Raw genomic sequence first — 115,343 nt, 5'->3', positions numbered from 1 at the left:
TTTGCCTGAAGTCTTGGAATTGTATAATAGGTGTACAGGGCTGCAAAAGCAGTTGTATATGTGATCAGAGATGAAAGGATGACGGAAAATTTTGTGTTTCCATCAGGATTCATAAGGGCAATCCCGTTCGGAGTGAGCTCATAATACACCCATCTGTTTCCTGTATCGAGGGATTTGATCAGCCCGCTCTCATCCAATTGTTTCAGGTGATGGTGAATAGTCGAGGATTCCAAAGAAAGTTCTTTTGCAAGTTCTGAATTTGTTTTTTTTCTTGAATTCAACGACTTCAAAATCTTAATTCTTGTATCGCTGGATAATATCTCGAATATGTCTTTATTCAACACGATACCTTGCTCATCCATCGTAGTTCATTATCCAATACAACCAATATAATAATATTGGATGATTACAAATGGACTGGTTTTTTGAATTTGTCTATGGGATGCAGTAGCAAACTCCTTGTCCCCGCATAAGGTTCCATATTCCCACAAATTCGATGGAGCGACCGCCCTACGAACCCTGTTTTTCGATCATCCTTACGCGAAAGATATGGCAAAACGCATCATTTCCCTGAAGTAACGCAATAAGACAGGTTTTCACCCTACCCTCTCTGTTCTCATCCGGGTTTACCGATCTGTGTATGCAGGGTTTGACTGCACCACTGTAGTGACTCAGAAAAACCTAGGACGCAGCATATAGTTTTTTGCATTATCTTAGATGTAAATCGAAGATATTCCGAGGCTTTATCCCTCTACCCACTGGAAATTCAATCGGGTGTCGCAGGGACACCCGGAAACATGCAGCTGTTCCCGGCCGGTTTGCTGATGGTTGGTGAACCCTGCATCTGCCCGGAGGCAAGAGCAACGTTTTATCACCCCTGGTGGTCACAGGCATATAGGGTCGATACATGGATGCCATGAGGAAAACACATATGATCAGAGGATTACTGGTTTTCCTCTGCATCCTTTTTGGATGCGCGGGTGGCTGCCTCAATGAAGTACAGGAGGACACTCCTGCATCACAGAATGCGACCGCAACACCAACATCCTCATATCCGATATCGAAGGAAGAGGCTCGTGAAATTGCCCTTACCGACCCGGAAATACAGGAAATTATTCGTGGCTTCACGATCGAGACCGAAGTGCGGACGGGACAGTTGGGCCCTCCGGACGAGGGAATCTCCTATGTTGTGTACATCCATGTCTTCGATCCCGATACGGGTGAGCAGATCATCACCCACTTGGTGGCGGTCAGTTACGAGGGCGAAATCACTGAGATCTATTATCTGACCCCACCAAAAATTCCACCGGATCTTCCTCAAAATCTCTCGTGATATGGGTGAGACGATGGAGACGCCTTCGCCAATTTGGATATATTTTTACATTCTCTTAGATGAAAATCGAAGATAGGGGTTAGAAGGATTGAAGAGCTATAAACCGGTTATGAGGATTATTTTCCTATCCGCTCTACTGATATCTGTTCTAATTTTTTGCATATACGCGTTTCAATGCGACAGAGGTAATGGAACCTCAAATTTGCATGAAAGCGGCAAATTCAATTCACAAAGCCTGGGAGAGAGGATGGGCATCGGACTATATTCAGCACCGAACCATGATCACCAGTACAGCATTCCATCATTGGTACATTTGAATCACAGTACCCCTTTGGAGTGTTATCTTTATTTCAGTAACCAGATACCAGATACAACCGAATTTTTCGTTTTTGTTTTAGTGGATTTCCGGCAGGTTCCTTTTGAATTTGAGGGAGATGATGCCAATATATTGTTTAATGCATCCGTAGATCCCTATGAAGAGAAATTTTTCAGCATTACTGTGTCCAATCTGACAAGAGGGAAACACGATATGGCAATTATACTGGCTATGGAACCGAATAACCATTCAATGGATCCATCTTTCCGACTCAGCACGGATCTATCATCAGTACGGGGCATCAGATTGAATCTGATTGTTGACAATGATACCCATTACAATATTGAGTACGACAATTCCACAAATCCGCTCTTTAAACAATGTAGTTCTGATTATCCTCTGAATGATGGATTGCTGATGACAAAAGAGGCCTGTTCGAAAAAATTATGGTACACCGAAACCGGGATCCCGGGTGAAAACATTCCATATTGGATTAACTGTGCGGCTGGAGACGATTATCTCAATAAGTTTGCCATCATCACCTTTATGGATTATCAACAGGTTCCAATCAATACCAATTCATCGCAATATGCGATATTTGGAAATCTGTCTCCGGGGGAGAAAATAGCCATCCCTTCAAGCATCATGGTTCCAAATGAAACAGGGTTCCATGAATTCATGGCGGTCTGGATTCCCTTACCATTCGAGTATCACGATTACCCCTCAGGCAGTTATGAATATTGCACACAGGATAAGGGGTTGGCATCAAGTGTACGAATTGGGTTGAACGTGTCCCGATTGCCAAATGTTGTATATTGACAATATATTCTGTATATACAAAATATCGAATAACCATATTTAATCACGGAATAACTATACATGCAATGACACCCCCCGGCCGCCTCTGTCTCGACATGCACGTCCACTCCCACTACTCGTCCGACGCCTCCACGAACCCGCGGACGATTGCGGAAGGGTGGCACACGTACGGCATCCTCCCCATCGTCTGCGACCACAACAGCATCAGGGGAGCCGAGGCCACCTACCGCCTCATCCGGGAGCGCTCCCCCGGCATCCCCGCCATCCTCGCCGAGGAGATCCTCACCGCCGAGGGTGAGATCATCGGCCTCTTCCTCAATGAAGAGATCCCGCCTCATCTCCCTGCGGCGGAGACGCTGGATCTGATCGCCGATCAGGGCGCCATATCCATCGTTCCCCACCCGTTCTGCACCTACCGCTCGACCGCCATCCGCCGCGACACGCTGGAAGAGCTCGGCCACCGCATCGACATCGTCGAAGGGTACAACGCCCGCAACGTGACCCGGCAGGCGAATGTCGAGGCGCTCCGATTCGCGGCGGAGCGGGGCAAACCCGTCTCGGTCGGCTCCGACGCCCACACCCCCTTCGAGCTCTGCTCCTCGTACGCCATCCTCGAACCGTTCGACTCGCCCGCCGGTCTCATCCGCAGTCTTCGCACCGCAGAATTCCGGTACCGCAAGGTCCACCCCTCCCTTCACCGCATCTCAAAACGCATCCGGGCGGAGAGGGACGCCGCACCACGGAAACGAACAATCCCCGTCGTTCACCTCTGAAACATCCGCATCGCAGGGGGGCGGCCATCATGCGGCCCTGCCATTGTGTTCGCGTACTGTCTGCGGGGGAACAAAAACAGCGTCTTATATTCGGTGATGATACGGCCTTTCACCGGTCGGCCGACGATAGCGGAACCGGCATCTCCTCCACCGCTTCGACGATCACCTGCGTCGCATTGTGATGGTGGAAGATGGTCGGCAGGCCGTAGACGATCACATCGACCGGAATGCCGTCCTTCCGGAAGATCTTCTCGTGCATCGGGGGGAGAGCATTTCCATCCTCATAGGACGACTGCACCCGCTCCCGGACGGCATCGATATAGGCGGGATGGATGAGGTCGTCCAGCAGTACCCCCACCAGATCATCCTGATTATACCCGAAGAACTGCCGCAGCGCCGGATTCGCGTAGACCATCCTCCCCTCTGCATGGATGCCGATCATGCTCTTCGACCGGTCGAGGAGGTCGATGTAGCGCTCCTCGGCGAGGAGGAGGGACTCGAGCGCCTTTCTGTGATGGATCATAATCGCCGCCTGATGAACGATCGTCTCGATGAGCGAGGGATTGCCCGGCTCCTGTGCCCGTTCGGTGATGAGGAGAACGGTCCCCAGCATCTCCCCGCCCGAATAGATCCCCATCGTCGAAAGAGAAATCCCCTTCATCTTCCTGAGGCCCATGGCAAGCTGCCTTCCGCCCGAACCCGCAAGGAACCTGCAGTAATCCCCACCGGTACACTCGGTGACATGCGGCGGTGAGAAGGGGAGAAGCGCCCCCTTCGTGCAGTGCATCCCGAGAAGCTCCGCGTCGCGGAGATATTCATAGACGGAATCGTCCTGCCATTTTCTCCCCCGGCGCACCGCCTCGATGGTATAGAGCCCTTCGTTGTACGAGAAGAGAACGATGGCGGAGTTCTGTGCCGCCCATGAGAGGGAGTCGGCGGTATACCGGAAGATGTTCTCCCCCTCCCCGAGCATGATGAGCCCGGTCGCCGACTCGGTGAGGATGGTCATCTCCTTCATGAGCTCCTGCTGCGCCTGCTGGATGCGTTTGGTCGCGGTGATGTCCCGTCCCACCGACTGGTACTCGATGATGCTGCCCGATGCATCGAAGATCCCGCGGTTGCTCCACTGGTGCCATGCCTCGCTCCCGTCGGGCATGATGACGGGGTTGTCCACGGTGACCACCGGGTTGTCCGGCGTGATCGCCGAGAAGTCCCGCAGGACGCGTCCCAGGTACTCCTTCGGTATCTGTGGGGGGAAGATCGTCCCGGCAACGGTCTGGGGGTCGAGCCCGAAGGCACGGCAGTAGGCCTGATTGGCAAAGACGATGGTGTGATCCGGCAGATACCGGATGATAAATTCAGTCTGGTCCTCCACCACGGCACGGTAGAGCTCCTCACTTCGTTCAAGCCGTTTCTGGCAGAGGCGTTTCTTCGTGATATCCTCGAAGAGAAGGGTGGTCCCGTTCTTCCCGTTCTCGAGCACCGCCCCTATCACCTTGGCGCGGAAGATGTGCACGTCACCCTCCGAGACGATCTCGATCTCCTTTGCAAAGGTCTCCCCGGACGCCCCACCGATGTTCGCCGCGATCTCATCGTCGACGAGGCTGAAACAGAGCTCGGCGAGGGGGCGCCCGAGCACATCCCGCCGTCTGAGCCCCTCGAGGTCGAGGAAGGCATCGTTTGCGAAGGTGATCACCCGGTCATCGTCGAGGACGAGGAGACAGTCCGATGTGAGGGAGAGCATCTCGGAGAGCGGGAGGCGGTTCGAGAGAAAATAGAGTTTGGCGGTGCAGACCTTCTTCATCTCCACCTCTCCCGAGGTGAGCATGATATCGAGATACTTGGCGACGGAGTTCCGGTTCGTCTGGAGGCTCTTCGAGAGATCGGTGATACTCATCCCACGCGGGTGGGACCTGAGCGTCCGCTTGATCTTCTCCATCTCAGGAACATACTGCTGCACCGTACATCACTGTCCTTTTATGATCTATTCCGGACATTTGCCATGAATATTCGGTTGGGTAAAATGTGCAGGGGGAAACTATAAGTGCAAAATATTCGCGCAATACTGCTGAATTTCGCAATAAATAGTTTACGGTACCTGGGCACGCCGCACCCGTGCGGATGCCCGAAAGAAAAGAAAAAAAATTATTCGGAGGTGGTCTCCGCCTCATCCGGCTGTTCGGAGGTTTCGGCATTTCCTCTTTCTTCAGATGTTGAAGCCTCGTCTGCCGGCGGTTCAGTCATAATATTCCTGTTCCGGGTACCGATGAGATAACCGCCGGCTGCAACTGCGATGACGAGGATCACGAGGCCGAATATCCATCCGAAGGAGATTCCCTGCGGGCCCTGCTCCGTCGGGAAGGGCGTGCCGCGGGGGACCGGTGTCTCCGTCGCGTCGGTCGGGACGTGCGTCATCGAGGTCGTCGCCCCCGTCGCGGTCGGGCCGGTCGTCACCGGGGTCGCGGTGTCACCCGGCGTCGACGTTCCCGTAGGCGCCGTCGTCGGCACGGCCGAGGCCGTGGGAGAGGCGGTCGCTCCGGCGGTGGCCGTTGCCGTCGGCGTCGCGGTCGTGGCAGCCGTGGTCGGCGCAGCCGTCGGTTCCGCCGTATCCGTTGCCGTCGGCGTCACCGTCGGGGTCATCGTCACGGTCGGCGACGGGATGCCAGCGGGAAGGGTGCCGCCCGGCGTCGGGATCTTCGTGTACGTCGGGGTTGCATACCAGAACGACGTCGCCGTCGGGGTCGGCGTCGGCGCGATATACGTCGGCGTCGGCGTGTAGATGTGCGCAACCGTCGGCGTAAAGAGCGGAATATACGTAAACTCCTTCACCGCAAACGAGACGTCATACGCCGTCCCGTCCGTATCGGTGAAGAGCCCCGCGGACCATTTCGGGGTCACCGTCCATGTTCCCGCGACCGGCAGGTACTCCCCCGGAATATGATACACGAGGGAGACCGGATCCCCGGACGGGCAGATGAGGGCGTCCCCGCCGTTCGCATCGAAGATCACCCCGACCTCACCGTCGCACTCCGGGTTGACCCGCCCGGCTTCGCTGTCGGATTCATCCGCGTCCGGCAGGAAATAATAGGAACCGGACGGGCCTGCGAAGGACATCGTGCAGCCACTGGTGTCGACGAAGAGGCTGGCACCGTCGATGTAGGCAAGGGTCAGGGTCACCGTCAGGTCATCGCCCTCATAGACCGTGGACGAGCCCCCGTCGTTCCAGACCGTCAGGGCCGAGACATGGAGCGTCGTGCCGGTCTTGTCATAGACGCCGGGACCGGCATCGGCGGCCACCTGGGTCTGGGCCGCCACGCCCGTACAGAGCAGTCCGCAGAGGAGAAGCAGGCAGACCGCCGATGTATAGCAAATGGGATATTTCATGAACACACCACATACCATCAGATCACCACACCATGATGTGATGGATGTACAATATTCATTTATAGCTTTATATAGGATTTTTTAATTTAATTGACCTGCATTTCCCATTGAGGGCGATATATTTCCTCAAACAGGGCAAAATGGAACAAATCATCATGGATTCGGGGGGTGCCGCAGATTTTTCGTTTCCGGCGACCAACAATTCCACTGATTGACATGTCCTTTCAGTTTGCCCACCGGATGGGGGCCGTCCCCGAATCGTTTCTGGACACGCTCTTTGCGGTCTCATCCGACCCTTCGATCATCTCGTTTGCAGGCGGCCTTCCCTCGTCGGAGCTCATCGATGTCGAGGGTATCGCCGAGGCGACCGCCGGCGTGATGGCAGACGACGGCAGGTCCGCCCTCCAGTACTCCACCTGCGACGGGTACCTCCCGCTCCGGGAATGGATCGCCGAGCGCTACTCCCGGCGCCTCGGGATAGCCGCCCGCCCGGAGGACGTTCGCATCGTCAACGGGTCCCAGCAGTGCCTCGACCTCGTCGCGAAGATCTTCTGCAACCCCGGGGACGTCATCGGGATGGAACGCCCCGGCTACCTCGGCGCCGTCGAGGCGTTCTCCATCTACGAGCCCGCCATCTGCGGTGTTCCCCTCGCTCCGGAAGGCGGCCCTGAGATCGGTGCATTCACCCGTCTGCTTGCAGAGAAGAACCCCGTCTTCTTCTACGGCATCCCGAACTTCCAGAACCCATCCGGGACGTCCTACCCGGAGGCGGTGCGCCGGGAGGTCGGCACCCTCTGCCGTGAGCACGGCGTGCCCTTCTACGAGGACGACGCCTTCGGCGAACTCGCCTTCGACGGCCGCCCCCGGATGCCGGTGAAACGGTGGGCGAAGGAGTACGGCATCGTGAGCGGATCGTTTTCGAAGACCGTCGCGCCCGGAATGCGGATAGGATGGCTGTGGGCGCCGGAGGAGATCATCCGGGCGTTCGATATCGCCAAGCAGGCGGCCGACCTCCACTCGAACCACCTCTCCCAGATGATCATGCACCGGTACCTGACGACCCACGACTACGATGCCCACCTCGCGACCGTGCGCCGCACCTATGCGGCAAACTGCCGCCTGATGAGCGATCTCCTCGACGACCTCCTCCCGGACTGGACCCACACCCGCCCCGAGGGGGGCATGTTCATGACGGCGGAGCTGCCGGCGGGCGTCTCCTCGATGGCGCTCTTCGAAGAGGGCCTCCGGGAGCGGGTCGCGGTCATGCCCGGCGGACCCTTCTTTGCCGGTGGCGGCGGGGACGACTGCATCCGCCTGAACATCTCCACCGTGGGCGGGGAGGAGATCAGGGAAGGCATGGACCGCCTCGTCCGGGCGGCCCGCACGCTTTCCTCGTAAACGGCCGATACGGGGCGGTTGGGACCACCTGTCCCCGCATCGCCGCACTGCACGGGCCATCCCCGTTCTCCCCGTGAATACGGACCTTCCGGGGGAACCAACCCTTTTTTACCAGAAGAAATGTACCTCTCACTACTGATCACATGGCCGAATACTACAGCTTACAGGAACTGATGCGGATGATTGCAAAGGCGGTGGAGGCGATCGCCGACACGGTCTCGGACCAGGAGGCACGAGAGTTCGTGGGGGAGGTCCTGATGGCGAAGCGGATCTACGTCACCGGTGCGGGCAGGTCCGGGCTGATGGCCAAGGCCTTTGCGATGCGGCTGATGCACCTCGGGTTCGAGAGCTATGTCGTCGGAGAGACGATCACGCCCGCGATGCACGACGACGACCTGCTGGTCGCATTCTCCGGGTCCGGCGAAACCCGCTCCATCGCGGACATCTGCCGGACGGCGCAGACCGTCGGCGGCACGGTGGCGCTCATCACCACCAATCCCGATTCGACGGTGGCGCAGGTCGCCGACCTCCTCGTCGTCCTCAACAGCAATCCCTATGATATCGGTGGCCTCCCGACGGAGTTCGGGATCCGCCAGCTCACGGGCGAGCACCGTAGCGACGCCGGGTACACTCCCAAAGCCCCCATCGGCTCCATCTACGAAACGGCGGCGGGCGTCTTCGCCGACTCGGTCATCATCGCCCTGATGCAGATCAGGCACTGCGGGATGGACGAGGTCATCCGGCGGTACGCGAATATTCAGTAAATGAGTGAGATACGGTATACTTCTGTAAACAGAGGATCCATTCTCACAAACAATATTATGGCACCATTTCCTTTATTTAAAAATTCAATGAATTCTGAATAAAAAATTGGAAGGAATACAAATTCACTCTTGTTCGCAGGCGTTGCTATGAAGTGCTCTTTGGAAAACACTGTGCCTTTATCAAGTATTTCAATCCACACAACCAACAAGGTTGTCAGTCTACACAACCTCAAGGGGTGTGACCCCCTCAGAGAGTGTAAATCGTGACGGGAACCCGATTTCAATCCACACACCCGATTATGGGTGTGACTTTGCGCCAATTTGAATTCTGGACCTGTCTAATATTTCAATCCACGCACCCATGAAGAGTGCGACAACCTTGCGGGATAATTGTCCTATAAGATGCCATTTCAATTCACACACCCAAGTAAGGTGTGACTCACGAAACCGGGACTCAACCTACCTTGACAACCTATTTCAATCCATACATTCCAGAGGTGACTGAGGAACTCGACCTTCGGAATGTTCCGGTGGTCATTTCAATCCACATACCAATGAATGGTGTGACTCCGGGCGAACGTCTCCGCTCCGAACTTCGCGAAATTTCAACCCACACACCCACGAAGGGTGTGACCACCGGGATGAGGACCTGGGCAGGGTAGACCTTCTTATTTCAATCCACACACCCGCGGGAGGTGTGACCAAGTCCCACAAAGATGATCAGAGGCGGTTCCATATTTCAATCCACACGCCCATCAAGGGAATGACTTCTATCCTGTATCTTGACTATCTCACAGGTAATATTTCAATCCACACACCCGCGAGGGGTGTGACCCCCTTCGCCTTGCGCCGGCTCTGGGCGATCTGGTTATTTCAATCCACACACCCGCGAGGGGTGTGACACCGACCGACGCCGACAGTTATGGTCCCGGCGTATTTCAATCCACACACCCGCGAGGGGTGTGACGCAGATCCGGCGCCGGCAACTCCGGCCGCTGATATTTCAATCCACACACCCGCGAGGGGTGTGACGATATAAACTTCACCTTTATTCTGAGAGGATCGGAATTTCAATCCACACACCCGCGAGGGGTGTGACATTTCTTTCCGTTCCCCGAAGTGAGGTGCATCAAGATTTCAATCCACACACCCGCGAGGGGTGTGACTAGTGCCTGACAGAGAAGACGCATTTAACTGGAATTTCAATCCACACACCCGCGAGGGGTGTGACTCGGTGATATCGAAATCTTCGACGTTGCCAACAGTATTTCAATCCACACACCCGCGAGGGGTGTGACCGGAGACCCCCTTGACCTGACAGGGCGAACAGTATTTCAATCCACACACCCGCGAGGGGTGTGACGTATAAGATCGAGGCCCCCCATCCGGTCTACACCATATTTCAATCCACACACCCGCGAGGGGTGTGACGACATATACGACACCTACACGCCCGAAGAATCGGAATTTCAATCCACACACCCGCGAGGGGTGTGACGCAGTCTGGCATAGTGGGAGTCAATGGTATCATAATTTCAATCCACACACCCGCGAGGGGTGTGACCTGGGCATTTGTTTACTCCATGACCCTCCATAGATTTCAATCCACACACCCGCGAGGGGTGTGACGAGGGTGTCGAGCCGCTCGAGGAACGGATAAAGATTTCAATCCACACACCCGCGAGGGGTGTGACGCGAGCGTTCGCCGGTCGCGGAGAATCTCGGCGTATTTCAATCCACACACCCGCGAGGGGTGTGACGGCCGCGTTCACGGACTTTTTGTGGCGGGCATTCACATTTCAATCCACACACCCGCGAGGGGTGTGACCCGATTTCGTGGATTATTGCGCCGAGAAGGATATATTTCAATCCACACACCCGCGAGGGGTGTGACGGGCGGGCCACTCATTCACTCACCTTTCACCCGTATTTCAATCCACACACCCGCGAGGGGTGTGACCAGGCGCCGCCCTGTCCTCCTCTGTCCAGGAACTATTTCAATCCACACACCCGCGAGGGGTGTGACGCAAAAGCTCCTGTATATCCTCTTAATTCTGGATATTTCAATCCACACACCCGCGAGGGGTGTGACCAATGAATCGTGGCATCACTGAACACCCCATATTATTTCAATCCACACACCCGCGAGGGGTGTGACGACCGAAGTCCGCTACGCCATCGCCCTCCTCAATATTTCAATCCACACACCCGCGAGGGGTGTGACTAGCTGTCCACATTATCAGGAATGTATAGCAAGGGATTTCAATCCACACACCCGCGAGGGGTGTGACTCTATAGCTTAAATATAGCTTTCGGTTATATGGTATTTCAATCCACACACCCGCGAGGGGTGTGACGCCCTGCCGAAAGTTCCGCACCCTCGTCCGTGGATTTCAATCCACACACCCGCGAGGGGTGTGACTGTTATGATAGAGGCATGCGGGGAATATGCAGAAATTTCAATCCACACACCCGCGAGGGGTGTGACTGCCCTGGCTATACCAGTGCCCAAAGCCAGGCACATTTCAATCCACACACCCGCGAGGGGTGTGACGTTCCGACAACATATAGCAGCCCTTGATGAACAAATTTCAATCCACACACCCGCGAGGGGTGTGACGGGGGCTGCGCCGACGTTCCGACCGCCTCTGCTATTTCAATCCACACACCCGCGAGGGGTGTGACTGAGACGGGATGATCTTCCGTCCAGCTCATATTATTTCAATCCACACACCCGCGAGGGGTGTGACCTTAAGTGGTTTGCAGATCGTGGGTACCCGAACGATTTCAATCCACACACCCGCGAGGGGTGTGACGTGTATGGAAGGACAAGCCGAGGACGATGATCCAATTTCAATCCACACACCCGCGAGGGGTGTGACGTTGGCTTTTGAGTAGTCTGTGCGGCCCTGTAGATTTCAATCCACACACCCGCGAGGGGTGTGACATGCGTGGAGCGGTGAAGGTGGACTCCTGGAACAATTTCAATCCACACACCCGCGAGGGGTGTGACGCCAACAATTTATATGCAAAGTGGTGATTACCTGGGCTATTTCAATCCACACACCCGCGAGGGGTGTGACGCCGGAGTCGCTGAAGGTTATTACGGGGCAAATTATATTTCAATCCACACACCCGCGAGGGGTGTGACTGCGCATGTGATGAGTGCAAAGCGTGTTGCGAAAGATTTCAATCCACACACCCGCGAGGGGTGTGACGCCAATAATGGCCATGCAGATAATTAGGGACACAAAATTTCAATCCACACACCCGCGAGGGGTGTGACTACTAAGCTCGGAAAAGCAGACCCGTAAACAGATATTTCAATCCACACACCCGCGAGGGGTGTGACAACCCCAATGGATGTGTTGGGACCCGGACTGTCGTATTTCAATCCACACACCCGCGAGGGGTGTGACCCTCATGGAAACGCATATGTAAGGCGCTCCTACGATTTCAATCCACACACCCGCGAGGGGTGTGACCTGTTTTGTTGGCATCCGCACCCGTGAGAGCCTATTTCAATCCACACACCCGCGAGGGGTGTGACTCTGGGGACTCAAGAGAGGTCAACCTCCATGCGGATTTCAATCCACACACCCGCGAGGGGTGTGACCGTCCTCGTAGGTGCTGCGGACGGTCACGCGGTTATTTCAATCCACACACCCGCGAGGGGTGTGACGATTCTGATTATAATAAAAATGGTGTGACGATAATTTCAATCCACACACCCGCGAGGGGTGTGACTTTGTTGTTTGTGAGCTTGAAACGAACTACCCTATTTCAATCCACACACCCGCGAGGGGTGTGACGATGATCTCTCCCGGGTTGTAGTCGTCGGCGAGATTTCAATCCACACACCCGCGAGGGGTGTGACCTTCGCCAGCGCCCCGACCTGTCGCCGTTTGGCATTTCAATCCACACACCCGCGAGGGGTGTGACGGAATCGGGACGTGTCGGATCTGGTTAAAGGACGTATTTCAATCCACACACCCGCGAGGGGTGTGACGTCACCTCCTTGATGATCTGGTCACGTTTCAGGAGATTTCAATCCACACACCCGCGAGGGGTGTGACTTGTTCACGAGGGTCCACGGGCCGGTCGATTCCTCTTTATTTCAATCCACACACCCGCGAGGGGTGTGACGAGCGCCGATTACAGAACGCCCGGGAGCACATGATTTCAATCCACACACCCGCGAGGGGTGTGACTTGTGTCCTGGCTCGGTGTTAGAGTGAGCGATAATATTTCAATCCACACACCCGCGAGGGGTGTGACCAGCATCGGGCAGATCTGTCGCCGGAAGTTCTTATTTCAATCCACACACCCGCGAGGGGTGTGACTTTTCCATCTCTCCGGTCCTGGGGGTTCATGATATTTCAATCCACACACCCGCGAGGGGTGTGACTCTTCAGGGGATTTCCCGTTCTCCTTGGCGTATTATTTCAATCCACACACCCGCGAGGGGTGTGACTTTAGCAGATATGTGGTAGGAGAGGATGTCAAGTATTTCAATCCACACACCCGCGAGGGGTGTGACCATCTACTCTTGCTCGATGTTGGGCGATAACTAATTTCAATCCACACACCCGCGAGGGGTGTGACTTCAGACATTGACATTCTCCCCCTGCTTTTTTGTATTTCAATCCACACACCCGCGAGGGGTGTGACTGCGTCCGGTCGCGTCCGAGATACTTTGCCAGTTTCGATTTCAATCCACACACCCGCGAGGGGTGTGACGCCGTTGGCGTTGGCCAAATTTTCACCATTGATGATTTCAATCCACACACCCGCGAGGGGTGTGACGGGGAATTTGAACATACCTTTGTTCCCCAGGTTATTTCAATCCACACACCCGCGAGGGGTGTGACCGTAAAGCTCGTCCATGCGCTGGCCAACATACTCCTATTTCAATCCACACACCCGCGAGGGGTGTGACGGCAAAAGCTCCTGTATATCCTCTTAATTCTGGATATTTCAATCCACACACCCGCGAGGGGTGTGACACCTCATCAATTAGCCGGCCATCATCCCCTATACATTTCAATCCACACACCCGCGAGGGGTGTGACCTTGTCCATCTCGGCGGTGATCCCTTTCAGGGCGATTTCAATCCACACACCCGCGAGGGGTGTGACATTTTTTTGCTAGCTACGGCTAATCATGTACCTATGATTTCAATCCACACACCCGCGAGGGGTGTGACCGGCGGCGAGTTCGTCGGATGGTTCGATATCGTTATTTCAATCCACACACCCGCGAGGGGTGTGACCGTAGCCGGTGATCGTGCCTGCGGTGTCGTGGAATTTCAATCCACACACCCGCGAGGGGTGTGACCCGTTGATCTGGAGTTTCATCACGCACCTCCATCATTTCAATCCACACACCCGCGAGGGGTGTGACTCCGATAGGTTGGGGTTGTCGTCGAGGGTAAAATGATTTCAATCCACACACCCGCGAGGGGTGTGACGGCGTTGCCGCCCTTCATGTGAGCGAGGAGCAGATTTCAATCCACACACCCGCGAGGGGTGTGACTATAAGGATGATACCACACAACACCACCTAGAAAATTTCAATCCACACACCCGCGAGGGGTGTGACCAGGTTCTACCAGAACTGCCTCGGCTACTACAAGATTTCAATCCACACACCCGCGAGGGGTGTGACCCGGCAGGGGATCTCCTTATCACTGGCAAAACGATTTCAATCCACACACCCGCGAGGGGTGTGACTCTCCGTTCCCGGGGCTAAGCAGTTTATGACGATATTTCAATCCACACACCCGCGAGGGGTGTGACTGTCAAACCGATAGAAGAGAGGGATGCAACTCTATTTCAATCCACACACCCGCGAGGGGTGTGACAAATGGGGGGCTTCTCATGAGCGAGCGGTACATCATTTCAATCCACACACCCGCGAGGGGTGTGACGCCTGTGACACTCATCGCCGACGCACTCGGAGAATTTCAATCCACACACCCGCGAGGGGTGTGACGCCTGGAAACGCCCAGATTGCCCCCCAAATGGAATTTCAATCCACACACCCGCGAGGGGTGTGACACCTCGTTTTTGTTCGCTTTCAGCGTCTTTGTGTATTTCAATCCACACACCCGCGAGGGGTGTGACACAGATCCGGTGCGGTATCGACCCGGACGAATGGATTTCAATCCACACACCCGCGAGGGGTGTGACTGCAACCTATTCGGAACGTGAGATAACCGAATCAGGCTATTACAATGTCTTATTCCCTGCACATATATCATATTTTGTTGAGATTCCAAGGCTGGAGAAAAATTCATTGGAATAAATAATATTGTGTGATTTTTAATATCGGGATGGCAAACATTACGCGATTCCCATTCGAAGGCACGATTCTCCAAAAGGATTAAAATGGATAACGTGAAGTTCTCCGCGAACCTCCTTGCAATTTCATGGCCGCTTCAGGTTCGCAGAGCTCAAATCAATAGGAATCCTTCCGGGTCATACCCTTCCTTGGTACCATAGTGCTCCACCCTGTTCTGCCAGTTTTTCCCCAGGTAATAAAATCGAAGACTGTCCTTCTTCTCGTCGATGATTTCGCACAACGCATGTTTAAGGTTTGCAAACTGCGCAGGGTCGACCAGGCACTCAAAGACCGAGTTCTGCACCCGCTGTCCGTAGTTCATGCAGACTTTTGCAACCTTCCTCAGCCTCTTCCTTCCTTCATCCGTTTCGGTATTTACATCGTAGGTAACCAAAACCATCATAATAATCCCTCAATTCATGAAAAACGGCGGGTATCCGTCAATATCCCCTCGCAGATAGCGGGCCAGAAGCATTGCCTGAACATAGGGAACCAATCCCACAGGAATCTTTTCCTTGAGATAGGGGTGCGTGATCTGGTCCTGCTTTCTCTTCTGCCATGCTCCAAGGACCGCCTTTCTCCCCTCATCGGTCATGATCACGGCACCATTTTCTTTCTTGTAAAAATCCTTCCCGGCGAGCTGCCTCAGATTGACGAGATTCAGCGCTAAGCGATCGGCCAGGAATGGCCTCAGTTCCTCCATCAGGTCAAGGGCAAGGCTCGCCCTTCCTGGCCGGTCCGTATGGAAAAATCCAACATACGGGTCAAGCCCGACCGTCTCCAGGGCAGATTCGACGTCATGGGCAAGGAGGGTGTAGAGGAAAGAGAGAAGGGCATTCATGTTATCGAGCGGTGGCCTCCTGTTCCTCTGGTACAAATAGAAGTCCTCTTTTTGCAGAAGGATCAGTTCATCCAGAACATCGAAATAGTATTTTGCACAGTTACCCTCAATTCCCCTTAAGGTATCGGGATCCATGCAACCTTCTATTTTCAAAAGATTCTCAATCAGAAGGTCGTCGGCACCACGAATCCTGTTGCAGTTGATGCTCTCACCATGATCGCGGATGCTGCGCCCAAGGACAGTCCGGCAGTTGACAATTTTCCCGACGATGAACGCCCGTGCAATATCCAGTGAATCCTCCCGGTTATCGGCTCTTCGATACTGAGTTCTCCGGAGAAGTACATTCCCCCTGACTCTGCCATTCACTCGTGCCAGAAATTTTCCGGATGGCGAGAGAAAAGAGAGGCCGACATTGTTATCGGTGCACAGCCGCATCAACTGCGGACTTGCCCCCATGTAACCAAAGCAGACAATTCCTTCGAGGGTATGGACAGGGATGCGGAATGCGTTCTTCCCATCGATCTTCACAATAACATTCTCTCCCTCCCGTGTCAGATAAGAATCGGGGGTTGTAACATACAGCGTATTGAGGAGCTTTCGCATATCATCACCCTCAAATAATTCTCATAATATCTACAGCCATGCTCAGCAACTCCTCAATAATCGGTAATAGCAGCGTCATTCACATGCTTCTGGATATACCGGTCAACCGCCTGCTTCTTTTTGGTCAATTTCGGAAAACATACATTGACCAGTGAACAGGAGCGGCAATTTCTGGATGGATCTGCCATCGGCGTGATTCCTCTCTCGAATAAATCATGCATTTCGTCAGCAAGTGCCCGAACGGTATTTCGCAGTTCATCCGTGATACTGAGATGAACCCGCCTGCGTATCTCGTGATAATAGAAATCTGCAGATGTAATGGTTACGCCATACATCTCTTCGAGGCACATCACCTGAGCACACAGCTGCACCTCATCGCACTCGTCAATCTTCGGCTTTCCCCGTTTATACTCAACTGGATTCAACCTCCAGAGCCCCTCGTGATCTGGAAGGGATATGCCCTCTAAAGACCGGATGTACTCGATCACATCAGCAACCCCGGAAAATCCGAGCGTATAAGATACGAGGGGAAATGCACGCGAAACAACAGTATCGCCTCTCGTTTCGAAGAAGAACGGGTCATCCACTCTCGTATGAATGAAATGTCCTTCAGCAGTACGGAGGTTGTCCTCCCATTGCCGCTCGATATGTATCAGTGCCCATTGGCGGCGGCAAAATGAAAAATGCTGTATGCCGGACAACGCTAGCAGGTCGTCATCGGCATATCTGCGCCGCCTCATAACTTCTCAATCATCTCGACGCCTTCAGGAATATCCTCAGAAATCGTGACACTATAGTCCTTGAACGACCGGGCAGGAAGATCCTTTGAGAGACGTTCTATGTTCACCTTGTCAAAGAGGATGTGCGACTGGCAGCGGCCGAGTTCGTTGTCATGTTTGAAGACGATCAGTTTTCTCGCAGACATCTTCCCGCGTGCCGCGGAATGGTCATGCTCGAACATATTGACGAGGCTCTCCCAGAAGAGGTCCAGGTCCTCCTCGGAAAGCCCGGTCGTCTTCTTTGCAAGATGGGGGGAGACATACCCCTCTGCCCGGTACAGTGCATACGGGATCACCTGTTTCTTCCCCATCGTCTGGCCTTTTTCGGCATCCTTTTCATTTGCCACCGCAAGGCGGGTGACGGTGATCTCCTGCTGGTAGATGGGATCCTGGCTTCGGGCAAAATTGATCTGAACGGGGCCCCGTACCTGTCCGCAGTTCACCTCCGTCGCCATTACCGCACCAAAGGCCCGGATATCAAAGAAATTCCGGCACATGAATTTTGTCAGTTCATCGTCCTTGGGTTTCTTCTTGGAGGGTTCAATGCCGAGATAATCATACGCCTTCTTGTGCTGGTCATTGAGAACAGCGCCCGACTTCACATAGATGTCGTAACCCGCCTCTTCGTTTTTCACCAGGTCGACATAGTCACGCACCTTGCGTTTCAGGCAGACATCGGTTACGATGCCATGCCCGGTCTGGGGGTCCACCCGCGGCATGTTCCCCATATCCGGGTCACCGTTCGGATTTCCGTTCTCGACATCGAACAACAAGACAAATTCATACCGGTTTTTGATAATTTCACTCATTTTTACTCCTCCTCGACTGCTTTTTCGTTCTTCTTACTGTAGTTGGCCTTGCGCTGGTGGTAATAGCCAAGCATGAACATCCCCTGCTCTTCCAGCGTCAGATATTCGGGAAACGCATCAACTCCCGAAAGGATCTCCTCGATCGACTGGGTCGTTTTAAATCCCCAGTCAGACTTTGCAATATGGTGCTGTGCCAGTTTCAGGAGAACCGGATATACCACGGCGGGTGTCGTCGACGCACTGCTGAAATATTTGCTGGTGATCGTGCTGCCCATATTCTTGTTCGTCTCGCTCTGCACCTTCTCGAGGACGGCAAAGAGCCTTCCCAGACGGTAGGGCACATCAGGGTTTTCTTCATTCAATTTCACGGAAATCAGTTCCTCCTTCAGGGGTGATGAGCCGGATCTGCTCTGCCTCAGCAGGTAAGCCTTGATGAATCCGGCCCGTGCATAATTAATCGACCGCTCAACTTTCACACGACTTAGAATCGCACTGTACATCTGCACCGGATAGCCCGTTCCGTTCAGAATTGACCGCATCAGGAGCCCGCCGAGGATAGGCGATGCTTCCTTGCGATCCGCACTTTTCGGACTCGTCTCTTTCAGTAATTGATAAGGTGTGACGAATGGCGATCCGAAATCGTCCCGGATAATCTCCATATCGAGATAATGCCGTGCAATCTTTTCGATGAACTCTCCAAAGATATCGACATACCAGAACCGCACGGCTAGTCTCGCATTGTTCGGTGCAAGGCCCAGAATGAAGAATTTCGTATCAGCATCCGTGCCGAGATCGTCACGGTTCAGATGCCTTCCTCTCCGGACCTTGTTGAGGATATCTCCCATCTGTCGGATGGTTTTCGCATCCCGGATGCGGGAATCATCTTCCCCTTCCGTGATGCCGTTTTCATTCTCCTTCCCCTTCGGAGGATTGAAAAAGAATCCTGCAAGGTCCTCACAGGATGAATTGCTCGTTTCAGCCCAGTAAACCACAGTAGAATCTCCAATGCGAATCCGGTTCCTCTCTGAAGCAAGCATATGGTTCAGGGTCGTGGTGTACTTGAACATCGAGAGGGTTCCGACCGGGGAATTGTAACTCTGCCCCTTCCCATAGGACTCGAACGCATCCGCGTTGAAGCTGACAAGACTTGCCCCGGAACTCTGGGCACCGGTGACCCCTTTGATCTTCTGATGCAACCGGGCCACCGGCTCAGCGTTTCCAGTCACCAGGCATTGGGATATCTGTTCATCTTTGGCAGATTCTCGTGCATAATGACTTTCCCAGAGAGCCCGTATGGCAGGTATTTTATGTAGATAAGCCCCTTCACATTCAAAGATCACATTTCCTCCGGTGAAAATGTCATCCTTGTAATCCTGAATTTTTGGATGATCCAGGGCTGTTTCAGGATTCCATGCATCCAGAAACGTGAGCAGGGATGCGACCGCAGGGATATTTGTGCCATCAAGAATCTCGTGATGAAGTCCTTTGAATGCCTGAAAGCGGTCTTCGGAAGGCCCATGTACAAGAAGTGTTCCTTTCTCATTCTCTTCCAGCACAGTACAGCCGGAGGGGTTTTCACCATTCGCCGCGGATGGATATTTCTTCTGGAAATCGGCCTTTTTCAGCCATTCAACGCCGAGAACATACTTCGCATTGTCACAGAGGAAATATGGTGGAGGGTTTTTCCCCGAGCGGCTCTCCTGCATCGGGACATCCATCAGCTGGAAGCGTAATCTGGCATCATCGCTTCCGAGGGCAACGATATTGTTCAATTCACCTTCCGGTGAAAGAACAAAAACAAAAGAGACTTTTGCATTGCTGGAACCGTATTCTGATATTTCAACGGCGGGATCGTCCTTGAGAATGTCGTAGTACCGGCACAAGGACTGAATGATCAAGAGACACCTCCATATGCCAGACACCTCTCCAAATCGATGACACCGTCAACCATATTCGCCCGGAAGAATATGGCCTTCATGTCATCCGCAAAATCAATGTCATAGAGCATGAAGCCGAGATCCTTCTCCCCGCCGTTTTTCCCGGTATAGTACGACCCCGGAATCTCTCCCTCGACAAACTCGAAGTTCACCGGAAATTCCCGGCAGCCAAAATACGGGTGGTGGAAACATTGCCCCTTCCTCATTCGGCGAAGGGCGACATTGTAGTGCTTCTCCGGAGTGTCGTCGGGACCCGCCTCCTTTGTCATCTCAAAGTGCGCCTCAATGCAGTAGCACACATCGCGGAGGACAAGGGATGCGCGCTGCACCCGGTCATCATTCGGGTCAAGGTGCAGTGACACTTCCCCGCCTTTGAGCGCGCTCTTAACATTTGAAGCGGGAATTTTGCTGTTGACTTCGTTTCTCCGGATATTATCAAATTTTATCGGATTCAGGACATGTATCCGGTCAATTTTCCATGAAATGGCAGGTTTCCAGTATATCGCTTCAAGAATGCCCCGTGCAGCCGACGGGGTCATGACGTCATAGCTGACCCGCTCGACCTTCATCTCGGGCCGGGTAAAGCAGGCATAGTCCCCCCATACTTTCAATCTAATTCCAAAACCTATGGCAATCACCTCCCTAGATAATCAATAATAAATTTTCAGCATCGTTATATTTTTTGTTCAATAATCCAACTGACTCAGAATACGATTCCATGCAATTCTTCAGCACGTAGTACTTCTCAGCGATCAGTTCCACCGCCCCTTCCCGCTCCATCTCCCTGAACTCATTCGGATAGACATTGACCGAATATCCTTGAAGTCTCCGGGCAAATCTTCCGGGAAAACCTTCGCGACGAACCCGCTCGATGATGTCCCGTGCCTGTGCATCATAGAGGATGACTACGTCCCGCGTATTATCCTCGATAAACGAAAACGAGGTCCCGACATCCTCAAATGGAAATTCCATTTTCCTACCCAACTCTTCAATCATGGGAAGAATCCTCTTCTTGTCAAGCTCAGAACCCTCGTAAAAATAGAGCTTCCTGAAATATTCCCCAATGGCGGGCAGGGCCATCGGATCTTCAAAGTCCCGGCAGACCATCTCCCCGATCTCAGCCACCCTCCTCTGCCAGGGAGTCGCCTTTCCATAAGATTCGGACGATTGAAAGACGAATACCTCCCCCATTTCTCGTTTCCCTTCCCGGTTACATCGTCCGGCCGCCTGACATATCGAATCAGCCCCGGTCATTGCCCGGTACACCACGGGAAAGTCGATATCAACTCCCGCCTCAATGAGCTGCGTCGATACCACCCTGCAGTCCAGTCCTGCCAAAAGCGATTGTCTGATTGCATCGAGTTGCTTTCGGCGATGCACCGGGCACATCCGTGCGCTCAGATGATAGCAGTTCCCGCTCCCCGATATCCGGTCGAACAGCTCCTGAGCATGCCTGCGGGTGTTCACGATGCAGAGAACCTGCTTCTGCTCCATCAGCCTGGCAGAAAGGTCATCATCATCAAGCAAACCGACGCTCTTCACCGACACTCGTCTGAACTCCTCATAGAGCGAATCAGGAGAGTCCATGATCTCGACAGGACGGATGTTCTCATCCAGAAGATCAGCAAGTTTCGGCTGGGTCGCAGTACAGATGACCACCGTCGCCCCGTAGTTTACCACCAGCTCGGTCAGGGCTGCAAGGCACGGCTTCAGGTATCCGGTCGGGAGCATCTGCGCCTCATCCAAAATGATCACGCTCTTGGCGAGGTTGTGCAGTTTGCGGCAGCGGGAAGGCTTGTGCGAAAAGAGAGACTCGAAAAACTGGACATTCGTCGTCACGGTAATCGGGATGTCCCAGTTTTCCGATGAGAGACTAAGCGTTTCCGCAACGGTTTCGGGAATCGGATCCTTGTCCGCCCGGTCGCCCGTTGGATCGAAATTGCTGTGATGCTCGAGGACATTCTCAGCCCCGAAGATCTTCCTGAACACTTCCGCGTTTTGTTCGATGATGCTCGTGTAAGGTATCACATAGAATATTCTCTTCAGATCGTGCCGCTCCAGATGAGAGAGAGCAAATGCCATCGAGGAGAGCGTCTTGCCGCCCCCCGTCGGGACAGTGAGGGTGAAAAAACCGGTGGGAAAGTATGCCTTCTCCCTGCATTGCCGATAGATTTCCTGACGACGTACGTTTATCGCAGTCTCATCCGCTTTTGCCGTAATACCCTCCATGTGTGTATCAAATTTCTTAATGAGAACATCGAAGGACTCCGACTCTCCCCTGAGAGTTGCCTTTGCAGGATCGACAAAATGTTCGGTATCAAGGAAGTCGGCATCGACAAGGCATGAGTAGAGCATTCGGATGTAGAACGAGAGGGGAAATCCCATCCCACTGTCAGATGGAGTCAGGGGAGGACTTAAGCCATCCAAGGAAGGAATTTCAATCTCGTCTCGGTATGCAGAATAGTCCGCAAGAAAATTTTTCTTCAGGCGTTTTTCCAGCCCAGAAGAAGGGTTGCCAAAATTCTCCATCCCGCCATGATGGCCGGTGATGATGTATTCAAGAATCCTGCTTTGTGCCGGATGATAGGAAGCCCTTGCCTCGATTGCACCGGCGGTCGCATGATCTACCCTGACAGACGCTCCTTCCAGACGACGTTGAAACTCAGGAGAATATTTGCCCAGATCATGCAACAGCCCACCGGCATACCCGAAGGCAGAAGATTCAAAGTCATCCGCAAATTGTGATGCCAAAACTGCAACATTTTCCAGATGATCTTTCAGAGGCTGCCAGGTGGTTTTATCGGAATGTTCGGATGTGTGCGCATAATACATGGGAGTTTTGCACCTCTGAAAATCTGATATTCTTTGGATAATTTCCAGTGAATATGAATGATAGAGTGTGCGTGCCGAAAGTGTTTCCCATGAAAAAATATTAGAAAAGTTAGATCATCAATCAATTCGGGATGAAAGAATCAGGTCACACCGACGGCCCGCCCCCGCTCCGCCGCCCGCCGGAATGACCGCCCTTTCTCCCGCTTTTCTTCCCCACCTGATTGTAGACCGACCTTACAAAGAGCGCCTCGACCCCCTTCCCGAAGACCGTCTCCTCCCAGGCACGGATGCGGTCGCAGAGGTCGGTGCGGGCGAAGTACTCCGCCCGGTAATAGCTTCTCAGGAGGGCCTCGAGGTCGCGTCCCCGCAGTTCTCCGCCGGACCTCGGGGGATAGCGGTAGGAGAGGTCACGCAGGAGGATGCAGATCAGGTCGTGACCCCGGCAGATGTGCCACGGATACTCAAAGTAGTACCCCGCCGACCCCCCCATCTCCTCGCGCAGCGCCTCGATGAATGCATCGCCGCGGTCGCCGTTCTTCTCGACGATCAGTCCGACGAGGGAGGAGAGGTTGCACTCGAGCGTCTCCGCGTCGATGAACCGGGCAAAGTTGTCCCGCTTCTTGCAGTTGATGTGCTTGAAGGTGATGTTGAGGCCGCGGCGGTTGTTGACGAGGATGGCAAAGCCGAGGTACCGGGCCGCCTTCGTGAGCGAGTGGCGCAGGTCGGCCCCCCGGAGATCCCCCTGCACCCGCTGGGAAAAGGACTGTTGGATCGCGCCCGCCGCCACATGCTCGATGACCCGGTCGAGGGCGGGCGAGGCGATGAGCATCGTCTCGAGGTCGTGGGTATCGGTGATGAAGAGGTTTTTGCCCTTGATGCCCGACCCGGTAAAGAGCGAGAAGTCGCTGTCGATGATCCCGATGATATGGGAGGCGTCCCCCTCGCCGCTCTGTGCGAGGATATCGGCGACGACGTCGCGGACGTTCTCCTTGGAATTTGCGATCCGCAGGATGGTTGAATCCCGGTTGAAGCACCGGTCGTAGACCTCGAGGTCATACGGCCCTTCGACGATGACGAAGACCTTGCCCCCGTTGCCGGGATAGTTCATCTCCATCTTCTCGACCGTCCCCCGGATCTCGTCCGGGTCCGCCCAGATCTCTTCCAGCCGGTAGCCGGCAAACCTGCGGTTCTTACCCTTCATCGTTCATGGTCCCGGAGAGGTCGATGGTGTGATCCCAGCTCGTGTGGATCAGCTGGGGGGAGTGGGTGGCGAGGATGAAGTCTGCGTCGGCGATACCGATGATCTCCCGGATGCACTCGAGGAACTGGCGCTGCCAGACGACATGGAGCGAGATCTCCGGCTCGTCGATGAGGACGAGGGTGCCGGGGTCCGTCTGGAAGATCAAATCGTAGTACATCACGAGCTGGTTCTGCTCTCCGGAGGAGAGCGATATGGGAGGCACGGGGGTGACGCCGCCGAAGCGGAGCAGAAACCCGCTCTCCACGTCCACCGTGAGGGTGATGTTGAGGAAGAGGTCGTTTATGATCTGCTGGAGGAGATCGATCTTCTTCTTCAGTGCCCCGAAGATCTGGTATTTCTCCCTTGAGTCGGCGATATAGAGGGCGATTGCCTGCTGCACCGCCGGGTTGTCCGGGATCATCTCCGTCCGGATCATCTCCTCCCCCTCGAGGCGTGTATAGGGCAGAAAGCCGAGAGTCTCGAACATCCTCCGCTCCTCCTGAAGGGCGAGAAGCGAGGGGCCGATATCCTCCGGCGGGAGGACCCCCGCCCCCGCCGCGAGTGAGGTGAGATAGCGGGCAGGATACGTGGCGTCGAGTTCCTGGGCGATGGAGGCGTAATCGGAGAGGAGGGCACGGATGCGCTTTTTGATGTCCTCGGCATAAGCCACGACCGTGGGTGCGTAGGAGCTCTCCTCACCGGACGGAAACGACCCCAGCAGGTCGCCGGGCATCCCCGCACCCGGCACCTTCTCGTACCAGAGGCGCTGCGCCGAGATGTACTTCACCGGAACCGGCGGGATGATCGCGGAGAGCGCCGCCGAGACCTCGTCCTCCCGGTACTCCCCGCCCTCGAGCGTGTAGGTACGGTCGACGCCACCCGCCCCGGTGTACCGGAAGTGGAGGTCCACCCGGAGGGGATAGCGGGTCACCTGCTCCTTTGCGATCGTGAGCCTGTCGGGTGCACCGCCGTCGCTCCCCTCCTCCCGGAGAAACTCGAGCTGCACCGCCTCGAAGGGGAGATCGCGGAGTTCGTCGACGTTGCCCATGAATATGGCCCGCAGGATCCGCAGCACCGTCGTCTTGCCGTACCCGTTCGGAGCGGTGATGATGGAGAGCGAGTCCTCCGGAAAGAGCGGGATGTCGTGGTCGAGCGCCCCGAAGAGGCCGTCCACCCGCACCCGGGCGAGGCGGATGACGTTTCGCCGCAGCGGTGCATTGCGGGTGAGGGAATCGACCAGAATTCCCAGCATCTCCCCGTCCGACCGGGCGTCGGTCAGGGGAAACTCCACCCAGCTCTTCGTGAACGTCTTCTTGACCGTCTCGATGAATCCGCCGTACCGCTCCTCGCTGCCGAGGAAGATGACGCACTCGTAATCGAGGAGCCCGTCATACTCGGCGTTCTCCCGGATGGTATCGAACTCGAGGCTGTAGGCCCCGAACTCATCGGTGGTGTGGTTTCTGACCTCCTGGTCAGGCAGGAGATACCCGTAGTTGGGGGAGAGGATCACCCAGTCCTCCGGGTAGTGGATGCGGGCGTACTGGGCGCAGCGCCGGGCGAACCGGCCCGTGAACGCGTCTTCTGCACGGACAGTGTCGGGAGGGTTTCTCCCGGGGACATCCCATATTTTCTCCTTGCCTGCCGGGGTCACGAGCAGGGTCTTGAGCGACATGGATACCTGATATTGGCGCCCCGGCGTTTATATATTGACGGTTGCGGAAAGGCCGGCCGCACAACCCGCAGCGGGAGCGGGGGGCGGGGGGGGGACAGACGCGATTGCAGTCTCCTGCCGGATGGTGCGAATGCCACTCATGATTGTGCCTTCCGGGACGACTCCGGTCACCTTCGCCCCCGTACAGCGACCTTTTTTACCGGGAAGGGCGACCTGAACCATACAGGCATGACAGCGGCACGGCATCAGCACATCGTTCTCCACGTCGACATGGACAGTTTCTTCGCCTCGGTGGAGGTGCGGGACGACCCGTCGCTCGCCGGGCGGCCCGTCGTCGTGGGCGCCGACCCGAAGGGAGGGGCCGGACGGGGAGTGGTCTGCACCTGCTCCTATGAGGCACGGGCGTACGGGATACGCTCGGCGATGCCGATCAGCCAGGCATATGTCCGCTGCCCCGATGCGGTCTATCTCCCCGTCCGTCACCGGCGGTACACGGAGGTCTCGGAGCGGGTGATGGCCATCCTCCGGCGGTACGCGAAGGGCGGCTTCCAGCAGGTGAGCGTCGACGAGGCCTATCTCGCGTGCACCGGGTGCACCTACGAAGAGGCGGCCGCGATCGGGGCGGCGATCCGGGACGAGGTCCGGACCAGGGAAGGCATCACCTGTTCGGTCGGCATCGGGCCGAACAAGACCATCGCCAAGATCGCCTCCGACGCCGACAAGCCGGACGGCATGACGGTCATCCCCCCGGAGCAGGCCCTCGCATTCCTCGCCCCCCTGCCGGTGAAGACGATGCCGGGCGTCGGGCCGAAGAGCATCCCCCGCCTCGCCCGGATGGGCATTGCAACCATCGGCGACCTCGCGGCAGCGGATGTGCAGGCACTCCGGTCCGCCTTCGGCAAGTGGGGCGTCATCATGCACGAACGGGCGAATGGCGCCGACGACCGGCCGGTCGCCCCGCGGGGGGAGCGGAAATCGATCGGGCGGGAACGCACCTTTGCCCGGGATACGACCGACCGGGAGGCAATCGCAGCCACCTTCGATTCGCTCCTTGACGACACCGTCCGCCGCCTTCGCGAGCACCATGCCCTCTGCCGGACCGTCACCGTCAAGGTGCGCTATACCGGGTTTGTAACAAAGAGCCGGGCACAGAGCCTCGACCACCCGACCCACGACGCCGCCATCCTCCGGGTCACTGCACGGGCGCTTCTCGAGGAACTCCTCACCGGCCAGCCCGTCCGCCTCGTCGGGGTGGCGCTCTCGTCACTTGAACCGGACGGGGGCGGGCAGACCCGCATCGATGATTTTCTGCAGGGCCCAATCACCGGGCCCTGATGGCGAATGTGGTGCAGAAAAAAGAATTGAAACTATTGAATATTGGAAAAAGGGTTGTGGTGTCGTATGGAGGACATACCTTCCCCTGTGTCCTCATGCAGATTGGATTCTCCCTGAATCTGTGGTCTCATGTGGTGTTATGATGCTGCGGTCTCGTTGTCCGGTGCGGGTTCATCAGCGGCCGTTTCATTCTCCTCTTCGGTCACGTCCCCGCCGAAGAAGAAGGACCTGAGCTGGTCCCAGAGCGAGCGCTTGCCCGTGTTCCAGGCCTTTTTGTTCTCGTTCATCACCTTGTTCATCGCCGGGCGGTCTTCGTTCGCCGTCGCGTTCATGAAGGTGCCGTTGTTCGCCGCGATGACGCCCAGCTGTTCTCCTGCGGTCGTGGTGTCATACCCTGATGCATTGAAGATGTCGATGATCTCCTCCCCGTACATCAGGCGGTTCTCATACCTGAGTTCAAGATACTCCGCATCGATGGCGGTGCAGTTCTCACGGAGCCGGTCCATCTCCATGGTGCCGTTTTCCGTGCCGTTTGCCCGGATGCAGTTGTTCAGGGACATCCGAAGCTGCTTCGTGAGCGCATTGTTCTTTGCCATCACGGAGGTCATCTGCCCCTGCTTACCGGATCCAAGCGCATTTCTGAGGGCGCCCTCCTGTCCGGTCAGCTGCGCAAGAACCGCCTCGGCCTTCGAGGTGTCATATCCCAAGGCATTCACTTCACCGATCAGCGCCTCCCCCCAGGCGACGCTGTCGTTGAACTGCTGCATCCTGAACTCGTTCGTCGCTGCACTGGCATTGCTGATCACCTGGCCGTCGGCCTGCCTGAGCGCCCCATTCCCGGACATCCCCTTGTCGAGCTTGTGATCGACGAGCTTGTCCGCCTGGGGACTGATCACATTCTTTGCCATCGCCGGTGCCACTGCGACCGCACAGAGGCAGAGGCAGAGAACGCATCCGATGACCAGTGTGGTTCGTTTCATTGCTGGTATACTCCTTTGGCGGGAACGCGTTCCTCGTCGTTCCCTTGCATTCCTGTTGGTACGGTTCGCATATATATTAAGAAAATACATCCGTTCCCTGTGGGGAACCGGGCGGTTCCCCTTATCCACCCGTGGGATGGCCGCCATCGTCTGTGGCCTCCTGCAGGGCCGAACAGAAGTCGGCAACAGAGGCGAAGCGCCCCTCCTTCTCCTTTGCAAGGCAGCGGAGGACCACCGCATCGTAGGCGTCCGTCGGGGCACCGGCCGCCGAAGGGACGGGGGCGGGCTCCCCGAGAATGGCGAGCGTCACCTCCCCCATCCCCTCGCCGGGGAAGGGGAGGGTGCCGGTGAGAAGTTCGAAGAAGAGCACGCCCAGCTGGTACAGGTCGGTCCTCGCATCCTCGGCACCGTGGACCGACGGCCGCAGCTGCTCGGGGGCCGCATAGCCGGGGGAGAAGCCGCCGACCCGGGTCCGGTGCCCCCCGTCGGTGACGCTCCCCAGCCCCCAGTCGGTGATCTTCGGGGTCCCGTCCGCCGCACAGAGGATGTTCTCCAGTTTGATGTCCCGGTGAATGACCCCGTTATCGTGGGCAAAGGCAAGCCCCGCGGCGACCCCCCGGATGACCCGCACGGCCTCCTCCGGCGGGAGGGGAAGGAGGCAGTCCTTCAGGGAGTGGTCGGCATACTCCATCTCGACATAGGGAACCGGCAGGATGTTTGCCGCATGGATGGCGAGGATGTTCGGGTGATGCAGCCGCTCCCAGAACCGGATCTCCCGCATGAAGTGGGTACCGGTCTCCTCGTCGGGGACGAGCGGGCACTTCACCGCGACCACCGCCCCGTCGGATACCCGCTCCGCCCGGTACACCCGGGCGATGCCCCCCTGCCCGAGGTAGGTGACGCCCCGGTACTTGGGCGCAAGGGCGGCCGGAAAGCCGGTCATCTCCGTTGCGGCGGCGGGAGCAGGTGCCGCCTCCGGCGACCGCTGCACCACCGTCCGGACCGACGCAGCCCCGGCACCGTCACCACGGCCTCCGCTCTCTTCATCATCAGCATCCACCCCGGAGCGTACGACCTCCTCACCACCACCTACCGCCGCTCCGGCCCGGGGTCGCCGCCGGGTGACAATGACGGCGCCCGCCGCAAGGAGCGCCGCGGCCGGGAGAAGGACGAGGAGGGGGTTCACTCCCTCAACCCCCTCCTCGCCGGACGTTCCCTCCGTTCCCGTGCCGTTCTCCGTCGGCACGCTCGTCGGTTCATCGCCTGCCGCATCGGCGGCCACCGCCGTGGTCGTCGGCTCAGGCGTTGCCGCCGGTGTTTCCTCCGCTGTCGGTGCGGTCGTGGGCTCCGGTGTCGGGACAGGAGTGGTGGGCTTCACCTGACCGGGGGGGGTCTTGTCCGAATTTGCGTTATCCGACTTTGCCATTGCCGGCACCGCAAACAGGAGGCAGAGAATGAGAGCGATGCTAAACCAGCGGTGGAGAACCTTCATCGTCATTCCTCTCCGTCGCCCTCTGCCCCGATCACCACGAACCGGGCGCTTCCGGCACCGCTTGCGAGGTCGATGATGTCCCCCTCCGAAACGGGTTTTGATGCATTCCTTCCGAGGGGGATGCCGTTCACAAAGGTCTGCCCGGTACTGCCGCAGTCCTCCAGCAGCCACCGGCCGCCGGTGCGGGTCAGGCGGGCGTGGGGCTTCGACACCCGGGAGACGGCGGCATACGACGTGGGAAGGACGACATCCGTTTCGGGGTCATAGAGGGCAGCATTCGGGGGGTCCTCCCTTCCGAGGGCGACGGTCGCCCCGGCGAGGTGATAGATCCTCCCGTCCTCCTCCCCCTGCGTTACCAGGAGCATTGGGGAGACCTCGTCCTCCGTCAGGAGCGACTTGACGGTGCGGATGCGGGAAGCCACGTCGCCGTATCCCGCCGGGACCGCACTGCCCGAGAAGACCCCGAGACTCGTGATCACCGACTCGAGGCCCCCCGGCTGAAGGGAGAACTTCCAGACCGGATGGACCCCCTTTGCCGTCTCGCGCCCGAGGCCCGCCTCCTTTTTGATCACTCCCGCCGCCGCAAGTTTGTTCAGGTGCTTCTTCGTATTTTCGTAACTGGTATCGATCTCCGCTGCAATCTCACGGATCTCCATTGGCCGGTGTTCGATTGCCCGGAGAATCTTCAGGCGGGTCGGGCTCGACAGCACCTCCAGGTACTCGGAGAGTTCAGCGAGAAATTCCGGGTCTTCCGAGAGTACAACCGTCCGTGTCATGCGATCATCCTGATAGCCCGTCCGGGCGGAACAATTGGGCGGGCTGTCTGCTTACTACTTCTTTCATTGCATCGGCAGACCAAAAAAAATGGTGGTCATGCCCTTTCGGGGAAATATTCTTCACTCACTCCCATGCGGGGCGTGGTCGCCTCCTTTGCGGCCGGTATGACGGGGGAACCGGGGCAATCAACTATATATCCGATGATGAGGGAAAGAACACGCGTGAACCATCATGACAGACAACGAATCGATTGATCCGATTGCATCGGCGGCAGGGTTTACGCCCGTCTGGTGGACCTTCGTCCTCCTCGGCATCCTTGCCGTCATCTTCGGAGTTCTCTGCATCACCTTCACCGGCTATGTGGTGCTCTTTCTGGGCTACTTCATCGGTGCCGTGGTGATGATCCACGGGGCCATGCTCGCCGTCCAGGGAGTCCGGTCGCACCAGGATGTGGGGAAATCCGTCGCCCTTGTGATCCTCGGCGTGATCGCCTTCCTCCTCGGCCTCTACGTCTTCCTCTCGACCGCGATGACCGCCTGGCTCGTGATCACCTGGGCCATCGCACTGTGGGCGTTTCTCACCGGCTTTACCAATATCTTCCAGGCATTCTCCGGCCACGACCACACGTGGTACAAGGTGCTCCTCGTCATCGCAGGACTGATCGCCATCGCGCTGGGCGTCGTCGTCCTTGCAAACCCGCTCTACGGAACCGCCACCGTCGTCTACATCCTCGGCATCTTCCTCGTGGCGTGGGGTATCATCATCACCTTCACCGGCATCATGAACAGGAAGTAGAAGAACACCTTTTCTTTTTCCGGTGTGACCGTCATTTTTATCCCGGACGCACCAAAGTGAAGGTAATGAATCTTTACGGCAGGACGGCGCTTCTCCTCGCGGTCGGCGCCCTCATCGTATGCATCGCAGGATGCGTCAACACCGGATACTCCGACCAGACCGGTGCACCCGTTGCGGAATCACCCGAACCGGCAGCGGAGATCCTCTACCAGCAGGCCCTCATCGAGGACCTCCTCGCCGGGGCGTATGACGGAACGATCACGTTTCGCGATCTCGCCCGCCACGGGGACTTCGGCCTCGGGACCGTCGACCACCTCGACGGCGAGATGGTTGCACTGGACGGGACGTTCTACCAGGTCCGATCGGACGGTTCCGTGCGGGTAATCCCCGGCAACGTGACGACACCCCTTGCGGAGGTCACCTTCTATGCCCCCGACCGGACGTGGCGGATCATGAATACGGTCAATATGTCAACCTTCGAGGATATCGCAGCCGTCGAGCTCCCCGACACCTCGCATTTCTATGCGATACGGGCGGACGGCACCTTCTCGTCCGTGACCGCCCGCAGCGTGCCCGCACAGGACCCTCCCTACCGGCCGCTCACGGAGGTCGTGGCGGAGCAGTCGGTCTTCATCCTCCATAATGTGACGGGGACGGTCGTCGGCATCTGGTCACCTGCATACACCGGCGACGGTATCACGGTTCCGGGCTTCCATCTTCACTTCCTCACGGATGACCGGACGGCAGGCGGTCACCTCCTCGACTTTGTGATGGAGAACGGCACGGTCGGCCTTGACGAGACCGAAGGATTCACCCTCGTGGTGCCGGCCGTAAGCGGAGCATATGAAGCCGTCCAACTCCCGGAGGACGCCCTCGAACTGGTCGAACAGGGCAGCTGAACCTTACAGGCCCTCTTTTTTTATAGTACCTTCATTTGCCACCGCACGAACCACTCGTGCGCCGGGCAGGGATCGTCGGTCACCACGCCCGCGGCCCCGAGGGAGGCGGCACGTTCCCATCCGGCGGGGTCGTTCACCGTCCAGAAGAAGAGGGGCGTCCCCGCCTCCCGTGCGGCGAGGGCTACGGCCCCGTCGTCCTCCCCGGCGAGGTAAAAGAGGGCGGACGCCCCCACCTCGACGGCGACCTCGCACGCCTCCCGGTACCCGGACTTTACGATGAGCCCGGTGGGGGCGTCCGGGGCAATCCGCCGGATACGCCGGAGCGCCCGGGGATGAAACGAGGTGACGATGAGGCGGTCCGGCCGTATCCGCCCGAGGGCCGCCGCGACGGCAGGGACGGCGCAGGGCTCCTTCACCTCGATGACAAGCCCCTTGCCCGGGTAGGAGGCTGCAACGGCAAGCACCGTATCGAGGGTGGGGACACGTTCCCCGCGGCCCGCGTCGAGGGTGCGGAGATCCGCAAAGGAGAGGGCCCGGACATGCCCCCTCCCGCCGGTGGTCCGTTCGACCGTCGGGTCGTGCATGAGGACGGGAACGCCGTCGGCACTCAGCCGGACGTCGACCTCCGCCATGTCCGCACAACGCAGGCCGGCCCGTACCCCTCTTACCGTGTTCTCCGGTTCGCGGGCGCGTGCCCCGCGATGCCCGATGATCAACATATCTCCCCTGTGGGGCGACACTCAGGTATAGCTTTTCCCCCCGTCCGGACAGCGTCCACTTTTTCCCCGCCCGCAGAAACCTTTTGAAGGGGAAACAAAAAACCGCTCTCTATGGCAGATTTGTTCCTCATTGCAGCGACCGGCATCGTCGCCCTCGCCGCAGGCGTGGTTCTCGGATATCTTCTCGGCAGACGGGCCGGGGCCGGGCAGGCCTGGCGGGGAGGGGACTCCTTCGGGAGCCTTGCAGCGGAGATCGCGGCGGTCCGGGCAGGATTCGAAGCGATGGAGGCGTCCCGCCGCGAGGTCGAGCGGGAACGGGCCCGGTTCGAGGAGGAGCGGGAACGCCGCCTCATGGACCACCTGACCCACACACGCGATCTCCTCGGCAGCCAGGAGGACCGCCACCGCACATCCGATACCGAGCGGGAGGAGCGGATGTCGCAGTGGATGGATGAGACCCGCCACTACTACACGGCCCAGAAGTCCTCCTACGAGGAGTTCCTCGCCGGGCAGGGGAAGGCACGGGAGGAGATCGAGTCGAAACGCGACGCCCAGCTCGCCGACATGAACCGGATGATCCGCCAGTTCACCCGTGCGGTGGCGGGCACGTCCACCCGCGGGGCGATGGGCGAGGAGCGGCTGCGCCAGGCCCTTGCCGAGAGCATCCGGGCGGGCGTCGTGGTAACTCCGCTTCGGACCGGCTCGGGCGAGGTGGAGTTTGCGTGGAACCTCGAGGACGGCCGGTACATCCCCATCGACTCGAAATTCCCCGACCTGATGGACGTCCTCGAAGAGTATGAACAAACGGACGACCCCGCCCGGCAGAAACAGCTGAAAAAGGAGATCATAACACGGGTGAAGCGGGAGATCGCCCGGGTGCAGAAGTACCAGAACCTCCCGAATACCACCGCCCATGCGATCCTCGTGGTTCCCGAAGGGGTGCTCGACGCCGCGCCCGAACTCGTCGCCGCCGGGCGGGGCGAACGGGTCTTCGTCTGTTCGTACCGTGATATCTTCCCCGTCGCCCACACCCTCCAGGAGGACTACATCCGCACGAAGGAGGCGGGCGAGGCGGGAAAATACCGGCAGGTCGCCCTCGACCTCCTCGCCATCCTCGCCCGCATCCAGAAGCGGACCGAGACGATCAGCCGGGCCCTCGTCACCATCGAGAACGCGACGACGGATATCCGCACCGAGACCATCAAAGGCCGCCGGATAGGAAACGGCGACGGCATGGAGGAGGCGGCGGGGGCATCGACCGAATAGGTTTTCGTGACCCTCGCCAAGATACTGCCATGACAATTCGCGGCATGGTGACGCTTCCATGAACCTCATCCTGCGATCAGAAGGGGCGGGCGACGCCCCTGCCATCGCCCGGGTCAACACCGAGGCATTCGGACAGACGAACGAAGCGCGGCTCATCGAGAGAATGCGGGAGACGCCGGAGTTCGACCCGGACCTCTCCATCGTCGCCGAGGAGGACGGTGCGATCGTCGGCCATGTCCTCTTCTCGAGGATCGCCATCGTCTCCTCCGACGGGGACCGCATACCCGCCATCGCGCTCGCCCCCGTGGCAGTGCTCCCCGACCGCCAGAAGCAGGGCATCGGGACCTCCCTCATCGAGGAGGGGATCCGCCGCTGCCACAGGAAAGGCGAGAAGATCATCGTCGTCCTCGGCCCCGCCGGCTACTATCCGCGGTTCCGGTTCGTCCCGGCACAGGACCACGGCATCACCGCGCCCTTCGATGCCCCCGAGGCCACCTTCATGGTCCTCGCCCTCGAGCCGCACGCCCTCATCGGGGTTGCCGGCACCGTCGAATATCCGGCGCCGTTTTTGGCTGCCACCGGGCAGTCCTAGGTCCGGACCGGCTCACAACGCATATATCCTCACCTGTCCTCTTTTTTCCCGGCACCAAGGAGACCGACGACGATGGCACGAACACTATCCGCACGGGACATCACCATTCTCAAAAAACTCGCCCCCGAATGGGAAGGGGCGGACTGCAGCGAATCGGGGACGGCCTACCGCTCGATTCTTCCCCCCGTCGCCAACCACTACGCGACGGACGCCGCCGATTTCCGCCGGCGGTGTGAGCGCCTGACGGCAGAGGAGCTCGCAGACCTCCTTGCCCTCATCGATGCCGGCGAGGAGAGCCTCTGCTGCCTCCGTCAGGACTACTTCACCGAGCTCTACGGGATGACAGCCGCCGTCCTCGGCGACGATGCGGCGGCGGCTCTTCTTACGGCCTATCGTACGGCCGACGACTGCTTCATCTGAATCGTATGCCGGGCGGGGGGAAGCTTTCAATACCTTCATTGCACCTGCCCTGCAAACCAGAAAATGGAAACAACCATGCCTGCCGGGAACGGAACCAGGGAACAGGTGAGCGAAGGGCGCTACGCCCGCCAGGAGATGATCTTCGGCACCAAAAAGCAGGAGGCACTCGGCGCCGCGACGGTGGTCGTCGTGGGAGCAGGCGGCCTCGGGTCGCCGGCGGCGACGTACCTTGCAACAGCCGGCATCGGGAGGCTCGTCGTCATCGACTGCGACACCGTCTCCCTCTCCAACCTGAACCGCCAGTTCCTCCACGGGGACGCGGATATCGGGACCGCAAAGGTGGAGAGCGCCGCACGGCGCCTCCGGGCCCTGAACGGCGATATCGAGGTGATCCCGGTCGCGGAACGGATCACGGCGGAGAACGCCGCCACCCTTCTTGAGGGGGCGGATGCCGTCGTCGATGCCCTCGACAACTTTGCCGTCCGCGATGTGCTCAACACCGCCGCGGTACGGAAAGGAATCCCCCTGATGCACGGGGCCATCGCCGGGTGCTACGGCCAGGCGACGACCGTCATCCCCGGCGTCTCGGCCTGCCTGCGCTGCATCTTCCCCGCCCACCCCCCGACGGAGACCTTCCCGGCCCTCGGGGCTACCGCGGGCGTCATCGGGAGCATTCAGGCGGGCGAGGTGATCAAGTACCTCACCGGCACCGGCACACTGCTCACCGACCGGCTCCTCCTCTGGAACGGGGCCGACGCCACCTGCGACCTGCTCCCGGCCCCCCGCGAACCGGCCTGCCCGGTCTGCAGCCACCTGTATACGACGGAGGATACCAGTCAATGAACATTACCATCCGTGCCTTTGCACGGTTCAGAGAAGACTTCGGCGAGAGAAACGAACTTACCGTGGAGGAGGCGGCGACGCTGCCCGCCGCACTCAGGGAGCTCGTCGCCCGCAAGGGGCATGCGGACACCCTCTTCGAGGAGGACGGCGGCATCAAAGACTTCGTCCTCGTCATGGTGGGCGGCAGGCGCCTCACACCGGAGGAGCGGGCGGAATGCGTTCTTGCCGAGGGCGACGAGGTCGTCATCTACCCGCCCGTCTCGGGAGGATAATGAGAATGATAGCCATACAGGAAGAGGATATCGACATCGCGGCATTGATAGCCGCATCACGAAGGGACAGCATGGGAGCGCAGGTCGTCTTCGTTGGCACGGTTCGCGACGACGGCATCGAAGCCATCGAGTTCGAGGCGCATGCCGAGATGGCCACAAAGGACCTCGAGGAGATCGCCGCCGGGGCGACGGAGACATTCGGCCTTCACTCGGTCGACATCATCCACCGCACCGGTCTTCTGCCGGTCGGGGAGACGATCGTCGTCATCGTCGTGGGAGCGGGCCACCGCGCCGAGGGATTCGAGGGGTGCCGCTGGATACTCGAACGCATCAAGGAGTTCGTTCCTATCTGGAAGAAGGATATCGCGGGCGAAACGGCCCGCTGGCATCACTGAACATTTCTTTTTTTTACAAAAATCCGGGGTGCGAACCGGCCGCGCAACCCCTGCCGGTGCACGGAAAAAGGCAGGCCGGGGCCTGCCCGGCGTTTTGGCATCACCTCGTCACCGGGCAGGCGGAAGCGGTGCCCCCATGGCCCTCAGAGGGGCGGTGCCGGTCCGCCGCCCGGGGCGCCCGCCGTCTCCTCCCCTCCTGCCGCCGGGGGGTACTCCCCCAGCAGGACCCGGTAGGAGGCGACGATCACGGCAAGAGCGAGCGGGCCGTAGAGGAACCCGAGGATGCCGAGGATGGCGATACCGCCGAAGAAGGCGATGAAGGTGAGGACCGCATTCATCTTCGACCGCTTCCCCATCAGGACGGGGCGGAGGTACCAGTCGGGGATGGCGCAGAGAAGCGGCCACCCGAGGACGACGACGAGGGCGAGCCCCCGGACATCCCCGATGGCAATCGTGTAGACCGCGAGAAACGCGATGATGATCACCGGCCCGAAGACCGGGATGAGGGCGAAGATGGCGCAGCTCACCGCCCAGAACATCACGTGCCCGTAGCCGAGGAGGGTGAAGAAGGGGATGGCGGCGACAAAGACGATCACCGCGATCGCCACATGGACGATGAAGAGGGAGTAGAGCGTGTCGACGACCGTATCCCGGATGGTGCCGAGCCCCGCACGCGAACGGAGGGGAATACGCGACCAGACCTGCCCGTAGACCTCCTCCCCGTAGACGGTGAGGAGATACTGGAAGAGGAAGAGGATCATCGCCATGATCGCAAAGTAGGCGCTCCGGCCGAGGATGGCGGCGATGTTGCTGCTGATATTGGCAATGATCTCATCGATCATCCCCGGTATGTCGATCGCGGCAAAGAGCTGCTGCGCAAGCTCGCTGTCCCCCAGCATCCAGTCGAAGATGGTGTCGAAGAGGTACTGGATATACCCGATATTGGCTGCGATCGTCCCGAAGGAGACGGCGAGGACGGCGGCAAGGGCGATGATCACGGCCGCGGTGATGACGAACGAGGAGAGGCCGGGGGCGATATGGCGGGAGAGGACGCGGTGGTAGGGCACGAGGACGGTGGCGAAGGCGGCCGCGATGACGAGGACGTTGATGAGGGGGAAAAAGACGATGCCGACGACAAGGACGAGTACCGCAATCACGGCGATCAGGAGCCGGTCATGGCCCTCCGGGAGTACTCTCATTGCACAAGAAGTCTCACCCGATCGGATAAAACCATTCCCCCGGAGCACCGGGGAGAAAATCCATATCGGCCATGCGGATGCGAATTTGCCGGCCCTTCCGCATTTCCCTGCAGGGGTACATCCACGGTCACGCCGCGGCATGGTTTTCATCCGGGCCCGGCACGGCCCGTATCTTCTTTCATCCCACCACTTCCCTCCCCGGTTCTTCCCCGGTTCTTTGGAGGAGTGCCGGTATGAGCGGACGTTCCCGTCCATTCCCGCAGATGCTCTCCATCTTCGTCCCGTGAGGAGGAAGACGCCACTTTTTCCGCCGCCACGGCCCGTCTGCCCGGATACGGGACCGCTCCCCCCGGCAGGCATGCGGGGGACCGTATCCTTTATCCGTGATGACGGGCATTAGGTGCCGTACCGCCTTTGGTGAGGTGACACACAACCAATGGATGAAGGATGGATGGTGACGATGACCGTCAAGATGCGGGTCAGGGGTGCCAATTCCCGCGAGGAGGCGATCTCCTCTGCATCGATGCGGATGGAGGATGCCATCCGCACCCACGTGGATATCCCCTACAGCGTCGAGGCGAAGCGCATCGTCCCGTTTGATGAAGAGCCGCTCTTCGGGCAGCGGTGGTATTGAAAGGACCGGCCGCCACCGACCGGAGTCCCGGCAGACTCCCCACTCTTTTATTGTATGATATGCCCTAATCCCCGCACCGCCTCATCACCGGCATCGGGCATCCCGTTCGCCCGCTCCCGGCGCCTCCCTCAGGTCAGGATCGTGACCGTGGAGACGAGGGGCGGGATCGTCCGGGATATCGTCACCGGTGCACCCACCGGGGAGAGGATCTCGATCGTCAGGCGCTCGCCGCCGGAGAGTCCTGCGCCGGCGGGGAGGACGACGATGAGGGTCGCCTGATCGCCCGCCGAGAGGAAGAGCGGTGGTGCCGGGTCCCCGGTCTTGGCACAGACACACCACTCACCCGGCGCCGCCGTGGGCGTGGAGAGGGGGTCGGCCTGCCGCAGGGTCGCCACCCAGTCCTCCGTGTTCACTGTGACTGAAAGTCGTTCCAGATCGACCCCTTCCCCCCCCGCGGCGGTACCAAGTGTGACGCGGACCCTCGTCATCTCTCCTCGCACCTCACCGATGCCGTAGACATCCCCCACGACCGTGAGGGCGGAGGTGGACTGCTCGACCCCCGTATAGACGGTCTTCTGCGCCTTCTGCGTCGAAAAATAGCCGCTTCCGAGGACCGTAAACGCAAAGATCGCGGCAACCATGACGAAGGCTATCAGGATGATCGACGCCTCGAGACCGGTGAATCCCTCCACCCCGGGGTCTGCTCCCCCGAAGAGCCTGCGCCCAGCCTTCTCCCCCGTCACGGTTGAAGATTGGCCCCCCAAAAATAAAATGGATCTCCTTTCTCAGGGCCAAAGGGAATTTTTAAGGTCGACGGCGTGCACTTTCCCCTATGGAACTGGTTGAATCAGACAAGAGTCTTGCCGGCATTCTTCGGCCGTTCAAGAAGTTCATGGTGCAGTCGGGGATCATGGACACCGATCAGGTCGTCTTCTACGGGTGCCCCGGCACCTGCACGCCCTTCGTCGAACTCCTCTGCTACGCCGCCCGCGACCTGCCGTTCACCTACGTCTTCGTCCCGCGACTGGACGAGGAGAAGGCGAAGATCGTACGGGAAGTCCCGCATGTGGGCATGCAGGTGACCGCCGACGGCCCCGAGCCCCTCGACCCGAAGGTCGTCGTCATCATGGGCGGGCTTGCGATGCCGAACGAACCCGTCAGCGCCGAGATGGTGCAGGGCGTGATCGGCGGCTACGATGCAAAGGTGGTCGGCATCTGCTTCATGGACATGTTCAACCGGGCGGGATGGCCCGATACGATCGACTTCGATCTGATGATCAACGCCCAGATAGACCCGGTCGACGTGTACAAAAAAGCATGAGGAGAGTGCGGGGGCCCGGCCCCTCAGTACTCCTCATCCCATATCAGCTCTTTTTCCCCGGTCGTAAAGACGGCCTCGGCCGTCACCCGCTCGACCTGTGAAGGGGCGCCGCCGTACATCCCCCGCATCAGGACGAACGACTCGCCCCTGTACGGGTAGTACCAGTCCAGCGTGTGGACGCCGGCCTTGTCCTCCACCGTGACCGTGATCATCTCAACGTCCCCGATACGCGACCCGCCGGTGACGACCGCCTCGTACCCGTCGAAGGTCGGGGTCACGAGGAGGACGATGGAGCCCGTAAAGGCGGGCATCGGGGCAGCAACTCCTTCGGCAGGCGTCTCCTGTGCGGTCGGCGCCTCCGCGGCGGCGGCCGCCTCTGCCGGGAGGTCCGTCGTCACGGGACCGGCGTCCCCGCCGCCGATGCCTCCCCCGAGGAGGAGAAGCGCCGCGATGACGACGATGATGACCGCCGCCACCCCGGCGATGAGGGGAAGGGGGAGCGGTGTGGCAGGCCCCGTCTCCCTCCGGGCCGGCCGCCCGGCTGCCGCGGTCTCCTCGTGCGCCGGGGATTCGGAATCGGCGAGGAGGTCGTCCATCGGGTCGTAGGGCATCGGGACCCGGCGGCGGGGGCCCTTCATTCCCCCTTCGTGGATACGTATCCTCCCGTCGTCCTTTGAAGCGGGTGCAAAGAGGGAGGCCCCATCCTCTTCCGTCGTATCCGCGGTTTCCGGCGTATCCCCGGACTCCCCGGTATCATCCCGCTCCGGCACATCGCCGCCGGGTTCCCTCCCGAAGAGAGAGGAGTCCTCATCGAACCACTCGTCCCCCGCATCCTCCGCCGCGGGGAGGGGCTTGTCCGCCGGTTCGCTCTCCCGCGCTTCCACCGGTTCCATGTCCCCCGCGTCCCCATCGCACGCGTCCTCTTCGTCGGGGTCGGCGCCGACGCCGGCGGCCTGTGCATCATACGCCTCATCCTGCGTTCCATCGTCGGGGGGGAAGCGCTCCCTGCCCCCCTCGCCGGCACTCGTCCCCGGTTCATCCCACGGGAAGGAGGCCGGGGCGTCGCTTTCGTCTGCATCGTACGGCGGCCTCTCCTCTTCCACCACGGCTCCGCCGCCGAAGTGGGCCTCCCACCAGTCGGCCTCCGCGGCCGCCGTGGCCTCGCCACCATCCGCCTCCTGCAGCATGTCGTGGTTCAGGTCGGCTGTATCGCTCCTGCCGTCGTATTCGCCGCCCTCGTAACCTTCATCACCACCCGCAACCACGGACCATTCGGCATCATCGCGCCGGGACGCATCCTGCTCAAAGACCGTCCGGCAGGCATCCTCTACCGCATCCCCGTCGCCCGCAGGGACGATGTCCGCCCCGCACTCGGCGCAGAAAAACGAGCCGTTCGGAACCTCCGTTCCGCATTTCGGACACAACATAAGAACCAGCTCCCATATACTCTTGCCGGGTTCCTAAATAAGTGCCGCCCCGGGCATGACCACCGGAACGAAAACAGCATGCATGGCCCGGAGACTTTTCCGGCACTCTCCCCACACAATTCAAAAACCATTATAAATCCCGCCGATTCAGTTCATTTAAGGAATCCCATGGCAGGACGTATCATCCTCGGCATCATCGTGACCTGTTCGCTCAACCTCGGCCTCCTCCTCTTCGGACCAGTAGACCCCGGAGCAGTCGCCGTCCTCTATCCGCTGGGGACCGCATTTGTGGGAGGTCTCATCGGGAGTTCGGAGCTCACGAACTACTACCACCGGCTCGTCTCGTGGGGACGGTTCCGCCGGTTCGGGAAGGTCGGCGTCATCATGGGAAGCGTGGTCGCGGTCGTCTCCACCGTTACCGCCGTCATGGTCATATCCCTCAAAGACCCGGCTTTCCTCGAGGGAGTCTCCCCCGCGGTCGTCATCGGCGAGATCTTCCTCTTCTATCTCATTCCGTCCGTCATTGGCGGAGCCATCGCAGCGGAGCTTGTTGGCGAAGTCAAGGGGTACGAGCTGGACCACCAGGCCTGAAAAGAGACAGGGCCGTGTAGCCCCGTATTCGCAAATTTTTTCGTTTTTTCCAGGGGTAGGCCTCACGGCTGTACCGTGCGGACCGGAAAGCGGTCGAACCCGTCCGCGACGGTAAGGCCAAGATCCGTTCCGATCCAGAGCCTGCCGTCCGCATCCTCGACGATGGCCTTCACCTCGTCCCCCGCGACCCCGCAGCCGCGATCGAGGTACTGCCAGCTGCCGTCCGGGCGCAGGACGGCGACGCCGTCGTACTCGGAGGCGACCCACATCCGTCCCCCGCTGTCTTCGAAGACGGTCCGGGTGGCACCCCCGGCAAGTCCGTCCTCCGTCGTGTAGGTCGCGGCGACCGTCGTCCCGTCAAAGACCGCCGCACCGCCGCGGCTCGCAAACCCGGTCGCCGCCCAGACCTCACCGGAGGCGTCCTCGACAAGACCGCGGACCACCGGGTGGGGGAGGGAGGCCGCTCCGGCCCGCTCCCATGCACCGTCGCGGCGGACGAGGATGCCGCCCGCCGTCGGGTCTGCACACCCGGCCCATATCCACCCGCGGCTGTCGATCATCAGCACCTCGCAGTCCTGCAGCCCGAAGGCACCGAGGTCCGCCTCCCGGACCCATGCCTCCGTTTCGTGCCGCCAGATGCCGTCCGCCGTGCCGGCAAGGATGCTCCCGTCGGGGGCGGCGGCGAGCGCGAGTGCACGCCCGAACGGCGGGTCGTCCGGCGAGGCGTCCCACACGCCGCCTGCGTACCGGGCGATGCCGCGGTCGTGGGCGATCAAGACGCCGCCGTCACCGGTACCCGTGATGGCACGTACGTGCCCGAATACCGGCGCTCCCGCCGGGAGGGGGAGAGAGGCCGTGGTCGCCCGGTCGAAGAGGAGGAGGCCGTCGGCCCCGCCGGTCCAGACCGCGTCCGCCCCGATGTACAGGGCGGAGACCTCCGAGGGTGGGCGGAGGATTACAATCCCCTCCGGGAGGGTCTCTTCCTGGATGATGAGGGGAACCGCGATGATGAGGGCGATCACCATGACGACGCCGGCAAGCGCGACCGCTCCCTGCAGGAGGGGAGAGAGCCGTGTCCCTGAACGGTCGGCGGACGAATCGTTCATCGGTCGCCACCCCCGTCACCGTCAGGATCGGTGTACTGCCCACCGCCGGGGTTCTCCGGCGGGGCGGCAAGCCTGCCGTCCTCCATCCGCCAGACCGGGGCCCCGACGCACCGGGCCTCGGCCGCGTCATGGGTCACCCAGATGAGCTGGCTTTCGTCCCGGCGGGCGTAGTCCCGGACGAGTCCGATCATCGCATCCCGCATCTCCCCGGGGAGGTTCTGGACCGGCTCGTCGAGGAGGAGGACGGGCCGGGCGGCGACGAGCGCCCGGCAGAGGGCGACCCGGCGGGCCTCCCCTCCGGAGATCTCCCCGGGTCTCCGGCCCGCAAGGGAAGAGAGGCCGCTCCTTTCCAGGAGGTCCCGTATCCTGGCCTCCTTCCCTTCGGGGCACGGGCCTGCGGCGAACCTGAGGTGCTCCTCCACCGTCATATGGGGCCAGAGGGCCGGGGACTGGAAGGCCACGGCGATGCCCCGGTCACCGGCCGGCACCACCCGTTCCGGCGTGCTCATGACGGTGCCGCCTATGGCCACCGTGCCCGTATCGGGAATCTCGAGGCCTGCAATCAGACGGAGAAGACTGCTCTTGCCGCTCCCCGACGGGCCCATGATGACGGCGTCCCCGGCAAAGGTCACCGTTACATCCTTCACCGCCGGGACGCAGCCGTATGCCTTTGCAAGCCCCCGGCACTCAATCACGGACACCACCCCGCAGGCATGACCCGAAGGTTCCACGGTGGTGCCCCCCATTTTTCCCCCGCATCATGGCAAGGGCCACCGCTCCGGCACCGAGCATGAAAAGAAGCATGCACGCCCCCAGCACCGCCACATCCCCCGAAGATCCGTAATGGAGATAGTTGTACATCAGGACGGTGACGGTCTCCGCCCCCGGGGGAAGAAGGAGAAGGGTCGCCCCCAGCTCCCCGGCACAGAGCGCAAAGACCACCATCCCCGCGGCAATGATGCCGGGGCCGAGGAGGAAGAGCCTGACACGGACCCAGCCGTCCATGGGGCCGGGTTCGAAGACCGACGCCGCCTCGAAGAGGAGCGGGGGCACGCGGCGGAGCTGGACGAGAAGGAGAAGTGCGGCGACGGGGACGAACCGTGCCAGGAGGGCTGCGATGGGAAGCACCCACGTGCCGTAGAGCACCCCGGCGGCGCCCGATGCAAGTCCGATCGTTCCGACGCCCACGAGGGCCGCGGGCACCGCGAGAGGGCCCAACACCACCAGCCACCAGACCCCCGTACGATCCGTGTTCATCCGGGCTGCAAGGGGGTAGGCAAGGGGAAGGGCACAGAGAGCCGCCGCACACGAGAGAAGCACACTCGTCGTCATGGCGGGGAGGGCAAACCCGGCAAACCCCCCGGCATGCGAACCTGCCACCCATCCGAATGCAAGCATCACCATGAGGACGGCGCACTGTCCTGCGAGCATCACGCAGGATACCCATTGCACTCCCGAAAACGCCCGGGAGCAGGTGAGGGGAATGGCAAGACTGCGTGCCCCGGGATCGGCGGCATGGACGAGGCGGCGAAGCCGCCCCTGCAGGAGGTACATCACCGCCACCGTGACGGCCATCAGGGGACAGGCGAGGAGGAAGGCCCGCCCGGCGCTGTTGGTGGCCGCATACTCGGCAAAGATCTCAAGGGCATAGACATTCACCGAGAAGAGCGACGGAACGCTGTAATCGGTGATGGAGAGGAGGAAGAGGAGGGCAGCCGACGCCCCGGCGGCCGGTGCCGTCAGGGGAAGGACGACCCTGGCACGCGCCCTCCTGTCCCCGAGAAAGAGGCGTGCCGCCTCGATGGCGGAGGTGTCCGTGATACAGAGGCCGACAAGGCAGATGCCGGTTGCAAGAGGGAGGAGAGAGGCGTACTGGACCCAGAACGAGAAGAGCCATCCCCACGTAAATGCGATGCCGGTCACCCCGACGGCGTCGCCCGCCACGAGGGCCAGACCAAGCCATGCCTGCGCCCAGAGATAGGGAGGCACGAGGACAAAGGCCAGAAACGACCAGCGCAGGAGGGAGAGCGGGCCCTCTGTCCAGCGCCAGAAGAGCGTTGCCGCACACCACCCTGTTGCGGTCCCCGCCACCGCCACCGCCACCGCGAGAAGGAGCGACTGGAGGAAGAGGGTGAGGTGACGCCCCGTGGGAATGGCCAGAAGGGCGGCAGCGCCTGAACCGGAGAGGAGGCCACAGGCGTCCGCCGCAACGGCGGCGAGGGGCCCGTAGGCAACGAGAAGAAATATCCCGACGAGAGCCGCCGGTAGCACCCTGCCGGCAAAGGCCGTCGTTCGTCGTGTTCCACCGCCGCTCATCGCCACCCTACCACCCTACCGGATAAAGAGAGCAGTGCAGTCCGCCCGTGAGGTGCTCAGGTTCCCATAGATGGCATCCGCCGTCACGTTCATGCACCGGACACCGGAAAATCCCTCCCCTTCGGGAAATACGGTGCCGCTCCGGGCGCCAATCTGGCACCAGCCGATATCCGCGAGCATCTGTTCGGTCTGCGCCGAGACGAGATAGTCATAGAGGACCTGCCCCTCCGACGGGTTCGGCCCCCCGGCAACGAGGGCGACCGTGGTGGGGATGACGAGGGTGCCGAGCCCGCCCTCCTCCTGGTCGGGGACGATGATTGCGACCGGCAGGCCGTCCTCCACGGCACGGGAGGCATCGTCGGTGTCGGTCATGCCCCAGGCGAGGTCACCTGCCGCGACGAGGTCGCGGACGACCGAGTTTCCGTCGACGATGCGGACGTGCCGGTCTGCCACCTCTTCGTAATAGGCCCGGGCGTCCTCCTCGCCGAGGGCGGCATAGAGGGCGGCGGCGTGGGTCGAGGTGGTTCCGAAGACCGGGACGGCAAGACCGATATCGTCTGCCTCATAATCCGGGTTCACAAGGTCCATCACCGAGGTGGGGTACTCCTTCGGTGCAAGGCGGTCGGTATTGACGAGGATGACCCGTGCACGACCGCAGGTGCCGGTGAAGTACCCGTCGGCATCCACGAATCCTGCCGGTATGTCCGCCGCCGCTGGGGAGGAGTACGGGGCAAGGACCCCATCTTCTTTCAGGAGCACCGTCTGCATCACCTCGCCGTTCCAGAACACATCCGCCTGCGGGTACTCTTTTTCGGCGATGAGCCGCTGGACGAGACCGGTCGTCTTTGTCGCCTCGACGTCGTAGACCGGGAGTACATCGATGCCGGACTGCTCCTCGAAGGCCGCGAGCACCGGTGCGGCGTAGACCTGATCGACCGAGGTGTAGACGACGACCTGCGGGGCGCCCTCTCCCGGCATATCGACACATGCCGCACCCAGCACGACAACAACCATGACTCCAACGAGACCCCAAAATTTCAAGTTCATGAACAGTAAGGGGATTTTTCTTGGAGAGGCTAATAAAGGTATCAAAATGCTGCGGGAACATGCCTTCCCAGCCCCCATCCCCCCCCCAAACCCATCTTAAGAAAGTATTTCACGACTGGGTGCCGATGTACGGGCAAGGAGGCATCGGATGAAAAAATGCCCGGCATGCAAGACCCTCAATGACGAATCCGCACAGTACTGTTCCTTCTGCGGCTATTCCCTCGGGGACGAGGATACGCCCGCACCGGGGCCGCAGGCCGCCGCTCCGCCCGCCAGGGGGGCACCTACACCTGCCCCTGCCGAACCGGAAATTCCCCCGGCGGCGGACACCGTTCCCCCGTCCCCTGCAGCCGCCCCTGCCACTCCTGCCGGAGGCGCCCCGAAAAAGAGCGTCGCAATGGCCATCATCGCCTCGATCCTCTTCCCCGGCCTCGGCCAGACCTACAACGGCGCCCTCCTGAAGGGAGTGCTTCTCTACCTCGGGATAACGCTCCTCTCCCTGCCGGGCTACCCCTTCATCCTCCTCGCAGGCGTCGTCTACCTCTATACCATCTGGGACGCCTACCACACGGCGACCCGGATGAACAAGGGCGAGATCGGCTTCGTGAACTTCAGCTGGGTCAGCATCTTTCTCTACTTCGTCTCCGCGGTCGCGATTGCCATCGGCGCCGGGATGATTCTGGCGGCACTCGCGATGGCGGCGGATGAATATTTCCTCTACACCGATTCCTGCGGCAACATCTTCGGCTGCTCCTGAATGACGACATAAAAATAATTCAGAGGGTGACCCCCCATCTTTTCACCGGCGAAAAAGAGCAGTCCCGACGAATAATCCTTACGTATAATACTGGGCAAAGACGACCTCGCGGTCGCCGTTTCCAAACACCGCCTCGCAGCGGAGATACCGGGTGCCGTAGAGGCTGCCGCCGTACATCTCCAGCGGGAGATAGAACCGTTCCCCGATGAACGGGTACTGCCACGAGACGACATGGCGCCCGTAGTTGTCGCTCACCGCGATCTCGATTGCCACGATATCATCCGCCCTGCTGCCGCCCAAAAGCTCCACCTCGAAACTGTCGACATTCGCCGTGACGTCGAGACGGGCGAGGTCCGAGCGGACCGGGGCGGGCGTGGCCGCGGAGGCCGCCGCGGTGGTCGGGACGGCGGTGGGGGACCAGGTGGCCTCTCCCCCCGCACCGGTGCCATCCCCGGAACCATAGGACGGCAGGCCGCCCATTCCCATGACGGCGAAGATGACCGTCAGGAGCACAAAGACGATACCCGCCGCCATCCGGGTCATCCCCGTTTTTTTGCCGTCCTTTGGCGGTGCCCCTGCGGATGGCGCCTCCGCCGGGGGAGCCGGGGGTGGCGGAGGAGGTGGTGGGGCTAAAGAGGATGACGGAGTTATCTTCGCTGCATCCCTCCGCCCGGTGCCGGGTCCGGAACCTTTGGCCCCACCCGCACCACCCAGCGGCGGGGGTGGCGGGGGCGGAGGAGGAGGCGGAGACGTCGATGGGGACGCAGGGGGGGCCGGTGCTGCCGCGGCCGCCTCCTCCGTCCCGCCGGTCAGAAGGTTCGTTCCGCACCGCTCGCAGAAGCGGGCATCCTCTCCGACCTTCTTCCCGCAGTTCGGGCAAAACGCCATTTCACATCCTCCCTGTCACGGCGATCACTTCTTCAGGACCCCCGCCGCCTCGTGGAGCTGGTTGATCTCCTTGAGGCCGTCGTTCAGGCTGATGTTGTGGTTGCTCTGCAGGAGGGCGTCGGCCTCGGCGGGCGACATCCGGCCGCTGCCCACCTCGTTTGCGACCGTGAGCACGTCCTCCTGCCGGGGGGTAAGGGCCGCCCCGCCCTCCTCGTAGATCGGGCGGTAGCGGTCGAAGCCCTTCACCGTCCCGCGGCAGGCCTCCTGCGTGCCGTCGACGTCGCCGAGGCGGTTCACCGCATCGGACGCCTTGACGCTCTCGATATCGGCGGCGTGGCGGGCCTCGGCCCCGTCCCATGTCCGCACGGTGTCGGGGTCCAGATACTCGGGGACGTCCATCCCGTCGCGGACGCGGTAGGCCTCCACCTGCAGGGACCCCTCCGAGGGGCCGGTGACGGTGTGCAGCGCCCGCTCCGCATCGACGCCCTGCGACTGCGCCGCCTGGTTGTAGAGCTCCTGCCCCCGCTCGGGGGTGAGCGCCCGGCCGTCGGGGTCGACGGGCCGCCCGCGGGAGGAGTCCCAGCCCACGTCGCGGTCGATGTTGATCTTCGGGTCGTCCGAGGTGCCGCGGAAGTCCATCACATCGTCGGTCGTCACCGGCCGGGTCGTCCCGTCGGGGTTCTCCCACCGGACGCCGTTGTCGTTCATGTTCTTCACCCACTGGTTGTCGATGTCGCGGTTGACGGCGTCGATCTGCTCGACGATCGGCCGCTGGACGTCGGGCGGCGCCTCCTTGATGATGTTTCTCGACTGGTAGTCCTGCATCACGTCCTTTGCGCCGTCCCGCATCCGCGTCTGGTCCCCGCTCTCGACGGCGTCCATCATCTCGCGGGTCGTTTTGCGCCCGTTCTCCACGTTCTGCTGCCACTGCCGGTGGGCCGCCTCGTCGGTGCCCTCGGGGTGCAGGTCGTTCGTCCCGCCCCGCTGGCCGTCCTCCCAGTCGAGGGGCCGCGACCCCTCGTCGGGGGCGGGGGCGTCCGCCGACGGGCGCCCGGCATCGGAGTCCGCCGCGGCGTCGGGCCGGGTACCGTCTGCATCCGGACGGCTCTCGGCATCCGGTGCTCCCCCGGCACGGTCGGTCTCGGGGGCACCGCCCCGTCCTTCGCCGCCGCCATCGGCATCCCCGGCGGGCCTGCCCGCGTCTGCATCGGCATCCGGCCGGGTACCATCCATATCCGGTCGTCCACCGTCCGCATCCGGCGATGTCCCTGCATCGGGCCGACCGGCGTCGGCGTCCCCGGCACGTCCCGTATCACCCTCGCCGGGTCTCGTGCCACCCTCCGCCTCGGGCCGCACGCCGCCATCCGGCGCCTCCGGGGCGTCCGGCGAGCCGCCTGCGCCCGCATCGAGGTCGACGGACGGCCTACCGCCGCCCGCAGGGACGTCCACATCCACGTCCGGCCGCGGGGTGCCGCCGCCGACATCCCCCGTCGGGCGCACGTGGCGGGCGCCGTCCGCGTCCGGGGCGTCCATCCTAAACGTGCCCCGCTGGCCGGGGAGGTTGCCCTGGTCGTAGTTCTGTATCAGGTTGTTGCCCATCCGCCCGGCATCCGCGACGTTTTTCCCGATGCCCGCGTCCAGGCCCACCGAACCGCCCACTTCCAGGGTCGCCTTCACGCCGCGGGAGACGATCCGGTCCGCCTGTATCTGGAGGTTCTGCGACGAGTTGTCGCGGGCGATCTGGATGTCGGCGATATTGTGCTTGAGATTACTTCGCTGGTCCTCGAGATATTTGATCAGGTGCTCCTTCGTGGGGTCGGACTTCGCATCGTCGAGGAGCCGGTCGAGATTGCGGTACTGGTCCAGCTGGTCGTCGTAGAGGCGGTCGAGCGCCTGCAGGCGGTGCTTTTCGATATTGTAGGAGTCGATGTTGGCGATGAGGTCCGAGAACGGCTCGGCGTAGTTCCCGTCGATCGTGAGCATCCCGCCGTCGAGCTGGAACTTCGAGCCCCCGATCTCCACATCGAAGGCATGGGGCACATTGCCGTCCTGCGTCGCCGACCACGCTTCCGCGGGGTCGAAGTCCGCGTCCCGCAGGGTGAGGGCGGTGTGGTCGATGCGGTCCACCTTGATCGGCGGCCTGAACCATGAGTCCGTCCGCTCGTCATAGACCAGTCCCTCCTCCTGCCGCCGTCGGTCGAGATCGGACTGCCATTCATCGGCACGCTCGTCGTACCACCGCTGCCGGTCGGCCTCGAGGGCACGTTCGTCCTCCTCGGTCCACGGCGTGCCGTCCGGGTGCCATGCGCCGGGGATGACCTCTCCCCCGCTCCCGGCACCGGGGCCCGCTCCGCCACCGCTGCCTCCAACGGCCGTCCCGCCGCCGGAGAGACCCTGCAGGAAGATCGGGCCGTTGATGAGTACGGTGAGGATGAGCGACGCCCCGCCGGAGATCACCTGTGCGGTCCCGTCGGTTCTCAGGCAGTCGTTCGCGTTGAGCGGGTCGTCCAGGCAGTCGTGGGCCACGGCGGGCACCACGAAGAGGAGGCAGGCGAGGACAATCGCCCCCACCACGACGCCCCGGTTGCCCTTCTTCTGCATCATCTGATCCTCATCCACCACCGGCGTGCGCATGATCGCGTAGGCGAGAAGGGGCCCTACGATAAGATTCAGGTGCAGGAGCGTGTACTCCTCGATCCCGAGGATGTTGTAGAGGACGAAGGCGACCACGATCGGGGCCGCGATGCCGAGGACGAAGATCGCAGGCTTCGAGAGCTTCTGCCGGTGGGGCTGGAGTGGGAGAAGCCGGATATCGATCTCCTTGCGGTACTTCGCGAGCATGACCGGCATCCCGATCATGATGATCGGCGTGATCCAGTCGATGCCCTCGACCGTGACCCCCCGGATGCTCGAGTAGAGGAACCAGATGATGGCCGCCACGACCCCGCCCATGATGGCGAAGCGGTCCCAGAACTGCTGCGACCGCTTCTTCGCCGGAGCCTTCGCCGCCGGCGCTTTCGTTGCCGCAGGGCGGGGGGAGGTCTTCGGCGTCTTCGGCGTCTTCGACGCAGGCGGCGAGGCGGGTGTCTTTGTGGCCTTGCCCGTCTTCGGGGGGGCGGCAGGCTTCGCTGCCGGCGCCGTCTTCGCCACCGCAGAAAGGGCAGGCGGGACGGAGGGAGCCCACGCCGTCCCGTTCCATGCGAGCCACCCCTCCCGGTCCGGGTCCGGCTGCCACCATACCCCGTTCTCGTCCTGCACCCGCAGCCCGTTCACCTGATCACGGTAGACTGCCGCGCCGATCTTCCCTGCCCTGCGTTTGCGGCGAAGTTCCTGATATTTTCGTTCTGCACTCGTAAAATCCGGCTGCACCATATTCCACGCCCCTTTACAGAGAAAAAACCGGATTCAGAGATATAATTTGCTGTTTTCACCGGAAGGGTTTCATAGGAGCCGTGCAGGCCGGGGGGGTGCCGGGTTGCCGGACGGTTTGAAGGATGCGCTTCGCTGTCGCGGTCTGCTTTTGAGAAATGGGGCCAAAGAAAAAAAAGGGATTTAGAGGTACGGGTTGCGCAGTCCCTTGTTCACGCCAAAGGATGCACGTTCCTCGAGGGTCTTCTGGTTCTTTGTGATCTTCTCGTTTGCGAGTTTGGTCACAAGATCCAGGCCCGGCTTCACATCTGCAATGTCCTTCGTCTCGAAGTACCCTGCAGCGATTGCCTTGCTCCAGACATCCTCTCCGACCTTTGTGCGGACGAAGACCGTCGACCAGCCGTCGGGGGTGCCGACGGAGCCGGTGGAGACATCCGCGAGGTTTGCAACGTAGTCCAGACAGACGTGGCAGCCGCCCTGCTCGAACTTGTGGGTGAGCTTGAGCGGGATCTGCGAGACGGCGCCGCGCTCGGTGTAGACCGAGAACTTGCCCTTGCCGATGTCCATCTTCGTTGCCGACTCCATCTTCACGTTGCAGAGGTCCTCGACCATGGTCTCAAGACCCTGGTACGGGAAGTTCTCCATACAGAAGATACCGAGTGCGAGCGCGATCTTGTCGGGGACGGCACGCATGCCGACCGGGTAGAGCTGTGCCTTTCTGAGTGCCTGAATCTGGCACGGGGGTACCGACGATACCGACCTTGTCAAGACCGTAGGAGCGGGTTGCTTCCTTGATCAGTGACATGTTCGGGCTGATCGTGTAGCGGGTTCCACGGGCTTCGAGAAGTTCGTCCACCGTGGTTGCGACGATCGGCTCGGGCTGGAACGGCTGTTCGCCCTGTCCTGCAACAATTGCACCGTCGATGATGCCCTCTTCGAGTGCAAACGCGAAGAGCTGCGTGACGATGCCGCCATCCTGCGACTTTGCGAGGATGCCCGGGTCTGCTGCGCGGGCGCAAATTGCTGTCTTATAAGAACCAAGAACCATGTTACTCACCTCCCTTGCCCATTGCAGCGTCAATTGCTTCGCCGATCGCCTCGAACTGGTTGATCACGTCGAAGTTGAAGAAGCTGCGCGGACACTGGGTATAGCATGCTCCACATTTGATGCAGAGGTCGCGGTCGACCTGGGGCTTGCCATATACCATTTCAACGGCACGGACCGGACAGGATGCGGCACAGGTACCACAGCCCATGCAGAGGCCCTGGTTGATCACGTCGTAGATAAGGTCGCAGCCACAGGCCTCGGTGCCGCGGGCGGCGAGGTCCATGAGGGGCTTTAAGTAAGCTGCTGCAAGCTCCTTCTGCTCGTCGGTTCCCTTCAGGAGCAGGTATGCCATCACTGCGACATTCCTGATGGACTCCTTGGACGGCGGGCATGCAGGAAGATACAGGTCGACGTCGATGAGATCGCCGATCGGCAGGTAGCTCTCGTGCTGGGGCTGGTTCCACTGGCCGCCACGGGCGAACCGGGTGATGTTGCCGTATGCCGCACAGCCGCCGAGTGCCACGACGATGGTTGCGTTCTCACGTGCTTTCTTGATGTCTTCCACCGAGTGGTGGTCGTTGATACAGACCGAACCCTCGACGAGTGCAACATCCATCTTCGGGATGTCACGAACGTCTGCGAGGGTCAGGCAGTAGACAAGGTCTGCGTAGTTGTCCAGGAGCGCAAACAGACCTTCGTAGTTGTCTGCGAGGGACACGAGACATCCGGTACATCCGGACATGTGGACGTGTCCAATCGTAATTTTATCTGCCACAGGCAATTCCTCCTTTATTGTTTCTTCAGGTTTTTGTTCAACCTTCACATCTGCGGGGGTCTGAGCAGGCTTCGCTTCAGCCGGCTGCGGCACCTCGACTTTCGTCGGTGCTGCGGGTGCGGCAGGAGCGACAGGTGCCTCAGGCGCTTCCTGCTTCCCCGTGAAGATCTCCTTCAGATATGATAGTAGTCCCATAATCCACCCCTACTTCGGCGAGTGCACGCTGCACCGCCTTCGGAATGGCCTTCTTCACGTTCTCAGTGAGCCAGAACCCGACGTCATCGGACTCGTTTCCGATATCCGACAACTCAATGCTCTCCGGCTGGCAGCCGATGATGACGACCTTCGTCCGCTTCGAAAGCTCCTCAAGAGGTTCCTTGAGTCCACCCCATGAATGGGGGTCGAGGTACCGCTCCTTCGCGCCTTCCGTCAGGAAGTCCGGTGTCACTCTCGTCAGCTGGCCGGGCTCTCCGCCGAAGTCGAGGATGTCAATCATCACCATTGTATCGACGGGTGTTTCGGCCTGCGCCACGAGCGTGAAGAGGAAATGCGGCCCTGCAAGCCCCGCATCGATGACCTTGAGGTCACCGGGGAGGGCAAGCTTCTTGAGCTCCTCGATCACCGCCGGTCCGAACCCGTCATCCGTATAGAGCGGGTTGCCGATGCCGACGATCATCTTCTTTGCGTACCAGTCCAGCATTGTCAGGCTCTCACTGGAACATCTTCTGGGCCACTACCTTCTTCGAGTCGTCGACCACCATCATGTGGGTCGCACAGGACACACACGGGTCGTAGGCACGCATGATGACTTCGGTGAGCTGCCACGGTGCACCCTCGAGGGCACGGCTGACAGTCGGGAAGTTCCAGGTGGTCGGCACAAGGAGCGAGTACCACTCAACCTTGCCGTCCCTGACCTTTGCCAGGTGGACATCGGTTCCACGGGGTGCCTCGTTTGCTGCCCAGCCGAGTGAGCCGTCACCCTGCGGGATCTCGTCTGCGACGACGGCGCCGGACGTGTCAACTGCATCGATCGCCTCGATCATGCTGTACAGGCAGTCCATGTATTCCATCTGGCGTGCGATCTGCAGGCCCATTGCGCCCTTGCGGTCGTAGTTGCGGAACATCGCGAGACGTGCACGGGGGCCGACCTCGACGGGTGCGCCGTCATACAGGGGGACACCGGTGCAGGCTTCCATTGCAGGCCATACCTTGGTGCCGACCGGGGTCGTGCCGCCAATCGGGTACTCTGCATCCTCGAGGGATACTTCGAGTTCACCCTGGTACCAGTCCCACGGGCGGACTTCGGTCCAGCGCTCGGGGTACCACATCGGCTCGATATCGAGCGAGGAGCTGCCGTAGAGCGGGTCGGTTGCCATGTAGCCCTGGTCGTGGAATCCGAACTTCTCGGTCTTCTCGACTTCCTTGCCGTTTGCAACGGATGCCATGGGGCGTGCATCCCAGTCCTTGAAGACCGTGATCATGAACTCCATGTGGTCACGGGCAAGGGGCAGTGCCTCCTTGGCGAGATCATAGAGCTTGGATTTTGCACGCGGGGTGATGTTCTTGTACATACCGCCGACACGGGGGTTGGACGGGTGGATAGGTTCGCCACCGACGATCTCGCCCACCGTCTGGCCGATCTCACGGAGCTTCTGGATCCGAAGAGCGACGCTGCGGACAGGTTCCTCGGAGGTGAACGGGTTGATATGGGTGTCCGTTCCGGGGATGTACATGTCCGGCAGTGAGAGGATGTTGTGCAGTGCGTGGCTGTGCAGCCTGTTTGCGCACTGGAGGATCACACGGAGAAGGTATGCATCATCGGGGATGACGCAACCGATGGATGCCTCCATCGCTTCGATACCGGCAAGGGTGTGGGCAATCGGACAGATACCACAGACACGGGAAGAAATCTTGGGTGCCTGGTGCATCGACTTACCGATGGCGAGTTTTTCAATACCCCTGACGGGCGTCAGGCTGAGCCAGTCACCACGCTCGACGATGCCTGCGTCATTGACCTGCATCGTGATCTTGGTGTGGCCCTCATGCCTTGTAGTTGGGGAAATCTCAACAACTTTTGTCATAAATTTTCGCCTCAAACATTGTGTTTGTTTACTCATCTGGCGCTACAAACGAAAACACACACAATATGGATGTCATACAGTGTGTTGCAACACACGTACCCACATGAAGTACGTAAGGAGTATCTAAACAGTTATTTTAAAATAAGTTTCGCTTGGATCGCAGAATAATCGTGTAAAATTAAATAATTTATACTGATTTTTCATGGAGAATTGCCCAAAGTTCATGAAAAACAGGCAACTTTTCAAAAAATAAAATACCGGAGAATTAGTCCCCGTTTCCAATCTCTGCCTTCAGTTCCGCAATTGTTGCCTTGCGCTCCGCATAGGCGTTATGCTGGTGAATGGACTCTTCATTCGTCTGCTGGATGGTAATTATCGAATCTCCGGGAAGATATGAGAATTTCTGGACCACCTGCTTCGCCATTTCACGAACGCAGTCCTCGACGAACCGGGCGTTCTTGTGGGCCGAGAAGACCACATGGGACTCGTCGCCCCGCTTCAAAAGCTCGAAGATCCGTGCGCTCATCGAGTCCTTGAGGACGTTTATTATGTCGTCGAGTTCGACCCTCTGGTCGTCATCGGTCTCGATCATCAGGTAGCCCTTGCCCCGCTGGTTGTGGGAGGCCATGGGGATGGCATCGAGAAATGCAGTGATCTTCTCCTCATCGACGTCGAGGTCGCGGAGCTTGTTCGAGGCGAGCTCCTTCATGATGTTCTGTGCACAGGGGCAGGCCGTAATCCCGGTCACCTCGGCGCCGATCATCCGCCGTACGATGGGTTTGCCGTTGTTGCGGTCGGCGATCGCGCTTGCGTGCACCTCGACGACCTCGTCGCACTCTGTCTTCGAGACCGGGGTCTCCCGCTTCACCATGTACAGGCTCTTCATATTGACTTCGGTGCGGTCGGCGTACTCGTGGTGGTCGAGGAGCTTTCGGGCAACCGCATTACAGACCTCCTCGATGCCGTTGACCATGCCTTCGGTCGTCTCCTGCAGGACTTCGTCGATGACCTCGAAGTTCCTCGAGAGATTCGCCCCTTTCAGGCTGCTCGGAAGATCCACATAGACATTGAATTTGGAGATAAAGATGACCGGACGTTTGCCCGGGCGTGCAACCTCCACCAGTTTCTGAACATTCTTTACGCCGACGCGGGTGAGGTTGATCCTCACTTCCGGCAGGTTAGACTGTGTATCTGGGAGTTCCATTGTTAACCTCAGTTTTCGGGGAAACGGTTCGTTTCGGGAAAAATTTCAACCAGTATCATGCCGTTTCCTTTGAGTAGTGTTAGGTTTTTTATCCTATGCTATAATATTTATGAAGGACGCCTGTTGGCTAAAGGAAGTGAAAAATGATTCAGAAATACTACGAATCGGATGCAGACCTTGGAGATCTTGCCGATTGCAAGATCGCTGTCATCGGCTACGGATCACAGGGCCGGGGCCAGGCCCTCAACCTGCGCGACTCGGGTCTTGACGTGGTCATTGGTCTTCGGCCGGGGAAATCCTGGGAGAAGGCCTCCGCTGACGGCTTCGAGGTCTACGATGTCGAGACCGCAGCTAAAATGGCGGATGTAGTAATGATCCTCCTCCCCGACGAGACACAGGCGGCGGTGTACCGGGCATCGATCCTGCCCAACCTGAAGGAGAACGACTGCCTGATGTTCTCCCACGGGTTCAATATCCACTTCGGACAGATCGTGCCCCCCCCCACGGTGGACGTGATCATGGTCGCCCCCAAGGGGCCGGGCCACATGGTGCGGAGGGTCTTCGAGGACGGCGGCGGCGTCCCGGCCCTCATCGCCGTCCACCAGGACCACACGGGCAAGGCACGATCGCGCGCCCTTGCGTATGCAATGGGCATCGGCGCCACCCGTGCGGTCGTCCTCGAGACCGACTTTAAGGAGGAGACCGAGACCGACCTCTTCGGGGAGCAGGCGGTCCTCTGCGGCGGCATGACGTCGCTCATCAAATCCGGGTTCGAGACGCTCGTCGAGGCAGGGTACGCTCCTGAGATGGCCTACCTCGAGGTGCTGCACGAGTGCAAGCTCATCATCGACCTCATCTACGAGGGCGGGTTTACGAAGATGCGGGACTCCATCTCCAATACCGCGGAGTTCGGCGACCTCACCCGCGGGCCGAAGGTCATCGGCCCCGAGGTGAAGGTGGCGATGAAGGAAGTGCTCCGGCAGATCCAGGACGGGGAGTTCACCCGCGAGTGGATGCTCGAGAACCAGGTGGGCCGCCCGGTCTTCACCTCCCTGAAGCGGCAGGGCGAGGAGCACCAGATCGAGAAGGTCGGAAAAGAGGTCCGCGGGCTCATGCCGCAGTTCCGCGACCTTGCCGACTGAATTTTACCACATTTCTTTTTTGTAGATTATTCACCGGCAGACCGGAGGTGCCGGACGGTCTTCGCAGGCCATGCGATACGAGAAAGGAAGAATCGGGGCGGTGGGATCAAAGAAACCGGAATGAAGAGTGCAGGGGAAAGAGCGAAAAGAGCAGGAAGAGCGGGAAACGGCCCCTCCGGATGCCTTCCCCCTAATCGCGGCACACCGGCATGAGGCCCGGATGGGTGCCGGTGAGGCAGCGTCCGCCGTGGGGGGTGACGACGAAGGTGTTTTCGATGCCCACCATCCCGACGCCGGGGATGCCCTTCTTGGGCTCGAGGGCGAAGGTCATGTTCTCCTGCAGGGGCTCCGCAAACCCGCGGGCGATCACCGGGAGCTCGTCGATCTGGAGCCCGATGCTGTGGCCGAGGAACTTCACCCTCCGCCCCCCGTAGCCCATGAAGTTTTCGAGAAACGCCGTATCGAGGCCGTCCATGACGGTTGCATAGATCTCCGCGGGGCTGATGCCGGGGCGAAGCATCGCCGCTATCTGGTCCTGTATCTCCACGCAGGCGGCGTGGGCCGCCACCGCCTCCTCGGGAAGCTCGCCGCAGTAGACGTAGGTCATCGTCTTGTCCGTGTGGTAGCCGTCGACCCCGCAGCCGACGTCGACGAAGACGAGATCGCCTTTCTGAAGTGTCCGCTCGCGGCTCCCGAGGAGGGGGACGGCGGCGCACATCCCGTAGCTCCCGCCGGGGCCGTCGAAGCAGGTCGGGTAGAGGGAGCTCTCCCCGAACCCCACCTGCCCGAGGAGCATCTCGGTGTCGAACATCCCGAACCGGACGGTCCCGTGGTGGCCCTCCTCGACGAGGAGGGGGTAGAGGGAGCTCGTAAACGCCGCCTCGCTGATACCCCCCACGAGGAGTTCCGGCACCCGCCGTTCGAGGACGTGCCGGTGAATCCTGCCCGCCTCTTCCATGAGGGAGAGCTCGTAGGCGCTCTTGACCGCCCGGATGGCGGCGATCGCCCCGTCGGCGGGGCGGACGCTCGTGCAGGGGAAGTGCTTTTTGAACCGGTCCAGGAAGGCGAGGGTGACCACCTCCGTTTCCATGTGGACGGTCGCGGGGACGGATGTTGCTGCCGCCGCATCGCGAAAGCTCCCCATCGGACGGATGTCGCCGAACCGGGACTCCGCTCGTGCCCGCTCGAGACTCTTTCGGACCCAGAAGACGGCACCGCCGTCGCGGGGGATGAGGAGGAGCCCGTCCTGCATCGTCCCGGTGAAGTAGTAGAGGTTCACCTTGCTCACCACGGCGGCGAGCTTCCATGCCGGGTCTGCCCGGTCCATCGCAGTCCGGAACCGGGTCATCCGGGAGAGGAGTTCGGATTGGGGGACGCGTCCTTGCATACTCCTCCCTATGGGGGTCGGGACCATAAAAAGTGCTGTTGCAGGACGCACCCGGAGGTTTCGTCCCCACCGGAAGAGAACGATTGCAGTGCCCGGCGGGGGTATCGCCCGGCACTATGAGACCGTCCCTTTTTGAACCGGAACCGGTAAAAACGGGAAGGGGGAGACGCCCGATCAGTCGACCTGCGTCTTCGAGCGGATCTCGTCGCCCCAGCCGGAGCTGCGCTCGCCCTCCGCGAGCATCTCCTCCACCCAGATGCGGGCGATCGCGTTGCCCGCCTGAAATGCGATCACCTCGAGGGACATAAGCGACGAGTCGGAGATCTCCTCGGGGTAGTTGGAGCCGAGCAGAAGGAACCCGATGGAGGACGAGTTGTAGACGATGGGGATGACGAGGACCACCTGCACGCGGGCGTGGGAGACCTCGCAGCCCAGAAAGTCCTTCATCTCGTCGAAGAACGAGTAGATGCACTCGCCCTTTGCAACGGTCCGGCAGATGGGGGTGCTCTTGTCGAGCGAGCGGATGGAGGCGATGAAGGCGTCGGAAAAGCCGGTGTGCCGGACGATCTCGAACTCCTCGGTCCGCGGGTTTTCGAGGTAGAGGGCCCCGAAGGACATCTCCGATACCTTGCAGGCGGTCGTAAGGCAGAGGTCGAGGGCCTCCCCGAGCGACCGTGCGGCGGCGAGCCCGAGGCCGAGGTCGCGCTGGGCGATGAGCTGGTCGGTCATCTGGCGCCGCTCGGTGATGTCGTAGAGGGTGCCCTGCACCGCGTATATTTTGCCGGACTTCTTGCGGAGGTAGTGGGCGAACTCCTGCACATACCGCACCTCGCCGTCCTTGGTGACGATGCGGTACTCGATGTCGGTCGCGAGGGTCGGGTCGCGCTCCGCCTCCTTCATCGCATCGTAGATGAGGGGGAGGTCCTCCTGGTGGACGAGGATGTCCCAGGAGATCTCCTTGCCATTGATCTCCTCGGCCGGGTAGCCCGTGATCCGCTCGAGTGCCCCGTGGGCGAAGATCACCGCGAGGTCGGGCTTGCGCTCGAAGGCGATGCCGTTGAAGTTCTCGATGATGAAGCGGTAGCGCTCCTCGCTCTCGTGCAGTGCACGCTCGAGGGCGTTGTTCTTGACCATCCGGCGGACCTGTGTTGCGAGTTCGTTGAACTCGGCGCCGGGGTCGTCGCCCTTGGGGAGGTAATAGTCGGCGCCGTTTTTCAGGGCGCTTATCACGACGTCCTCCTGGCCGAGGACGGTGTACATCAGAAACGGCATGTCCGGGTAGCGGATACGCACCTTTTTGAGAAACGTGATGCCGTCCATCCCCGGCATCTGGTAGTCGGAGATGACCGCATCGAGGTGTTCGCTTCTGAGGAGGTCCATCGCCTCGTCGCCGTTCTTGGCCGTCACCACCTCGATGTCCCCGGAATGTTCGAGAAGGATCTTGCCCACCTCGAGGAGGGAGGGCTCGTCGTCTGCCAGGAGTATCCGAATCATGTCACACCACCATCAGGAACGGGGAAAATCCGCCCATTCTATTCAAACATCATCCTGCTACGTATTGAATCAAGCGCTTCGTCCCGTTCGCCTGCGGAAATGCACAGCCTCGTCTCCCCGATGACCATCGCCATATCCCCGCCGCCGACGGTGCCGATGACGGTGTACGGCAGATCCCCGAGGTCATCGGGGTCGGCGACGGCCGCAAGGAACCGGCCGGGCGCCTCGGAGAAGAGCACCTCCCACGGGTCGCCCGCGAGCGTTGCCATGCAGCCGTCGTCAAGGCCCGCAAGCGTTGCGAGGAGACCGCCCGCCGAGATGTCGGTGACGGCGACGCCCGAGCGGGCGAGGTCACGGACGAGCGGGAGAAGCGTGATGTCCGCGATCGCGGGCGCACTGCCGCCGCAGCCGGTGACGACGTCGAGGATGCTCCCGCCGAGGGCCGGTTCGGCCTCGCCGATGAGGACGAGGGTGTCCCCCACGACGGGGGCGGCGGGTCTGACAAGCGGCCCCTTGCCGGCCATCCCGATGGAGGGGGTCGGCTTGATCTGGGTGTCGAACTCGTCGCTCTCGTTGTACAGGGAGACGTTCCCGCCGACGACCGGCGTCGCGAGGGCCCGGGCCATGTCGCCCATGCCGGCGACAGCACGGGAGAGCTGCCAGTAGACCTCCGGGTGGACGGGGCTTGCGAAGTTGAGGCAGTTGACGATGCAGAGCGGGTCGGCCCCGAGGCAGGCGAGGTTCGCCGCGTTCTCGTAGACCGAGTTTGCCGTCCCCTCGTAGGGGCGTAGCGCGATCTGTCGGGGGAAGCAGCCGCAGGAGAGGACAAGCGCCTCGTCCCCGAGCCGGAGCAGACCGGCGTCGCCGCCGACGGCGACCGTGCGCAGCTGGACGTCGTGGTCGTACTGCCGGGAGACCCAGTCCTTTCGTGCGATGTCGGGGTGGGAGAGGACCTGCAGGCAGACCTCCTTCAGGTCGGCCGCAGGGGCGGTGTAGGGAGTTTCGCGCTCATACGGGCTGACCTCGCGCGTCTCGGCGAGGGCGCCTTCCACGAGGAGGTCGATGGGGAGGTCGCAGACGGTTGCGCCGTTGAAGGTGACGATGTAGCGGTTCTCGGGGATCACTTCGCCGATGTCGCTCCACTTGAGGTCGTACTTCTCGATGATCGTCGTGAGCGCCGAAACGTCTTCGGGGGCGACCTCCATGAGCATGCGTTCCTGCGACTCGGCAAGCAGGATCTCGACCTCGTTCATCCGCTGTTCGCGCAGGTGGACGTGGTCGGCGACGATTCTCGCGCCGAAGGTGGAGGACATCTCGGAGGAGGCGCCCGCAAGGCCCGCGGCCCCGAGGTCGCGGCAGGCGACGATCTTTCCCGTCGCCTTCATCTCCAAGGTCGCCTCGATGAGGAGTTTTTCGGTATAGGGGTCGCCCACCTGGACGCAGGGGCGGTCCTCGGCCTCCGCGTCCTCGGAGAGGTCGCGGGACGCGAAGGAGGCGCCGCCCAGCCCGTCGCGGCCGGTGGAGGCGCCGTAGAGGATGAGGCGGTTGCCGGGCTTCTTCACGCGGGCGGTGAGGTAGCTGTCGGGGTCGACGATGCCGACGCAGACGACGTTGACGAGCGGGTTGCCGCCATAGTCCTCGTCGAAGACGAGTTCGCCGCGGACGACGGGGACGCCGATGCAGTTGCCGTAGTCCCCGATGCCCTGCACCACGTGTTCGAAGAGGTAGCGGTTCTTCTCGTCGTCGAGCGGGCCGAAGTAGAGGGGGTCCATCAGGGCGATGGGCCGGGCGCCCATCGAGATGATGTCGCGCACGATGCCCCCCACCCCGGTCGCCGCGCCGTCATACGGGTCCACGTAGGACGGGTGGTTGTGCGACTCCATGCCGATGGCAAGGGCAATGCCCTCCGAGAAGCGGACGATCGCAGCGTCGTCGCCGGGCCCGAGGAGCACGTTCTCCCCGGTCGTGGGGAGGGTCTTTAAGAGTGCCTTCGTGGAGCGGTAACTGCAGTGTTCGCTCCAGAGGTTGTCAAAACAGGCGAGTTCGAGGTCGGTGAGGGTGCGCCCCAGCTGACCCTCGAGATAGGCAAGATCCCCGGCAGATACCATGGTGCAGAATGGTTGGTACCGTGCACTAATAAGGGTGCGCATCAGGGAGGGAGTTTATATAGTGCCGGGAGGTCGTTCTCTTAAAAGCACTATTAAGAGTGTGCACGACCAATGGTACAGCCATGACCGACCCGTACGAAGCGTTGCTGAACAAGGCATATGAAAATATTACGGAGACCTCGGGCGACGAGGGGCGGTTCACCGTCCCGCAGGCCCGGGTCTTCATCGAAGGGAAAACCACCGTCCTTGAGAACTTCTCGGACATCGCCTCCGTGCTCCGCCGTGAGCAGGACCACTTCATGAAGTTCCTCCTCGGCGAACTTGGTACCTCCGGCAAGATTGACGGCAACCGGGCGGTCTTCAACGGCAAGTTCGAGATCGAACAGATCCGCACCCTCGTCGAGAAGTATACCGAAGACTACGTGATCTGCTCCGAGTGCGGCAAGCCCGACACGCGGCTCGTCAAGGACGGGCGGATCACGCTGCTCCGCTGCGATGCCTGCGGCAGCCACCGGCCGATCCGCAAGCGCCGGGTGAGAAGCGAACCGGTCGGGAGCCAGCTCGAGGAAGGCAAAATCATGGACGTCGAGATCGAGTTCCTCTCACGCCGTGGCGACGGGGTCGCAAAGATAGGGAAGTATACGATGTACGTGGCAGGGGCAAAGCCGGGCCAGAAGGTCAAGGTGAAGATCACCCGTATCGCCGGTTCCATCGCCTTCACCGAACGGGCCGATTAAGAGATATCCGCAGGGATTTTCCCCGAACATACTTTTTTTTCCGACCCTCGTTGTCCCCCGGCCGGGGACCGGACGCCCACTGCCCGGACGCGGAGCGTTCCCTCGCCGCGGGACGGGCGGGCAGGAGGGTTTTTCCCCACCGGCGGGCCGGAGGCATGGAGGCCGGTTCCCACCACCGGCATCAGGCCTGCCGCGTGTCCGGGCCCCGTGCCCCCCGGTGCCGGCCCGTATGGCGCTTGCGCTCCGAACCCGCGGATAAAAAAAAGAGGCATCTCCGCGGCGGCTGCCGCGGGGACTTACTGCTGTTCTATCTGTGCTATCAGGTCGTTGCAGTCCGCGGCGATCGTCTTTGCCGCCCGGATGATGGCTGCAACCGGGTCGGCGCCGTCCTTCGTGGTGACGAGGAGGGTCGGGTCGACGAAGTGGAAGCGGAAGTCGTAGGACGCGACATCGACGGCCGGGTCGGCGAGGATCTCATTGGTGAGGGCGTTCATGTAGGTGTGCGTCTCTCCGGCGAAGGATATGCGCACCTTGTCCGCCTCAAGCTCGATGATCTTGATCTCCATAGGTACCTTATAACTACGGGGAAGGATGGGATATAAGTATTGGTGAGGGCGGCGGGCGGCAGGGAGGGTCGTCCCGGCGACGGGGGAAGGGCGGCCCGGGGGACGCCTGCGCCATGCACTCCCGCCGGAGGGGGACACCCGGCATGCAGGAGGGCCCTCGTTTTCGCATCAAAGGCGTGATCATGCACCGGCATGAAATTCAAGTGCCATGCACTTCTCCTTTGCAAACTGGCTTTTATAATCGGGGATAAGGAACCTATTGCACCTGGGGGGGAAAGCGGCCACGGACACCGAACGACCAGACCCGGCGGGGGAAGTGCACGAATTGGTACATGCCCTGCACTCCGGAGACATCCTCCGGAGGCTCGAGGCGATTTCCCGGGCAGGGTCGCTCGGGAGTCCTGCAATAGGGCCGCTCCACAGAGTGCTCAACGAAGGCGATGCCAGTGCCAGCTGGGGGGCGGCACTGGCATTGGTACGGGTGGGAACGCCCGCCCTCGACTGCCTCATCGCCACCTTTTCCAGCGCTGCACCGGGGAGCGTGCCCGCCATGTGGGCCGCCGGAAAGATCGGGGATGCACGCTCGGTCGCGGCGCTTGCGGGCGTTCTTGCCGAATCACCGGAGGAGGTCCACCGCGTCGTCGCCGCATCGGCGCTCCGTGCCATCGGCCACCCGGCGGGATGCGCCTGCGTCGAGGAGGCGCTGGGAGCGCATGACGCGCATTTTGCCCGTTCTCTTGCCACGATCAGTTGGTTCCGGGGAGATAGGCGGTATTGCTAGGCTCTTTTGCATGGCACTTCAGGTAGCACTACCCGAAAATTGGCAAATTTCGACCATTTTTGCGCAAAATCTTGGATTGATTTATATATCATATCAATTCACGTTTACTTGCCGAAGAGACATCGGCAGACCCTGTATTCAGGGGGGGTTTGAATGGCAGGACAGACAGGAGAGAGAGATCGCGATCCCGACATTACGGGCAGGCTGATGACCATCATCAAATTCCGGCCCAAGGGAGTGACGATCTCGGACTTGGCACGGGAAACGAAGGTCAACCGCAACTCTGTTGCAAAGTACATGGAGATCCTCCAGGTGGCGGGCCAGGTTGACATGAAGGTGGTCGGAAACGCAAAGGTCTACTCGGCTGCGACACGGGTGCCGATTGCGACGATGATCAACACATTCTCGGAATACCTCATTGTTCTCGACGCAAAGGGGTCGATTGCTCTCATCAACGACCAGTATCTCCGGTTCGCAGGTCTTGCCAAGGAAGAGGTTATCGGACACCGGATAGGGGAGGTCAAACTCCCCGGTCTCACCAACGATGTGGTCACCTTTCTGACGGGCGGCCTCGAGGGGAGGGAAGCCTCGCTTGAGGTGACCATCGAGAAGGGCGGCGAGGAGTTCTTCTTCGCCATCCGGTGCATCCAGACGGTGCTCGAAGGAGGGGGCCACGGCACCCTCATCATCCTGCGGGATGTCTCCGAACACCGCAGGGCGGAGATCGCCCTGAGGGAGAGCGAAGATCTCTTTCGGACGCTCTTTGCAAGCGTCCACATGCCCATCTTTCTGCACACGTCCGCCTCCGAGGAGATCCCGGGGAGATTTATCGAGGTGAACGAGTCAGCATGCAGGGCATTCGGCTATTCCCGAAACGAGATGCTTGGTATGAGCATCGCCGACCTCTACTCGCAGGGAGAGGACGGGACACGGCCGGAATGCTTCCCCTTCGAGGAGGGGAAGACCTTTACTTTCGAACGACACCTGCGCACGCGGAAGGGGGCGACCGTTCCCTTCCGGATCAACACCCGGTTCCTTGCGATGGACGGCAGGGAGGTGATCCTCTCCATCGCCCGGGACATCACCACCGAACAGGAGCTCTCGGCACAGCAGCGCCAGCACATCCATGACCTCGGGTTTCTCGCGACCACCTCGAGCGAGATTGCATCCTTCGGCCCGGAATGCGACCTGTTTTCGTACATTACCGGCACCATCTGCCGGACCCTTCCTGCCGGGTCCGCCGTGGTCACCGCATCGCCAACGACGGCCGGGGGGACATGGACCGTCCGGGCGGTGCAGACCGCAGCCCTCGCCGGAGATAGCACCGGTGTGGAGCCGGTAGCATCAGGCACACCCCTTGTGATGACGGACGACCAGCTTGTACGGCTCGGGACGGGGGAGATGACCGGGCCGGTGACGGGAGAAGATGTGCAGAAAGACCAGCATCTCTTTGCACATCCCCTCCCGGGCACGATGCAATGCTATGTAAAGGGGCTCGTGGTGGACGGCGAGCTCTTTGGGATGGTCGTCTTCTGCCTGCCGGAGGAAGCTCTTGGGGAGAACCTCCGGCTCCTGGAGGCGTTCTGCGACCAGGCGGCGGTGGCCCTCCGGCGACAGGCGGCCGAGGAGGAGCTGACCGCGACGAACGCGACCCTCCGGCAGAAGCTCGTCGAGCACGAGCGCGACCTCGTCCACATGAACGAAATCCTCGACATTCTCAATGTCGAACGCAGCTACCTCGACCGGGCACTCTCTGAACAGACGGAGTTCATCGTAAAGTGCCTGACGATCTCGGGATTTGCCATCGTCGGCCTGGGGCGCGACGGGATCGTGACCGAGATCAACCAAAACGCGTGCGATATCATCGGCACCGGCGAGGGCGACCTCATCGGGCGCGACTGGTTTAGGGAACTGGTCGCAGGGAGCGGGGGTGCGGGAGCCTCCGACCTCCACGAGACGTTGATCGACGGCACGCTCAAGGCCGGCATCTCGGCAAAGCCGGTCACCTGCACCGACGGGACGAAGAAGAACATGGTATGGCTCGCCCACCGGGCCAACGCCGGCCAGGACAATCCGACCAAAGTCTACTGGTTCGGCGAGGAGGCCCCCGGCGAGCATATCATGGAGCTGTCGGTGAACCTCTAAAAAAGACCGGGGCGGGCGGGGGGATGCCCGCCCGGTGCTTTCCACCACCATTCTTTCATTCTTCCATTCTCTCAGGCAACGCCTGCGGGGCGGGGGGCGGCACATCCCCCCGTCGCGGGCAATGCTATCTTTTCTTGCAGGACGACCAATGCTGGTACATACGGAGGAGTTTCGGCCATGGGTGACGATGACGAGTGCAGGATACAGGACCGGTGTGCACAGGAGGCCGACCGCATCCAGCGCTTCTTCGGCCGCCCGTTCTTCCTGAGCGCCACGATCGGCATCCCCTTCTGCGTCTTCAAGCTGCTCTTCGGCCTCACCGCCGTCCGGGTCGGGACGGGGGCGGCGGACGTCGCCGGGCTCGTCAGCACCGCCGGCCCGTCACCGTCACCGGCCCTCGCCCTCTTCGGCTGGCTCGTCGTCGCGTGGGCAGCGGCGGACCTCGCGATGAACACGGGCCGAAGCGCCCTCGACCTTGCAGGAAGGCCCGCCCCCTTCGAGTACTGCACGATTGCCCAGGCGGGACGCCTCGTGGGCCGGCCGCTCGCATTCCTCGCCATCGACACCTTCCTCTCCTTTGCGATCATCTGCCTGATGCTCTGGTCGGGGTGGATTGTCCTCCTCACGACGACCGAGGCGTACCTCTGGTATGCGGCGACGACGATGAACCTGATCAGCCTCTCGGTGGTGTCGATTTATACTGAGGTGAAGAGGGGACGGTGAGGGGGGAGAACAGCTGAGCAGGCGGTAAAGAGGTCGTGAGGATAGAATTTCACAGGTCGAATCATATCCTTCTTCGCAAAGCATACATTCACTTATTCAATTATTGGGACAGGTACAGGCGTTACATCCGAATAAGAAATCAATATCCCTAAAATCATGATATAGGCAATGCCAAGAAATAGGAGAATCCCGAGGGCGGTAAGGATCTTATTTTCAATCGGTCTCCCTGCTTTTCGTGCCCTGTAGATTTCCATTACCGAACACCCAAAAGGATACAGGATGATGCCCCAAGCGGCCAAGTACATCTCATAGAGGATAACATAAAGGATGAAAAACAGGTAATCAATAGTGCTGCCGAGATCATATTTTATATACGGTGCCCAATAGAGGGGAGTTATCAATAAAAGCCAAATAATTACCCCGATACCGAACTTCCACAGATCGAATTCAAAAAAATCTCTTATAGTCATTTTAACCGACCTCTCTGTGGTAGAATTTATTGAATATTTTCCTACCGTATGATAAGGTAGTTGCACAATCGTAAGATAACTATTACCCCATTACACTGAAGGAATACAATTATTGGTAGATCAATCCTGATGCTCTGGTCGGGGTGGATCGTCCTCCTCACGACGACTGAGGCCTACCTCTGGTATGCGGCGACGACGATGAACATCATCAGCCTCTCGGTCGTGTCTATTTATAATGAGGTGAAGCGGGGGAGGGGACGCGGACCCTCTTTTTTGTGCAAGAGTGTCAACTCCACTTGACTTACTCGCGGTGATCGGCATCTATGTCAGGTAGACCTGACATCTTGAACACCCACGCTATCATATGCACCTGCAAACAACTGTAAATTTTACAATAATTTACAGATACTTTTTTTATCACCCACGATCAATACCACCTGTAAACAACTGTAAATTTTACAATAATTTACAGTTTTTAGGAGATGTACCGATGCGAACCCCCGAAAAGCCCCCGGATGCAAACGCCCTGTATGCACACTACGGCGAGAAGTTCTCGAATTTTTTCCTCGCATACACTACCGGAGACGAGGAGATCACCGAGGCGGTGAAGCGGTACAATGAAGCCCGGTATATCCACTGGGACGACCTAAAGCGGCAGCCGCTTCCCTTTGAGCCGAAACTCTTCTGGCTGCTCCTGAAGTACATCCGCAACTATGGCGCCGCAGCCATCGACATCGGCGACGAATCGTTCAAATTCATGATGCTGGGAAAGTTCCAGCGGGAGCTCCACCTGATCGACAAGGCATCGCCCGCCCCCCTCGATGCACTGATCGGGGAGCGGCCGAGCGAGGCAAACAAGCGGCAATACCTCGCCAACTCGATTATGGAGGAGGCGATCGCGTCCAGTCAACTGGAGGGAGCGGCGACGACCCGGCAGGTCGCCAAGAAGTTCCTGCGGGAGGGGACGGCCCCGAAGAATACCTCTGAGCGGATGATCCTGAATAATTACCAGACGATCCGCACCCTGAAGGACCTGAAGGAGGAGCCGCTCACTCCCGAGCTTATCCTCACCATCCACCGGATGATTACCGAGGGGACGCTGGAGAGCCGCGAGGACGAGGTGCATCTGAGGACGTCCAACGATATCCTGGTCCGGGACAAGGTGGATTATGGTAAAATCTACCACGTCCCCCCCGATTGCACGAAGATACCCGCCATGCTCGATGATCTCTGCCGGCTTGCCAATGACGACGAGATCTTCGTGCACCCCATCGTCAAGGGGATCATCCTGCACTTCCTCGTGGGCTACATCCACCCCTTCAACGACGGGAACGGCAGGACGGCACGGGCGATCTTCTACTGGTACGTGCTCAAACACGGATACGGCCTCTTCGAGTATCTCTCCATATCGCGTATCTTCGTCACCGCTCCGGCAAAATACACGAAGGCCTACCTCTACACGGAGACCGACGAGAACGACATGACCTACTTCATCGATTACAACATCACCATCATCTCGCGGGCGATGGAGGAGCTTAGGCAGTATATCGAGGAGACGCGGGCGGAACAGCGGAACGCCATCACGCTTCTCGAAGAGATGCCAGAGATCTCATTCCGGCAGGCGGAAATCCTCAAGGATTTCATCCGCCACCCGGACCGCCCCTACACGATCAGCGAGATCGCCGGGAAATACAAAATATCGCTCCCGACGGCCCGAAGCGACCTCCTCGGTCTGGTGGAGATGGGGCAGCTGCGGAAGATCAGGGACGGGAAGAGGTGGGTGTTTTTGTTGGAGAGAGGGGCTGTATAGGAACGGAGTGGCGAGTAATCCGGTTCATGCCCCCGATTTACATTAGGGGATAATAGCTATCTTTGAATTTTTACTCTATCAAAATATATCATTAAATTTTTATATCATTTTGATTTAATTTTCTTAAAAATAACATAAAATTCAAAACATACAACAATTGTAATTAATGTGAAGACTATATTTAGAACATTTAATTTCTGAGTTCTGGGGTCTAAATAGAGACTTGTTGATTCATTTCCAATAATTATGGCATATCCCGTATCTTCGTATAATATGTAAGGATTCATGCTGTTTTTCTCAGCAGTAACGAAATACCCCTTTTCTCCAAGACTTATGGTATAATTTGAGGTATTTGCATGTATGACTATATCACGCCTTGAGCTATTGGGAGTGATAACAATTTTATTGATATTTTCCGGAGTAATAACAGAAAGATTGCCCAGATTAAGATAATTTTGGGATACTACCTCATTACTTCCGTAAACCAAAATTTGTGAATATCCGTTATACCAAGATAGATCATTATATATTTCTGGGTTATTAAACCAAGAATTCTCATAATCATCACCATCACGATAATAATGGTAAAACAGAGTTGGATCCACATGAATCCAAGAATCATTTAGAAACACTTCGTTCCAAAAATGATCCTCGCAATTTGTGAATACAATTCTTGAAGTGAACCCTGCTTTTGAAGCGGTTTCGTTGAATATTAACGCCAATTCATAACAAGCTCCAATATTATAATATACCGCTCTGTATGGATCTGAGGAAGATATTATTGATCTAAATCGAGGATTTGTTTCTTTGAACGAAATATTCCCATAATAATCGAAAATAATAAAATTATAGTGATTTTTTTGACTATATGTCTGATAATAATCATCTACAATAAATACAAGAATTTTTTCAATTTTGTCTTTTTTATTAGATTCATTGGAAGATTGCTCAACAATATCTGAAATTATTTTTTCACCACCAATATGTGCTGTTCTACACTCAGACAATGTCAAAACAGCTACTAGGATTACCGCTAAAGTTAGAAGAAAAATAAGAATATATTTTATTTGCATCAAATTACGGTAGATTTGTATCATAATATACTTTTATTCCAAATTAATCGGGGAGGCACAAATTCGTTCCAATAACCCTCCTCACTCCCCCATCTCCTCCGCAACCTTCCTCGCATTCCGTCGCACCGACCACTCCATGACCGTCCCTGCCATGTGATAGACCGGGTTGACCCGCACGCCCTCGACGAAGTACTTCGTCCCCTTCTCCAGCCAGCCCCGCTCCTTCCAGTACCGGTAATCGGCGGGGAAGGTCTTCCCCATCTCGGCGAAGGTGCCCCGCTGGCCGTGGAAGAGCATGATATCCTGAAACGAGGGGGAGGGGCGTTCCGGCCGCCGGAGGGCCTCGAAGAAGGCGTCCGCCGCGGCCGCAAGTTTCCTCTCATTCGCCTCCGCCTGTGACGGCGGCAGGGGTTCGGCGAGGGTGGTGAGCCCCGCCCGGTGGGCGACCGTAAACCCCCAGACCGTCGCGACGAGGTCCATGTACTTGAGCACGTCCTTATGCCCCAGCATCCCGGTCGTCGTGACGAGAAGCGCCGTCTTGCCAAAGAACCGCGGGCGGTGGAAGATGTAGGCGAAGCGGTCGACGAAGGTCTTGAAGAGGCCGGTGACGTTCATGCCGTAGACCGGCGAGGCAAAGACGACGCCGTCGGCCTCGTGCATCCGGGCCTCGATCGCCGCGGCCTCGTCTTTGATCGGGCAGCGCTCCTCTCCCCACGTAAAACAGTTGAAGCACCCCCGGCACTCGGCGAGCCCCGCGTCTGCAAGCATCAAATAGGAAAACGAGAGCTCCTCGCCCGGCGAAAGGCGCCCCCGCATCAGTTCTTCAATCCGCTGCACCGCCCGGTAGGTGTTGCCCTTCCGGGGACTTCCCATCACAACGAGGATCTTCACCCGCTCTCTCCTCCCGGATGACTCTCTTTTTCCGTAAGAAGAAATACCTTCCCCGGCCCCCGCCGGTCGCCCGCGGGGAGGGGCCGGAATGCACGCTCACGGGGAGCGGCCTTCATGCGCATTCACGGGCCGCCGGTACAGAAGGGTAAAGATCCCGCGGCCGGTTTCCTGCACCGGGAGAAATTGTTCCACCGGAAGGACCGCTCTAGGGAGTGGTGCGGGAAAGTGCTATACCACCCCGCCTGTTCATATGAAAGTATGCCGAACCGGCAGAGCATCCTGGACGACGTCCTGTCAGGGCACGTCCTCTCGGAAGAGGAGGCGCAGGGTCTCCTCGAAACAAGGGACCGCGGGATATTCGCCATCGCAGAGGCGGCCGACATGCTGCGGGCCGACCGCTGCGGCGATGCGGTCACGTACGTGCGAAACCAGAACATCAACGTCACCAACTGCTGCGTGAACGCCTGCGGGTTCTGCGGGTTTCGCCGGAATCCCGGTGATCCGGGCAGCTACTTCTTTGGGGAGGACGTCATCCGGAATAAGGTGCGGGAGGCACGGGAGCGGGGTGTCACCGAGATCTGCACCGTCTCCGGCCTGCACCCGGACTTTACGGCGGAGTCGTACACGGACCTCTTCCGGCTGATCCGCGAGGAGGCGCCAAACGTCCACATCCACGCCTCCAACCCGATGGAGGTCGCCTACGGGGCGCAGAAGAGCGGGATTTCCACCGTGGAGATGCTCGAGCGGATGCAGGCGGCGGGGCTCGGCACCCTCTGCGGGACGGCCGCGGAGATCCTCGCGGACCCGGTGCGACGGGTGATCTGCCCCGGCAAGATCGATACCGCGACGTGGATACGGATCATCAAGGAGGCGCACCGCCTCGGCATTCCGACGACGGCGACCATCATGTACGGCCACGTGGAGACGCCCGCGGACATCGTCGCCCACCTGAAGATTATACGGGACATCCAGGAGGAGACGGGGGGCTTCACTGAGTTCGTGCCGCTCTCGTTTGTCCACTCCAACACCCCCCTCTACCGGCAGGGCGTTGCACGGGCGGGGGCGACCGGACGGGAGGACCTCCTCATGTACGCCGTCTCCCGCCTGTACCTCCACACCATCGACAACATCCAGGTATCATGGGTGAAGCACGGCGTCAAGTTCGCCCAGCTCGCCCTCCTCGCGGGCGCAAACGATCTCGGCGGGACGATGTTCGAGGAGTCGATCTCCAAGGGGGCGGGGGCGACGGACACCGACTACCTCGACCCGGCCGAGATGGAAAGAATCGCATCCGATATCGGGCGGCCGCTCGTGCAGCGGACGACGCAGTACGGGGTTCCCTGAGGGCCCCTTTCTGCCCGCACCGCAGGGTCACTTCTTCAGCGCCGACCCCTTCACGGTGAACGTCCCGCCGTGCATATTGATCCACTGTGCTTCCACGACGCCGACGTGCCGGCCGCAGCCGGGGCAACAGACACCCATCACTCTGCCCGTGCCGCCCTCCTCCTCTCTCCGGACGGTATGGTCGCTCGAGATACGGGTCTTCCAGCAGTGGAGGAGGCGGCCCTTGCCGATCTTCTGGTACCGGAAGAGCTTCGCCCCGCAGTCGGCGCAGTGGACGGTGATCATTCTTAACAGACGTCTCTGGCAGACGATCGCATATGCATTTGCACCCCGAAAACCGGGGTGTCACGGACGCAAAAAAAAAGATCAGAGGGCGGTGAGGTTCACGTCGCCGTTCGTGCACTCGACGGTGAGCCTGTAGATGCCCGCCCCGAGGACGCCTGTGGCGTCCGTCCCCGTCGGCCCCACCTCAAGGTCGAGCCCCTCGACCGAGACGACGCCGTTTTTGGTGGCGACGGAGAGGATGGCGTCGAGGGAGGGGCCCATCGCGAGGACGATGTCGCCGCCCTCCCCTTCAATGACGACATCCCTGTCGATATCCCGGACCTCCGCCTCGATTGCGCCGTTCTTTACCGAGAGGTCGCCTATGCCCGTCGTCTCCCGTACCTCGAGGTCACCGTTCTCGACCGCCGCCACCACGGAGCCGTCGACATCCCGAATGAACACATCGCCGTTGAAGCAGGAGACGGAGACGTCCCCTTTGGTCTCTTCGATCCGGACATCGCCGTTTGACACCGTCACGGCATCGACGGTGACATACGGGGGCACGGTGATCGCCATGTCGACCGTGACCCGTGGCGGGAGGACGGAGGTCCATTTCGCCCGGATCTTCAGGAGGTCGCCTTTGGTCGCGGAGATCTCCACCTTCTCCAGCTCCTCCGCGCCTGCCCGGCTCCTCTTGACGACATGGAGGACGACGTCCCGCACATCCCCGCGGGTAATCGTGACCGACCCGGTGGGATTCTCCACGGAAACGACGGTCTTCTCGTTGGCCCGGTATTTCTCGTCGAAGGTGGCGGTCACCTCCGGGCCCGTCCCGCCGTCGGTGCAGCCGCAGGCGAGAGCCATGAGTACGAGTGCCAGAATCACGACTACCATACGCACTCCCTTCACCACGGACTTCCACCCCACCCGAACAACATCTCGCTCATCAACAATTAAGGTATGCCGGGACCCCGCTCAGCGGAGCGCCCGTGCCCCCTCGATCTCCGATGCCATCTCACGGGCGGCGACCGTGACATCCTCTGCTGCAATGACCGCGGAGATCACCGCCGCCGAGTCGGCGCCCGCCCGGATGACCGAGGCGACATTTGCGGTGGTGATGCCGCCGATGGCGACGAGCGGGACGGGGACAGCCCCCCGTATTGCCGAAAGGAGGGCAAGCCCGCGGGCGGGACCGGCGTCCGCCTTCGAGCCGGTGGGAAAGACGGGACCGAGGGCCACGTAGTCCGCCCCCTCGTCGACCGCCCGGCAGGCCTCCACGACCGAGCCGACCGAGACGCCGATGAGAAAGTCCGCTCGTCCGGCGGCCTTCGCTGCCGCCCGTGCGGCGGGAACGGAGCCGTCGTCCTGCCCGAGGTGGACGCCGTGGGCGCCCGCGGCGAGGGCGGCATCGAGGGAGTCGTTCACGACAAATATGGTGTCCGTGCCGGCAAGCGCCTCTCTCACCGCGAGGGCCTCGGCGAGGAGGGCGTCCCCTTCGAGGTGCTTGTCGCGGAGCTGGATGATGCCCGCACCGCCCGCAACGGCGGCGGCCGCCTGCTCGGCATGGGAGCGGCCTTTCCCCAGGGCGGGGTCGGTGACGACGTAGAGGGCCGGAATGGCGGTCCCGTCAGCGGGCATCCGCATCCCTCACGTCGGCGTGGCGGGCGAGGTCGTCTTCGGTGAGGGTTGCCATCTCGTCGAAGAGGGCGGTCCTAAAGGAGTAGGGCCCGCGGGCGACCTCGGCCGCCCGTTCCCCGGCCCGGCCGAAGGCGGCGCAGGCGGCGGCGCAGGCGGTGAGGAGATCGTCCCCTGCGGCCGCAAAGGCGCCCACGACCGAGGCGGTCATGCACCCGGTTCCCGAGAGGCGGTCCATCATCGGGTGGCCGTTTGCGGCGGCAAGCGTGCGCTCGCCGTCCGAGATGTAGTCGACGGGGCCCGTCATCACGACGAGGGTGCCGAAGCGCCTTGCACAGGCGGCCGCAACCGCCGCCGGGTCGCCCTCGCACCCGGCCGAGTCCACGCCGCGGACCTCCCCGCCGGTTCTCGCAAGGACGCCGATCTCTCCGGCGTTGCCCTTCAGGACCGCGATGTCGAGCTCGGCGAGGAGGCGCTCCGCGGCCTCCGTGCGCATCGCGGTCGCCCCGGCCCCGACCGGGTCGAGGATGACGGGGATGCCGCGGGCGTTTGCGGCCTTTCCGGCGATGAGCATCGATGCAATCTGGCCCGTCGTGAGCGTCCCGATGTTGAGGACGAGGACGGAGGCGATGCCCGCCATCTCCGCCGCCTCCTCGGGGGCGGCCGCCATCACGGGCGCTGCTCCTGCGCAGAGGGTGATGTTGGCGCAGTCGTTGATGGTGACGGCGTTGGTGATGTGGTGGACGAGCGGTCGGGCGGTGCGGACGGCGGTGAGATAGGGTGCGATGGTGGCGGGGTCGATGGTGGGTGTGTCCATGGTGTTCACCGAAAGTTGGTATGGTATTTGTGCTGAAGTGTAAGAAGGGTTTTCACCGTGGCAATGCGGGGGGGCGGGTGAGGCCGGGCCCACGGCGAAGGCCGGGGCGTACGGCTTTCGAAAAAGACCGCCCTTCTTCAAGAGCCGGCACACTACATTTCCAGGTGAGTATCCATGGGAATGTGCCAAAATATTTAATAATATTATTACTAAAGTATTTTATCTAAGATATTGTAGAGAGCAGTCCAAAACATGGTTGACAGCCGGGGATAAATATATATCCATTCCATCGCATATCCACTGAATTGGAATTTTTCACAGATTCCCAAGATCCTATCAAAAGGTGACCATATTGGCAAAGAACCAGAAAAATGACGTAAAGACCCCGACCGCCGCCCCGACCAAAGCAGGCAATGCCGCACAGGCAAAGCCCGGCAACAAGGCGAACTCCAAATCAAAAAAATAATTTCTTTTTTTGAAAATAATCCGCCTCATCCAATCGTGGACGTTCATATTGAATAATATGAAAAATTAAATTTTTATTTTAGAATTCACCCCCGGGAAAACCGACTGCTCTATCACTCCCAACCGATACTCCTCTTTATGAACGGCAGGAAGGGGGCGGCAGTCCTGGCTGGCATGCGCCCGGTCGATACGACGGTCCTCTCCCTTGTCGCCGCCAACCTCGTTGCGATCGTCCTCGCCCTCGCCGGGGGCTGGAGCCTTGCGACGGTCATCTTCATCTACTGGGCCCAGAGCGTGATCATCGGGGTCTTTACGGTCGCACGGATCCTCTCCCTCGACATCGGTGGGGTTGCGGTGCCCACGACCGCCACATCCGGCCCGGCCGCCGTCCCCGCGTGGTTTGCCCGGTACGGCACATGGGCTTTGGCGGGCTTTTTTGCCCTCCACTACGGCCTCTTTCACTTCGGCTACCTCGAGTTCATCGATATCTTCGCGTTCTCCGCCGGAGAGGCCCCGTGGACGCAGCCGGGCGTTCTTCTCGCCTGCGGCGTCTTCTTCGCAAACCACCTCTACTCCTTCCTCTATTACCGGGTGCAGCGGCCGAACGTGCCCGTCACGGCAGACACCGTCAAGGAGATCTTCGTTGCCCCCTACGCACGGATCATCCCGATGCACATCACGATCATCGTCGGCGGGTTTGCGTCCCTCGTCCTCGGGGCCGTCGGGTTCGATGCAACGCCCTTCATCCTCGTCCTCTTTTTGGGGCTGAAGACCTACGTGGACGTGAGGATGCACGTGGGAAAGCACGGCGGGTGGACGGACTTTACTGGCGGCGAGGCTGCCGGTAGCCGGGTGTAGAGGAGGCGACAAGAGACGCTCCGGCCAGTAAAGTGCATTTCCGGATGCCGATAATACGGCATGCCTTCTTTAGATGAACAATGATGAGAGCTATCAATGATCCGGAGCAGTTTCGCTTAATTCAGGCCCATAAATTCTTCCTTTGTGAGATGTGCCTGTTTCAGAATTGAGATGAGTGTTCCCCGGGGTACAGGATCCCGCTTGGGAATAATTACGAGGAGTTTCTTACCGGCATCGTCCACCTTATAGAGCGCCGTATGACTTCCCTTGCCCTGCCGGGGTGCAACTACAAATCCGGCTTTTATGAGTTTCTGTTGTATGACATCCGATGAAAGAAGGGGGAGTTTTGTCATCCCTCGACCTCGATCACCGAGGTAAATTTATGACGGGATGTCAGGGATGGTTCAAGGTCCTGAATGATACCCAGAACGCGTGCATTTTCCAGGGATAATTCGATTGCCTCCTGAATATTATCAAGCGCTTCCTGCGGGGAATCGCCACAACTGGCTACCTCCAGTTCCTGACAGCGGGATACATATACCCCGTCTTCTTCCCATATTGAAACGGTCAGACGCATTTTTGTCATATTTTCTCCCGGTTCCTACGTAATAATTCAACCATAGAATATAAAATCTGCCGCACCGGCACGGATGAGGCCTATAACATTTACTTTTTCCTTCCTCCTGACGTTCTGCGGTCTGATGGATGCCCGGTTGTTGCCAGGGATACCTGCTCACAATGTTGCTCAATGGCTCCGGAAAAAGATGTGTTACCCGACCGGCACGTAGATCTCCGTCAAAATCTCCTCCTCCCCCACCTCGGACGGGTCGTTGAGGTAGACCTCGCGAATCGGGCCGGTGATGATCCTGCCGTGTGCTTCGATCCACGCGAAGAGCTCGTTGTAGGTCGATTCGCTCGTTTCATACGGCCCCTTGTGCACGGCCGTCGCCATCGGTCCGCCGGGGAGCTCGTAGCAGGCGATCGTCTCTCCCCCTTCCGTCGAGACAGGGACGCCCGCCGGCGGTGCGGGTGTTGGTGCCGGTACTGGTACTGGTGCGGATGCAGGTGCGGCCGGTCCCGGCTCCGGAACACCGATCGGGACGACGACCTCGACGTCGGCGGTCCCTGCCTCCATCGCCTGCATCACCTCCTCGGGCGAGGTCTCGTGGCAGAGGAAGGTCGGCATGCCGGCCCCTTCGATGCCGTGTGCCTCCACGTAGACGTAGATCTCCATGATCATCTGCGGGATCAGCTCCTGGTAGCGGCCCCGGCGGCGCAGGCCGAGGACGGTCTGGGGGAGGATGTCCTTGATCGTGATGTCGGTCATGTGATCGGGGGAGTTGGCGAATGTGGTATAAATGGGTTGGGGGTGCGAAGCGAGGCTATACCGCATCTATTCGGGGGGAGGAATAGGGGATGTCATTCGGGGGGAGAACCGGTGGACGCCATCTATTCAGGGAGGGATTGCCATCGCCCAGCGGGCCGGATGAGAGGGGACATCGCAGTGCGGACAAGCGACGAGGAGCGAAAATTGGTCCGGGGTCAGAAGATCCCGCTTCGCAGCGACGTCAGGTCGTCGTCTGACGCATCCTCCCGGCCGCGGGGAAACACTCTCGTTTTCTCCCGCCGCGGCCCGGGCCGCTCTTCGACGATCCCGAGGGTCGGGGCGGGGACGCTCGCCGGGAGATAGGAGGCGACCGAGTCCTTTGGTATCCGGTACTCACTCTCCTCGAATCGGACGAGAAACGCGTCCTCCCCCGGACTGCCGGTCACCTCACCGATGATATGCCCGGCGGTGCTCCGCACGAACGCCGACGGGAGCTCTCCCTCCGATATCTTCAGCAGGTCGACATCGTTGATCTGGAAGGCGACGGGAGGAACGCCGTCACAAGAGAACTGCAGCTGGCACCTGAAGAGCCCCGGAGGAAGCTTCTTTATTTTGAATGACCCCATGTTTTTCACCCGCGTAATTTCTATAAAAATGATTAGTTTGAAACTGGTTTATAGAGGGATAAAGGTATGGGGGGTTTTGAGGAGGAGGAGGAGGAGATGTGGCAAATGTTGAGGAGGGAGAGGTTTGTGTGCGTATACCATGAAAGAACGATGGGATGTTCAAGGCGGTAGCTCCGTTTGAGAAGGCCATATGAATTACATTACCATTATAATCAAAATTCAATTCACAACGTCAAATATATCGTGTGTACCGCCAATCACCCCATATGGAATATATCGCACGCCCGATAACTGAACAAAAACGTTTAGCGGTTTTAATTGATGCAGATAACGCTCAACCGGCAATAATCGAGAATCTGCTTCAGGAAATTGCAAAATATGGTTCGGCAACCGTGAAGAGAATTTATGGCGACTGGACATCTTCAAATCTTAGCGGGTGGAAGGAATCCCTTCTGAAATATTCGATTCAACCGATCCAGCAATTTGGTTATACTACCAAAAAAAATTCAACCGACAGTGCCTTGATCATCGATGCAATGGACCTTCTCTATGCCGGGAACCTGGACGGGTTCTGCATCGTATCGAGCGACAGCGACTTCACCCGGCTTGCCAGCCGCCTGCGTGAATCCGGAAAGATAGTATATGGCTTTGGCGAGAAGAAGACACCCAAGCCATTTGTCGAGGCGTGCGACAAATTCACCTATACGGAGATTCTGCGAACCGAAATAGAGGCGATAGTTGATGAACCAGCCAAGACCCCTGTCTCCCAGAAATCCGCCAACGACCTGAAGGGGGATACCAAGCTCGTAAACCTCCTCCGCAACAGCGTTGAGGACTCATCCGGTGAGGATGGATGGGCGAATCTTGCGGATGTTGGCCAGACGATCCAGAATGTCTCACCCGATTTCGATGCGAGAAATTATGGATTCAAGAAACTGAGCGGGCTATTTCGGGCAATCGGGCTCTTCGACATTGAAGAAAAGGAGAACCCGTCATCCCAGGTGAAGGTGGTTTATGTGCGGGATAAGCGGTTGAACAAGTAATGCAGAGGAAAGGATAAATGAAGCAGAAACTTGAAACATTGATCGAAGCGTACCAAGGCCATTTTGTTGAGCGTGAAGACGAGATCAAGGGTGCATTTCTGGCAATACTTGCCAATGAAAACCTCCTCTTCCTCGGCCCGCCGGGAACGGCAAAGACCTATCTCGCCCAGAACATATGCAGCAGCATCGATGATGCCGAATTCTTTTACTACCTTTTGACCCGTTTTACGACCCCGGAAGAAATATTCGGGCCGCTTTCACTGAAGGCGCTTGAGGAGGATGAGTTCAGAAGAAAGACTGACGGGTGCCTGCCAACCTCCCACATCGGATTTCTGGATGAGATCTTCAAGGCAAACAGTTCAATCCTCAACAGCCTGTTAACTCTCCTCAACGAGCGAAAATTCCACAATGGACCCAATGTTGTCTCCACACCACTGTTGTCGATATTCGGCGCATCAAACGAACTTCCGGAGGAAGATGAGAATCTCGAGGCGCTCTATGACCGGTTCCTCTTCCGGTATGAGGTGAAACCCATCTCTTTTGAGGAGAACCTCAGGAAGCTGATCTTTGAAAGTCCTGAGACCTTCTTGCCGCCGAAAAACCTCTCGGTGGATGAAATTCGTGCCATCAGGGAGCAGGCAAAAGATGTCGAATTTTACGAAGATGCCATGGACATCCTCATGGCCATACGCAGAGAGCTGACAAAGGTCGGCGACGGCGGGACGCAGATCTACATCTCTGACCGCCGCTGGAAGAAGATTGTACACGTCCTGAAAGTGGCGGCAGCGGCGCAGGGGCATACGAAGGTAAACCGCTCCATGCTCCTGCTCCTCGAGCATTTGCTGTGGGACCACCCGGACCAGAAGAACGCCATCAGGCGCATCGTTATTGAATTGACGATGTCCGGCGGGCAAAGCTACGATGATCTCGAAGAGAAAATTAAGGGCCTTGACCCGAAAAAATACTCGAACAAAAAGATACACCTTCCTGTACCAGTTACTCATGTTTCTTCAGCGAGGAATAATACAACCGTAGCGACTCTCGAGGAAGTGAAGGAAGTATGTAGAAGAGGCGGTAATGGCTATAATGACGGACGTCCCTTCCGCATGCAAAATAAATATTATTCCTTTGATGAACTGATAGAGGCACTTCGAATAGAATATGGAATTGATTCAAAACTGGAGATGAAAGACAGCTTCGTTGGTTACCTTGCTGAAGTGGCTAAATTACGGTTTGAATTCCTTGCGTTGGAAAAATTCAATACGAAATATTTTGACCACTTCAAACGGGACCTGGAAAAAAATATCTGGACAAATTCACGTGATGTAGACGAGGTCGTCGTATACCATCAGAAGGAGCTGTCCCGGATACAACACCTTGATAAAGAAATTTCAAAACTTGAAAGAATTAAAAAAATTGAAGATTTACAAAAAAATGAGGATGACCAGCGTACGAATCAAAGAAATTACAACGTGTTCGGTTATTGATTCCGGTCGGCATTTGCATGATTTCACCATAATACGAATATGGGTTGATCCACAATGGCGTATGATAGAAATGTGAAGGATATCTGCAGCGAGAAGGCTCTTGAACTAACTCGTAATTCGCGTAACAGTCTCCCTGCAAAAGCCAAGGAAGAGATTGCAGAAATCTTCATCAGCGACCTCACCGGCAACAACGGCTACGAAATACGGGACCGCAATCTCTTCATCCAAAAATACGGAATTTTTTATCCCATCTTCCACCTCATCCACCATTCCGACGAATGGAAACATCTCAAGGAAATCGCCCTCGAATCACCGGAAGTTGCAGGGGATATCGTACAGAAGTTTCTCAACAATGTATTCGATTTTCTCGCTGCATCGCCGTCCCGCTTTTCCAATCTCCCTGACAATATCGATGAATCCCTGAGCAGCATCCTCATGGAATTCATGGACCTGCTTGCATCCTCACAGGACCTGTGGGGGCGGCACTTTCCCGACAAAATTGAACCTCAAGATCCAAACCAGACCAACTCCGATGCATTGGCCGAGCTTTCTGAAATTCTCGAGCAGTTGAAAGAATTGGGGGACCTTCACTCACCGGAACTCTCTACGGATCTTGACCATCTCTCATCGATACTCAGCACATGGAGTGGTCCAGATGATCTTAAGGAAAGCGTACAGAATTCTGATCTGAGCGAAGCAATTCAAAATCTGAAGGAAATAATCGCCACCCCACCGGATGCGACTCAAGGTGACGAACCTGATGAAGAGGGAGAAGGGAAGCCAGGTGGCGGAGAAGATGAGGAAACCCCGTCTGAAATGGAGGGAGAAGGGAAGCCAGGCAGTGGAGAAGATGATGGAACCCCGACTGAAATGGAGGGAGAGGGGAAGCCAGGCGGTGGAGAAGATGATGGAACCCCGACTGAAATGGAGGGAGAAGGGAAGCCAGGCGGTGGAGAAGATGATGGAACCCCGTCTGAAATGGAGGGAGAAGGGAAGCCAGGCGGTGGAGAAGATGATGGAACCCCGTCTGAAATGGAGGGAGAAGGGAAGCCAGGTGGTGGAGAAGATGATGGAACCCCGTCTGAAATGGATGGTGATGATCAGGGAAGTGCACCGGAGGAGAGCTCTCAATGGGGGACGAGGCAGGGAGAAGGTGAACCATCCCAGGCCCAGCCAGATACCGACGGTACCTCCGAAGCGGGAAAGACGGGAGAGCCGGCAAGTGATCAATCTCATACGGAACCGGCTGACGGGGCAAAGAATGATGCGGACAGTACTGCATCGAAGATTGAAGAATTATCCGCGACAATCGATGATATTCTCGAGCAGGAATCCAATAAAGAGGATTCTGAACAGCTGAACCAACCCAATGATAACATCGACCGGTTCCTCTCGAATACCGCAAAATCTTCGTTTTTAAAGGCACAGGTGTCCCAACAGATCTTAAAACCTCTTGGAAATGACATCTCAGCGATCAAACCCCACATTGAGACGATTGAATTTTTGACCGCACTCTATCCGGGGAGGGGAATGGACCTCTCGATGTCGCCCGTTCATGCAACTTACATCAACAATCTCGAGAGATATGCGGCGATCGTCCAGAAGAACGATGACCTGAAAAAAATGGTCGAGTTGTTCGGCCGCATCGAACTCGAATATGGCCTCAGGAAGATCTCCATCTCCCCTTCTGGGAAGACCGAGATGCATTCGGTGACCCTGTCCAATGACATTTCGCGTATGCTCCCGATGGAGGCCTCAAAACTCCACCACCCGACACTAAGAAAGAAATTCTATGCGGATCTCACCGAGGGGCGGCTCCTGTCCTATCAGCTCCGGGGAAAACACTGGGCAGACGGGACGCCGAAGAAGCGAAAGCGCGGGCCGGTGGTTGCGATGGTGGATACCTCCGGCTCGATGAGCGGTGCCCCGGAGACGCTTGCAAAGGCAATCATCCTCGCGATAACGAAGAGAATGCTCAAGGACCGCCGTGATGTGAAGGTCATTCTCTTCTCCGGGCCGGGATGCAATACCGAGATCGAGCTGACTTCGCGTAGAAAAATGGCAGACACGTTCCTGCAGTTCATTCAGCAGGGATTCCGCGGGGGGACGGACTTCAACACAGCCCTCAGAACCGGCCTTGATTCCCTCTCGGAACCGGAATATGAAGGGGCAGACCTGCTCTTTATAACAGACGGCCTCGGAGGTGTGACCGATCGCTCCCTCGTGGACAGATGGACAGAATTCAAGGAGACCAAGGATGCGAGAATTTTTTCCTGCATCGTCGGCAATGACGACGCCGGCGGACTGAACGAGATATCCGACAATATCTATTACTTCTCAGGAAACGGATGGGCGGCAGGATCAAGTCCGGCACACATGATAAAGATCATCCAGGGCGAGAGAAACGTGGATAGAATTTAACCCCCCCTTCCTTATTTTCCAGGGACCTTCCCTGGTTAATGATAAGATTTCCCGGCCAAGTGCCTCGAGGGGGGACCGGGCGATCGTGTTTTTTCCACGCCGCCACACCAATACATCATTGTTTTTTAATATATTTCTGTTGATTTAGCCCACGGAGAGGCCGTCGAGACTCTCTTCAATCCCGATTCTCGTTATCGTTTAATGTGCCAGAAAAATGAGAGAGATGGAGATCTAATCCCTGCACCGGAGGCAAATTCCTACTGCGCAGGCAAACCCGGCAATCGCCAGGAGTCCGGTGAAGCCGGAAACCGGCAATGTGGGAATTTCACTCGTTGCCTGAATCGGGGTGGAGAACGCATCCGAACCGGACAGGTGCCATTCGGCCTTCTTTCCATCCACGATATCCGCATTCGATTCGACGATCGTCCCCGGCATCTCCAGGTAGTAATGAACGCCGATGCCACTGAGCATCGCCTTTGAATAGTCATCCGACGTGTCTATCTCTTCGTTGGTGGCGAAACGCGAGTCCTCATACACCATCATGCCGTCTACCTTCTCGATACGTAATTTGTCGGCGTCGTCCGATTCGAGGATTGCCGTGCTTTCAAAGCTCATCGTGACCGTGTCCCCGTCCCAGGACTCGGAGTATTTGAAATCCCCTTGATTTTCACTTTCAGCGAGCATGTAACTCTGCACGGAAGAATATCCATCTTCTTTGGCCTGTTCTTTTACCATGTTATAGACAAACTGGGTTGTCTCGACATCCATTCGGTAATAACTTATCGTCGCATCGGATTCGACCGTGGAATGAACGGTGGCGGTAAAACAGCCGCAGGTGAAAACGACAGCCAACACAAGAAGGAGCAATGACACAATGATCTTTTTTGACACCATATTTTTTTATTTATACCATTATCAACGATAAAACTTATTGGAGATTATTTGCAAGAATTATATTGAATAAGGAATCCTAATCATCTATGCTTCCGCGGATATTAGGCCAGCATTTGCAGGGAATTTCTCCACTCTCCTCAACTTGTTTTGATTGACCGAGATCATCCGAGCCAATACCCCGCAGCTCACTCAATTATTCCTAAACAGTACATCATTTGGAAAGGTTCAAGGGTGTCAATGGTAAAGTTTTCCTTTATCCCCAACCTGCATCCATCACCCGACCATTCTACAAGGGGGCGACGGGGATTCTGGAGCGTCTCTATGGAATCACACCAACTCAATTGGATAACAAATTTCATCTGGGGTATCGCCGACGATGTGCTGCGAGACCTCTACGTCCGGGGCAAATATCGTGACGTCATCCTGCCGATGACCGTCCTTCGCCGCCTCGATGCTGTGCTGGAACCGACCAAGCAGTCCGTCCTCGAGATGAAGGAATCGCTCGATGCGGCAGGAGTTGTGCACCAGGACCCGGCCCTCCGGCAGGCGGCCGGACAGGCATTCTATAACACCTCCAAATTTACCCTCCGTGACCTCAAAAGCTGTGCCAACCAGCAGCAGCTCCGGGCCGACTTCGAGGCATATCTCGACGGCTTCTCCCCCAATGTTCAGGATATCCTCGAAAAATTCGAATTCCGCAACCAGATCCCCCGGCTCTCCAAGGCAGATGCACTTGGCACACTCATCGAGAAGTTTCTCTCCCCGGAGATCAATGTCAGCCCGAATCCGGTGATGAACGGCGATGGTTCCGAAAAGCATCCCGGTCTCGACAATCACGCGATGGGCACCGTCTTCGAGGAACTGGTCCGGCGGTTCAACGAAGAGAACAACGAGGAGGCGGGTGAGCACTGGACACCCCGCGATGCGGTGAAGCTCATGTCCCGGCTGATCTTCCTCCCCATCGCTGACGAGATCGAGTCCGGCACCTACCTCCTCTATGACGGAGCCTGCGGGACCGGAGGCATGCTGACCGTTGCCGAGGAGACCCTCCATGACCTCGCTCTTGCCCACGAAAAAGAGGTCGCAACCCACCTCTACGGGCAGGAGATCAACGCCGAGACCTATGCGATCGCCAAGGCCGACATGCTCCTCAAGGGCGAGGGGGAAGAGGCCGACAATATCATCGGCGGCCCGGAATATTCGACGCTCTCGAACGATGCGTTCCCCTCGCATGAATTCGACTTCATGCTCAGCAATCCTCCCTACGGGAAGAGCTGGAAGAGCGATCTCGAGCGGATGGGGGGGAAGACCGGCCTTCGCGACCCGCGGTTTGTGATCGAGCACAACGGCGACCCCGAATACTCTCTTGTGACCCGCTCCTCTGATGGCCAGATGCTCTTTCTTGCCAATATGATCTCCAAGATGAAGCACGGCACTAAACTCGGCAGCCGTATTGCAGAGGTCCACAACGGCAGTTCGCTCTTCACCGGCGACGCCGGGCAGGGGGAGAGCAACATCCGCCGCTGGATCATCGAGAACGACTGGCTCGAGGCGATCGTCGCACTGCCCCTCAACATGTTCTACAACACCGGCATTGCGACCTATATCTGGGTGATCACCAACCGCAAGCCCGAGCACCGGAAGGGCAGGGTGCAGCTCATCGACGCGACCAAATGGTACAAACCGCTCAGGAAGAACCTCGGCAAGAAGAACTGCCAGCTCACCGAGGAGGACTGCCAGGAGATCTGTGATGCGTACATCGCGTTTGCCGAAACCGAGGAGAGTAAGATCTTCGAGAACGCCGCGTTCGGCTACTGGAAGCTGACCGTGGACCGGCCGCTCCGGTTGAGGGGCATCGAGCCGGGCCGCGTCTACAAGGCAAAGGAGATCAAGGACCTCAAGGAGACCCGCGAACGCGACGAGACCGCACCGCCGGTGATCAAGAAGGTCCATAAGAGGGGGACGGTCCCCGACCCGCTCCACGGGCTCTTCGAGACGACCATTGGCGGCAAACCGGCCGTCGTCGAGTACGAACCCGACAGCGACCTCCGCGACACCGAGCAGGTCCCCCTCCTCGAGGAGGGCGGCATCGATGCCTTCCTCCGCCGCGAGGTGCTCCCGTATGCCCCGGATGCCTGGTATACCGAGTCGAGCGTGAAGATCGGCTACGAGATCAGCTTCACCCGCTACTTCTACAAGCCAAAACCCATGCGGAGCTTGGAGGAGATCCGGGCAGATATCCTCAAGGTGCGGGAGGAGAGCGAGGGGTTGTTGGACGAGATTATCGGGGGTGGGGAGTTATGAAAGCCACCGAGGCAAAGATCCTCGACTTTCTCAAGAAGTCTCCGCAGTTTGTCATCCCCATCTACCAGCGTACCTATAGTTGGACCGAACGGGAATGTCAGCAGCTCTGGGATGATATTCTTCGCACGGGAAGAAATGATGCTATCTCAGCACACTTCGTCGGCTCCATCGTATACATTGAAAAGGGACTGTATCAGGTAACGAGCCAGTCACCTCTCCTTGTTATTGACGGCCAGCAACGGCTTACCACTATTATGCTTGTTCTGGAGGCTCTTGCCCGACGTCTGGGAGAGACCGAACCGGTGGAGGGATTTTCAGCAAAAAAACTGCGTAATTACTATTTGCTCAATCCACTGGAGGAGGGTGAACAAGGCTTCAAGCTCCTCCTCACCCAGACAGACAAGGAAAGTCTTCTTGCTCTGGTTCAGCAAAAACCAATGCCCGCAGAATACTCTCTTCGCATCGCGGAAAATTTCGCTTTGTTTGAAAAGAAGGTTAAAGACCTTAACGATGAAGAGGTCGCCGCCCTCTGTAAGGGACTCGCAAAACTCGTGCTCGTCGATATTTCGCTCAATCGTGATCAGGACAATCCCCAGCTCATCTTCGAGAGCATGAACTCGACCGGACGGGAACTGAGCCAGGCGGACCTCATTCGCAACTTCATTCTCATGGGTCTGGAGACCGACCACCAGACCCGCCTGTACAAGGATCATTGGCGGCCCATGGAGGTGTCCTTCGGTCAGGAGGCATATGGATCACAATTTGATTCATTTATGCGCCACTATCTGACGTTTAAGACGGGAGATATCCCCAACGTCAATGCGGTCTATGAGGCCTTCAAAGCTCATGCCCGAGAACCCGACGTTGCTGCATCGGGAGTCGATGCCCTGGTTGCCGACATCCATGACTTTGCAAATTATTACTGTGCAATGGCACTCGGCCATGAAAAGGACAAGGATCTCGGTGCCGCGTTCCACGACCTGCGGGAACTCCGGGTGGATGTTGCCTATCCGTTTCTCCTGGAACTCTATCACGACTATCGGATGGGAATCCTTTCAAAGAATGATTTTATCCAGGCGGTTCGTCTCGTGGAGGCCTATGTCTTCCGCCGTGCGGTGTGCAGCATCCCCACCAACTCACTGAACAAGACCTTTGCCGTCTTTGGTCGTGAGTTGAGAAAGAGCCACTATCTCGAGAGCATTCAGGCTTATCTTCTGAACCTTCCATCATATCGGCGTTTCCCACGCAACGATGAGTTCAGACGGGAGATCGTACAGCGGGACCTTTACAACTTCCGCAGCCGCAGTTACTGGCTGCGCCGCCTGGAAAATTACGATCGCAAGGAACGCGTTCACGTCGATGAATACACGATCGAACATATCCTGCCGCAAAACGAGAATCTCTCGCCACGGTGGCCGGAAGACCTCGGGCCAGAGTGGCAGCGTATCCAGGAGACATATCTCCACACACTCGGCAACCTGACGCTCACTGGCTACAACTCCGAGTACAGCGACCGGCCCTTTGCAGAGAAACGCGACATGGAGGGTGGCTTCAGGCATAGCCCGATTAAGCTCAACACGGGACTGGGGAGCCTTGATGCATGGAATGAAGCGGCAATTCAGGAGCGTGCCAAACGACTTGCCGAACAAGCCACCGAGGTGTGGGCGGCCCCGTCCCTCCCCGCGGATGTGCTCGAGAAATACCAACCAAAGAACAGAAAGACGGGAGTCTACACCATCGAAGACCATCCCAAGCTCGGTCCCGGAGCACCCATGCGCTCTCTCTTCGATGCATTCCGCAGGGAGGTGCTCGCCCTCGACCCATGTATCACCGAGGAGTTCCGCAAGCTCTATGTCGCCTACAAGGCCGAGACAAACTTTGTGGATTTGGTACCCCTGAACAAGGCATTGCGTATCACGCTGAACCTCAGGTTCCACGAACTCGATGACCCGAGGGGGATGGGAAGGGATGTAACGGGCCGTGGACGATGGTGCAATGGCGACATCGAAGTGGATTTCAACACGCACGAGGACCTCCCTTATATCATGGGACTGGTGCGGCAGTCGTTCGAGAAGCAGATGGGGAGTGAGGAGTTGTTGGATGAGATTAATGGAGGTGGGCAGTCATGAAGGATGATGAAAGATCTATTCAGATTCTGAAATGCCACGACGATCATGCACCAGTCTGCTTTAGTATCAATAATGAGGGTACTGAAGGAATTCCATCGTTCAAATTGGAAGAAGGATCCCACTGCCCTTGGGTAAAGAAGGAAGATCAATTTGGTCCGGACAAATTACGGTCTAGGATCGAACCTTGGTTAACCGCTCTCTTTCAATCAGAGCATCTTTCTGTGCTTGTTGGTTCTGGGTTGACACAAGGCCTCCATCAGATGGCTGCTGGTGAGCAATTATCTGGGATGAATGAAGCCACATTTGGGATATTTGACAAGGAAATAAACACCAAAGCAAAGGATTCTGCCATATCTGCGGGAAGAACAAAAATTAATATTGAAGATCAAATTCGTGTTTCAAACGAATTACTTCGCGGACTTGAAGTTCTCGCATCCACAAAATCTACAGATTCTAAAGAGTATGAAGACGTTGCCACGTTGCAGCAAGCATTGACATCCGTTCTTGATGATTTTACCAAGTCAATTCTAAAAGGAGAAAATGGGTTAATATCAGCAGAAATAGAAAAGAGGGAAAAAGCGTTTAATTATCTTGTAAGTTTTCTGATGAGTTTTGCCAGCCGAAGTGGTACTCGTGATCGTCTCCACATATTCACCACTAACTACGATCGTTGTATTGAGGCAGGCGCAGATGTAGCAGGATTACGATTGATTGACCGTTTCGTCGGTACATTAGTTCCAATTTTCCGTTCATCACGTCTTGATGTTGATATGCATTACAATCCTCCGGGCATCAGGGGAGAACCACGATACCTGGAGGGAGTCGCACGATTTACAAAATTGCATGGTTCAGTTGACTGGATAGATTATAATAAAAACATCCAACGGATTGGCCTTCCATTCGGTGCGGAAGAAATTGATCCATACCTGAATGCCCCCGGTTTGAAAGATGCTAATGCACTGCAATTGATGATCTATCCTAATGCATCCAAAGACAGGGAGACAGCATCATATCCATATGTTGAATTATTCCGTGACTTAGCAGCGGCAATATGCCGTCCAAACAGCACGCTCATTTGTTATGGATATAGCTTTGGTGATGAACACATCAATCGCGTAATTGAGGATATGTTGACAATCCCATCAGCACATCTGGTGATAATCTCATATGGCGATCCTCTGGGCCGGATCATGTATACCTATGAAAAATTAGGTAGGCCTGCACAAATAACACTTTTAATCGGAGACCATCTCGGAGACTTCCAGACGCTTGTGGACCATTATCTGCCAAAACCAGCGATTGATCGGACGACCTTCCGGATGGCAGAACTCCTGAAAGCACGATGGGGAACAGTCCAGAATGATGAAGATGCAAAGACTCCAAAGCCGACGCCGGAAGGAGATACTGTGCAATGAGCCGTACTCCCTTCGAGCACACAGGAAGTCTTCAAATAGGGACGGTAGACTTTGTCTCATCCGACGAAGTGAAGGTTGCTCTAGATATCGAAACTCCCGAATCAATGGCATTGAATACGGGAGGACCACGCCCATTTCCCCGTGTCAATAGCTATGTCCTTATACCTGTCGATGATGGATTTCTTGTTGGGCAGATTACTTGGTTGGCAGTCGAACGATCCGCATTTCCGCAGCGTCGGGGGATGAAGGACTTTGGACTTGTTGATCTACCGTACCCACTTCGGAAACTAAGTCTCAATCCTCTTGGCACCTTGCGAAAACATCCCCATGATCCAGATCAATATATCTTTCGTCGTGGGGCTGATGCCTTGCCATCTGTCGGTACAGCAGTAATGCTCCCCACAGAACGCCAGCTTCGCTCAATAGTAGAGTCTGGAGAAAACCGACGTGTTCTGATTGGGACAAGCCCTCTTGCCGGCAATGCTGAGGTACGGGTAGACCCAAACAGGCTTTTTGGCCGTCACCTCGCTGTTCTTGGGAATACAGGAAGTGGAAAATCCTGTTCCATAGCCGGATTGATTCGCTGGAACCTCGAACAGGCAAAGGAAGCGTGCTCAGGGCAACCCAATGCAAGATTCATCATTCTTGATCCTAATGGCGAATACTCACGTGCTTTTAGTGCTAAAAATTCAGAAATTAAGGCACGAATATTTAAAGTTAAACCAGGAGAAAATGAGGACCCGCTGCAGGTTCCATTATGGTTCTGGAATAGTGCAGAATGGGCATCTATTACGCAGGCAAGCGCGAAGACACAGAGACCAACCCTCATTCATGCGTTACGGTTTGTGAGGGAGGGAGACGTAGAACCTGTAGAGGATGCAGGCCATGAAATGCGTCGCTTTCTAAGGACGATCATTTCAACCATACAAATTGAAAAGAATTCAGGGTCACCTTGGGGAAGTTTCCCAAGACCAAAAAATTTCTATGAAAAATTAGAAAAATGGAAAAAAGGTCTTGAACCTAATTTGGATACTTTTCCAGGTGAACCAAACCAGAAATTACACCAGTTAATTGAAATAATTGAAGGACTCTGCGAGCCCCGCCGAGGAAGATATCCTCATTATGATTTTACTCTAATAGAAGTCAACGAATTAATTCAAGTTGCAAGAGATGCACACGTCGCATTTGGAGGCTTGGAATCAGATGTTTTACCCTCCGACGTGGATGCACCATGCCCCTTTGAGGGGGATTCCCTGCTTCGAAGCGTAGAAGCAGTAGCAGAAATGCTCAATGTATCAGAACATGTTGAGACTCTCCTCATCAGAATTCGTACGTTGCTAACCGATACCCGCATGAAGCCAATACTAAGCAGTGCTTCAGACATTACGCTTGAAAAGTGGCTTTCAGACTATATCGGAAAGGATCAGGCGGAAGATGGTTGCGTTTCCGTGATTGATCTATCATTAGTGCCAACCGAAGTTGTTCACATATTAACGGCTGTAATTGCCCGAATGATCTTTGAGGCACTTCAGAGATATATGAAAATCAATAGTGTGGCCCTCCCAACTGTACTTGTGATGGAGGAGGCGCATACCTTCATAAAAAGATATCAACAAGACATAGATGGTCAGGATACGGCTAAAGTCTGCTGTCAGATTTTCGAGCGCATTGCTCGAGAAGGAAGAAAATTCGGATTAGGTCTGGTTCTTTCTTCTCAAAGACCCTCAGAACTCTCCCCAACAGTTTTGTCCCAGTGTAATACTTACCTCTTACACAGGATCACCAATGATCGTGATCAAGAACTTGTCCATAGACTTGTACCCGATAATCTGAAGGGCTTATTGCGAGAACTACCGTTATTGCCCTCGCAAAATGCAATTCTTCTTGGCTGGGCCTCAGAATTACCAGTTCTGGTGAAGATGAACAATCTACCTGAATCCTATCAACCACGTTCGAATGACCCGGATTTCTGGGGATCATGGGTGGGTATGGATGAAGAAGGTCATGAAATCTTATATGAAATCGACTGGTCACTTATTGCAAATGATTGGCAGGGGAAGCAAACAGTTGAGAATGTAGACGAAACCGTTGGTGATGACGCATGACCGCTGGTCTTAGACCTTATTCTTCCTACAAGGATTCCGGTTTTGAATGGCTGGGGGACGTCCCTGAGCATTGGGAAATACGACGCAATAAGCTCTTCATGCGTGAGATAAACGAGCTTTCAGAAGATGGCTCCGAAGAACTTCTAACAGTATCACAGTACACTGGTGTTACAAGAAGACGAGATCGTCAGTCTGATGAGGGGTCTTTGCTCACCAATGCGGCAAGTCTTGTTGGATACAAACGTGTGCACTCGGGTGATCTTGTAATGAATATCATGCTCGCGTGGAACGGTAGTCTCGGTTATTCACCCTTCGAAGGCATCGTCAGTCCGGCATACTGTGTCTTTCGTGCCAAATCAGGCGTATATCCACAATTTCTTCACTATCTTTTCCGCACACCGCTTTTCACGAGCATATTCAAAACCGTTTCAACAGGAGTTGTAGAAAGTCGTCTGCGTCTCTACCCAGAGGTTTTCTTCCGACTTTCATCTTTACTCCCCCCCCTCCCCGAACAAACCGCCATCGTCCGCTTCCTCGACTACGCCGACACCCGCATCCGCCGCTCCATCCACGCCAAACAAAAGCTCATCAAGCTCCTCGAAGAGGAGAAGCAGGCCATCATCCACCAGGCCGTCACCCGCGGCCTCGACCCGGATGTGCCCCTCAAGCCCTCCGGCGTGGAGTGGCTGGGGGATGTGCCGGAGCATTGGGATATAATCGCTTTAAAGCGAGTCCTTCACAAACTAATTGACTGTGAACACAAAACCGCTCCAGAAATTGATAATAGTGATTATCGAGTGGTAAGAACTACAGCGGTGCGTAAAGGGGAACTTCAACTCGCAGGAACATATTGTACGACTGAAAAAGGATTCAAAGAATGGACACGACGAGGTCTACCTGAACCCGGAGATGTGATATTCACCCGTGAAGCTCCTGCTGGAGAGGCATGTATTGTTCCGGAAGGTTATCGGCTTTGTTTAGGTCAAAGAACTGTGTTAATGAAGCTAAATCCGGACAAGTATAACCCCCAGTTCCTAGTCCTCACGATTTATCGAGGCGCCCCAGAACACCATATTAAACTCGCTTCACAAGGATCAACCGTTGGGCATTTTAATGTTGAAGATATTGCAGCACTTACTATCCTTGCACCACCACTCCAAGAACAATTTGCCATTATTGACCACATTGAAAAGAATACTCTACCGGTAGTATACGAAATCCATAAAATTGAAAGCGAAATCACCCTCCTCCGCGAATACCGCACCCGCCTTATCTCGGATGTCGTCACCGGCAAGCTCGATGTGCGGGAGGCGGCGGCACGCCTGCCGGTGGAAGCAGACGAAGTAGATGAACAGGAAGACGGGGAAGACAACGATTGGACTGAAGAAGAAGGAGAAGTAGGAGAAGATTATCCCGACGGCATGGCGATGGAGACCGACGAGAATGCCGGGGAGGAGGTTGAGGTATGAGCGGCACACATGAGGAGGAATATCTCGTCGGTCTGGTGCAGGAGCTGCGTAAACTGCCGAAGGAGACGGAATGGGCGGAGTTTAAGGTCAACAATACCGACCCGGAAGAGATAGGCGAATATATCTCGGCTCTTGCAAATTCCGCCGCGTTGTCCGGGAAGTCCCATGCGTATCTTGTCTGGGGAATCGAAGACGGGACGCATGCAATTGTCGGTACTCATTTCTCACCACATACGGCCAAGGTCCATGGTGAAGAACTGGAAAATTACCTGCTCCGGTCATTATCTCCAAAGATCAATTTCCACTTTTTCGAGGTGACCGTCGAAGGACACCCGGTGGTCCTGTTGGAAATCGAGCGGGCCTCCCGCCATCCGGTCCGATACAAGATTCATGAGTTCATCAGGGTCGGCTCCTACAAAAAGAAACTGAAGGATTTTCCGGAGAAGGAGCGGGAACTGTGGCGCATTTTCGACCAGACACCGTTTGAGGAGATGATCGCAAAAGAGCGGGTTTCGGACGACGAGGTCCTGAAGCTCCTTGATTACCCGGCATACTTCGACCTGATGAAGCTCCCGCTGCCGGAAAGCCGCAAGGGAATTATCGAGGCACTTGCCGATGACGAACTAATTCAACCCGCCGAAGCAGGCGGCTGGGACATCACGAACCTTGGTGCCATCCTCTTTGCCAGACGACTGGGCGCATTTCGGACGCTCCGCCGAAAGGCGATACGAATCATCATATATCGTGGAAACAGTCGTTTTGAAACAATCAAAGAGCAGGTGATCGACAAGGGATATGCAAGCGGTTTTGGGGATCTGATAGTCTCAATCAACAGTTTTCTTCCGTCCAACGAGGAGATAAAAAACGCACTGAGAAAGACAGTTCCCAGGTATCCCGAGCTTGCGGTGCGCGAGCTGGTGGTAAACGCTTTGATTCATCAGGACTTCTTCCTCACAGGCACCGGCCCAATGGTCGAAATATTCGACGATCGTATGGAAATAAGCAATCCCGGAATTCCCCTTGTGGCAACCGAGCGATTTCTGGATACTTCTCCAAAATCAAGAAACGAAACTCTGGCCTCCCTCATGCGGCGAATGGGTATCTGCGAAGAGCGCGGGAGTGGTATCGACAAAGTCGTATTGGAGACGGAATTCTATCAGCTTCCTGCTCCTATCTTTGAGGTTACCGGTGAAACAACGCGAACAGTACTCTTTTCTCCCCGACCGCTCACCAGAATGGACAAGGCCGACAGAGTGCGGGCCTGTTACCTTCACGCCTGCCTGAAATATGTGAATCGGGAATATCTGACGAACAGATCCCTTCGAAAGAGATTTGGGATTGCACCGAAGAATAGCGCAATAGTTTCCCGATACATCAAAGAGGCAATAGACATGGGAGAGATTCTCCCCTACGACCCGACCGCAGGTTCAAAAATCATGAAATATGTTCCCTGGTGGGCAGCACCAGACACAGAAGATGCTTGATCGTGATCCTCTCAATGTTTCAATACGTTTAGGAAATACCTCAATTCTCACGTTTTTTCAAGACATGCACGAAAATTGGCTCCCTAAATTTGCTTGATGGATGCTTGATAGATGCTTGACGGATGTCCAATGGATGCTTGACAGTTGCCGCCATTTAGCGCCGGTATCGTGGAGAATTGCTCCATCTCCAGGAGATATTGAACATATTATCTGCTATAACCTCGCCAAATTTGCTTGACGGGTACTTGATACCTCCCTTTTCGCCGTCCCATCCAAGTCTTCGAATTATAACAATTCTTGCGTTTTTCTGAAAACAGACAGATATGTGAACGTTCCATTTTACTTGATGGGTACTTGATGATTCTCTGATACTCACGTCACATGGAATGAACCGGTATCTTCACTATTCCAGAAAGATCAGACGGCATTTCATTGAGTATAATTTTAATTATCCCTTCATTCAGGCAAAGAACAGAATATACCTCCCAATCGTCTGATTATGATTATTTTTCAGGAGAAGAGAGTAAATCAAGGCAGAATACTTAATTTCCCGTAGGTCAAGGATAAAAACAATGGATGTAGGCGAGGAATTGCAGCTACGGAGGGTACGATGACCACCGACACCACCGAACGCGGTCTCGAACGGCTGATCTGTGCGGCCCTGACCGGCGCCCCGTGCGATCCGGGAGCGGGGGGGCCGGACCGGGTCACCGAGCGGCCCGGCGACTATGCGGCAGGCTGGATCTGCGGGAGCCCTGCCGATTACGACCGCGAGTACTGCGTCGACCTCGTCCAGCTCAGTACGTTTCTTACGGCGACCCAGCCGAAGGCGGCAGAGGCCCTCGCCTTGGGTGAGGACGGGCCGACCAGGCGTAAGTTCCTCGCACGACTGCAGGGCGAGATCACCAAGCGGGGAACCATCGATGTCCTGCGAAAGGGCATCGAGCACCATGCCCATCATATCGACCTCTTCTACGCGACGCCGTCGCCGGGGAACACCGCCGCCAAAGAAAAATTCGGGAAGAACCGGTTCAGCGTCACCCGCCAGCTCCGGTACAGCCGCGACGTGACACAGCTCGCCCTCGACCTCGCACTCTTCATCAACGGCCTTCCCGTCGCCACCTTCGAACTGAAGAACAGCCTCACCAAACAGACCGCCGACGACGCCATCCAGCAGTACCGGCGCGACCGCGACCCGCGGGAGAAGCTCTTCGAGTTCGGCCGGTGTGCGGTCCATTTCGCCCTCGACGAGCATGAGGTCTGGTTCTGCACCCACCTGAAAGGCAAGGAGTCGTGGTTTTTGCCCTTCAACCGGGGCTGGAACGACGGGGCAGGCAATCCTCCCAACCCGAACGGGCTCAAGACCGACTACCTCTGGAAACAGGTCCTCACCCGGCGGAGCCTGACCAACATCCTCGAAAACTATGCCCAGATCATCGAGACAAAGGACGAGAAGACCGGCAAAAAGAAGAAATCGCAGATCTGGCCCCGATATCATCAGCTCGACGTCGTCAGGCAGCTCCTTGCAGATGCACAGGAGAAGGGTGCCGGGAACCGCTATCTCATCCAGCACTCGGCGGGCAGCGGCAAATCGAACTCCATCGCATGGCTCGCCCACCAGCTCGTTCCGCTCGAAAAAGACGGGAAGAAGGTCTTCGATTCGATCATCGTCGTCACCGACCGGCGTATCCTCGACAGCCAGATCCGCGACACCATAAAGCAGTTTACACAGGTTGGCGCAATGATAGGCCACGCGAACCAGTCAGGCGACCTTCGCCGGTTCATCGCGGAGAACAAGAAGATCATCATCACCACCGTGCAGAAGTTCCCCTACATCGTGGATAACATGGGCAAGGATCACCGGGACCGGACCTTTGCCATCATCATCGACGAGGCCCACTCCAGCCAGGGCGGGAAGTCCTCAGCCGCTCTTGCGATGACCCTCTCCGAGGCAGGGGCCGAAGAGGACGACGAGACAATCGAGGATACCATCAACCGCCTCATCGAGTCCAAGAAACTCCTCCCCAACGCGAGCTACTTCGCCTTCACCGCGACCCCAAAGAACAAGACGCTCGAGATCTTCGGCGCCCCTGTGCCCCAGCCGGACGGGAAGGTCCAGCACGTCCCGTTCCACCACTATACGATGAAACAGGCGATACAGGAAGGATTCATCCTCGACGTTCTCGCCCACTACACCCCCGTCCAGAGCTACTACAAACTGATCAAGACCGTGCCAGGCGATCCCGAATTCGACACGAAGCGGGCGCAGAAGAAACTGCGCCGCTATGTCGAGAGCCACGACCACGCCATCCGCCTCAAGTCCGAGATCATAGTGGACCACTTCCACGAGCAGGTGATCGCCCAGAACAAGATCGGCGGCCAGGCACGGGCGATGGTCGTAACAAACGGCATCGAGCGGGCCGTCCAGTACTTCCACGCCGTCCGCGACTACCTCGCCGAACGAAAGAGCCCCTACAAGGCCATCGTCGCATTCTCCGGCGAACATGAATACGGCGGAGGAAAGGTCACGGAGGCGTCCCTCAACGGATTCCCGTCAGGGGACATCGCCGACAAAATCCAGAACGACCCGTACCGGTTCCTGATCTGTGCCGACAAGTTCCAGACCGGCTACGACGAACCGCTCCTCCACACGATGTACGTGGACAAGACGCTCGCCGGCATCAAGGCGGTCCAGACCCTCTCCCGCCTCAACCGTGCTCACCCGCAGAAGCACGACGTCTTCGTCCTCGACTTCATGAACGACGCCGACATGATCCAGACGGCCTTCGCCAACTACTACCGCACGACCATCCTCAGCGACGAGACCGACCCCAACAAACTCCACGACCTGAAAGCAGACCTCGACAGCTACCAGATCTATGCGGATGCCGCGATCGAAGATCTCGTGGCCCTCTACCTCGGCGGTGCCGAACGCGACCGGCTCGACCCGATTCTCGATGCCTGCGTCGCCATCTACAGGGAAGAGCTCGATGAAGACGGCCAGGTGGACTTCAAGAGCAAGGCGAAGGCATTCCTCCGCACCTACGGGTTCCTCTCGGCGGTGCTGTCGTATCCCAACCCGGCATGGGAGAAGCTCTCGATATTCCTCAACTTCCTCGTCCCCAAACTTCCCGCGCCTCAGTCCGACGACCTCTCGAGAGGCATTCTCGAGGCAATCGACATGGATAGCTACCGGGCCGAGAAGCAGGCGATGATGATGATCCAGCTCCCCGACGAGGATGCAGAGATCAACCCGGCCCCGGCGAGCGGCGGAGGGCACAGACCGGAACCGGAGATGGACCGGCTCTCGAATATCATCCGGGCGTTCAACGACCAGTTCGGCAATATCCCCTGGACGAATGCCGACCACGTCCACAAGCTGATCACGGAAGATATCCCGGCACGCGTTGCAGCGGACACAGCCTACCAGAACGCGAAGAAGAACTCCGACAAACAGAACGCCCGCATCGAACACGACAAGGCGCTCGGCAGGGTGATGAACGCCATCCTGAAGGATGACACGGAGCTCTTCAAACAGTTCATGGACAACGAATCATTCCAGCGGTGGTTGAAGGACACCGTCTTCGGGCTTACGTATGAGGACCCGGCGACCGGGTGAACCTTACCATCATCCTCTTCGATTCGGTCGCAGAAGGGCGGGCGATGTTAACCGACCGCCGCAATGCCCCGGAAGAATACATTTCAATAATCAAAAAGTGTTGGATTCTTTACTTTCTCCTTTTTCTCCTCATGGGGCGGATAGATCTCTACCTTTAGGTCCTCAAGACCACCCAGTTTTTCAATGATGATCGTCTCCACCTCATCCCACCTGAGGCCCCCGTTGGTGCATCCCAGCGCCGGGATTGCAATCGATTCAATTCCCCATTCCTTGTAGTGGTCGCGGAGATAGTCGAGACCGTCCTCAATCCAGGTTATCTTTGAAGGGTTCTGGTAACGGTTTTTTGTCGGAAAGAGGAGGACAGACTTCTTCTTTTTGGTAGTGCTGGGCCAGAGGATCGGTTCACCGACCCTGAGTTCACTATTTAGGCACTTTTCCTTATAGAAATCAAACATATCCGTCGATCCATATTTGGATTTGAAGAGTTTTGCAAGCCCTTTGCCCATATATCCGGCGCAGTTTACGGTATTTGTCAGGACCTGCACACTGCTTTTGAAGATATCGTCTCCGGCGTCCATCAAGGTAATATTCGGTTCGATTTTTCGCATTTGAATTATTCCTTGTCAAAGAGGTCGTGAGTATTCACCCCTCCTTTCTCCAAACTTTTTTTCACTCGAATTGATTTATCTGGATCTACCATCTCTCGTACTCTTGTTTTTACTGAATCATAGTGAACATGAATTCCCTTAATAAACGAAGGAGGAATGATGTATTTAATTAAACCCTCTGCACCACGGAAGTGGTTCAATTCTTTTTCACAGTTCCAGGCCACATTCGGTTCCAAATGAATAAGATCCCACTGGAATGATGACAATGAATTCAAATCCGAAGAAAAATCCAGATTATCCTTGCAACCTGCATTCATCCTTGTAATCTTTTTGTGGTTGACGAAGAGAATTTCGGGGTCAATTTCAAGGGCAACGATATCCTGTAATCCCTTTTCATTATCTGCTTTCTGAATCCGATAAACCATGGGTGCAGCATTGGCGAAATACAATGGCACATATCTATGGCATCCTTTTTCCTTTCGGGTTTTCTGAATGGTTGGATCTGAAATCTCTTCAAAGGACAGGGGTTGAGGCCCGATTTTACAATATTTTTGGTAATCACGAGCAATTATCCCATATTTCAAAATTGTTGGTATGTTATCGATATGGCAAAAATGCCATAGCGCCCTAACATCATGTTTTTTCAAAATGTCTGGATTGCCTTTTTCTTTATTGGCTTGTATTTCCCCTTCATAACGCTTCTGAATCGCCAAGCCAGCGGAGGCAATCTGATTTTGTTCCAAATACCCTAAGTCTTCCTGGAATAGCAATTGAAAAAACAGATTATTTGGGATAGCAGAAATCACGTCACCAGTGGATTGCGATATCTCCTTTCCATTGAAAACGGTTTCATAGCAATCCGAATCAGTATTAATCGATATGTGACCAATAGGTCCGATTTTAGTATCATGAACATATGCATCCTTCTCCAATCCAAGATAGAGCGAAATTAAATCCTTTATGGACACCTGGAATGCAATTGTTGGATTATCATCGTCCGAAAACCTCATTCTCCAGCCAAGTCCAGTTGGTTCAGCTTTTAGTTTCAAAATATTCGTCTCCTGCAGATTATCTCCTTGATTTAAAAACAATAAATTGTAATATAGAATTATAATAAATAAATATATTGAAACTCTTTCCATTGGTTTCTAAAAGAGAATTGGCTCATCCCGCCCTCACCACCTCACAAATTATCCGCACACGAGACCCATCTCCACCCCACACCCAAGTCCCCACCAACCTTTATCCCCCCACTCCCCGATTACCCATGAGAACACTCCCATGACTCTCTCAGAATCACACCATGCCACCATCAACAGATTCCTGCAGGACCATGATCTCCCCGACCTCTACCGGTCATATACCTGGAAGGGGGATACCTGGGAGAAGGGATTTCCGGATCTCTTCCGCCTGGAAGAGATGATCTCGCAGGCGGCGATGGACAATGCTCTCGACCGGACGCACCTGATCGAGATTGCCACATGGGGCAGTCTTCCCAATCCGAAAAACGTCTCCTGCCAGGACCCGATCCGGATATCCCTCTATCATGACGGCGCCCCTGCCTTCTGGCTTGAGAACGAACCGGAGAACGCCGTCTGTATCCTTGGATGCAGGATCAGGGGATTCGGGCCGACCTATTGCAGCAAGGTGCTCCACTTTGCCGTACCACAAATATTCGGGGCCATCGATACCCGCCTCGTCCGGGTCTTTGGCAAGGGGGATCCCCTGTCCGGGGGGAAATATCAGCTCCTTGATCTCAACGTTTCATATTCGAATAACCTATGGCAGATTCCCCGGGATCAGGAGGGCTGGCCACGGGAATATGGCACATGGGTCCGGGTCCTCAACCATATCGCCGGAGCCCTGAACACCGAGGGAATAGCTTGCCCCCACCCGGAGCAGTATCTCCAATCCGGCCGCCGGGAAGAGGGCAAATGGCTCCCGGCCGATGTGGAGACGGCTCTTTTCAGCTATGCGTCGCAGGTGGTGAAGGGAGACCACGACATCCAGATTGTCCCTATTGATGGATCCTAAGATTTTTTTATTTCTACACTTCCGCCCCCCACATCGCAAACCCCTATGCATCCCCACCCCAACCCATCATTCATGCGACCCGGCAGGGCCGGGGCATAATCAGCAGGTCCCGTACACGAGATTCAGTTACAGCCAGACACCATCCTGAACGAGAAAAAAGCGATCAGGAATTCTTTTCGAGAGACGTCGTCGGGCGGGGCCTGCCAAACGACAGCGGACAAATCAGCCAAGGGGCCGGAGATGAGAGGCCGGTGCCCTCCGATGTCCGCACCCGTGCCCCGCACTTCAGGCCCGCCGCGATCGCGTACCACAACGGGAACGACCGACACACACCGATTGCACCAGCGAACGAACCGCAATCACATCCACAAAACAATCGCAGGCGTAAGCGAAGCGTCTGGAAAACCACCACCATCCAGAGGAATACCCATGAATCAAAGAGAATCAGTTTCATCACCTCGATTTGTCAGAGAAACAGCAATTGTCTACCATCACGAGGATGCGGGGCCGGTGCCATCCGCACCACCGGCCTCCCTCTTTCCTCGATTCCCCGGCACATCGCCGGGACCGTCCGGTGAAGCGGCACCGCCGCCGGCACCCTCCTTCGATCATCCTTCGGATGCCACCGCCACCGCACCGGGTCAGGCTCCCACTCCCGCCCCCGGCCGTGTCTGGTGGTACGTCCTCTACGAGGAGCTCGCCCGCCGGGACGCCGTCATCAACGCCCTTGCAGAAAGGGTCGAATCCCTCGAACGGGAGAGCTGCCGCCGGCAGGTGCCGACCTTCGAGAGGAGGAAGTACTATGAGTGAACAGGCACCCGCGGCACCGGCGGGCGAGGACGCCGGGGCCTACCCGCTCTACCTCATCCCGCAGGCCCTCTCCCGCGAGATCCACGCCCGCGGCGGGACCATCACCGCGATTACCATACGACGGGCCGGGCGGCACAACTACCGGATCACGATCGCGGAGGCCGTCGCCGCCGGAGAGGGCGGCGTCCCTGGGATAACCACGGGAGGGTCCGCATGACCCGGACCCACGGCGACCCCGTCGGCCGGATCACCAGTACCCCGGAGGGGGAGCTTGCGATGGTCATCGACGGACGGGAGTACGTGATGACCGCGGGCGAGGTCGACCGCCTCATGGAGGGCGAGGGGCTCGGCACGTTCCTTGCGGTCGTCCCCGCCGGCCGGCAGGGCTGGGCCACCCGGTGCATTCCCGGCGGCCACGCGAAGCAGAACCTCTTCGGGGGCGGCGTGACCTTCTACACCCACACGTGCATCTGCAACCTCCCAAGGGAGCGGCTTGCGGATGTGATCGCGGGCGAACGCCCCGCCGCCACCCTTCACCTGATCATCGGCGGGAGGCATGTCCGGTGACGGCTCCCGTCGACCGGGAGGAGATCGCCCGTGCCGCCCGCCTCCTCTTCCCCGCAGGAGCGGTGGTCGAGCTGCGGGCGCTCGGGCCGGGCGGGGTACATTCCGGGTACTTCGATGATCCCGCCGTCCTCACCGATAGGGCCGCGGCGATTGCGACCCTGAACGACGTCTCGGGCGTCTACTGCACCCTCAATGAGGTGAACCCGGCCCTCCTCTCCCGGCGGGCAAACCGGGTGGTGATGCGGGTCGGCCGGTCCGATCCCACGACCGCGGACGCCGACATTGTCCGGCGGCGATGGCTCCCCGTCGACCTCGACCCGGTCCGCCCGGCAGGCGTCTCCTCCTCGGAGGCCGAGCACGAGGCCGCCCTCGCACGGGCGGAGGAGATCGGGACATGGCTTTCTGGCAAAGGCTTTCCCGCCCCCCTCATCGCGGACTCGGGGAACGGCGCCCACCTCCTCTACCGCATCGACCTCGGAAACGACGCCGATGCCGCGGAGCTCGTGAAGGGCGTCCTTGCCACCCTCGACGCCCTCTTCTCGGACGAGGCGGTGACCGTCGACACGGCGAATTTCAACGCCGCCCGCATCTGGAAGTGCTACGGCACCCCGGCGAAAAAGGGCGACGACACGACGGATCGGCCCCACCGGACCGCCCGGCTCCTGTCCGTCCCGGACGAGTGCGAGGTGATCGACACCGCAACCCTCCGGCGGGTCGCAGGCCTCCTCCCGCGGGAGGCGCCGACGGCACCCGCGAAGAGTGGAAAGAACGGGAGGAAGCAGACACCAGCGATCGACCTCGGGGACTGGCTCCGGGAGCACGGCATCGCCGTCAGATCCGCAAAGCCCTGGCAGGGCGGGACGCTCTTCGTCCTTGCCGAGTGCCCCTTCTCCGCGGCCCACGCCGACGGGGCCTTTGCCGTCCAGTTCGGAAACGGCGCCATCTTCGCCGGGTGCCACCATGCCTCCTGTGGCGGCGGGGTGCAGCGGTGGGGGGAACTGCGGGAGCGGTTTGAGGGGAAGAAGACGAGGAAGAGCACGGGCCGGACCACAGTCGTCACCGGTCCCGCTGAGACGAAACCCGCGGAAGAAGCAGATCCCCCGCCCGCATCCGCCACATGCACCCCGGCGCAGGAGCACCGGAAGCGTGCCTGCGAGGTACTCGAGTCAGGCGACCCGCTCGGGTTTTTCATGGACTGCTTCCACCGCGACCACGTCGGTGATGCGACCGTCGCCGAGTGCCTCATCATGTCGGTCGCCTCGCAGTCGGTTGCAAACACCCGCGGGCTGCACGTCGCGATCTCCGGCAACTCCGGCAAGGGCAAGACCCACGCCTGCAACGCGATGCTCCGCCTCCTCCCGGAAGCCTACCGGCTCAAGGGCACCGTCTCCAACAAGGCCCTCTTCTATTATGACGACTTTCGGCCGGGAACCGTCCTCCTCTTCGACGACATCACCCTCTCGGACGACCTGCAGGAACTCCTCAAGTCGGCGACCGCGAACTTCCAGGAACCGATCGAGCATAGGACCCTCACCCGCGACCGCCAGCTGAAGGTCTGCACCATCCCCGAACGCTGCGTCTGGTGGCTCGCGAAGGTGGAAGCGGTCGGCGACGACCAGGTGATGAACCGGATGCTCACCGTCTGGATCGACGACTCGACCGCCCAGGATCAACGGGTCCTCGCCCACCTGAAGCGGGTCGAGGCGGGCGCAGTCTCCCCGGCGGCAGCCGACCCCGACGTCCTCGTCTGCCGGTCGATGTGGGAGATGCTCAAGGGCGCCGTCCGCACCGTCCGCATCCCCTATGCCCGAAGGATCAACTTCTCCGCGGCCCACAACCGCCGCAACCCCGCGATGCTCTTCGACCTCATCAAGTGCCACGCGGTGCTCCACTTCCTCCAGCGAAAGGTGGGCGAGGACGGGGCGATCGTCGCGACGATGGAGGACTTCACCTACGCGAGGAAACTCTTTCTCGCCCTCAACGGCGACGTCGGCGGGCAGGAGACGAAGCTGACGAGAAACGAGTCGGCGGCGCTGACCACGATGTCGCGCCTGGGCCTGCGGGTCTTTACCATCCGGCAGCTCCAGGACAGCCTCGGGCTGTCGTACCACCAGACCTACCGGCTGCTCCACGGCTACTCGAACAGCCATGCCTCCTACCTCGGCATCCTCGACAAGTGCCCCGCGATCAGCCTCATCGATGCGACGGTCGTCGAGGACATCGAAGGGACGGAGGCGAAGCGGCGGCAGCACTACTTCTCCTTCGACCTCGTCCAGTACCTCGAATGGGCCGCCCGGACGGACGTCTGGCTGGATGGGGGAGAGGACGGAGAGGAGGAGAGCGACAGTGATGACGGAAACGACCCCGGTCCCGGCGGGAAGGATTGCACCGTTGCACCAGATTTGCACCAAAAAACCGGCGATTGTGCAAACGTGGCAGACGGCCGGAATTCCCGTTGTTTTGGTAGAGAAGAGGAGAGAGAAGAGAGGCGTACAGAGAGTAGGGGAAGGTTGCACTACTTCCCGGAAACACTCGGCACCCCCACTGGCCCTGCTCCTGTGTGTGGCTCTGTCTGTGATCCCGGTGCGAGTGCAACGTTACCGGAGTTACGAGCAGAACAGACTCCGTTCTACAATTCAAAACCACAGGCAAGAGATTCATGGTGCAAAACTCGGTGCAAAGACAATGAACCTGGTGCAACGGTGCAACAATCCACGGCGAAACAGGCGTCTCCCGGCACCACCCTCCCCCTCCCCGGCGTCCTGGATCACCGGCATTTCCGGCGGAAGAAAGTCTCACTCGGGAGATGTGACTGTTGCGGCGAGGGGACGGCGGTGTATTATTCGGGGGAGTATGTGATGAACATCTGCGAGGGGTGTTATGCGAGGCTGGTCCGGGAGTGGAATCGGGGGGAGGGAGTGGTGTGAGAAGAGAAGGAACATTTAGGAGAGGAGGCGGTTCTCTTTCGCGATGCAGCCGCAACGGTTATGGGAGGTCCCTCCCTTCTTTGTCATGAGTGAGTAAGTCCTTCCTGAAACGGATGATGCTGCCTTGAGGTGGATGGGACAAAGTACGGAAGGGATCACTCTTTTATCCTCTTTTCAATCGGGCTCAGACAGGAGTTTTCCAACCCAGAAAACAGACAGCGGCAATCGCGGTCTTTTCCACTATCTTCTGCCGGTGTGCCACTATATGCCCCAAATCCCCCGTCCAGAGAATGAGGCCAGCAATCGCTTGTGCAACGTCGTGGGCATCGAGAATGACCTCGATATCATCGGGATCGTTGATGTACTCTTCAAGACAGCGATAGAGATCGTTGTAGGGCGTATTCCGGGTATGTACACTGAGCACGTCCGGGTTTTCCAGCCGCATGAGTCGCCCGGCACATTCCTGTTGGTATCTCTCATGCACGTCCCTGAGGATTGTGATGAGACGGCGAGGGTCATGTTGAACGCCGCTTGCGGCGGTACGCACAATGGAGCAGATTCTCCAGTCCTGCACCATGGTCAGCAGGGTCTCGATCGATTCCTCTCTTGTGAGTGCTGCAATGACCCGGCGAAATTCCCTTCTGATGGCAGACTGGATAGTCGTGCATCTCCCGCCCGATTCCAGACCGAAACACTCTGCCCAGACAAAGGTGCTGGTATGGTTCGGTTCGGGATCTTCAAAAACAGTCGTCGCCTCCTGCCCCCATGTGTCGGCAACCTGAAAATAATACCCGATGATCACATTGCTGTCATGGAAATAGGGCACATTATCTCCTCGCGATCGTGGAGGGATGCTGTGCCATGGACCGGGAGAGCCTCATCGTATCATCCAGCAGAGAGGAAATCATTTCTTCAGGTGGTTCCCGAACCGGAAGGCCACGATAGATGTCCTCGCCGATGCTGTTGAACCTCTCCTCGACCTTCTCGCAGTAGGACGTAATATCAGCAGTGCGGCCCGGTTTTGCAGCGAGAGCATACGAGACGTAACATATGGCATCACAACAATCTTCAGTGAGAGAGAGCGTGCTTACGGGGTTGTAGATGAGTGCGGTGCGGAAGGTGTCGTCCCAGGCGAGATATGCGTCATGGAAGATATCCATCGACGGGTGCGGGTAGTCACGCAGGAGGTCATCCAGGAAGTTTTCGACCATGGTGATCCTCTCCTCATTCAGGGGGGAGACCGCGTCATGGATCCCCCGTGACAAGTCGAGCATCGAACGGCAGAACCTGCGCTGGAACCCATCGATATGAAAGCCGTATTGTTCCAGAAGGCGAATCTCCTCCTCGCTCAGCTCGAGACTGTCGGTCGGGATCTCGTCCCCGTCGGTGAACTCCTTCCAGAGGCGAAGCTGATGGGTCAGGCTGCTGATAGTGGTCGCCGTCCTCCCTTTCAGGGCTTGCAGGACCATCACCAGAAGCATGCGCTCATAAACGGTGAAGAGGGAGAGATCCGGTTCCATCTTCAGGTCGAAATGATACTGCTCGTAGGTCTGGTTTCCTGCTCCGGAGCGTGGATAGGAGACATCGAAGAAGCGATTCGATTCACTCGCAAGGGAGAGGGCTCCCCCGTCGACCGGTCCGTTCGGCATCCGGATATACGAACTCTCGAAGAGTTTCACCCCTCGCTGGTTGAAATGGATGAGGTCGATAAAAAAGATATATTTCATGAGTTTGGTCTTGCCGATACCAGGATCCCTCTCGATTGCAAAGAGCATTGCATGGATCTTTTTGATTTTATTCATCATGGTCTCCCGGCACATTGGTTCCAGAGCATCCGCTCGGATGGCATCAGGTTCTGTAGGTATGCGTATTATTGAGTGTTAAATATAACCTTTCCGGTTGATTGTGATGTTTAATTTCCGTATTCCTAAGGGATTGCCAGACGGGTGCCGTGAAACTGTCTATAGATCGAGTTCAACCCTTTACCAGTATCCCTGAATACTCCTTCGCCTTGGGGAAGAGCACCCTCTTTCCGATACGAATGCCATTCACCCCACCCCCAACCACTGCACCACCCAGGCCGCAACGGCTCCCACAACCCCGCTCACCCCCGCGACGATCCCGTTCGTCCGCTTCTCGGCTCTGGCCTGCTGCTCCTTCCAACCTTCAAGCGATATCTCAGGCGGATCTCGAAGTCCCGCCCCGGGGAACTGCGATGTACTATTCAGACGAGTACGTGATGAGCATCTGCGAGGGGTGTTATGCGAGGCTGGTCCGGGAGTGGAACCGGGCCGAGGGGGTGGTGTGAGGGGGAAAGGAATGTCATGACGGAGACGAGACGGCGATGAGATAGCCGCCGTCGGCGGTCCCCGTGCCCCGGACCGACATGGGGTTGGCCCGTACATCGTAGTGGTTTGTCCAGAGCACCCCGCCGGCATCATAGCAGGTGGCAGAAAGCGCGGTCTCCCCGACATCCACCTGGAGATACCCTCCGCCGGGAGACGGGATCACCGCTCCGCCGGTATCCGGCACCTCCCGCAGCCCGGTTTCGGTGCCGTTCTCATCCAGGCCGAGGAGGTGTCCGGTGTACGCCGGGACGACCCTGCCGCCGGAGCCGGTAGGATATGTGGTCGTCCGGTACAGAATGGCATGCCCCGACCCGTTCTGCCAGGTGCCGAGGAGGGTGTCTGCGCCTCCGCTCCCGAACCTCTTCTCCCACAGGACCGTGCCGTCTGCACCGAGGCGGACCGCGACCGGATGCACCGCATACCCCTCGCCTGCCTGTATCTGCCGCCCCTCCGTGCAGAGGAGGACGCCGCCGTCCCCCGCGGGGGAAAGAAGAACGCGGGACGGTCCGCTCCCCAGGCTCGCGGGCGTAACGTCCCAGAGGACGCTTCCGTCGTCCGTCATGCAGGCGACCCGGTTTGCCCAGGCGACGACGACGGTCCCGTCATCCCGTGCCAACAACGAGACGGGGGCCATGCCCGGACTCTCGGTCGTGAGGGAGGTTGTCCGGACGGTCACTCCCGTGCTGTTGATGCGGATAATTTCCGATGCCCCTGTTGCAATGAGGAACCCGCCGTCCGGTGCGGCGATGAAGGCCGATACGAGGGGAAATTCGGCGGTGATCGCATTCTGCCTCAAGACGGTTCCCTCCCGGTCGATCAGGACCGGATGCACGGTGGTGTGGTTCTGCCCGTACTCCGTTGTCGTGAGTGCGTAGCCGCCGGCGTATTCGGTGAGCACGTCCGCCCCGTCATAGGTGCCGATGTCCACCGTTCTCTCCCATGCAGGATCGCCCTCGGGGGAGAGTTTCAGCACCCGGAGATCGGTCGGTGCCGTGGGCCCGTAGGCGACCACCGAGAAGCCCCCGGTATCGGCGGAGGGGGGAATGATGCCGGTGGATACCACGGCGTCCCCGAGGAGGGGCGGAAGGATGATGGCCGCGATGACGACCACAGCCACCGGGAGAAGGGGTGCAACCCCCTGTGCCCCGTCTCTCCGGATGAACGAGGCAAAGAGCCCCCCGGCGGCGGACGCCAGCAGGCCGGTGCCAAGGATGATGGCCAGCTGTGGCCAGGTCGCAAGAAAGGAGGAGAGGGAGGAGGGAGGATTCCCATATGGCGGCAGGAAGCGGACCACGGCCGCGGCGATGAGACCCGCGAGGGCGGCATGCAAAAGGATCGCCTTACGTTTTCCGGCAGGAAGCACGAAGGGGGTGCAGCACCCGGCGAAGAATAACACCAGCAGAGAGGATCCGTACAGGTGCAGGATGCGCATCTTCCAGAGCCCGTCGTTGTAGGACGTCGGGCCCATCCATCCTACCGAGACGAGGTACATGAGCCCGACGATGACGCCTCCGGCACCAAGGCCGATGAGGGCACTCCGGAGAAGCGGGTGGGTGCCGGTCATGGTTCATCATCGCCAATTCGTGTCATGAGTGAGAATACGCCGAATTCCACCCTAAAGGTTCCCCTGTCGTGGAACCGTGTCCTGGCGTGAGGAGAAGCGGGAAGGGCCGGGCAGATCTCCTCCTCTCACCCCATCCCCAACCACTGCACCACCCACGCCGCAACGGCTCCGACAACCCCGCTCACTCCCGCGACCATCCCGCTCGTCCGCCTCTCGGCCCCGGCCCGTTCCGCACGCCACCGCTCCAGTGTGCGCAGTCTCGTCTCAAAGTCCTCATCCCGTGCGTCCATCTCCTTCAGGGTTTTGCAGATCCACTTCACATCGCGGTGCGTCTCGATGATTGTTTCCGTCAAATTGGTCCTTTCATAATTTCGTATTTCCTCTCCCATTTCCCTCTGATTCTCCTCAATTTCGTTTGAATTCCCTGCTCAACTATCCGCGGTTAAGGCAGATTAATATTACTTATAGTCATATTTAGTATTGTCAGTCATACAACCCCGGGGCCATGGCTGGCAGGAGAATGCTATCAACAATGGCAGACTTTGTTCAGACCACCTACACCAAGAGTGCCGTCCGGGAGCTTTCTGCTCCCATCGCTGACATCGGCACCTTCGACGGCATCGTTTCCGCCGTCATCGCAGAGAACCCCTTCGGGTGTACCGCGTACACCTACCAGGGTGCAACCGTCGACGGCGTCACCCGCTCGCAGGAGCGCTACGACGCCAAGATCGTCTACGAAGACACCGAGCTCGAGCAGGTCGGCGACATCTCCGCCCAGGTGGAGACAGTCGCCGCCTTCAGCGCCGCTGCAACCGAACTCATGGGCAACGCGGCCCTTGCCGCCATCATCGGCGGCACCGCCGTCCGCGACACCGCAAAGGACACCTTCTACTGCAAGCTGAAGTGCCACGACCCCTCAGGCGAGGTCTACTACGTGACCTTCAGCCGCGACAAGGTGCGGGTCTCCTCGTACGAGAGCGACGCGATCGTCGGGGCCGTCGAGACCTGGGCCGACACCGTCCCTGAGCTTGCGTGAGCGGGTTTTGAGGGTTGGAAGTGCCATATACCCGGCCTTGACCTCCAGTGGAGGGGGGGATTTTCCCCCTTTTTCGGGGGGATTGGGGGGTGATTTGGGGTTGTTTTTGTTGTTTTTTTGGGGTTTTGAGAAGGAGCTATTTTCACGGTTTTTTTGGAGAATTGAGGGATTTTTGGGGTTTATAGTGGGCTTTTACGGAGGTGTGGTTTTTGAAGATGCTGTGGGTTGGGAGAGGGGGAGATCGGCCGTTATTTGGCTTCTGTGTTGATGGTTGATTTGGGGTTTTTTGGGAGAATGTGGGGTTATTTATGGGTTTCTTTTCTGAAAATTGCCCTATTCGATGAGATAGCAATTATTGACCTATTGCGGATGATAATTTAATTAAATGAGACATAATCCAATAAAAAATATTCAAACAGAAAGATTTATTTTAAGTTAAACCGCAGTCTCAAATAATCGAATTTTGGTGGAATATGGTCCTTCATGATATAGCCCAGGATATGGATGTCGATATGGTACAGCTGGTGTTCCTCTTCCCTTCCCTTACCTTTCCGGAAGATGAAATCGGGGAAACAGCTCTCGTAAACTGGATCTCATCGGCATATACCAGCTCTTACAACAAAAAAATCGATAAAAATGAAATCCATGGATGCCTCACCAAATTATCACATGATGGATTTTTTGTTAAAAAAGTCTATGGAAGAGGGGCATTACTCAAACCGACGCGTAACTATTTCCTTGTAAAACAAGGAAAAACTCCGATACCAAAGAAATCGAACACTACGAATATTCCCATCGATACCCAAATTAACTCTGAAAAAGAAGTCAATAAAAAAGAGATATTTTCAAAAATTAACCCATCGATATCCGACACACTTTCGTATGAAGAATACCTCATCAACAGAATTCAGGGTTATTCCGGACCGGATAAGAAATTGGTCTCATTTTTCCCGGCATTCTACAATTTAGCATGCAAAATTCTCAATGATCCCTATACCGACTGGCATACAAAAATTCTCATTAGTTCAGCGTTGGGCTATTACATCCTGGAAGAGGATGTCATGCCGGATAACGAGGAATTTGGCTATCTGGACGATCTCTTCATTCTGCTGTATGTCCTTCGGGAGATAAAAAAGCACGTCTCTCCAAACCTGCTCGAGGATAATTGGGAATACGAAGGAAATGTATTGCAGCTCATTGAGGAGGTTTATGAGGACACCTATTATATCATCCAGGAACACGCGTGCGACATTCTTCACAAGGTTGGGCTCTGGAAATTCAGGGATCTTCAATTAGAGGAATATTCTGGTACATATCAGCAAAAAGTTGCAAAACTGGCATCAGAGAAAAGGGAACTCTATGGCCTGCTTGCATACATGATCAAAAAGGTGTACGGGGCGAATCTAAAAAGTTGCAAAGTCGGCGAAATAAAGACATTCTTGAAAAAATACGGCGACTATGATGAAATTGAGAGATTGATCAAATTATCAATGAATGATCATGAGATAGCTGGCAGAGGACAGAGTACCATTAGCCATTTCGAAGAGGAACTTGAAGAAGAACTCCTTCGTGCAAGAATCGATGCCCTCCTCAATGACGCAGAGTGATATTCATGGCCCTCCCAGATATCACTCTAAAACATGTGTACAATTCTGAAAAGGATAACATACTGGAGGACTTCTATATCAATGTCCTCAGGGAGTCCGTATCCTATAAACGAATAACGGGATATTTCTCCTCTTCTTCCTTCAGCGTTGCAGGAAAAGGCCTGATTGCATTTATCAAAAACGGCGGTAATATGCAATTCATCCTCAATGTCCAGCTTATACCAAATGACTATAAAGCAATACAAGAAGGGCTGAAATCACCGGAAAACATCATTAGTCGTATTTTGCTTGATGATCTCGAAAACAATCCGGACCAGATGGCAAAAAACCATGCTGCCATACTTGGTTGGCTCGTTGCAAATCAAATTCTTGATGTAAAGATTGGATACCTTGAATCCGAACAATACGGGAAGGAGATTCTCCACCAAAAAGTCGGAATTGTGGAGGATAATGCCGGCAATACCCTGACATTCAGTGGTTCCAACAACGAGAGCGCAATGGGCTGGAAATACAATTCAGAGAAATTCAAGGTATTTTTTAGCTGGGAAGACAACTCTGAACTGTATGAATGTGATATCAACGACTTTGATGAATTATGGAATGACCGCTCTCCGCGGACAAGGGTGATCCCGTTTCCAGAGGCAGTAAAAAAGGAGATCATCCGATTAGCGCCTTCCTCTTTTGAAGAACTTGAAAAACTCATCGAAAAAACCTATCCTCCAGATGATGACCCAAAAATCCGTCTTCGTTCCTATCAATTAGAGGCAATTGATTCATGGTTGTCCCATGACCGTCGAGGGATCTTTGAAATGGCAACAGGTACCGGAAAAACGATCACGGCCATCTCTGCCCTGAAAAACGTTCTTGAGAGGGAGAAGAAATTACTCACGATAATATCCTGCCCGTACCTCCATCTCTGTCGCCAATGGGAAGACACGTTGGAAGAAATGGAGGTCCATTTACCGCTTTACCATGCAAGCAGCATCAACACCAAGTGGAACGACCAGGTCATGGGAGCAATCCTCAATCAAAAACTGGGGAAAGAAAACCAGTTTATCGTCATGACTACTCATGACACAATATCGTCTGAAAAATTCATTTCCACCATGAAAGAGGCAAATGTGCCCATCCTCCTCATCGGAGATGAAATTCATGGAATGGGTTCATCAAAGAGATTGGCCGGCTTACAGGACATATACCAATATCGTCTCGGCCTCAGTGCAACACCCGAACGATACCTCGATGAGGAAGGGACGGAAGAGTTGATGACCTATTTTGGAGGGATTGTCTACTCCTTTGATCTCTCACGGGCAATTACCGAGATCAACCCGGAAACAGGGAAAAGCTACCTTGCACCATATCAGTATCATCCCATCTTTGTTGAACTGAGCACGGAAGACATGGATGAATATCTTCTGCTCAGTGGGAAAATTGCAGTTCTGATGAATAGAAAAAAGAGGACTACTTCCGAGATAGCAAAGCTGGAAAAATTCCTCTTAAAAAGGCAGGATATTGTCAACAATTCGTCCACCAAATATCCTGCATTCAGAGATCTTCTCACCAATCTCTTAAAAGAAGGCGATATTTCTCATACCCTTGTATATTGCGCACCAAAGCAAATCGAAACCGCACAGGACATTATTCGAGAGCAGGGTACCATCATCCAGCACAAATTTACCAACACTGAGAATGCGAGGAAAAAGGAGAGGCAGTATCATGGAATGACAGAACGTGAATATCTACTTTCAAATTTTGATAAGGGAGTCTATAATGTTCTTGTTGCTATCCGGTGCCTGGATGAAGGAGTGGATGTCCCCTCCACCCGGAATGCAATTCTTCTTTCGAGTTCGGGGAACCCGAAAGAGTACATACAACGCCGAGGGAGGGTACTCCGGAGGGCACCGGATAAGGAGATGGCTGTTATCTACGACATCTCCGTTTTGCCGAACATGTTCTCCGGAAACTACACGGAGGATGCAGCGAGGGGTTTAGTTGAAAAAGAATTGAAAAGAGTCAGAATTTTTGCCACTGACGCAATCAACTGCGCCGAGGTTTGTGGAGAGGTTCATAAAATCGAGGAAAAATACGGTCTGATATAGGTGATTAACATGGTTACAGAGTATGAAATCAATTCCTTAATTCTTGAGACGATTGACGAGCATTGTACAGATCCGCAGATACGTAAGCTGATCCGTGAGGCCATGCGGTATGAAATTGATATGTACCACAGAAATCCACGACCAGCTGATATTGAAGCGAAATACCTCTCAATAATCGATCGAATTTACAGGGAGGTGCTATAGTTGAAATCCTTCATTCAATCCATCGAACTGAACAATTATCGCCAGTACTATGGAACTCAAAAAATCGATTTCACCTATCAGCAGGATAAAAATGTCTGCCTGGTTCATGGTCGCAA

General features: G+C 57.7%; 100 protein-coding genes, 1 pseudogene and 1 CRISPR repeat array (2 of these 102 running past the window's edge). Of the genes and pseudogenes, 47 read left to right on the top strand and 54 right to left on the bottom strand.

Features of this window, described 5'->3' with window-relative positions; genetic code table 11:
* Positions 1–362: the 5' portion of an ArsR/SmtB family transcription factor gene (locus AZH53_RS10460; protein WP_319643467.1), read on the bottom strand. It extends 112 nt beyond the left edge of the window; 362 of the gene's 474 nt are visible here — the first part of the coding sequence; its start codon is at positions 360–362; the stop codon falls past the left edge of the window.
* Between the two features lie 569 nt (positions 363–931).
* Here AZH53_RS10460 and AZH53_RS10455 point away from each other — a divergent pair.
* The 3 genes from AZH53_RS10455 (at position 932) to AZH53_RS10445 (ending at position 3,241) form a co-directional block, all read left to right on the top strand.
* On the top strand, positions 932–1,333 hold the full coding sequence (locus AZH53_RS10455; protein WP_319643466.1) for a PepSY domain-containing protein: 402 nt from the start codon (positions 932–934) through the stop codon (positions 1,331–1,333).
* 247 nt (positions 1,334–1,580) lie between these two features.
* On the top strand, positions 1,581–2,468 hold the full coding sequence (locus AZH53_RS10450; RefSeq protein WP_319643465.1) for a hypothetical protein: 888 nt from the start codon (positions 1,581–1,583) through the stop codon (positions 2,466–2,468).
* A 65-nt stretch (positions 2,469–2,533) separates the two neighbouring features.
* Positions 2,534–3,241, top strand: a complete 708-nt coding sequence (locus AZH53_RS10445; RefSeq protein WP_319643464.1) for a PHP domain-containing protein — start codon at positions 2,534–2,536, stop codon at positions 3,239–3,241.
* Positions 3,242–3,350: 109 nt separating this feature from the next.
* Here AZH53_RS10445 and AZH53_RS10440 read toward each other — a convergent pair whose 3' ends face one another.
* Positions 3,351–5,201 carry a PAS domain-containing protein gene (locus tag AZH53_RS10440; protein WP_319643463.1) on the bottom strand — a complete coding sequence of 617 codons (1,851 nt, stop codon included), beginning with the start codon at positions 5,199–5,201 and terminating at the stop codon, positions 3,351–3,353.
* Positions 5,202–5,386: 185 nt separating this feature from the next.
* Complete coding sequence (locus tag AZH53_RS10435) at positions 5,387–6,625, bottom strand: hypothetical protein (RefSeq protein ID WP_319643462.1); 1,239 nt, start codon at positions 6,623–6,625, stop codon at positions 5,387–5,389.
* A gap of 216 nt (positions 6,626–6,841) precedes the next feature.
* Here AZH53_RS10435 and AZH53_RS10430 point away from each other — a divergent pair, with 216 nt between their 5' ends.
* A complete protein-coding gene (locus AZH53_RS10430; protein WP_319643461.1) occupies positions 6,842–8,023 on the top strand; it encodes an aminotransferase-like domain-containing protein in 1,182 nt (393 codons plus the stop codon).
* Positions 8,024–8,166: 143 nt separating this feature from the next.
* A complete protein-coding gene (hxlB, locus tag AZH53_RS10425) occupies positions 8,167–8,787 on the top strand; it encodes a 6-phospho-3-hexuloisomerase (RefSeq protein ID WP_319643460.1) in 621 nt (206 codons plus the stop codon).
* Between the two features lie 801 nt (positions 8,788–9,588).
* A CRISPR array of direct repeats spans positions 9,589–14,978; the repeat unit is 32 nt; unit sequence ATTTCAATCCACACACCCGCGAGGGGTGTGAC.
* A gap of 263 nt (positions 14,979–15,241) precedes the next feature.
* Here hxlB and cas2 read toward each other — a convergent pair.
* The 10 genes from cas2 to AZH53_RS10375 all read right to left on the bottom strand — a co-directional run bounded on the left by cas2 (position 15,242) and on the right by AZH53_RS10375 (position 26,088).
* A complete protein-coding gene (gene cas2 / locus AZH53_RS10420) occupies positions 15,242–15,532 on the bottom strand; it encodes a CRISPR-associated endonuclease Cas2 (RefSeq protein WP_319643459.1) in 291 nt (96 codons plus the stop codon).
* A 9-nt stretch (positions 15,533–15,541) separates the two neighbouring features.
* Positions 15,542–16,573, bottom strand: coding sequence for a type I-C CRISPR-associated endonuclease Cas1c (gene cas1c, locus AZH53_RS10415; protein ID WP_319643458.1), 1,032 nt, complete (start codon positions 16,571–16,573; stop codon positions 15,542–15,544).
* A 53-nt stretch (positions 16,574–16,626) separates the two neighbouring features.
* Positions 16,627–17,313 (bottom strand): CRISPR-associated protein Cas4, encoded by a 687-nt coding sequence (gene cas4, locus AZH53_RS10410; RefSeq protein WP_319643457.1) that lies wholly within the window; start codon positions 17,311–17,313, stop codon positions 16,627–16,629.
* Positions 17,310–18,161 (bottom strand): type I-C CRISPR-associated protein Cas7/Csd2, encoded by an 852-nt coding sequence (gene cas7c / locus AZH53_RS10405; protein ID WP_319643456.1) that lies wholly within the window; start codon positions 18,159–18,161, stop codon positions 17,310–17,312. Before cas7c ends, cas4 begins: the two co-directional genes overlap by 4 nt.
* Positions 18,162–18,163: 2 nt before the next feature.
* Entirely contained in the window at positions 18,164–20,059 is a 1,896-nt protein-coding gene (cas8c, locus tag AZH53_RS10400; RefSeq protein WP_319643455.1) for a type I-C CRISPR-associated protein Cas8c/Csd1, read from the bottom strand.
* Entirely contained in the window at positions 20,056–20,709 is a 654-nt protein-coding gene (cas5c, locus tag AZH53_RS10395; RefSeq protein WP_319643454.1) for a type I-C CRISPR-associated protein Cas5c, read from the bottom strand. Before cas5c ends, cas8c begins: the two co-directional genes overlap by 4 nt.
* A gap of 31 nt (positions 20,710–20,740) precedes the next feature.
* Positions 20,741–22,930 carry a CRISPR-associated helicase Cas3' gene (gene cas3, locus AZH53_RS10390; protein ID WP_319643453.1) on the bottom strand — a complete coding sequence of 730 codons (2,190 nt, stop codon included), beginning with the start codon at positions 22,928–22,930 and terminating at the stop codon, positions 20,741–20,743.
* 145 nt (positions 22,931–23,075) lie between these two features.
* Complete coding sequence (locus AZH53_RS10385) at positions 23,076–24,131, bottom strand: DUF4435 domain-containing protein (protein ID WP_319643452.1); 1,056 nt, start codon at positions 24,129–24,131, stop codon at positions 23,076–23,078.
* Positions 24,121–25,842 (bottom strand): AAA family ATPase, encoded by a 1,722-nt coding sequence (locus AZH53_RS10380; protein WP_319643451.1) that lies wholly within the window; start codon positions 25,840–25,842, stop codon positions 24,121–24,123. The genes AZH53_RS10385 and AZH53_RS10380 overlap by 11 nt, the downstream gene beginning before the upstream one ends.
* A 27-nt stretch (positions 25,843–25,869) precedes the next feature.
* Positions 25,870–26,088: a hypothetical protein gene (locus tag AZH53_RS10375; protein WP_319643450.1), complete on the bottom strand. Its 219-nt coding sequence runs from the start codon at positions 26,086–26,088 to the stop codon at positions 25,870–25,872.
* On the opposite strand from AZH53_RS10375, the gene dinB reads away from it, so the two are divergent.
* Positions 26,071–27,177 (top strand): DNA polymerase IV, encoded by a 1,107-nt coding sequence (dinB, locus tag AZH53_RS10370; protein ID WP_319643449.1) that lies wholly within the window; start codon positions 26,071–26,073, stop codon positions 27,175–27,177. The genes AZH53_RS10375 and dinB overlap by 18 nt on opposite strands.
* Before the next feature lie 137 nt (positions 27,178–27,314).
* Here the strand turns inward: dinB and AZH53_RS10365 are convergent, their stop codons facing one another.
* The 3 genes from AZH53_RS10365 to AZH53_RS10355 form a co-directional block, all read right to left on the bottom strand.
* On the bottom strand, positions 27,315–28,157 hold the full coding sequence (locus tag AZH53_RS10365; RefSeq protein WP_319643448.1) for a hypothetical protein: 843 nt from the start codon (positions 28,155–28,157) through the stop codon (positions 27,315–27,317).
* Between the two features lie 121 nt (positions 28,158–28,278).
* Positions 28,279–29,655, bottom strand: coding sequence for a serine/threonine-protein kinase (locus tag AZH53_RS10360; RefSeq protein WP_319643447.1), 1,377 nt, complete (start codon positions 29,653–29,655; stop codon positions 28,279–28,281).
* Complete coding sequence (locus AZH53_RS10355) at positions 29,652–30,425, bottom strand: FHA domain-containing protein (protein ID WP_319643446.1); 774 nt, start codon at positions 30,423–30,425, stop codon at positions 29,652–29,654. The genes AZH53_RS10360 and AZH53_RS10355 overlap by 4 nt, the downstream gene beginning before the upstream one ends.
* 232 nt (positions 30,426–30,657) lie before the next feature.
* Here AZH53_RS10355 and AZH53_RS10350 point away from each other — a divergent pair, with 232 nt between their 5' ends.
* Complete coding sequence (locus AZH53_RS10350) at positions 30,658–31,221, top strand: HdeD family acid-resistance protein (RefSeq protein WP_319643445.1); 564 nt, start codon at positions 30,658–30,660, stop codon at positions 31,219–31,221.
* Positions 31,222–31,286: 65 nt separating this feature from the next.
* Positions 31,287–32,120, top strand: coding sequence for an acetolactate decarboxylase (gene budA / locus AZH53_RS10345; protein ID WP_319643444.1), 834 nt, complete (start codon positions 31,287–31,289; stop codon positions 32,118–32,120).
* Positions 32,121–32,140: 20 nt separating this feature from the next.
* Here budA and AZH53_RS10340 read toward each other — a convergent pair whose 3' ends face one another.
* Complete coding sequence (locus tag AZH53_RS10340; RefSeq protein WP_319643443.1) at positions 32,141–32,839, bottom strand: glycerophosphodiester phosphodiesterase; 699 nt, start codon at positions 32,837–32,839, stop codon at positions 32,141–32,143.
* A 111-nt stretch (positions 32,840–32,950) separates the two neighbouring features.
* Here AZH53_RS10340 and rmuC point away from each other — a divergent pair, with 111 nt between their 5' ends.
* From rmuC to AZH53_RS10310, 6 genes are all read left to right on the top strand, one after another.
* The gene (gene rmuC / locus AZH53_RS10335) at positions 32,951–34,105 is read left to right on the top strand and encodes a DNA recombination protein RmuC (RefSeq protein WP_319643442.1); all 1,155 of its coding nucleotides are present in this window, start codon (positions 32,951–32,953) and stop codon (positions 34,103–34,105) included.
* Between the two features lie 58 nt (positions 34,106–34,163).
* On the top strand, positions 34,164–34,697 hold the full coding sequence (locus tag AZH53_RS10330; protein ID WP_319643441.1) for a GNAT family N-acetyltransferase: 534 nt from the start codon (positions 34,164–34,166) through the stop codon (positions 34,695–34,697).
* Positions 34,698–34,769: 72 nt separating this feature from the next.
* Positions 34,770–35,117 (top strand): hypothetical protein, encoded by a 348-nt coding sequence (locus AZH53_RS10325; RefSeq protein WP_319643440.1) that lies wholly within the window; start codon positions 34,770–34,772, stop codon positions 35,115–35,117.
* A 63-nt stretch (positions 35,118–35,180) separates the two neighbouring features.
* Positions 35,181–35,960, top strand: a complete 780-nt coding sequence (locus AZH53_RS10320; RefSeq protein ID WP_319643439.1) for a HesA/MoeB/ThiF family protein — start codon at positions 35,181–35,183, stop codon at positions 35,958–35,960.
* Entirely contained in the window at positions 35,957–36,232 is a 276-nt protein-coding gene (locus AZH53_RS10315; protein WP_319643438.1) for a MoaD/ThiS family protein, read from the top strand. The genes AZH53_RS10320 and AZH53_RS10315 overlap by 4 nt, the downstream gene beginning before the upstream one ends.
* 5 nt (positions 36,233–36,237) lie before the next feature.
* Positions 36,238–36,627, top strand: coding sequence for a molybdenum cofactor biosynthesis protein MoaE (locus tag AZH53_RS10310; RefSeq protein WP_319643437.1), 390 nt, complete (start codon positions 36,238–36,240; stop codon positions 36,625–36,627).
* Between the two features lie 143 nt (positions 36,628–36,770).
* Here AZH53_RS10310 and AZH53_RS10305 read toward each other — a convergent pair whose 3' ends face one another.
* Both AZH53_RS10305 and AZH53_RS10300 read right to left on the bottom strand, forming a co-directional pair.
* A complete protein-coding gene (locus AZH53_RS10305; protein ID WP_319643436.1) occupies positions 36,771–37,826 on the bottom strand; it encodes an AI-2E family transporter in 1,056 nt (351 codons plus the stop codon).
* A 178-nt stretch (positions 37,827–38,004) separates the two neighbouring features.
* Positions 38,005–38,223: a hypothetical protein gene (locus AZH53_RS10300; RefSeq protein WP_319643435.1), complete on the bottom strand. Its 219-nt coding sequence runs from the start codon at positions 38,221–38,223 to the stop codon at positions 38,005–38,007.
* 39 nt (positions 38,224–38,262) lie between these two features.
* Between AZH53_RS10300 and AZH53_RS10295 the strand changes: the two genes are divergently transcribed.
* On the top strand, positions 38,263–38,460 hold the full coding sequence (locus AZH53_RS10295) for a hypothetical protein (RefSeq protein ID WP_319643434.1): 198 nt from the start codon (positions 38,263–38,265) through the stop codon (positions 38,458–38,460).
* A gap of 128 nt (positions 38,461–38,588) precedes the next feature.
* Here the strand turns inward: AZH53_RS10295 and AZH53_RS10290 are convergent, their stop codons facing one another.
* The gene (locus AZH53_RS10290; RefSeq protein WP_319643433.1) at positions 38,589–39,203 is read right to left on the bottom strand and encodes a flagellin; all 615 of its coding nucleotides are present in this window, start codon (positions 39,201–39,203) and stop codon (positions 38,589–38,591) included.
* Positions 39,204–39,292: 89 nt separating this feature from the next.
* Between AZH53_RS10290 and AZH53_RS10285 the strand changes: the two genes are divergently transcribed.
* Positions 39,293–39,781, top strand: coding sequence for a DUF2124 family protein (locus AZH53_RS10285; protein ID WP_319643432.1), 489 nt, complete (start codon positions 39,293–39,295; stop codon positions 39,779–39,781).
* A gap of 23 nt (positions 39,782–39,804) precedes the next feature.
* Here AZH53_RS10285 and AZH53_RS10280 read toward each other — a convergent pair whose 3' ends face one another.
* The gene (locus AZH53_RS10280) at positions 39,805–41,208 is read right to left on the bottom strand and encodes a hypothetical protein (protein WP_319643431.1); all 1,404 of its coding nucleotides are present in this window, start codon (positions 41,206–41,208) and stop codon (positions 39,805–39,807) included.
* A 168-nt stretch (positions 41,209–41,376) separates the two neighbouring features.
* Here AZH53_RS10280 and AZH53_RS10275 point away from each other — a divergent pair, with 168 nt between their 5' ends.
* Positions 41,377–41,799, top strand: a complete 423-nt coding sequence (locus AZH53_RS10275; RefSeq protein WP_319643430.1) for a hypothetical protein — start codon at positions 41,377–41,379, stop codon at positions 41,797–41,799.
* A 62-nt stretch (positions 41,800–41,861) separates the two neighbouring features.
* Here AZH53_RS10275 and AZH53_RS10270 read toward each other — a convergent pair whose 3' ends face one another.
* From AZH53_RS10270 to AZH53_RS10255, 4 genes are read right to left on the bottom strand one after another with little or no spacing between them, the layout of a single operon-like run.
* On the bottom strand, positions 41,862–42,905 hold the full coding sequence (locus tag AZH53_RS10270; RefSeq protein WP_319643429.1) for a ligand-binding sensor domain-containing protein: 1,044 nt from the start codon (positions 42,903–42,905) through the stop codon (positions 41,862–41,864).
* Positions 42,902–43,636 carry an ATP-binding cassette domain-containing protein gene (locus AZH53_RS10265; RefSeq protein ID WP_319643428.1) on the bottom strand — a complete coding sequence of 245 codons (735 nt, stop codon included), beginning with the start codon at positions 43,634–43,636 and terminating at the stop codon, positions 42,902–42,904. The genes AZH53_RS10270 and AZH53_RS10265 overlap by 4 nt, the downstream gene beginning before the upstream one ends.
* A complete protein-coding gene (locus AZH53_RS10260) occupies positions 43,593–45,221 on the bottom strand; it encodes an ABC transporter permease (RefSeq protein WP_319643427.1) in 1,629 nt (542 codons plus the stop codon). Before AZH53_RS10260 ends, AZH53_RS10265 begins: the two co-directional genes overlap by 44 nt.
* A gap of 15 nt (positions 45,222–45,236) precedes the next feature.
* A complete protein-coding gene (locus AZH53_RS10255) occupies positions 45,237–46,268 on the bottom strand; it encodes an extracellular solute-binding protein (RefSeq protein WP_319643426.1) in 1,032 nt (343 codons plus the stop codon).
* A 148-nt stretch (positions 46,269–46,416) separates the two neighbouring features.
* Between AZH53_RS10255 and AZH53_RS10250 the strand changes: the two genes are divergently transcribed.
* A complete protein-coding gene (locus tag AZH53_RS10250) occupies positions 46,417–47,025 on the top strand; it encodes a hypothetical protein (protein ID WP_319643425.1) in 609 nt (202 codons plus the stop codon).
* A gap of 78 nt (positions 47,026–47,103) precedes the next feature.
* Here AZH53_RS10250 and AZH53_RS10245 read toward each other — a convergent pair whose 3' ends face one another.
* From AZH53_RS10245 to mptA, 7 genes and pseudogenes are all read right to left on the bottom strand, one after another.
* Entirely contained in the window at positions 47,104–47,913 is an 810-nt protein-coding gene (locus AZH53_RS10245) for a zinc ribbon domain-containing protein (protein ID WP_319643424.1), read from the bottom strand.
* A 24-nt stretch (positions 47,914–47,937) separates the two neighbouring features.
* Entirely contained in the window at positions 47,938–51,285 is a 3,348-nt protein-coding gene (locus AZH53_RS10240; protein ID WP_319643423.1) for a hypothetical protein, read from the bottom strand.
* Positions 51,286–51,465: 180 nt separating this feature from the next.
* Positions 51,466–52,330 (bottom strand): annotated as a pseudogene (gene frhB / locus AZH53_RS10235) (coenzyme F420 hydrogenase subunit beta).
* 1 nt (position 52,331) lies between these two features.
* Entirely contained in the window at positions 52,332–53,300 is a 969-nt protein-coding gene (gene frhG, locus AZH53_RS10230; RefSeq protein WP_319643422.1) for a coenzyme F420 hydrogenase subunit gamma, read from the bottom strand.
* Entirely contained in the window at positions 53,245–53,805 is a 561-nt protein-coding gene (gene frhD, locus AZH53_RS10225; protein WP_319643421.1) for a coenzyme F420-reducing hydrogenase, FrhD protein, read from the bottom strand. The genes frhG and frhD overlap by 56 nt, the downstream gene beginning before the upstream one ends.
* A gap of 10 nt (positions 53,806–53,815) precedes the next feature.
* Positions 53,816–55,186 (bottom strand): coenzyme F420 hydrogenase subunit alpha, encoded by a 1,371-nt coding sequence (frhA, locus tag AZH53_RS10220; RefSeq protein ID WP_319643420.1) that lies wholly within the window; start codon positions 55,184–55,186, stop codon positions 53,816–53,818.
* Between the two features lie 265 nt (positions 55,187–55,451).
* On the bottom strand, positions 55,452–56,390 hold the full coding sequence (mptA, locus tag AZH53_RS10215; RefSeq protein WP_319643419.1) for a GTP cyclohydrolase MptA: 939 nt from the start codon (positions 56,388–56,390) through the stop codon (positions 55,452–55,454).
* A gap of 143 nt (positions 56,391–56,533) precedes the next feature.
* Between mptA and ilvC the strand changes: the two genes are divergently transcribed.
* Positions 56,534–57,532: a ketol-acid reductoisomerase gene (gene ilvC, locus AZH53_RS10210; RefSeq protein WP_319643418.1), complete on the top strand. Its 999-nt coding sequence runs from the start codon at positions 56,534–56,536 to the stop codon at positions 57,530–57,532.
* Positions 57,533–57,722: 190 nt separating this feature from the next.
* On the opposite strand, the gene AZH53_RS10205 is transcribed toward ilvC, so the two are convergent.
* The 3 genes from AZH53_RS10205 to purL all read right to left on the bottom strand — a co-directional run bounded on the left by AZH53_RS10205 (position 57,723) and on the right by purL (position 62,521).
* Positions 57,723–58,919 carry a M24 family metallopeptidase gene (locus AZH53_RS10205; protein ID WP_319643417.1) on the bottom strand — a complete coding sequence of 399 codons (1,197 nt, stop codon included), beginning with the start codon at positions 58,917–58,919 and terminating at the stop codon, positions 57,723–57,725.
* A 174-nt stretch (positions 58,920–59,093) separates the two neighbouring features.
* A complete protein-coding gene (locus tag AZH53_RS10200) occupies positions 59,094–60,413 on the bottom strand; it encodes a response regulator (protein WP_319643416.1) in 1,320 nt (439 codons plus the stop codon).
* 38 nt (positions 60,414–60,451) lie between these two features.
* Positions 60,452–62,521: a phosphoribosylformylglycinamidine synthase subunit PurL gene (purL, locus tag AZH53_RS10195; RefSeq protein WP_319643415.1), complete on the bottom strand. Its 2,070-nt coding sequence runs from the start codon at positions 62,519–62,521 to the stop codon at positions 60,452–60,454.
* A 122-nt stretch (positions 62,522–62,643) separates the two neighbouring features.
* Between purL and AZH53_RS10190 the strand changes: the two genes are divergently transcribed.
* Positions 62,644–63,258: a translation initiation factor IF-2 subunit beta gene (locus AZH53_RS10190; protein ID WP_319643414.1), complete on the top strand. Its 615-nt coding sequence runs from the start codon at positions 62,644–62,646 to the stop codon at positions 63,256–63,258.
* A 296-nt stretch (positions 63,259–63,554) separates the two neighbouring features.
* On the opposite strand, the gene AZH53_RS10185 is transcribed toward AZH53_RS10190, so the two are convergent.
* The gene (locus tag AZH53_RS10185; protein ID WP_319643413.1) at positions 63,555–63,824 is read right to left on the bottom strand and encodes a DNA-directed RNA polymerase subunit L; all 270 of its coding nucleotides are present in this window, start codon (positions 63,822–63,824) and stop codon (positions 63,555–63,557) included.
* Between the two features lie 316 nt (positions 63,825–64,140).
* Here AZH53_RS10185 and AZH53_RS10180 point away from each other — a divergent pair, with 316 nt between their 5' ends.
* The 3 genes from AZH53_RS10180 to AZH53_RS10170 all read left to right on the top strand — a co-directional run bounded on the left by AZH53_RS10180 (position 64,141) and on the right by AZH53_RS10170 (position 67,473).
* A complete protein-coding gene (locus AZH53_RS10180; protein WP_319643412.1) occupies positions 64,141–64,605 on the top strand; it encodes a HEAT repeat domain-containing protein in 465 nt (154 codons plus the stop codon).
* Positions 64,606–64,758: 153 nt separating this feature from the next.
* Positions 64,759–66,750 carry a PAS domain S-box protein gene (locus tag AZH53_RS10175; protein ID WP_319643411.1) on the top strand — a complete coding sequence of 664 codons (1,992 nt, stop codon included), beginning with the start codon at positions 64,759–64,761 and terminating at the stop codon, positions 66,748–66,750.
* Positions 66,751–66,927: 177 nt separating this feature from the next.
* Positions 66,928–67,473 carry a hypothetical protein gene (locus AZH53_RS10170; RefSeq protein ID WP_319643410.1) on the top strand — a complete coding sequence of 182 codons (546 nt, stop codon included), beginning with the start codon at positions 66,928–66,930 and terminating at the stop codon, positions 67,471–67,473.
* 92 nt (positions 67,474–67,565) lie between these two features.
* Here AZH53_RS10170 and AZH53_RS10165 read toward each other — a convergent pair whose 3' ends face one another.
* Entirely contained in the window at positions 67,566–67,943 is a 378-nt protein-coding gene (locus tag AZH53_RS10165) for a hypothetical protein (RefSeq protein ID WP_319643409.1), read from the bottom strand.
* A 129-nt stretch (positions 67,944–68,072) separates the two neighbouring features.
* Here AZH53_RS10165 and AZH53_RS10160 point away from each other — a divergent pair, with 129 nt between their 5' ends.
* Positions 68,073–68,243: a hypothetical protein gene (locus AZH53_RS10160; protein WP_319643408.1), complete on the top strand. Its 171-nt coding sequence runs from the start codon at positions 68,073–68,075 to the stop codon at positions 68,241–68,243.
* A gap of 190 nt (positions 68,244–68,433) precedes the next feature.
* Entirely contained in the window at positions 68,434–69,753 is a 1,320-nt protein-coding gene (locus AZH53_RS10155) for a Fic family protein (RefSeq protein ID WP_319643407.1), read from the top strand.
* A gap of 104 nt (positions 69,754–69,857) precedes the next feature.
* Here AZH53_RS10155 and AZH53_RS10150 read toward each other — a convergent pair whose 3' ends face one another.
* Positions 69,858–70,826, bottom strand: coding sequence for a transglutaminase domain-containing protein (locus AZH53_RS10150; RefSeq protein WP_319643406.1), 969 nt, complete (start codon positions 70,824–70,826; stop codon positions 69,858–69,860).
* A gap of 81 nt (positions 70,827–70,907) precedes the next feature.
* Positions 70,908–71,717 carry a flavodoxin family protein gene (locus AZH53_RS10145; RefSeq protein WP_319643405.1) on the bottom strand — a complete coding sequence of 270 codons (810 nt, stop codon included), beginning with the start codon at positions 71,715–71,717 and terminating at the stop codon, positions 70,908–70,910.
* A 258-nt stretch (positions 71,718–71,975) separates the two neighbouring features.
* Between AZH53_RS10145 and cofH the strand changes: the two genes are divergently transcribed.
* Complete coding sequence (gene cofH / locus AZH53_RS10140) at positions 71,976–73,061, top strand: 5-amino-6-(D-ribitylamino)uracil--L-tyrosine 4-hydroxyphenyl transferase CofH (RefSeq protein ID WP_319643404.1); 1,086 nt, start codon at positions 71,976–71,978, stop codon at positions 73,059–73,061.
* 27 nt (positions 73,062–73,088) lie between these two features.
* Here the strand turns inward: cofH and AZH53_RS10135 are convergent, their stop codons facing one another.
* The 4 genes from AZH53_RS10135 to thiM form a co-directional block, all read right to left on the bottom strand.
* Positions 73,089–73,346 (bottom strand): hypothetical protein, encoded by a 258-nt coding sequence (locus tag AZH53_RS10135; protein WP_319643403.1) that lies wholly within the window; start codon positions 73,344–73,346, stop codon positions 73,089–73,091.
* 81 nt (positions 73,347–73,427) lie between these two features.
* On the bottom strand, positions 73,428–74,219 hold the full coding sequence (locus AZH53_RS10130) for a DUF4097 family beta strand repeat-containing protein (protein ID WP_319643402.1): 792 nt from the start codon (positions 74,217–74,219) through the stop codon (positions 73,428–73,430).
* Between the two features lie 81 nt (positions 74,220–74,300).
* A complete protein-coding gene (thiE, locus tag AZH53_RS10125; protein WP_319643401.1) occupies positions 74,301–74,963 on the bottom strand; it encodes a thiamine phosphate synthase in 663 nt (220 codons plus the stop codon).
* Positions 74,953–75,777, bottom strand: a complete 825-nt coding sequence (gene thiM, locus AZH53_RS10120) for a hydroxyethylthiazole kinase (protein WP_319643400.1) — start codon at positions 75,775–75,777, stop codon at positions 74,953–74,955. Before thiM ends, thiE begins: the two co-directional genes overlap by 11 nt.
* A gap of 603 nt (positions 75,778–76,380) precedes the next feature.
* On the opposite strand from thiM, the gene AZH53_RS10115 reads away from it, so the two are divergent.
* Complete coding sequence (locus AZH53_RS10115; RefSeq protein ID WP_319643399.1) at positions 76,381–77,100, top strand: DUF6498-containing protein; 720 nt, start codon at positions 76,381–76,383, stop codon at positions 77,098–77,100.
* A 116-nt stretch (positions 77,101–77,216) separates the two neighbouring features.
* Here the strand turns inward: AZH53_RS10115 and AZH53_RS10110 are convergent, their stop codons facing one another.
* The 4 genes from AZH53_RS10110 to AZH53_RS10095 all read right to left on the bottom strand — a co-directional run bounded on the left by AZH53_RS10110 (position 77,217) and on the right by AZH53_RS10095 (position 79,053).
* Positions 77,217–77,453: a type II toxin-antitoxin system HicA family toxin gene (locus AZH53_RS10110; RefSeq protein WP_319643398.1), complete on the bottom strand. Its 237-nt coding sequence runs from the start codon at positions 77,451–77,453 to the stop codon at positions 77,217–77,219.
* On the bottom strand, positions 77,450–77,686 hold the full coding sequence (locus AZH53_RS10105; RefSeq protein WP_319643397.1) for a type II toxin-antitoxin system HicB family antitoxin: 237 nt from the start codon (positions 77,684–77,686) through the stop codon (positions 77,450–77,452). The genes AZH53_RS10110 and AZH53_RS10105 overlap by 4 nt, the downstream gene beginning before the upstream one ends.
* 183 nt (positions 77,687–77,869) lie before the next feature.
* Positions 77,870–78,427 carry a GyrI-like domain-containing protein gene (locus AZH53_RS10100; RefSeq protein ID WP_319643396.1) on the bottom strand — a complete coding sequence of 186 codons (558 nt, stop codon included), beginning with the start codon at positions 78,425–78,427 and terminating at the stop codon, positions 77,870–77,872.
* A 215-nt stretch (positions 78,428–78,642) separates the two neighbouring features.
* Complete coding sequence (locus AZH53_RS10095; protein WP_319643395.1) at positions 78,643–79,053, bottom strand: hypothetical protein; 411 nt, start codon at positions 79,051–79,053, stop codon at positions 78,643–78,645.
* A gap of 266 nt (positions 79,054–79,319) precedes the next feature.
* Here AZH53_RS10095 and AZH53_RS10090 point away from each other — a divergent pair, with 266 nt between their 5' ends.
* From AZH53_RS10090 to AZH53_RS10080, 3 genes are read left to right on the top strand one after another with little or no spacing between them, the layout of a single operon-like run.
* Positions 79,320–80,096: an NYN domain-containing protein gene (locus AZH53_RS10090; RefSeq protein WP_319643394.1), complete on the top strand. Its 777-nt coding sequence runs from the start codon at positions 79,320–79,322 to the stop codon at positions 80,094–80,096.
* A 17-nt stretch (positions 80,097–80,113) separates the two neighbouring features.
* A complete protein-coding gene (locus tag AZH53_RS10085) occupies positions 80,114–81,583 on the top strand; it encodes an AAA family ATPase (RefSeq protein WP_319643393.1) in 1,470 nt (489 codons plus the stop codon).
* 54 nt (positions 81,584–81,637) lie between these two features.
* Positions 81,638–84,004: a VWA domain-containing protein gene (locus tag AZH53_RS10080; protein WP_319643392.1), complete on the top strand. Its 2,367-nt coding sequence runs from the start codon at positions 81,638–81,640 to the stop codon at positions 84,002–84,004.
* Between the two features lie 231 nt (positions 84,005–84,235).
* On the opposite strand, the gene AZH53_RS10075 is transcribed toward AZH53_RS10080, so the two are convergent.
* Complete coding sequence (locus AZH53_RS10075) at positions 84,236–84,898, bottom strand: hypothetical protein (RefSeq protein ID WP_319643391.1); 663 nt, start codon at positions 84,896–84,898, stop codon at positions 84,236–84,238.
* Positions 84,899–85,219: 321 nt separating this feature from the next.
* On the opposite strand from AZH53_RS10075, the gene AZH53_RS10070 reads away from it, so the two are divergent.
* The 7 genes from AZH53_RS10070 (at position 85,220) to AZH53_RS10040 (ending at position 99,423) form a co-directional block, all read left to right on the top strand.
* Positions 85,220–87,202 carry a type I restriction-modification system subunit M gene (locus AZH53_RS10070; RefSeq protein WP_319643390.1) on the top strand — a complete coding sequence of 661 codons (1,983 nt, stop codon included), beginning with the start codon at positions 85,220–85,222 and terminating at the stop codon, positions 87,200–87,202.
* Positions 87,199–89,331: a DUF262 and DUF1524 domain-containing protein gene (locus AZH53_RS10065; RefSeq protein ID WP_319643389.1), complete on the top strand. Its 2,133-nt coding sequence runs from the start codon at positions 87,199–87,201 to the stop codon at positions 89,329–89,331. The genes AZH53_RS10070 and AZH53_RS10065 overlap by 4 nt, the downstream gene beginning before the upstream one ends.
* Positions 89,328–90,746: an SIR2 family protein gene (locus AZH53_RS10060; protein ID WP_319643388.1), complete on the top strand. Its 1,419-nt coding sequence runs from the start codon at positions 89,328–89,330 to the stop codon at positions 90,744–90,746. Before AZH53_RS10065 ends, AZH53_RS10060 begins: the two co-directional genes overlap by 4 nt.
* Entirely contained in the window at positions 90,743–92,851 is a 2,109-nt protein-coding gene (locus AZH53_RS10055; protein WP_319643387.1) for an ATP-binding protein, read from the top strand. Before AZH53_RS10060 ends, AZH53_RS10055 begins: the two co-directional genes overlap by 4 nt.
* Entirely contained in the window at positions 92,848–94,320 is a 1,473-nt protein-coding gene (locus tag AZH53_RS10050; protein ID WP_319643386.1) for a restriction endonuclease subunit S, read from the top strand. The genes AZH53_RS10055 and AZH53_RS10050 overlap by 4 nt, the downstream gene beginning before the upstream one ends.
* A complete protein-coding gene (locus AZH53_RS10045) occupies positions 94,317–95,804 on the top strand; it encodes an ATP-binding protein (RefSeq protein WP_319643385.1) in 1,488 nt (495 codons plus the stop codon). Before AZH53_RS10050 ends, AZH53_RS10045 begins: the two co-directional genes overlap by 4 nt.
* A gap of 610 nt (positions 95,805–96,414) precedes the next feature.
* The gene (locus tag AZH53_RS10040) at positions 96,415–99,423 is read left to right on the top strand and encodes a type I restriction endonuclease subunit R (protein WP_319643384.1); all 3,009 of its coding nucleotides are present in this window, start codon (positions 96,415–96,417) and stop codon (positions 99,421–99,423) included.
* Between the two features lie 83 nt (positions 99,424–99,506).
* Here the strand turns inward: AZH53_RS10040 and AZH53_RS10035 are convergent, their stop codons facing one another.
* Positions 99,507–100,031: a macro domain-containing protein gene (locus tag AZH53_RS10035; protein ID WP_319643383.1), complete on the bottom strand. Its 525-nt coding sequence runs from the start codon at positions 100,029–100,031 to the stop codon at positions 99,507–99,509.
* 5 nt (positions 100,032–100,036) lie between these two features.
* Positions 100,037–101,080 (bottom strand): DUF4433 domain-containing protein, encoded by a 1,044-nt coding sequence (locus tag AZH53_RS10030; RefSeq protein ID WP_319643382.1) that lies wholly within the window; start codon positions 101,078–101,080, stop codon positions 100,037–100,039.
* 232 nt (positions 101,081–101,312) lie between these two features.
* Between AZH53_RS10030 and AZH53_RS10025 the strand changes: the two genes are divergently transcribed.
* From AZH53_RS10025 to AZH53_RS10005, 5 genes are all read left to right on the top strand, one after another.
* On the top strand, positions 101,313–102,065 hold the full coding sequence (locus AZH53_RS10025; RefSeq protein WP_319643381.1) for a hypothetical protein: 753 nt from the start codon (positions 101,313–101,315) through the stop codon (positions 102,063–102,065).
* A gap of 510 nt (positions 102,066–102,575) precedes the next feature.
* A complete protein-coding gene (locus AZH53_RS10020; RefSeq protein ID WP_319643380.1) occupies positions 102,576–102,875 on the top strand; it encodes a hypothetical protein in 300 nt (99 codons plus the stop codon).
* A complete protein-coding gene (locus AZH53_RS10015; RefSeq protein WP_319643379.1) occupies positions 102,868–103,092 on the top strand; it encodes a hypothetical protein in 225 nt (74 codons plus the stop codon). The genes AZH53_RS10020 and AZH53_RS10015 overlap by 8 nt, the downstream gene beginning before the upstream one ends.
* Positions 103,089–103,442, top strand: a complete 354-nt coding sequence (locus tag AZH53_RS10010) for a hypothetical protein (RefSeq protein WP_319643378.1) — start codon at positions 103,089–103,091, stop codon at positions 103,440–103,442. Before AZH53_RS10015 ends, AZH53_RS10010 begins: the two co-directional genes overlap by 4 nt.
* Positions 103,439–106,369 carry a hypothetical protein gene (locus AZH53_RS10005; protein ID WP_319643377.1) on the top strand — a complete coding sequence of 977 codons (2,931 nt, stop codon included), beginning with the start codon at positions 103,439–103,441 and terminating at the stop codon, positions 106,367–106,369. The genes AZH53_RS10010 and AZH53_RS10005 overlap by 4 nt, the downstream gene beginning before the upstream one ends.
* A gap of 184 nt (positions 106,370–106,553) precedes the next feature.
* On the opposite strand, the gene AZH53_RS10000 is transcribed toward AZH53_RS10005, so the two are convergent.
* The 4 genes from AZH53_RS10000 to AZH53_RS09985 all read right to left on the bottom strand — a co-directional run bounded on the left by AZH53_RS10000 (position 106,554) and on the right by AZH53_RS09985 (position 110,670).
* Positions 106,554–107,195: a hypothetical protein gene (locus AZH53_RS10000; protein ID WP_319643376.1), complete on the bottom strand. Its 642-nt coding sequence runs from the start codon at positions 107,193–107,195 to the stop codon at positions 106,554–106,556.
* Between the two features lies 1 nt (position 107,196).
* Positions 107,197–108,174 carry a type II toxin-antitoxin system antitoxin SocA domain-containing protein gene (locus tag AZH53_RS09995; RefSeq protein WP_319643375.1) on the bottom strand — a complete coding sequence of 326 codons (978 nt, stop codon included), beginning with the start codon at positions 108,172–108,174 and terminating at the stop codon, positions 107,197–107,199.
* Positions 108,175–108,691: 517 nt separating this feature from the next.
* Positions 108,692–110,281, bottom strand: coding sequence for a PQQ-binding-like beta-propeller repeat protein (locus tag AZH53_RS09990; RefSeq protein ID WP_319643374.1), 1,590 nt, complete (start codon positions 110,279–110,281; stop codon positions 108,692–108,694).
* Positions 110,282–110,406: 125 nt separating this feature from the next.
* Positions 110,407–110,670, bottom strand: coding sequence for a hypothetical protein (locus AZH53_RS09985; RefSeq protein ID WP_319643373.1), 264 nt, complete (start codon positions 110,668–110,670; stop codon positions 110,407–110,409).
* A 143-nt stretch (positions 110,671–110,813) separates the two neighbouring features.
* Here AZH53_RS09985 and AZH53_RS09980 point away from each other — a divergent pair, with 143 nt between their 5' ends.
* The 5 genes from AZH53_RS09980 to AZH53_RS09960 form a co-directional block, all read left to right on the top strand.
* The gene (locus tag AZH53_RS09980; RefSeq protein WP_319643372.1) at positions 110,814–111,317 is read left to right on the top strand and encodes a hypothetical protein; all 504 of its coding nucleotides are present in this window, start codon (positions 110,814–110,816) and stop codon (positions 111,315–111,317) included.
* A gap of 473 nt (positions 111,318–111,790) precedes the next feature.
* Positions 111,791–112,924, top strand: coding sequence for a YkvA family protein (locus AZH53_RS09975; RefSeq protein WP_319643371.1), 1,134 nt, complete (start codon positions 111,791–111,793; stop codon positions 112,922–112,924).
* Between the two features lie 5 nt (positions 112,925–112,929).
* On the top strand, positions 112,930–115,023 hold the full coding sequence (locus AZH53_RS09970; protein WP_319643370.1) for a DEAD/DEAH box helicase family protein: 2,094 nt from the start codon (positions 112,930–112,932) through the stop codon (positions 115,021–115,023).
* A gap of 9 nt (positions 115,024–115,032) precedes the next feature.
* The gene (locus tag AZH53_RS09965; protein WP_319643369.1) at positions 115,033–115,227 is read left to right on the top strand and encodes a hypothetical protein; all 195 of its coding nucleotides are present in this window, start codon (positions 115,033–115,035) and stop codon (positions 115,225–115,227) included.
* Positions 115,228–115,343, top strand: the 5' end (the start) of a protein-coding gene (locus tag AZH53_RS09960; RefSeq protein WP_319643368.1) for an AAA family ATPase. 1,873 nt of this gene lie beyond the right edge of the window; 116 of the gene's 1,989 nt are visible here — the first part of the coding sequence; the start codon lies at positions 115,228–115,230; its stop codon lies off the right edge, out of view.

This window comes from Methanovulcanius yangii (assembly GCF_018687785.1).
GTDB classification, from domain to species: Archaea; Halobacteriota; Methanomicrobia; order Methanomicrobiales; family Methanomicrobiaceae; genus Methanovulcanius; species Methanovulcanius yangii.
This window is presented reverse-complemented; position numbering and strand designations above follow the sequence as displayed.

What these genes read in the sequence shown, in the direction of transcription:
- AZH53_RS10160 (WP_319643408.1), top strand. Translation starts at nt 68,073, where the DNA reads ATGCTCTGGTCGGGGTGGATCGTCCTCCTCACGACGACTGAGGCCTAC.
- AZH53_RS10185 (WP_319643413.1), bottom strand. Translation starts at nt 63,824, where the DNA reads ATGGAGATCAAGATCATCGAGCTTGAGGCGGACAAGGTGCGCATATCC.
- AZH53_RS10015 (WP_319643379.1), top strand. Translation starts at nt 102,868, where the DNA reads ATGAGTGAACAGGCACCCGCGGCACCGGCGGGCGAGGACGCCGGGGCC.
- AZH53_RS10300 (WP_319643435.1), bottom strand. Translation starts at nt 38,223, where the DNA reads ATGCCCGTCATCACGGATAAAGGATACGGTCCCCCGCATGCCTGCCGG.
- AZH53_RS09965 (WP_319643369.1), top strand. Translation starts at nt 115,033, where the DNA reads ATGGTTACAGAGTATGAAATCAATTCCTTAATTCTTGAGACGATTGAC.
- AZH53_RS09990 (WP_319643374.1), bottom strand. Translation starts at nt 110,281, where the DNA reads ATGACCGGCACCCACCCGCTTCTCCGGAGTGCCCTCATCGGCCTTGGT.
- AZH53_RS09975 (WP_319643371.1), top strand. Translation starts at nt 111,791, where the DNA reads ATGGTCCTTCATGATATAGCCCAGGATATGGATGTCGATATGGTACAG.
- mptA (WP_319643419.1), bottom strand. Translation starts at nt 56,390, where the DNA reads ATGGAACTCCCAGATACACAGTCTAACCTGCCGGAAGTGAGGATCAAC.
- AZH53_RS10130 (WP_319643402.1), bottom strand. Translation starts at nt 74,219, where the DNA reads ATGGTAGTCGTGATTCTGGCACTCGTACTCATGGCTCTCGCCTGCGGC.
- AZH53_RS10360 (WP_319643447.1), bottom strand. Translation starts at nt 29,655, where the DNA reads ATGACGATGAAGGTTCTCCACCGCTGGTTTAGCATCGCTCTCATTCTC.
- cas2 (WP_319643459.1), bottom strand. Translation starts at nt 15,532, where the DNA reads ATGATGGTTTTGGTTACCTACGATGTAAATACCGAAACGGATGAAGGA.
- AZH53_RS10055 (WP_319643387.1), top strand. Translation starts at nt 90,743, where the DNA reads ATGAGCCGTACTCCCTTCGAGCACACAGGAAGTCTTCAAATAGGGACG.
- purL (WP_319643415.1), bottom strand. Translation starts at nt 62,521, where the DNA reads ATGGTATCTGCCGGGGATCTTGCCTATCTCGAGGGTCAGCTGGGGCGC.
- AZH53_RS10175 (WP_319643411.1), top strand. Translation starts at nt 64,759, where the DNA reads ATGGCAGGACAGACAGGAGAGAGAGATCGCGATCCCGACATTACGGGC.
- AZH53_RS10330 (WP_319643441.1), top strand. Translation starts at nt 34,164, where the DNA reads ATGAACCTCATCCTGCGATCAGAAGGGGCGGGCGACGCCCCTGCCATC.
- AZH53_RS10090 (WP_319643394.1), top strand. Translation starts at nt 79,320, where the DNA reads ATGGAATATATCGCACGCCCGATAACTGAACAAAAACGTTTAGCGGTT.
- AZH53_RS10025 (WP_319643381.1), top strand. Translation starts at nt 101,313, where the DNA reads ATGACTCTCTCAGAATCACACCATGCCACCATCAACAGATTCCTGCAG.
- AZH53_RS10050 (WP_319643386.1), top strand. Translation starts at nt 92,848, where the DNA reads ATGACCGCTGGTCTTAGACCTTATTCTTCCTACAAGGATTCCGGTTTT.
- AZH53_RS10380 (WP_319643451.1), bottom strand. Translation starts at nt 25,842, where the DNA reads ATGTCGCTCAAGACCCTGCTCGTGACCCCGGCAGGCAAGGAGAAAATA.
- AZH53_RS10135 (WP_319643403.1), bottom strand. Translation starts at nt 73,346, where the DNA reads ATGATCACCGTCCACTGCGCCGACTGCGGGGCGAAGCTCTTCCGGTAC.
- thiM (WP_319643400.1), bottom strand. Translation starts at nt 75,777, where the DNA reads ATGGACACACCCACCATCGACCCCGCCACCATCGCACCCTATCTCACC.
- hxlB (WP_319643460.1), top strand. Translation starts at nt 8,167, where the DNA reads ATGGCCGAATACTACAGCTTACAGGAACTGATGCGGATGATTGCAAAG.
- cas4 (WP_319643457.1), bottom strand. Translation starts at nt 17,313, where the DNA reads ATGAGGCGGCGCAGATATGCCGATGACGACCTGCTAGCGTTGTCCGGC.
- AZH53_RS10255 (WP_319643426.1), bottom strand. Translation starts at nt 46,268, where the DNA reads ATGAACTTGAAATTTTGGGGTCTCGTTGGAGTCATGGTTGTTGTCGTG.
- AZH53_RS09985 (WP_319643373.1), bottom strand. Translation starts at nt 110,670, where the DNA reads ATGGGAGAGGAAATACGAAATTATGAAAGGACCAATTTGACGGAAACA.
- AZH53_RS10200 (WP_319643416.1), bottom strand. Translation starts at nt 60,413, where the DNA reads ATGATTCGGATACTCCTGGCAGACGACGAGCCCTCCCTCCTCGAGGTG.
- AZH53_RS10035 (WP_319643383.1), bottom strand. Translation starts at nt 100,031, where the DNA reads ATGCGAAAAATCGAACCGAATATTACCTTGATGGACGCCGGAGACGAT.
- AZH53_RS10275 (WP_319643430.1), top strand. Translation starts at nt 41,377, where the DNA reads ATGGCAGGACGTATCATCCTCGGCATCATCGTGACCTGTTCGCTCAAC.
- ilvC (WP_319643418.1), top strand. Translation starts at nt 56,534, where the DNA reads ATGATTCAGAAATACTACGAATCGGATGCAGACCTTGGAGATCTTGCC.
- AZH53_RS10110 (WP_319643398.1), bottom strand. Translation starts at nt 77,453, where the DNA reads ATGACAAAACTCCCCCTTCTTTCATCGGATGTCATACAACAGAAACTC.
- thiE (WP_319643401.1), bottom strand. Translation starts at nt 74,963, where the DNA reads ATGCCCGCTGACGGGACCGCCATTCCGGCCCTCTACGTCGTCACCGAC.
- AZH53_RS09970 (WP_319643370.1), top strand. Translation starts at nt 112,930, where the DNA reads ATGGCCCTCCCAGATATCACTCTAAAACATGTGTACAATTCTGAAAAG.
- AZH53_RS10040 (WP_319643384.1), top strand. Translation starts at nt 96,415, where the DNA reads ATGACCACCGACACCACCGAACGCGGTCTCGAACGGCTGATCTGTGCG.
- AZH53_RS10320 (WP_319643439.1), top strand. Translation starts at nt 35,181, where the DNA reads ATGGAAACAACCATGCCTGCCGGGAACGGAACCAGGGAACAGGTGAGC.
- AZH53_RS10190 (WP_319643414.1), top strand. Translation starts at nt 62,644, where the DNA reads ATGACCGACCCGTACGAAGCGTTGCTGAACAAGGCATATGAAAATATT.
- AZH53_RS10350 (WP_319643445.1), top strand. Translation starts at nt 30,658, where the DNA reads ATGACAGACAACGAATCGATTGATCCGATTGCATCGGCGGCAGGGTTT.
- AZH53_RS10325 (WP_319643440.1), top strand. Translation starts at nt 34,770, where the DNA reads ATGGCACGAACACTATCCGCACGGGACATCACCATTCTCAAAAAACTC.
- AZH53_RS10045 (WP_319643385.1), top strand. Translation starts at nt 94,317, where the DNA reads ATGAGCGGCACACATGAGGAGGAATATCTCGTCGGTCTGGTGCAGGAG.
- AZH53_RS09995 (WP_319643375.1), bottom strand. Translation starts at nt 108,174, where the DNA reads ATGATGAATAAAATCAAAAAGATCCATGCAATGCTCTTTGCAATCGAG.
- AZH53_RS10100 (WP_319643396.1), bottom strand. Translation starts at nt 78,427, where the DNA reads ATGACCGACATCACGATCAAGGACATCCTCCCCCAGACCGTCCTCGGC.
- dinB (WP_319643449.1), top strand. Translation starts at nt 26,071, where the DNA reads ATGACAGCGGCACGGCATCAGCACATCGTTCTCCACGTCGACATGGAC.
- AZH53_RS10010 (WP_319643378.1), top strand. Translation starts at nt 103,089, where the DNA reads ATGACCCGGACCCACGGCGACCCCGTCGGCCGGATCACCAGTACCCCG.
- AZH53_RS10305 (WP_319643436.1), bottom strand. Translation starts at nt 37,826, where the DNA reads ATGAGAGTACTCCCGGAGGGCCATGACCGGCTCCTGATCGCCGTGATT.
- AZH53_RS10280 (WP_319643431.1), bottom strand. Translation starts at nt 41,208, where the DNA reads ATGTTGTGTCCGAAATGCGGAACGGAGGTTCCGAACGGCTCGTTTTTC.
- AZH53_RS10355 (WP_319643446.1), bottom strand. Translation starts at nt 30,425, where the DNA reads ATGACACGGACGGTTGTACTCTCGGAAGACCCGGAATTTCTCGCTGAA.
- AZH53_RS10165 (WP_319643409.1), bottom strand. Translation starts at nt 67,943, where the DNA reads ATGACTATAAGAGATTTTTTTGAATTCGATCTGTGGAAGTTCGGTATC.
- cas3 (WP_319643453.1), bottom strand. Translation starts at nt 22,930, where the DNA reads ATGTATTATGCGCACACATCCGAACATTCCGATAAAACCACCTGGCAG.
- AZH53_RS10115 (WP_319643399.1), top strand. Translation starts at nt 76,381, where the DNA reads ATGAACGGCAGGAAGGGGGCGGCAGTCCTGGCTGGCATGCGCCCGGTC.
- AZH53_RS10105 (WP_319643397.1), bottom strand. Translation starts at nt 77,686, where the DNA reads ATGACAAAAATGCGTCTGACCGTTTCAATATGGGAAGAAGACGGGGTA.
- AZH53_RS10295 (WP_319643434.1), top strand. Translation starts at nt 38,263, where the DNA reads ATGGATGAAGGATGGATGGTGACGATGACCGTCAAGATGCGGGTCAGG.
- cofH (WP_319643404.1), top strand. Translation starts at nt 71,976, where the DNA reads ATGCCGAACCGGCAGAGCATCCTGGACGACGTCCTGTCAGGGCACGTC.
- frhA (WP_319643420.1), bottom strand. Translation starts at nt 55,186, where the DNA reads ATGACAAAAGTTGTTGAGATTTCCCCAACTACAAGGCATGAGGGCCAC.
- cas7c (WP_319643456.1), bottom strand. Translation starts at nt 18,161, where the DNA reads ATGAGTGAAATTATCAAAAACCGGTATGAATTTGTCTTGTTGTTCGAT.
- AZH53_RS10095 (WP_319643395.1), bottom strand. Translation starts at nt 79,053, where the DNA reads ATGGGGTCATTCAAAATAAAGAAGCTTCCTCCGGGGCTCTTCAGGTGC.
- AZH53_RS10340 (WP_319643443.1), bottom strand. Translation starts at nt 32,839, where the DNA reads ATGTTGATCATCGGGCATCGCGGGGCACGCGCCCGCGAACCGGAGAAC.
- AZH53_RS10150 (WP_319643406.1), bottom strand. Translation starts at nt 70,826, where the DNA reads ATGCAAATAAAATATATTCTTATTTTTCTTCTAACTTTAGCGGTAATC.
- AZH53_RS10080 (WP_319643392.1), top strand. Translation starts at nt 81,638, where the DNA reads ATGGCGTATGATAGAAATGTGAAGGATATCTGCAGCGAGAAGGCTCTT.
- AZH53_RS10445 (WP_319643464.1), top strand. Translation starts at nt 2,534, where the DNA reads ATGACACCCCCCGGCCGCCTCTGTCTCGACATGCACGTCCACTCCCAC.
- AZH53_RS10065 (WP_319643389.1), top strand. Translation starts at nt 87,199, where the DNA reads ATGAAAGCCACCGAGGCAAAGATCCTCGACTTTCTCAAGAAGTCTCCG.
- AZH53_RS10070 (WP_319643390.1), top strand. Translation starts at nt 85,220, where the DNA reads ATGGAATCACACCAACTCAATTGGATAACAAATTTCATCTGGGGTATC.
- AZH53_RS10250 (WP_319643425.1), top strand. Translation starts at nt 46,417, where the DNA reads ATGAAAAAATGCCCGGCATGCAAGACCCTCAATGACGAATCCGCACAG.
- AZH53_RS10385 (WP_319643452.1), bottom strand. Translation starts at nt 24,131, where the DNA reads ATGAAGGGTAAGAACCGCAGGTTTGCCGGCTACCGGCTGGAAGAGATC.
- AZH53_RS10450 (WP_319643465.1), top strand. Translation starts at nt 1,581, where the DNA reads ATGGGCATCGGACTATATTCAGCACCGAACCATGATCACCAGTACAGC.
- AZH53_RS10435 (WP_319643462.1), bottom strand. Translation starts at nt 6,625, where the DNA reads ATGAAATATCCCATTTGCTATACATCGGCGGTCTGCCTGCTTCTCCTC.
- AZH53_RS10240 (WP_319643423.1), bottom strand. Translation starts at nt 51,285, where the DNA reads ATGGTGCAGCCGGATTTTACGAGTGCAGAACGAAAATATCAGGAACTT.
- AZH53_RS10365 (WP_319643448.1), bottom strand. Translation starts at nt 28,157, where the DNA reads ATGAAACGAACCACACTGGTCATCGGATGCGTTCTCTGCCTCTGCCTC.
- AZH53_RS10375 (WP_319643450.1), bottom strand. Translation starts at nt 26,088, where the DNA reads ATGCCGTGCCGCTGTCATGCCTGTATGGTTCAGGTCGCCCTTCCCGGT.
- AZH53_RS10075 (WP_319643391.1), bottom strand. Translation starts at nt 84,898, where the DNA reads ATGGTGTCAAAAAAGATCATTGTGTCATTGCTCCTTCTTGTGTTGGCT.
- AZH53_RS10085 (WP_319643393.1), top strand. Translation starts at nt 80,114, where the DNA reads ATGAAGCAGAAACTTGAAACATTGATCGAAGCGTACCAAGGCCATTTT.
- AZH53_RS10315 (WP_319643438.1), top strand. Translation starts at nt 35,957, where the DNA reads ATGAACATTACCATCCGTGCCTTTGCACGGTTCAGAGAAGACTTCGGC.
- budA (WP_319643444.1), top strand. Translation starts at nt 31,287, where the DNA reads ATGAATCTTTACGGCAGGACGGCGCTTCTCCTCGCGGTCGGCGCCCTC.
- AZH53_RS10245 (WP_319643424.1), bottom strand. Translation starts at nt 47,913, where the DNA reads ATGGCGTTTTGCCCGAACTGCGGGAAGAAGGTCGGAGAGGATGCCCGC.
- AZH53_RS10060 (WP_319643388.1), top strand. Translation starts at nt 89,328, where the DNA reads ATGAAGGATGATGAAAGATCTATTCAGATTCTGAAATGCCACGACGAT.
- AZH53_RS10455 (WP_319643466.1), top strand. Translation starts at nt 932, where the DNA reads ATGATCAGAGGATTACTGGTTTTCCTCTGCATCCTTTTTGGATGCGCG.
- AZH53_RS10205 (WP_319643417.1), bottom strand. Translation starts at nt 58,919, where the DNA reads ATGCAAGGACGCGTCCCCCAATCCGAACTCCTCTCCCGGATGACCCGG.
- AZH53_RS10260 (WP_319643427.1), bottom strand. Translation starts at nt 45,221, where the DNA reads ATGAGCGGCGGTGGAACACGACGAACGACGGCCTTTGCCGGCAGGGTG.
- AZH53_RS10430 (WP_319643461.1), top strand. Translation starts at nt 6,842, where the DNA reads ATGTCCTTTCAGTTTGCCCACCGGATGGGGGCCGTCCCCGAATCGTTT.
- rmuC (WP_319643442.1), top strand. Translation starts at nt 32,951, where the DNA reads ATGGCAGATTTGTTCCTCATTGCAGCGACCGGCATCGTCGCCCTCGCC.
- frhG (WP_319643422.1), bottom strand. Translation starts at nt 53,300, where the DNA reads ATGGGACTACTATCATATCTGAAGGAGATCTTCACGGGGAAGCAGGAA.
- cas1c (WP_319643458.1), bottom strand. Translation starts at nt 16,573, where the DNA reads ATGCGAAAGCTCCTCAATACGCTGTATGTTACAACCCCCGATTCTTAT.
- AZH53_RS10285 (WP_319643432.1), top strand. Translation starts at nt 39,293, where the DNA reads ATGGAACTGGTTGAATCAGACAAGAGTCTTGCCGGCATTCTTCGGCCG.
- AZH53_RS10310 (WP_319643437.1), top strand. Translation starts at nt 36,238, where the DNA reads ATGATAGCCATACAGGAAGAGGATATCGACATCGCGGCATTGATAGCC.
- AZH53_RS09980 (WP_319643372.1), top strand. Translation starts at nt 110,814, where the DNA reads ATGGCAGACTTTGTTCAGACCACCTACACCAAGAGTGCCGTCCGGGAG.
- AZH53_RS10270 (WP_319643429.1), bottom strand. Translation starts at nt 42,905, where the DNA reads ATGAACGATTCGTCCGCCGACCGTTCAGGGACACGGCTCTCTCCCCTC.
- AZH53_RS10170 (WP_319643410.1), top strand. Translation starts at nt 66,928, where the DNA reads ATGGGTGACGATGACGAGTGCAGGATACAGGACCGGTGTGCACAGGAG.
- frhD (WP_319643421.1), bottom strand. Translation starts at nt 53,805, where the DNA reads ATGCTGGACTGGTACGCAAAGAAGATGATCGTCGGCATCGGCAACCCG.
- AZH53_RS10155 (WP_319643407.1), top strand. Translation starts at nt 68,434, where the DNA reads ATGCGAACCCCCGAAAAGCCCCCGGATGCAAACGCCCTGTATGCACAC.